The organism is Paracoccus marinus, from assembly GCF_007018965.1.
Classification (GTDB): Bacteria; Pseudomonadota; Alphaproteobacteria; order Rhodobacterales; family Rhodobacteraceae; genus Paracoccus; species Paracoccus marinus.
The window spans coordinates 219,372-330,142 of record NZ_VJYZ01000004.1 but is presented as its reverse complement, the minus strand read 5'-3'; the positions used below and the strand labels follow the sequence as shown (position 1 = coordinate 330,142).

Annotated in this window: 110 protein-coding genes (2 of these 110 cut by a window edge); 59 read left to right on the top strand and 51 right to left on the bottom strand. The window is 71.3% G+C overall.

The window, feature by feature from the left end:
• The 4 genes from FNF32_RS02380 to FNF32_RS02365 form a co-directional block, all read right to left on the bottom strand.
• Positions 1-377 carry the 5' portion of a DUF2585 family protein gene (locus FNF32_RS02380; RefSeq protein WP_131674943.1) on the bottom strand. It extends 199 nt beyond the left edge of the window, so the window shows 377 of its 576 coding nt (coding positions 1-377); its start codon is at positions 375-377; its stop codon lies beyond the left edge, outside the window.
• Positions 370-1,104: a metallophosphoesterase family protein gene (locus tag FNF32_RS02375; protein WP_131674942.1), complete on the bottom strand. Its 735-nt coding sequence runs from the start codon at positions 1,102-1,104 to the stop codon at positions 370-372. Before FNF32_RS02375 ends, FNF32_RS02380 begins: the two co-directional genes overlap by 8 nt.
• Before the next feature lie 91 nt (positions 1,105-1,195).
• Positions 1,196-2,803, bottom strand: a complete 1,608-nt coding sequence (serA, locus tag FNF32_RS02370) for a phosphoglycerate dehydrogenase (protein WP_131674941.1) — start codon at positions 2,801-2,803, stop codon at positions 1,196-1,198.
• A 102-nt stretch (positions 2,804-2,905) separates the two neighbouring features.
• Entirely contained in the window at positions 2,906-4,054 is a 1,149-nt protein-coding gene (locus FNF32_RS02365; protein WP_131674940.1) for a phosphoserine transaminase, read from the bottom strand.
• 134 nt (positions 4,055-4,188) lie between these two features.
• Here FNF32_RS02365 and serB point away from each other — a divergent pair, with 134 nt between their 5' ends.
• On the top strand, positions 4,189-5,067 hold the full coding sequence (serB, locus tag FNF32_RS02360; protein WP_131674954.1) for a phosphoserine phosphatase SerB: 879 nt from the start codon (positions 4,189-4,191) through the stop codon (positions 5,065-5,067).
• 84 nt (positions 5,068-5,151) lie between these two features.
• Here the strand turns inward: serB and FNF32_RS02355 are convergent, their stop codons facing one another.
• The 3 genes from FNF32_RS02355 to FNF32_RS15400 form a co-directional block, all read right to left on the bottom strand.
• Positions 5,152-6,171 (bottom strand): NAD(P)H-dependent flavin oxidoreductase, encoded by a 1,020-nt coding sequence (locus FNF32_RS02355; RefSeq protein WP_131674939.1) that lies wholly within the window; start codon positions 6,169-6,171, stop codon positions 5,152-5,154.
• A gap of 461 nt (positions 6,172-6,632) precedes the next feature.
• Positions 6,633-7,343: an ATP-binding protein gene (locus tag FNF32_RS02350; RefSeq protein ID WP_131674938.1), complete on the bottom strand. Its 711-nt coding sequence runs from the start codon at positions 7,341-7,343 to the stop codon at positions 6,633-6,635.
• Positions 7,340-7,855 (bottom strand): STAS domain-containing protein, encoded by a 516-nt coding sequence (locus tag FNF32_RS15400; RefSeq protein WP_131674937.1) that lies wholly within the window; start codon positions 7,853-7,855, stop codon positions 7,340-7,342. The genes FNF32_RS02350 and FNF32_RS15400 overlap by 4 nt, the downstream gene beginning before the upstream one ends.
• Before the next feature lie 248 nt (positions 7,856-8,103).
• On the opposite strand from FNF32_RS15400, the gene FNF32_RS02340 reads away from it, so the two are divergent.
• A complete protein-coding gene (locus FNF32_RS02340; protein WP_131674936.1) occupies positions 8,104-10,794 on the top strand; it encodes a M10 family metallopeptidase in 2,691 nt (896 codons plus the stop codon).
• Between the two features lie 97 nt (positions 10,795-10,891).
• Here the strand turns inward: FNF32_RS02340 and FNF32_RS02335 are convergent, their stop codons facing one another.
• On the bottom strand, positions 10,892-12,370 hold the full coding sequence (locus FNF32_RS02335; protein WP_131674935.1) for an NAD-dependent succinate-semialdehyde dehydrogenase: 1,479 nt from the start codon (positions 12,368-12,370) through the stop codon (positions 10,892-10,894).
• 211 nt (positions 12,371-12,581) lie between these two features.
• Here FNF32_RS02335 and FNF32_RS02330 point away from each other — a divergent pair, with 211 nt between their 5' ends.
• A complete protein-coding gene (locus FNF32_RS02330; RefSeq protein ID WP_131674934.1) occupies positions 12,582-13,259 on the top strand; it encodes a DUF1236 domain-containing protein in 678 nt (225 codons plus the stop codon).
• A 53-nt stretch (positions 13,260-13,312) separates the two neighbouring features.
• Here FNF32_RS02330 and FNF32_RS02325 read toward each other — a convergent pair whose 3' ends face one another.
• On the bottom strand, positions 13,313-14,284 hold the full coding sequence (locus tag FNF32_RS02325; RefSeq protein ID WP_131674933.1) for a P1 family peptidase: 972 nt from the start codon (positions 14,282-14,284) through the stop codon (positions 13,313-13,315).
• A gap of 148 nt (positions 14,285-14,432) precedes the next feature.
• Between FNF32_RS02325 and msrA the strand changes: the two genes are divergently transcribed.
• The 4 genes from msrA (at position 14,433) to FNF32_RS02305 (ending at position 17,197) form a co-directional block, all read left to right on the top strand.
• Positions 14,433-15,176, top strand: a complete 744-nt coding sequence (msrA, locus tag FNF32_RS02320) for a peptide-methionine (S)-S-oxide reductase MsrA (protein WP_131674932.1) — start codon at positions 14,433-14,435, stop codon at positions 15,174-15,176.
• Positions 15,176-16,045 carry a 50S ribosomal protein L11 methyltransferase gene (locus tag FNF32_RS02315; protein ID WP_131674931.1) on the top strand — a complete coding sequence of 290 codons (870 nt, stop codon included), beginning with the start codon at positions 15,176-15,178 and terminating at the stop codon, positions 16,043-16,045. Before msrA ends, FNF32_RS02315 begins: the two co-directional genes overlap by 1 nt.
• Before the next feature lie 72 nt (positions 16,046-16,117).
• Complete coding sequence (locus FNF32_RS02310) at positions 16,118-16,582, top strand: nuclear transport factor 2 family protein (RefSeq protein WP_131674930.1); 465 nt, start codon at positions 16,118-16,120, stop codon at positions 16,580-16,582.
• 3 nt (positions 16,583-16,585) lie between these two features.
• Positions 16,586-17,197: a TetR/AcrR family transcriptional regulator gene (locus FNF32_RS02305; protein ID WP_131674929.1), complete on the top strand. Its 612-nt coding sequence runs from the start codon at positions 16,586-16,588 to the stop codon at positions 17,195-17,197.
• Positions 17,198-17,206: 9 nt separating this feature from the next.
• On the opposite strand, the gene FNF32_RS02300 is transcribed toward FNF32_RS02305, so the two are convergent.
• The 3 genes from FNF32_RS02300 to ubiA form a co-directional block, all read right to left on the bottom strand.
• On the bottom strand, positions 17,207-17,518 hold the full coding sequence (locus tag FNF32_RS02300; RefSeq protein ID WP_131674928.1) for a hypothetical protein: 312 nt from the start codon (positions 17,516-17,518) through the stop codon (positions 17,207-17,209).
• Between the two features lie 6 nt (positions 17,519-17,524).
• Positions 17,525-19,786: an OmpA family protein gene (locus FNF32_RS02295; RefSeq protein ID WP_143796454.1), complete on the bottom strand. Its 2,262-nt coding sequence runs from the start codon at positions 19,784-19,786 to the stop codon at positions 17,525-17,527.
• Between the two features lie 63 nt (positions 19,787-19,849).
• The gene (ubiA, locus tag FNF32_RS02290) at positions 19,850-20,773 is read right to left on the bottom strand and encodes a 4-hydroxybenzoate octaprenyltransferase (RefSeq protein ID WP_131674361.1); all 924 of its coding nucleotides are present in this window, start codon (positions 20,771-20,773) and stop codon (positions 19,850-19,852) included.
• Between the two features lie 89 nt (positions 20,774-20,862).
• Here ubiA and FNF32_RS02285 point away from each other — a divergent pair, with 89 nt between their 5' ends.
• Together FNF32_RS02285 and FNF32_RS02280 are read left to right on the top strand one after the other, a co-directional pair.
• Positions 20,863-21,603, top strand: a complete 741-nt coding sequence (locus FNF32_RS02285) for a 16S rRNA (uracil(1498)-N(3))-methyltransferase (RefSeq protein WP_131674353.1) — start codon at positions 20,863-20,865, stop codon at positions 21,601-21,603.
• 282 nt (positions 21,604-21,885) lie between these two features.
• Positions 21,886-22,080 (top strand): DUF1127 domain-containing protein, encoded by a 195-nt coding sequence (locus FNF32_RS02280; protein ID WP_131674351.1) that lies wholly within the window; start codon positions 21,886-21,888, stop codon positions 22,078-22,080.
• A gap of 125 nt (positions 22,081-22,205) precedes the next feature.
• On the opposite strand, the gene FNF32_RS02275 is transcribed toward FNF32_RS02280, so the two are convergent.
• A complete protein-coding gene (locus tag FNF32_RS02275) occupies positions 22,206-23,390 on the bottom strand; it encodes an amino acid aminotransferase (protein ID WP_131674349.1) in 1,185 nt (394 codons plus the stop codon).
• A complete protein-coding gene (gene sseA, locus FNF32_RS02270; RefSeq protein ID WP_131674348.1) occupies positions 23,391-24,245 on the bottom strand; it encodes a 3-mercaptopyruvate sulfurtransferase in 855 nt (284 codons plus the stop codon).
• Between the two features lie 140 nt (positions 24,246-24,385).
• Here sseA and FNF32_RS02265 point away from each other — a divergent pair, with 140 nt between their 5' ends.
• Positions 24,386-24,808 (top strand): DUF1810 domain-containing protein, encoded by a 423-nt coding sequence (locus FNF32_RS02265; protein ID WP_131674347.1) that lies wholly within the window; start codon positions 24,386-24,388, stop codon positions 24,806-24,808.
• Positions 24,809-25,799: 991 nt separating this feature from the next.
• On the opposite strand, the gene smpB is transcribed toward FNF32_RS02265, so the two are convergent.
• Positions 25,800-26,273, bottom strand: coding sequence for an SsrA-binding protein SmpB (gene smpB, locus FNF32_RS02260; RefSeq protein WP_131674345.1), 474 nt, complete (start codon positions 26,271-26,273; stop codon positions 25,800-25,802).
• Positions 26,274-26,383: 110 nt separating this feature from the next.
• Here smpB and FNF32_RS02255 point away from each other — a divergent pair, with 110 nt between their 5' ends.
• Both FNF32_RS02255 and FNF32_RS02250 read left to right on the top strand, forming a co-directional pair.
• Positions 26,384-28,177, top strand: a complete 1,794-nt coding sequence (locus tag FNF32_RS02255) for a thiamine pyrophosphate-binding protein (RefSeq protein ID WP_131674343.1) — start codon at positions 26,384-26,386, stop codon at positions 28,175-28,177.
• A 10-nt stretch (positions 28,178-28,187) separates the two neighbouring features.
• Positions 28,188-29,297: a pyridoxal phosphate-dependent aminotransferase gene (locus FNF32_RS02250; RefSeq protein WP_131674341.1), complete on the top strand. Its 1,110-nt coding sequence runs from the start codon at positions 28,188-28,190 to the stop codon at positions 29,295-29,297.
• Here the strand turns inward: FNF32_RS02250 and FNF32_RS02245 are convergent.
• Both FNF32_RS02245 and dapA read right to left on the bottom strand, forming a co-directional pair.
• Positions 29,294-29,629 carry a DMT family transporter gene (locus tag FNF32_RS02245; protein ID WP_131674340.1) on the bottom strand — a complete coding sequence of 112 codons (336 nt, stop codon included), beginning with the start codon at positions 29,627-29,629 and terminating at the stop codon, positions 29,294-29,296. The two genes, FNF32_RS02250 and FNF32_RS02245, sit on opposite strands and share 4 nt — an antisense overlap.
• A 14-nt stretch (positions 29,630-29,643) precedes the next feature.
• Positions 29,644-30,519 carry a 4-hydroxy-tetrahydrodipicolinate synthase gene (gene dapA / locus FNF32_RS02240; protein WP_131674338.1) on the bottom strand — a complete coding sequence of 292 codons (876 nt, stop codon included), beginning with the start codon at positions 30,517-30,519 and terminating at the stop codon, positions 29,644-29,646.
• A gap of 102 nt (positions 30,520-30,621) precedes the next feature.
• Here dapA and FNF32_RS02235 point away from each other — a divergent pair, with 102 nt between their 5' ends.
• Complete coding sequence (locus FNF32_RS02235; RefSeq protein ID WP_131674336.1) at positions 30,622-32,940, top strand: lytic transglycosylase domain-containing protein; 2,319 nt, start codon at positions 30,622-30,624, stop codon at positions 32,938-32,940.
• Here FNF32_RS02235 and FNF32_RS02230 read toward each other — a convergent pair.
• The 4 genes from FNF32_RS02230 to FNF32_RS02215 all read right to left on the bottom strand — a co-directional run bounded on the left by FNF32_RS02230 (position 32,870) and on the right by FNF32_RS02215 (position 36,589).
• The gene (locus FNF32_RS02230; RefSeq protein ID WP_131674360.1) at positions 32,870-33,784 is read right to left on the bottom strand and encodes a DMT family transporter; all 915 of its coding nucleotides are present in this window, start codon (positions 33,782-33,784) and stop codon (positions 32,870-32,872) included. The two genes, FNF32_RS02235 and FNF32_RS02230, sit on opposite strands and share 71 nt — an antisense overlap.
• A gap of 244 nt (positions 33,785-34,028) precedes the next feature.
• Positions 34,029-34,814 carry an inositol monophosphatase family protein gene (locus FNF32_RS02225; RefSeq protein WP_131674335.1) on the bottom strand — a complete coding sequence of 262 codons (786 nt, stop codon included), beginning with the start codon at positions 34,812-34,814 and terminating at the stop codon, positions 34,029-34,031.
• 313 nt (positions 34,815-35,127) lie between these two features.
• Complete coding sequence (locus tag FNF32_RS02220) at positions 35,128-35,589, bottom strand: DUF4126 domain-containing protein (RefSeq protein ID WP_131674334.1); 462 nt, start codon at positions 35,587-35,589, stop codon at positions 35,128-35,130.
• A 112-nt stretch (positions 35,590-35,701) separates the two neighbouring features.
• On the bottom strand, positions 35,702-36,589 hold the full coding sequence (locus tag FNF32_RS02215) for a LysR family transcriptional regulator (RefSeq protein ID WP_131674333.1): 888 nt from the start codon (positions 36,587-36,589) through the stop codon (positions 35,702-35,704).
• An 85-nt stretch (positions 36,590-36,674) separates the two neighbouring features.
• Here FNF32_RS02215 and metF point away from each other — a divergent pair, with 85 nt between their 5' ends.
• The gene (gene metF / locus FNF32_RS02210) at positions 36,675-37,553 is read left to right on the top strand and encodes a methylenetetrahydrofolate reductase [NAD(P)H] (protein WP_131674331.1); all 879 of its coding nucleotides are present in this window, start codon (positions 36,675-36,677) and stop codon (positions 37,551-37,553) included.
• A 4-nt stretch (positions 37,554-37,557) separates the two neighbouring features.
• Here the strand turns inward: metF and FNF32_RS02205 are convergent, their stop codons facing one another.
• From FNF32_RS02205 to FNF32_RS02195, 3 genes are all read right to left on the bottom strand, one after another.
• Positions 37,558-38,034, bottom strand: coding sequence for a DUF6644 family protein (locus FNF32_RS02205; RefSeq protein ID WP_221930637.1), 477 nt, complete (start codon positions 38,032-38,034; stop codon positions 37,558-37,560).
• Between the two features lies 1 nt (position 38,035).
• Complete coding sequence (locus FNF32_RS02200; RefSeq protein ID WP_131674329.1) at positions 38,036-38,425, bottom strand: DUF6152 family protein; 390 nt, start codon at positions 38,423-38,425, stop codon at positions 38,036-38,038.
• An 84-nt stretch (positions 38,426-38,509) separates the two neighbouring features.
• A complete protein-coding gene (locus tag FNF32_RS02195) occupies positions 38,510-39,667 on the bottom strand; it encodes a type III PLP-dependent enzyme (RefSeq protein ID WP_131674328.1) in 1,158 nt (385 codons plus the stop codon).
• A gap of 251 nt (positions 39,668-39,918) precedes the next feature.
• Between FNF32_RS02195 and FNF32_RS02190 the strand changes: the two genes are divergently transcribed.
• The 3 genes from FNF32_RS02190 (at position 39,919) to FNF32_RS02180 (ending at position 42,200) form a co-directional block, all read left to right on the top strand.
• Positions 39,919-40,350 (top strand): Lrp/AsnC family transcriptional regulator, encoded by a 432-nt coding sequence (locus FNF32_RS02190; RefSeq protein WP_131674326.1) that lies wholly within the window; start codon positions 39,919-39,921, stop codon positions 40,348-40,350.
• Positions 40,351-40,546: 196 nt separating this feature from the next.
• Complete coding sequence (locus FNF32_RS02185; RefSeq protein ID WP_185961824.1) at positions 40,547-41,524, top strand: AHH domain-containing protein; 978 nt, start codon at positions 40,547-40,549, stop codon at positions 41,522-41,524.
• Positions 41,525-41,690: 166 nt separating this feature from the next.
• Entirely contained in the window at positions 41,691-42,200 is a 510-nt protein-coding gene (locus FNF32_RS02180) for a hypothetical protein (protein ID WP_131674322.1), read from the top strand.
• A gap of 39 nt (positions 42,201-42,239) precedes the next feature.
• Here FNF32_RS02180 and FNF32_RS02175 read toward each other — a convergent pair whose 3' ends face one another.
• Both FNF32_RS02175 and FNF32_RS02170 read right to left on the bottom strand, forming a co-directional pair.
• Positions 42,240-42,728, bottom strand: a complete 489-nt coding sequence (locus tag FNF32_RS02175) for a VOC family protein (RefSeq protein WP_131674321.1) — start codon at positions 42,726-42,728, stop codon at positions 42,240-42,242.
• Positions 42,729-42,741: 13 nt separating this feature from the next.
• Positions 42,742-43,440 (bottom strand): winged helix-turn-helix transcriptional regulator, encoded by a 699-nt coding sequence (locus FNF32_RS02170; protein ID WP_131674319.1) that lies wholly within the window; start codon positions 43,438-43,440, stop codon positions 42,742-42,744.
• Positions 43,441-43,574: 134 nt separating this feature from the next.
• Here FNF32_RS02170 and FNF32_RS02165 point away from each other — a divergent pair, with 134 nt between their 5' ends.
• The 10 genes from FNF32_RS02165 to FNF32_RS02120 all read left to right on the top strand — a co-directional run bounded on the left by FNF32_RS02165 (position 43,575) and on the right by FNF32_RS02120 (position 51,748).
• Positions 43,575-44,348 (top strand): DUF1428 domain-containing protein, encoded by a 774-nt coding sequence (locus FNF32_RS02165; RefSeq protein ID WP_131674318.1) that lies wholly within the window; start codon positions 43,575-43,577, stop codon positions 44,346-44,348.
• A gap of 8 nt (positions 44,349-44,356) precedes the next feature.
• Positions 44,357-44,788 (top strand): VOC family protein, encoded by a 432-nt coding sequence (locus tag FNF32_RS02160; RefSeq protein ID WP_131674317.1) that lies wholly within the window; start codon positions 44,357-44,359, stop codon positions 44,786-44,788.
• Positions 44,789-44,922: 134 nt separating this feature from the next.
• The gene (locus FNF32_RS02155; RefSeq protein ID WP_185961823.1) at positions 44,923-45,312 is read left to right on the top strand and encodes a YybH family protein; all 390 of its coding nucleotides are present in this window, start codon (positions 44,923-44,925) and stop codon (positions 45,310-45,312) included.
• Between the two features lie 45 nt (positions 45,313-45,357).
• Positions 45,358-46,140 carry a VOC family protein gene (locus tag FNF32_RS02150; protein ID WP_131674314.1) on the top strand — a complete coding sequence of 261 codons (783 nt, stop codon included), beginning with the start codon at positions 45,358-45,360 and terminating at the stop codon, positions 46,138-46,140.
• Positions 46,141-46,175: 35 nt separating this feature from the next.
• A complete protein-coding gene (locus FNF32_RS02145; RefSeq protein WP_131674313.1) occupies positions 46,176-46,844 on the top strand; it encodes a glutathione S-transferase family protein in 669 nt (222 codons plus the stop codon).
• Positions 46,845-46,874: 30 nt separating this feature from the next.
• Positions 46,875-47,576: a glutathione S-transferase family protein gene (locus FNF32_RS02140; RefSeq protein ID WP_131674312.1), complete on the top strand. Its 702-nt coding sequence runs from the start codon at positions 46,875-46,877 to the stop codon at positions 47,574-47,576.
• On the top strand, positions 47,573-47,917 hold the full coding sequence (locus FNF32_RS02135; protein ID WP_131674310.1) for a VOC family protein: 345 nt from the start codon (positions 47,573-47,575) through the stop codon (positions 47,915-47,917). The genes FNF32_RS02140 and FNF32_RS02135 overlap by 4 nt, the downstream gene beginning before the upstream one ends.
• A 76-nt stretch (positions 47,918-47,993) precedes the next feature.
• Positions 47,994-51,008, top strand: a complete 3,015-nt coding sequence (locus FNF32_RS02130) for a valine--tRNA ligase (RefSeq protein WP_131674309.1) — start codon at positions 47,994-47,996, stop codon at positions 51,006-51,008.
• Between the two features lie 10 nt (positions 51,009-51,018).
• Positions 51,019-51,342 (top strand): DnaJ family domain-containing protein, encoded by a 324-nt coding sequence (locus FNF32_RS02125; RefSeq protein ID WP_185961822.1) that lies wholly within the window; start codon positions 51,019-51,021, stop codon positions 51,340-51,342.
• Positions 51,343-51,412: 70 nt separating this feature from the next.
• Positions 51,413-51,748: a hypothetical protein gene (locus FNF32_RS02120; RefSeq protein ID WP_131674305.1), complete on the top strand. Its 336-nt coding sequence runs from the start codon at positions 51,413-51,415 to the stop codon at positions 51,746-51,748.
• Between the two features lie 15 nt (positions 51,749-51,763).
• On the opposite strand, the gene FNF32_RS02115 is transcribed toward FNF32_RS02120, so the two are convergent.
• Positions 51,764-52,804: an NAD(P)/FAD-dependent oxidoreductase gene (locus tag FNF32_RS02115; RefSeq protein WP_131674303.1), complete on the bottom strand. Its 1,041-nt coding sequence runs from the start codon at positions 52,802-52,804 to the stop codon at positions 51,764-51,766.
• Between the two features lie 44 nt (positions 52,805-52,848).
• On the opposite strand from FNF32_RS02115, the gene mnmC2 reads away from it, so the two are divergent.
• On the top strand, positions 52,849-53,514 hold the full coding sequence (mnmC2, locus tag FNF32_RS02110) for a tRNA (5-methylaminomethyl-2-thiouridine)(34)-methyltransferase MnmC2 (RefSeq protein WP_131674302.1): 666 nt from the start codon (positions 52,849-52,851) through the stop codon (positions 53,512-53,514).
• Here mnmC2 and FNF32_RS02105 read toward each other — a convergent pair.
• Positions 53,504-54,229: a rhomboid family intramembrane serine protease gene (locus tag FNF32_RS02105; RefSeq protein ID WP_131674301.1), complete on the bottom strand. Its 726-nt coding sequence runs from the start codon at positions 54,227-54,229 to the stop codon at positions 53,504-53,506. The two genes, mnmC2 and FNF32_RS02105, sit on opposite strands and share 11 nt — an antisense overlap.
• 178 nt (positions 54,230-54,407) lie before the next feature.
• Between FNF32_RS02105 and FNF32_RS02100 the strand changes: the two genes are divergently transcribed.
• A complete protein-coding gene (locus tag FNF32_RS02100; protein ID WP_131674300.1) occupies positions 54,408-55,727 on the top strand; it encodes a 4-aminobutyrate--2-oxoglutarate transaminase in 1,320 nt (439 codons plus the stop codon).
• A gap of 672 nt (positions 55,728-56,399) precedes the next feature.
• Here FNF32_RS02100 and FNF32_RS02095 read toward each other — a convergent pair.
• The 6 genes from FNF32_RS02095 to FNF32_RS02070 all read right to left on the bottom strand — a co-directional run bounded on the left by FNF32_RS02095 (position 56,400) and on the right by FNF32_RS02070 (position 61,603).
• Positions 56,400-57,359 (bottom strand): acetyl-CoA carboxylase carboxyltransferase subunit alpha, encoded by a 960-nt coding sequence (locus FNF32_RS02095; protein ID WP_131674299.1) that lies wholly within the window; start codon positions 57,357-57,359, stop codon positions 56,400-56,402.
• A gap of 101 nt (positions 57,360-57,460) precedes the next feature.
• Positions 57,461-57,898 carry a molybdenum cofactor biosynthesis protein MoaE gene (locus tag FNF32_RS02090; protein WP_131674298.1) on the bottom strand — a complete coding sequence of 146 codons (438 nt, stop codon included), beginning with the start codon at positions 57,896-57,898 and terminating at the stop codon, positions 57,461-57,463.
• A gap of 3 nt (positions 57,899-57,901) precedes the next feature.
• Positions 57,902-58,147: a molybdopterin converting factor subunit 1 gene (gene moaD / locus FNF32_RS02085; RefSeq protein WP_131674357.1), complete on the bottom strand. Its 246-nt coding sequence runs from the start codon at positions 58,145-58,147 to the stop codon at positions 57,902-57,904.
• Between the two features lie 17 nt (positions 58,148-58,164).
• The gene (gene pgsA / locus FNF32_RS02080; RefSeq protein WP_131674297.1) at positions 58,165-58,800 is read right to left on the bottom strand and encodes a CDP-diacylglycerol--glycerol-3-phosphate 3-phosphatidyltransferase; all 636 of its coding nucleotides are present in this window, start codon (positions 58,798-58,800) and stop codon (positions 58,165-58,167) included.
• Between the two features lie 91 nt (positions 58,801-58,891).
• On the bottom strand, positions 58,892-60,187 hold the full coding sequence (locus FNF32_RS02075; RefSeq protein WP_143796453.1) for a YcjF family protein: 1,296 nt from the start codon (positions 60,185-60,187) through the stop codon (positions 58,892-58,894).
• A 30-nt stretch (positions 60,188-60,217) separates the two neighbouring features.
• Positions 60,218-61,603 (bottom strand): YcjX family GTP-binding protein, encoded by a 1,386-nt coding sequence (locus FNF32_RS02070; protein WP_131675472.1) that lies wholly within the window; start codon positions 61,601-61,603, stop codon positions 60,218-60,220.
• A gap of 879 nt (positions 61,604-62,482) precedes the next feature.
• On the opposite strand from FNF32_RS02070, the gene hrpB reads away from it, so the two are divergent.
• Positions 62,483-64,918: an ATP-dependent helicase HrpB gene (gene hrpB, locus FNF32_RS02065; RefSeq protein ID WP_143796452.1), complete on the top strand. Its 2,436-nt coding sequence runs from the start codon at positions 62,483-62,485 to the stop codon at positions 64,916-64,918.
• Between the two features lie 60 nt (positions 64,919-64,978).
• On the opposite strand, the gene FNF32_RS02060 is transcribed toward hrpB, so the two are convergent.
• The 6 genes from FNF32_RS02060 to hslO all read right to left on the bottom strand — a co-directional run bounded on the left by FNF32_RS02060 (position 64,979) and on the right by hslO (position 71,663).
• Entirely contained in the window at positions 64,979-65,494 is a 516-nt protein-coding gene (locus FNF32_RS02060; RefSeq protein WP_131675372.1) for a L,D-transpeptidase family protein, read from the bottom strand.
• Positions 65,495-65,589: 95 nt separating this feature from the next.
• Positions 65,590-66,891, bottom strand: a complete 1,302-nt coding sequence (locus FNF32_RS02055; protein WP_131675371.1) for a class I SAM-dependent RNA methyltransferase — start codon at positions 66,889-66,891, stop codon at positions 65,590-65,592.
• A 47-nt stretch (positions 66,892-66,938) separates the two neighbouring features.
• A complete protein-coding gene (locus FNF32_RS02050; RefSeq protein ID WP_131675375.1) occupies positions 66,939-68,789 on the bottom strand; it encodes an ABC transporter ATP-binding protein in 1,851 nt (616 codons plus the stop codon).
• Positions 68,789-69,964, bottom strand: coding sequence for a CCA tRNA nucleotidyltransferase (locus FNF32_RS02045; RefSeq protein WP_131675374.1), 1,176 nt, complete (start codon positions 69,962-69,964; stop codon positions 68,789-68,791). The genes FNF32_RS02050 and FNF32_RS02045 overlap by 1 nt, the downstream gene beginning before the upstream one ends.
• 29 nt (positions 69,965-69,993) lie before the next feature.
• Complete coding sequence (locus tag FNF32_RS02040) at positions 69,994-70,581, bottom strand: CoA pyrophosphatase (protein WP_131675373.1); 588 nt, start codon at positions 70,579-70,581, stop codon at positions 69,994-69,996.
• Positions 70,582-70,637: 56 nt separating this feature from the next.
• A complete protein-coding gene (gene hslO, locus FNF32_RS02035) occupies positions 70,638-71,663 on the bottom strand; it encodes an Hsp33 family molecular chaperone HslO (RefSeq protein ID WP_131675370.1) in 1,026 nt (341 codons plus the stop codon).
• A gap of 224 nt (positions 71,664-71,887) precedes the next feature.
• Between hslO and FNF32_RS02030 the strand changes: the two genes are divergently transcribed.
• The gene (locus tag FNF32_RS02030; protein ID WP_131675369.1) at positions 71,888-72,784 is read left to right on the top strand and encodes a hypothetical protein; all 897 of its coding nucleotides are present in this window, start codon (positions 71,888-71,890) and stop codon (positions 72,782-72,784) included.
• A 34-nt stretch (positions 72,785-72,818) separates the two neighbouring features.
• Here FNF32_RS02030 and hemH read toward each other — a convergent pair whose 3' ends face one another.
• Positions 72,819-73,925, bottom strand: a complete 1,107-nt coding sequence (gene hemH, locus FNF32_RS02025) for a ferrochelatase (RefSeq protein ID WP_131675368.1) — start codon at positions 73,923-73,925, stop codon at positions 72,819-72,821.
• Between the two features lie 55 nt (positions 73,926-73,980).
• The gene (locus FNF32_RS02020; RefSeq protein WP_131675367.1) at positions 73,981-74,838 is read right to left on the bottom strand and encodes a methyltransferase domain-containing protein; all 858 of its coding nucleotides are present in this window, start codon (positions 74,836-74,838) and stop codon (positions 73,981-73,983) included.
• Between FNF32_RS02020 and FNF32_RS02015 the strand changes: the two genes are divergently transcribed.
• From FNF32_RS02015 to FNF32_RS02000, 4 genes are all read left to right on the top strand, one after another.
• Positions 74,837-75,646: a double zinc ribbon domain-containing protein gene (locus FNF32_RS02015; RefSeq protein WP_246087632.1), complete on the top strand. Its 810-nt coding sequence runs from the start codon at positions 74,837-74,839 to the stop codon at positions 75,644-75,646. The two genes, FNF32_RS02020 and FNF32_RS02015, sit on opposite strands and share 2 nt — an antisense overlap.
• 270 nt (positions 75,647-75,916) lie before the next feature.
• The gene (arfB, locus tag FNF32_RS02010) at positions 75,917-76,339 is read left to right on the top strand and encodes an alternative ribosome rescue aminoacyl-tRNA hydrolase ArfB (protein WP_131675297.1); all 423 of its coding nucleotides are present in this window, start codon (positions 75,917-75,919) and stop codon (positions 76,337-76,339) included.
• Positions 76,336-77,118: an NUDIX hydrolase gene (locus FNF32_RS15795; RefSeq protein WP_342778009.1), complete on the top strand. Its 783-nt coding sequence runs from the start codon at positions 76,336-76,338 to the stop codon at positions 77,116-77,118. Before arfB ends, FNF32_RS15795 begins: the two co-directional genes overlap by 4 nt.
• A 32-nt stretch (positions 77,119-77,150) precedes the next feature.
• Positions 77,151-78,614, top strand: coding sequence for an inorganic phosphate transporter (locus tag FNF32_RS02000; RefSeq protein WP_131675298.1), 1,464 nt, complete (start codon positions 77,151-77,153; stop codon positions 78,612-78,614).
• 32 nt (positions 78,615-78,646) lie between these two features.
• Here FNF32_RS02000 and FNF32_RS01995 read toward each other — a convergent pair whose 3' ends face one another.
• Positions 78,647-78,883 (bottom strand): Lrp/AsnC ligand binding domain-containing protein, encoded by a 237-nt coding sequence (locus FNF32_RS01995; RefSeq protein ID WP_131675299.1) that lies wholly within the window; start codon positions 78,881-78,883, stop codon positions 78,647-78,649.
• Positions 78,884-79,161: 278 nt separating this feature from the next.
• Between FNF32_RS01995 and FNF32_RS01990 the strand changes: the two genes are divergently transcribed.
• From FNF32_RS01990 to FNF32_RS01980, 3 genes are all read left to right on the top strand, one after another.
• A complete protein-coding gene (locus FNF32_RS01990; RefSeq protein WP_131675300.1) occupies positions 79,162-80,334 on the top strand; it encodes an aspartate aminotransferase family protein in 1,173 nt (390 codons plus the stop codon).
• Between the two features lie 12 nt (positions 80,335-80,346).
• Entirely contained in the window at positions 80,347-81,285 is a 939-nt protein-coding gene (locus FNF32_RS01985) for a nucleoside hydrolase (RefSeq protein WP_131675301.1), read from the top strand.
• A gap of 216 nt (positions 81,286-81,501) precedes the next feature.
• Complete coding sequence (locus tag FNF32_RS01980; RefSeq protein ID WP_131675302.1) at positions 81,502-83,880, top strand: AI-2E family transporter; 2,379 nt, start codon at positions 81,502-81,504, stop codon at positions 83,878-83,880.
• 24 nt (positions 83,881-83,904) lie between these two features.
• Here FNF32_RS01980 and FNF32_RS01975 read toward each other — a convergent pair whose 3' ends face one another.
• The 6 genes from FNF32_RS01975 to FNF32_RS01950 are packed head-to-tail and all read right to left on the bottom strand — an operon-like array spanning position 83,905 to position 90,245.
• Positions 83,905-84,837, bottom strand: a complete 933-nt coding sequence (locus FNF32_RS01975) for a PfkB family carbohydrate kinase (RefSeq protein ID WP_131675303.1) — start codon at positions 84,835-84,837, stop codon at positions 83,905-83,907.
• Between the two features lies 1 nt (position 84,838).
• Positions 84,839-85,360 carry a hypothetical protein gene (locus FNF32_RS01970; RefSeq protein WP_131675304.1) on the bottom strand — a complete coding sequence of 174 codons (522 nt, stop codon included), beginning with the start codon at positions 85,358-85,360 and terminating at the stop codon, positions 84,839-84,841.
• Between the two features lie 17 nt (positions 85,361-85,377).
• Entirely contained in the window at positions 85,378-86,697 is a 1,320-nt protein-coding gene (locus FNF32_RS01965) for a TFIIB-type zinc ribbon-containing protein (protein WP_131675305.1), read from the bottom strand.
• An 18-nt stretch (positions 86,698-86,715) separates the two neighbouring features.
• Entirely contained in the window at positions 86,716-87,885 is a 1,170-nt protein-coding gene (locus FNF32_RS01960) for an SPFH domain-containing protein (RefSeq protein ID WP_131675306.1), read from the bottom strand.
• A gap of 43 nt (positions 87,886-87,928) precedes the next feature.
• Positions 87,929-89,035, bottom strand: a complete 1,107-nt coding sequence (locus tag FNF32_RS01955; protein WP_246087631.1) for a DUF2927 domain-containing protein — start codon at positions 89,033-89,035, stop codon at positions 87,929-87,931.
• Between the two features lie 16 nt (positions 89,036-89,051).
• On the bottom strand, positions 89,052-90,245 hold the full coding sequence (locus FNF32_RS01950) for a toxic anion resistance protein (protein ID WP_131673923.1): 1,194 nt from the start codon (positions 90,243-90,245) through the stop codon (positions 89,052-89,054).
• Between the two features lie 350 nt (positions 90,246-90,595).
• Between FNF32_RS01950 and fabF the strand changes: the two genes are divergently transcribed.
• Positions 90,596-91,891 (top strand): beta-ketoacyl-ACP synthase II, encoded by a 1,296-nt coding sequence (gene fabF / locus FNF32_RS01945; protein WP_131673922.1) that lies wholly within the window; start codon positions 90,596-90,598, stop codon positions 91,889-91,891.
• Positions 91,891-93,075 carry an endolytic transglycosylase MltG gene (gene mltG, locus FNF32_RS01940; RefSeq protein ID WP_131673921.1) on the top strand — a complete coding sequence of 395 codons (1,185 nt, stop codon included), beginning with the start codon at positions 91,891-91,893 and terminating at the stop codon, positions 93,073-93,075. The genes fabF and mltG overlap by 1 nt, the downstream gene beginning before the upstream one ends.
• A gap of 24 nt (positions 93,076-93,099) precedes the next feature.
• On the opposite strand, the gene FNF32_RS01935 is transcribed toward mltG, so the two are convergent.
• Positions 93,100-94,308, bottom strand: a complete 1,209-nt coding sequence (locus tag FNF32_RS01935) for a hypothetical protein (protein WP_131673920.1) — start codon at positions 94,306-94,308, stop codon at positions 93,100-93,102.
• Positions 94,309-94,677: 369 nt separating this feature from the next.
• Between FNF32_RS01935 and FNF32_RS01930 the strand changes: the two genes are divergently transcribed.
• From FNF32_RS01930 to cysE, 19 genes are all read left to right on the top strand, one after another.
• Positions 94,678-95,040 (top strand): permease, encoded by a 363-nt coding sequence (locus FNF32_RS01930; protein WP_131673919.1) that lies wholly within the window; start codon positions 94,678-94,680, stop codon positions 95,038-95,040.
• Positions 94,991-96,331: a DNA-packaging protein gene (locus FNF32_RS01925; protein WP_131673918.1), complete on the top strand. Its 1,341-nt coding sequence runs from the start codon at positions 94,991-94,993 to the stop codon at positions 96,329-96,331. Before FNF32_RS01930 ends, FNF32_RS01925 begins: the two co-directional genes overlap by 50 nt.
• Before the next feature lie 136 nt (positions 96,332-96,467).
• Positions 96,468-97,682, top strand: a complete 1,215-nt coding sequence (locus FNF32_RS01920; protein WP_131673917.1) for a phage portal protein — start codon at positions 96,468-96,470, stop codon at positions 97,680-97,682.
• Position 97,683: 1 nt separating this feature from the next.
• Positions 97,684-97,917: a GTA head formation protein, RCAP_rcc01685 family gene (locus tag FNF32_RS01915; RefSeq protein WP_131673916.1), complete on the top strand. Its 234-nt coding sequence runs from the start codon at positions 97,684-97,686 to the stop codon at positions 97,915-97,917.
• A 6-nt stretch (positions 97,918-97,923) separates the two neighbouring features.
• Positions 97,924-98,496, top strand: coding sequence for an HK97 family phage prohead protease (locus FNF32_RS01910; protein WP_131673915.1), 573 nt, complete (start codon positions 97,924-97,926; stop codon positions 98,494-98,496).
• A gap of 135 nt (positions 98,497-98,631) precedes the next feature.
• A complete protein-coding gene (locus FNF32_RS01905) occupies positions 98,632-99,807 on the top strand; it encodes a phage major capsid protein (protein WP_131673914.1) in 1,176 nt (391 codons plus the stop codon).
• Positions 99,808-99,950: 143 nt separating this feature from the next.
• Positions 99,951-100,559: a head-tail connector protein gene (locus tag FNF32_RS01900; RefSeq protein WP_131673913.1), complete on the top strand. Its 609-nt coding sequence runs from the start codon at positions 99,951-99,953 to the stop codon at positions 100,557-100,559.
• On the top strand, positions 100,556-100,879 hold the full coding sequence (locus FNF32_RS01895; protein ID WP_131673912.1) for a head-tail adaptor protein: 324 nt from the start codon (positions 100,556-100,558) through the stop codon (positions 100,877-100,879). Before FNF32_RS01900 ends, FNF32_RS01895 begins: the two co-directional genes overlap by 4 nt.
• Positions 100,876-101,310 (top strand): DUF3168 domain-containing protein, encoded by a 435-nt coding sequence (locus FNF32_RS01890; RefSeq protein ID WP_131673911.1) that lies wholly within the window; start codon positions 100,876-100,878, stop codon positions 101,308-101,310. The genes FNF32_RS01895 and FNF32_RS01890 overlap by 4 nt, the downstream gene beginning before the upstream one ends.
• A gap of 12 nt (positions 101,311-101,322) precedes the next feature.
• Positions 101,323-101,736: a phage major tail protein, TP901-1 family gene (locus tag FNF32_RS01885; RefSeq protein WP_131673910.1), complete on the top strand. Its 414-nt coding sequence runs from the start codon at positions 101,323-101,325 to the stop codon at positions 101,734-101,736.
• Positions 101,737-101,747: 11 nt separating this feature from the next.
• A complete protein-coding gene (locus tag FNF32_RS01880) occupies positions 101,748-102,062 on the top strand; it encodes a gene transfer agent family protein (RefSeq protein WP_131673909.1) in 315 nt (104 codons plus the stop codon).
• Entirely contained in the window at positions 102,059-102,259 is a 201-nt protein-coding gene (locus tag FNF32_RS01875; RefSeq protein ID WP_281285636.1) for a rcc01693 family protein, read from the top strand. Before FNF32_RS01880 ends, FNF32_RS01875 begins: the two co-directional genes overlap by 4 nt.
• Before the next feature lie 51 nt (positions 102,260-102,310).
• Complete coding sequence (locus FNF32_RS01870) at positions 102,311-102,955, top strand: phage tail tape measure protein (protein WP_131673908.1); 645 nt, start codon at positions 102,311-102,313, stop codon at positions 102,953-102,955.
• The gene (locus tag FNF32_RS01865) at positions 102,955-103,587 is read left to right on the top strand and encodes a DUF2460 domain-containing protein (protein WP_131673907.1); all 633 of its coding nucleotides are present in this window, start codon (positions 102,955-102,957) and stop codon (positions 103,585-103,587) included. The genes FNF32_RS01870 and FNF32_RS01865 overlap by 1 nt, the downstream gene beginning before the upstream one ends.
• Positions 103,584-104,429: a DUF2163 domain-containing protein gene (locus tag FNF32_RS01860; protein ID WP_131673906.1), complete on the top strand. Its 846-nt coding sequence runs from the start codon at positions 103,584-103,586 to the stop codon at positions 104,427-104,429. Before FNF32_RS01865 ends, FNF32_RS01860 begins: the two co-directional genes overlap by 4 nt.
• Positions 104,426-104,854 carry an NlpC/P60 family protein gene (locus FNF32_RS01855; RefSeq protein WP_131673905.1) on the top strand — a complete coding sequence of 143 codons (429 nt, stop codon included), beginning with the start codon at positions 104,426-104,428 and terminating at the stop codon, positions 104,852-104,854. Before FNF32_RS01860 ends, FNF32_RS01855 begins: the two co-directional genes overlap by 4 nt.
• Before the next feature lie 55 nt (positions 104,855-104,909).
• Positions 104,910-108,794: a baseplate multidomain protein megatron gene (locus tag FNF32_RS01850; RefSeq protein WP_143796451.1), complete on the top strand. Its 3,885-nt coding sequence runs from the start codon at positions 104,910-104,912 to the stop codon at positions 108,792-108,794.
• Positions 108,787-109,500, top strand: a complete 714-nt coding sequence (locus FNF32_RS01845) for a DUF2793 domain-containing protein (RefSeq protein WP_131673903.1) — start codon at positions 108,787-108,789, stop codon at positions 109,498-109,500. Before FNF32_RS01850 ends, FNF32_RS01845 begins: the two co-directional genes overlap by 8 nt.
• A gap of 141 nt (positions 109,501-109,641) precedes the next feature.
• On the top strand, positions 109,642-110,424 hold the full coding sequence (gene cysE, locus FNF32_RS01840) for a serine O-acetyltransferase (protein ID WP_131673929.1): 783 nt from the start codon (positions 109,642-109,644) through the stop codon (positions 110,422-110,424).
• On the opposite strand, the gene FNF32_RS01835 is transcribed toward cysE, so the two are convergent.
• Positions 110,421-110,771: the 3' portion of a quinone-dependent dihydroorotate dehydrogenase gene (locus tag FNF32_RS01835; RefSeq protein ID WP_131673902.1), read on the bottom strand. The gene runs 729 nt beyond the window's last position; only the last 351 of its 1,080 coding nucleotides appear in the window; its start codon lies off the right edge, out of view — the gene reads right to left on this strand; the stop codon is at positions 110,421-110,423. The two genes, cysE and FNF32_RS01835, sit on opposite strands and share 4 nt — an antisense overlap.

Genomic DNA, 110,771 nt, shown 5'->3' with positions numbered 1-110,771 from the left:
ACCGAATCGCCGGTGTAGTTCACGGACACGGTCACGTCGCGGTAACGGTCGATCAGGAAGGGGGTGTTCTCGCCGATCTCCCACCCGGCGGCGATCATCGCCGTGACGACAAGGCGCTTTCGCAGCGACCATTCGGGCAGCAGCATCCGCATCGCGCCAAAGACGAGCATCCCGAACAGCAGGTGCGAGAACGAATACCAGTCCAGCAGATGCTGGGAGTTCTGGGCCGTCATGACCTCGCCGTACCACAGCCGGACCTGCCCGCAGGGGCAGATGAAGCTGTGGCCCATCGCGCGCAGCACCAGCGCCGTGACGGCGAGGATAAGCAGCACAAGCGCAAGCGCGCGGCCCGGCGTCCGGCTGAGACGTTCAAGCATTCTTCGGCGGCGCCACGGGCTTGGGGCCCTTGTCGGTCAGAAGCCAGACCCCGTCCTCGTCCAGCCGCACCCCGCTGACCGGACCGCCATGCGCGGCCCCGGTGTCGATGTCGAGCCGGTTGCCCTTATGCTGGATTTTCTTCACCGGCGTATGCCCGTGGACGACCAGCACGCCGTGGTCGCTCGTGTCGTCGAGAAAGGGTTTGCGCAGCCACAGCAGGTCGTCCTCGACCTGCGCGCGCAGATCGACGCCGGGGCGGATGCCGGCGTGGACGAACAGCGCGCGCGGCGTCAGGTGCCAGATCGGCAGCCCGTCGAGCCAGCGTGCGTGATCGGCCGGAACCTTTGCCAGCGCCTCGGCGTGAACCTCGTCCATGGGGCGGGTCTCGGCGTCCTCGATCCCGTAGGACGCCAGCGCCGCGCCCGCGCCCACGTCCCGCCGCGTCCACGGCTTGCGGTCGGCCGCGCGCGGATCGACCCAGTGCGGATCGCGCAGAAAGTTCGGCAGCGCCCGGTCGTGGTTGCCCTTGACGACCACCCAGTCGCGGCCCGCGGCCTGCCCTTCCATCAGGAAGCGCACCACGCCCGCGCTGTCGGGCCCGCGGTCGATCAGGTCGCCCACGTGGACGACCTGCGCGCCCGCGCCGCCGTCACGCTCGATCAGGTCGTGGACGCCCCGCAACATGTCGAGCTGCCCGTGCACGTCCCCGATCGCATAGATCTGCATCTGCCCCGCCCGTCCTTCGCCGCCCGCACTTCGCCTTTTGCCCCGGCCAACGGATCGGCCGGGGCGGGGGTTCCTTTCGGACGCGCGGCCCTCAGACCTCGAAATGCAGCGCGCGCACCTGCTCGAACTTGCCGGTGGCGAGCAGCGCCTGCCGCACGTCCTCGCGCAGCGGCTCGTCCAGATAGGTGATGGCGATGGCGTCGCCCCCGCCCTCGACCCGGCCAAGGGTAAAGTTCGCCATGTTGACGCCCATGCCCCCCAGCGTCACGCCCAGCGTCCCGATCACGCCCGGCACGTCGCGGTTACGGGTGTACATCATGTGGTTGCCGATCTCGGCATCGACGTTGATCCCGCGGATCTGGATGAAGCGCGGCTTGTGGTCGCTGAAGACCGTGCCCGCGATCGCGCGTTCCCGGTCGCCCGATACCATCGTGACCTTGATATAGCCGTCATAGACCCCGGCCTTGTCCTGCGTCGTGGTGGCGATCTGGATGCCGCGTTCCCTGGCCACGACCGGGGCCGACACCATGTTCACGTCCGGGTTCGCGGCCTTCATCACGCCCGCGATCACCGCCGCGTTGAGCGCGTTCAGGTTCATCCCCGCCGCGACCCCGTCGTAAAGGATGTTGATGGCCTTGATCGGTTCTTCCGTGGTCTGGCCGACGAAGGCGCCCAGATGCGCGGCAAGCTTGATCCACGGTCCCATCACGGCCGCTTCCTCGGCGGTGACGGACGGCATGTTCAGCGCGTTCTGCACCGCCCCGGTCAGCAGATAGTCGGCCATCTGCTCGGCCACCTGCAGGGCCACGTTCTCCTGCGCCTCGGTGGTGGAGGCGCCCAGATGCGGCGTCACGACGACGTTGGGCAGGTTGAACAGCGGGCTTTCGGTCGCGGGCTCGGTCGCGAACACGTCGAGCGCGGCGCCCGCCACGTGGCCGGACTTGAGCGCGGCGGCCAGCGCCTCCTCGTCGATCAGCCCGCCGCGGGCGGCGTTGACGATGCGGACGCCGGGCTTGGTCTTGGCCAGGTTTTCCGCCGACAGGATGTTGCGGGTCTTGTCGGTCAGGGGCACGTGCAGGCTGATGAAGTCGGCGCGCCGCAGCAGCTCGTCCAGCTCGACTTTGGTCACGCCGATCTTCTCGGCCCGTTCTTCCGACAGGAACGGGTCGTAGGCCACGATCTTCATCCGCAGCCCCAGCGCCCGGTCGGCCACGATCGAACCGATGTTGCCCGCCCCGATCAGCCCCAGCGTCTTGTTGAAAAGCTCGACCCCCATGAAGCGGTTCTTTTCCCACTTGCCGGCATGGGTGGACACCGACGCCTCGGGCAGCTGCCGCGCGACCGCGAACATCAGCGCGATGGCGTGTTCGGCGGTGGTGACGCTGTTGCCGAAGGGCGTGTTCATCACGATCACGCCCTTGCGGGATGCGGCCGGAATATCGACGTTGTCCACCCCGATCCCGGCCCGCGCCACGACCTTCAGCCGGGCGGCGCCGTCGAGCAGCTTTTCGGTGACCTTGGTCGCCGACCGGATCGCGAGCCCGTCATAGCCGCCGATGATCTCGGCCAGCTTTTCCTTGTCCTTGCCCAGATCGGGCATGTAGTCGACCTCGATCCCGCGGTCGCGGAAGATCTGGACGGCGGTCTCGCTCAGCGCGTCGGAAACGAGGACCCTGGGTGCGGTGGTCTGTTGTGGCATGTGTGTTCTCCTCGACGGCAGGGCGCGCGCGGCGCTCGGCTGCGGTCATCTTCTGTCTGGAAATATCCTGCGGGGTCCGGGGGCGCACAGCCCCCGGTCTGGTCAGCCCTGGGCGGCGAGTTCCGCCTCGAACGCCCATTCGATCCACGGCATCAGCGCGGCCACGTCGGCGGCCTCGACCGTCGATCCGCACCAGATCCGCAGGCCCGCGGGCGCGTCGCGATAGGCGCCGATGTCGAAGGCCACGCCTTCCTTTTCCAGCCGCCTGGCCACGGCCTTGGCGAACGCCTCGCCGTCCGTGATCCGCGCGTCGGTGAAGCGCAGGCAGACCGAGGTCGTGGACGCCGTCGCCGGATCGACCGCTAGGTTCGCGATCCAGTCGCGGCCATCGACGAAGTCGGCCACCGCCTTGGCGTTAGCCTCGGACCGCGCGATCAGGGCGGGAAGGCCGCCGATCGACTTCGCCCATTCCAGCGCGACGATGTAATCCTCGACGCACAGCATCGAAGGGGTGTTGATCGTCTCGCCCTTGAAGATGCCCTCGATCAGCTTGCCGCCCTTGGTCATGCGGAAGATCTTGGGCAGGGGCCGGTCGGGGGTGAATGTCTCCAGCCGCTCGACGGCGCGCGGCGACAGGATCAGGACACCGTGCGCGCCCTCGCCGCCCAGCACCTTCTGCCAGCTGAACGTCACCACGTCGAGCTTGTCCCACGGCAGGTCCATCGCGAATGCCGCGCTGGTCGCGTCGCAGATCGTCAGGCCCGCGCGGTCCGCCGGGATCGCGTCGCCGTCAGGTATCCGCACGCCCGATGTCGTGCCGTTCCAGGTGAAGACCACGTCGCGGTCGAAATCAACCTGCGCCAGGTCCACGATCTGCCCGTAGTCGGCCGTGCGGACGGTCGCGTCCAGCTTCAGCTGCTTGACCGCGTCCGTGACCCAGCCCTCGCCGAAGCTTTCCCAGGCGAGCATTTCAACCGGACGCGCGCCCAGCATGGTCCACATCGCCATCTCGACCGCGCCGGTGTCCGACCCCGGCACGATGCCGATGCGGTAGTCGGCGGGTACGCCCAGCACCTCGCGCGTCAGGTCGATCGCCTGCGCCAGCTTGGTCTTGCCGACGGCATGGCGGTGCGAGCGGCCGAGCGGCGAGCCTGCAAGCATGTCCAGCGAAAAATGGGGGATCTTGGCGCAAGGGCCAGAGGAAAAACGCGGATTGACCGGCCGCGTTGCCGGAGTCGTCGTATCGAGCATGGTTAGCCTTCCAGCTAAATAGCCCCTCGTTGGGGAGGGGTGTCCCACTGACTTGGATACGCAATAGGCGCCGCTGGCGCAAGCGGGGAAATGGCCCTAAGCCCGGCGCAAAGGATCGAATGCAAGGGACCTTGATGTTCACCGTCTGCATGCTTGCCGCGCCCGACCGCGCCGACCTGACCGACGACGCCGTGACGGCGCTGAAATCGCGCTGGGACGGTGGCCACGCGCTGTGGCTGTCGCACGGGGTCGCGGCCGAGTTTCCCGTGGACGCGGTGCCCGCCGACTTCGACCGGTTCTGGGCGGACTGGCAGGAAGACGGCCTCGACCTCGCCATCGTGCCGACCGCGGGGCGGCGCAAGTCGGTGCTGCTGGCGGACATGGATTCGACCATGATCGAACAGGAATGCCTGGACGAGCTTGCCGATGTCGCCGGCTTCGGCGAGCCGGTGGCGGCGATCACCGCGCGGGCGATGAACGGCGAACTCGATTTCGACGCGGCCCTGGTCGCGCGCGTGGCGCTGCTGGAAGGCTTGCCCGACGCGGTCATCCCCGAGGTGCTGGCCAGCCGCATCACCATGGCGCGGGGCGGGCGCACGCTGGTCGCCACGATGCGCGCGCAAGGTGCGTGGACGGCGCTGGTGTCGGGCGGGTTCACCGATTTCACCGGCCCGGTCGCCGACATGCTGGGCTTTGACGAGCAGCGCGCGAACGTGCTGCTGGCGGAAAACGGCAAGCTCACCGGCCGCGTCGCGCTGCCGATCCTGGGGCGCGCGGCCAAGGTCGAGGCGCTGGACGACATCACCGCCGCGCGCGGCGTGACGCCCGCCGACGCGATCACCGTGGGGGACGGGGCGAACGACCTGGGGATGCTCGCCGCCGCCGGCATGGGCGTCGCGCTGCATGCAAAACCGGTGGTCGCCGCGCAGGCGCCGCTGCGGATCAACTTCGGCGACCTGACGTCGCTGCTGTTCCTGCAGGGTTATGGAGAGGACGAGTTCGTCCGGGCCTGAGGGGGTCGGGCGGGCGTCGGCCGGCGCGGCTTTCCGCAGGGCTGCGGTGACGGAAACGCAAGCCCGATCGCAGCGGCGTCCCTTTTACACCGCGCCCGCCGCCAGCGCCGCGACCGTCTCGGCCGCGCGGCGGGCCACGGCGCGGGCGGCGCCGGTTCCCGCCCACTGCGCGCCGAACCCCCATTCGCCCCGCGCCGCCGCCGCCGCGTTCAGCGCCTTGCCGGCGTCATAGGCGACCGGGTAATCCGGCGCCTCGCGGCCGTCGATCTGGGTGAACCGGTTGACGATCGACCGCGCCGCCCGCCCCGACACGGCGCGCGTCATCACGGTCTGCCCCGTGGCCAGCGCGGCGCGGTGGGCCGGTGACGTCGCGGCCTCCGCCGCCATCAGGAAGGCGGTGCCGCATTGCACCGCCACCGCGCCCGCGGCACGCGCCGCGCGGACGTCCGCCGCATCCATGATCCCGCCTGCGGCGACGACCGGCCGGGCCAGCCCCCGCAGCGCCGCGAGCAGGTCGAAGAGCGGCAGCCGGTCGTCGCCCGCCGCCGGATCGAAGCTGCCGCGATGCCCGCCCGCTTCCCACCCCTGCGCCACGACCAGATCGACCCCGGCCGCCACGACCGCCTCGGCCTCGGCCCGCGAGGTCGCGCTGGCGGCCAGCACCGCGCCCGCGCCGCGAAGCCGGTCCAGCGCGGCGGCGTCCGGCAGGCCGAAATGAAAGCTGACGAGCGCGGGGCGCGCGTCGCACAGCATGTCGAGCATCTCGCCCGCGCCCGTGAACCCCGGATAGATGTCGCGCAAGGCCGCGGGCGGCGTCGCACCGAAATCGGCAAAGAGCGGCGCGAGCCGGTCGATCCACGCGGCCTCGATCTCGGCGTCGCGCCGGGGCGGGCGGTGGCAGAACAGGTTCACCGCGAACGGCCGCGCGGTCAGCGCGCGGGTGCGCGCGATCTCGTCTGCCGCTTGCGCCGGGGTCATCGTCCCGATCGCGATTGAGCCGAGTCCGCCCGCCTCGCTGACCGCCGCCGCCAGCGCGGGCGTCGAAAACCCGGCCATGGGCGCCTGGATGATAGGATGGTCGAGGGTGAGACCGGCGAGGTTCATGCGCGAAGGCTGCCATGCGGCGGAAAGGGATGCCAGAGGGGCGGTGAGAGATGCGGGCGGCCGCGTGGCGGATGGGATTTACGTTGAAGGGGGCGATGCGGGCGGGCCGCAGGTGGTGGGAAAGCTTGTCAGTTCACGGGTGGGTCCGACCGCTGAGCGACGGTCTGGTTGGTATCGCAAGGATGCCGAATGAAGGCGGTGGCCTGTTGAGATAGGCTGCGTGCGGGCGGCCGGGTAACTGATGGACTTTGCGTTGAGGGGCGGTGCGGGCGGGCCGCAGGTGGTGTGAACGCTTGTCCGTTCACGGGCGGGTCCAATCCCTGAACGACGGTCAACTGGGCATTGGCGATGAGCCCGAGTGATAGGTTGCGTGCTTGTGGCCACACGGCTTGCCTTCGACGGGGCCGCAGAAGCAGGCCGGAAACGTCCCGGCGGACCCCTCGTCATTCGCCGGTTCACGGCTACCCCGCCCATTGCTCCGGGGACTGTCCGGTCTGCTGCTCCGGACCGCGTCTGCACTCCCGTCCCGTTTCAAGCCCCTCACCGGGCGCGCCCTCTCTCTCGGATTCCAGCGTGGGGATGTTGAAGGCCAGCAGGTTGCGGCTGCCCTCGCGGAAATAGACGAGCGACCGGGTCAAGCCGTGGATGATGAGCCAGCCGAAGCCGCCTTCGGGCAGGGACTCCACCCCTTCGATGTCGGGGGGCGGGGGGGCAATGAGGCAGGCGGGGGGCAGGCCCACGCCGTCGTCGGTGACCGCGCAGGCGACACCGTTGCGGTGGCAGGCGGCCGAGACGTGGATGCGGCGCGGGGGTGTCGGGGCGCGTTGCGCCGCGGTCGTGGAGGCCGGGGCCGCCGTGGCGCTTGCGCGATCGCCCGCGTCGCCACGCGCGGCGGCACCAGCTGCCCCGACGCCCCCCGCGTCCCCCGCGCCCGCATCCCGGCCGTGCCCCGCCAGGGTCCCCGTGCCGTGCAGCACGATGTTGTTCATGACCTCGGCCAGCACCAGTTCCAGCCGGCCCAGCACGTCGGCCGAGACATGCGGCGCGAGCCGCGCGTGCATGTCGGTGAGGGTCTGCCGCACGCTCATCTGGTCGGCGGGCAGCACCCGGTTGAATAGCGCCTGCGCGGGCAGCGGGTCCGGTGCGAAGGCGCCGCGCGCGGTTTCCGTCACGATCCGCCGCCCACGGCGCCCGCGTCGCCTTGGGGCAACGATGCCGCGCCCCCCACCGACACCCCGGCACCGCCGGCGATCCCGCCTGCAAGCAACGCCGAGGCGACCGCCGCCGCCGCAGCACCCGCAATCTCGCCCGCGATCTCGCCCGCAGGCCGCGCAGCCGCAGTCCCGCCGCTTCCATCCGCACCCGGCCCCGCCTCGTCCGGCACCCGGATCGTGAACACGGTGTCCATCCGCGTCAGCCGGAACACCCGCATGACGGTCGGGTGGACCCCGAAGAGTTCCATCCGCGTGCCGCGCGGCAGCGCCTTGTGGATCGCGATAAGCGCGCCCAGGCCCGAACTGTCCATGAACTGAACCTGCGTCATGTCCACCACCAGCAGCGCCGGCGCGCGGGCGACGATTTCGCGCATCCGGTCCTTGAAGGGCAGCGCCAGCGCCGCGTCCAGCCGCGGCTCGTCGATGCGCACCACGGTGCGGTCGGGCTGGTCGTCGAGCGTAAGGTTCATCGGGCAGTTTCCCTGGCGATCCGTTCGTCCCCTGCCTAAGCCCGACCCCTTGATAAATGCTGAACGAACGTCCGATGCCGACAACTTTTAAAAGAAAATCCGCCCCGCCGCGCATCATGCTTTGACAGAACTGTTACGTTCGTCCCATAGGCGGACGCGAGGCCGAACCATTCCCGGCCGAGTCCCCGTTTCCAGGGGGCGTTCCGGGCCCGCGCCCGCGTCGTCCCCGTGTCGTTTGAGGTGCCGTCATGACCGCCGTTCCCCGTTCGCTCCGCGCCGATGCGCAGACGCCGCTCGTCCAGCCGCTGCATCATCCCGATCACGCGATCAACGTGACCCCCGACGTGTCCGAGACGCGGGACGCGCCCTACAGCGTCAGCACCCCCTACCGCATCGCGGTGGACCAGACCTTCGGCGGCACGATCACGGCGGGCGACGCCGATACGGTCGCGGTGAACCTGGTCGCGGGGCAGACCTATCGCTTCCTGATGACCGGAAACGGCGGCAACCCGCTGCCCGACACGATCCTCGAGCTGCGCGATCCGAACGGGAACCTGGTAGCGGAAAACGACGACACCGGCCAGGTGGACGTGTCGTATTTCGAGTTCACGGCGACGACCAGCGGGACCTATTACCTCGGCATGGCGGGATATCGCGACTCGGCGGGCGACTATGTCGTGACCGTGGCGCCGGGCACCGGCCCGGAAGAGCCGCCGCCCACCGGCGACAACACCCGGGTCTGGACCATGGAAGAGATCGCGGGCTACCTGACCGACGGCTATTACGGGGAAAACGGGGAGCAGCGCCGGTCCTTCGCGGTCGAGCCGGGCGACACCCTGACCTGCGACCTCAGCGGCCTGACCGCGCACCAGCAGATGCTTGCGCGGACGGCGCTGAACGTCTGGTCGCAGGTGACCGGGATCCAGTTCGACACCTCGTCGCGGGCGGGCGCGGGCGCCAACATCCACTTCACCAACACCGACAACCAGGGCGCCTATTCGGCACCCACCAGCATGTCGGGCCAGACGGTTTACAACGCGATCGTCAACGTTCCGGTCAACTGGGCCGGCAACCCCGCCAACGGCCTGAACGACTATGCCTATCAGACCTTCATCCACGAGATCGGCCACGCGCTGGGGCTGGGTCACGCCGGCCGCTACAACGGCGGCCGTCCCACCTACGGGACCGACAACGTGTTCGCCAACGACAGCTGGCAGGCGTCCGTGATGTCGTATCTCAGCCAGGCGGACAATCCGGAGGTCGATGCGACGCTGGCCTACGTGATGACGCCGATGATGGCCGACATCATCGCCATCCAGGACCTGTACGGCACCCGCGGCGGCCTGTTCTCGGGCGCGAACACCTGGGGCGTGAACGGCAACGTCGGCGGCGCCTTCGGCTCGGCGATGGCGCTGGTCTCGCGCGGGGTCCCGGTGACCATGACGATCTTCGATCAGGGCGGGATCGACACGCTGGACGTGCGCAACGGCACATCGGCCCAGCGGATCAACCTTGCGCCGGGCTCGATCTCGGACATCTACGGCAAGTACGGGAACCTGTCGATCGAACGCACCACCCTGATCGAGAACGCGATCGCCGGGTCGGGCAACGACCGCGTCACCGGCAACGCCGCGGCCAACATGCTGCACGGCATGGCGGGCAACGACGTCCTGTCGGGCCTTGCCGGGAACGACCTGCTGATCGGCGGGCCGGGTCAGGACCAGCTGATCGGCGGCGCGGGCAACGACACCTACATGACCGACGGCGCCGACACGATCGTCGAGACGGCGAATGGCGGCTACGACACCGTGCAGACCTCGGCCAACCTGGTGATGGCCGCGCAGCTGGAAGCGGCGGTCGCCACCGGCGCGGCGGCCCTGTCGATCCGCGGCAACGTGCATGACAACGCGATCACCGGCAACGCGGCCGCCAACCAGCTGCTCGGCGGCGCGGGCAACGACGTGATCCGCGGCGGCGCGGGCAACGACATGGTCGCGGGCGAGGTCGGCAACGACGTGCTGTTGGGCGAGGCGGGGCGCGACACGCTGGCGGGCGGCATCGGCAACGACGTCTATGTCTGGGACGGGCAGGACGCCGTGATCGAGCAGGCGAACGCCGGCTACGACATCGTCCGCACCGGATCGCACATGCGGATGCAGGCCAACGTCGAGGTGGCGCAGGTGGTCGGCGCTGCAGTGACGAACATCGCCGGCAACGAGCTTGCGAACACCATCTCGGGCAACGACGCCGCGAACCAGCTTTCGGGCGGCGGCGGCAACGACACCCTGACCGGCGGCGGCGGCAACGACATCCTGGTCGGGGATGCGGGCAACGACCTGCTGGCGGGCCATGCCGGGCGCGACACGATGGTCGGCGGCGCGGGCAACGACGTGTTCATCTTCGACGGACTGGACGCGATCGGCGAGGCGGCGAACGGCGGCACCGACACGGTCCAGACCTGGAGCCATTATGCGCTGCCCGCCAACGTCGAGATCCTGCAGGCGATGGGCGCGAACGCGATCAACCTGGCGGGGAACGATCTTGCCAACACGCTGATCGGCAACGCCGGGGCGAACCAGATCGCGGGCGGCGCGGGCGACGACGCGCTGTTTGCGGGCGCGGGCAACGACCTGCTGGTCGGCGGCGCGGGCAACGACCGGCTGGTCGCGGGTCAGGGCGCGGACGTGCTGCAGGGCGGCGTGGGGGCGGACATGTTCGTGTTCAACACGGCCAACCACTGCCGCGTCCAGGACTTCCAGGACAACGTCGATACGCTGACGATCCAGCGCCTGGGCGGGCTGGCGGGGGCGACGATGGCCGACATCCTCGGCCACGCGACCGACACCGCGCAGGGGCTGCGCTTCACCTTTGGCGCGGCCACGATCATCCTGACCGGCGCGACGATCGCGAACATCCAGGACGACCTGCTGCTGGCGTGACCCGGCGCGTGTCCGGGCGCGCATCCGGCGCGGAATCAAAAAGGGCCGGCGGAGCGATCCGCCGGCCCTTTTCCTCATCCGGGCTTGCGCTGACGGGTCAGACCGACAGGCAGATGTATTTCATCTCCAGATAATCCTCCATCCCGTGGCGCGACCCCTCGCGCCCCAGGCCGGACTGCTTGACGCCGCCGAACGGCGCCACCTCGGTCGAGATGATGCCGGTGTTCACGCCGACGATCCCGTATTCCAGCGCCTCCTGCACGCGGGTGATGCGGCCGATGTCGCGGGCATAGAAATACGCGGCAAGGCCGAAGATCGTGGCGTTGGCCTTGTCGATGACCTCGTCCTCGGTCTCGAACCGGAACAGGGGCGCCAGCGGACCGAAGGTTTCCTCGTTCGCGACCTTCATCCCGTCGGTGACGCCGGTCACGACCGTGGGCTGGAAGAAGTTGCCGCCAAGGTCGTGGCGCTGGCCGCCCAGCACGACCTCTCCGCCGCCGTCCAGCACGTCGCGGATATGTTCCTCGACCTTCTCGACGGCGGCCGCGTTGATGAGGGGGCCGGTCGTGGTCCCGTCCTGCAGACCGTCGCCGACCGACAGCTTGTCCACGGCGGCCGCAAGGCGCTTTGCGAACTCGTCATAGACGCCCGCCTGCACGTAGATGCGGTTGGCGCAGACGCAGGTCTGGCCGTTGTTGCGGAACTTCGACGCCATTGCGCCCGCCACCGCCGCGTCCAGATCGGCGTCGTCGAAGACGATGAAGGGCGCGTTGCCGCCCAGTTCCATCGAGCATTTCATCACCTGGTCGGCGGCCTGGCGCAGCAAGATGCGGCCGACCTCGGTCGAGCCGGTGAAGGTCAGCTTGCGGACCAGGTGGTTCTCGCAGAACTCCTTGCCGATGTCGGACGACCGCGACGAGGTCACGACCGACAGGATGCCCTTGGGCAGCCCCGCGCGTTCGCCCAGCACCGCCAGCGCCAGCGCCGACAGCGGCGTTTCGGCGGCGGGCCGGGCGACGAAGCCGCAGCCCACGGCCAGCGCCGGGCCGCACTTGCGGGTGATCATGGCGTTGGGAAAGTTCCAGGGCGTGATGGACCCCACGACGCCGATCGGCTGGCGCAGCACGGTCAGGCGCTTGTCGGCCATGTGGCCCGGGATCGTCTCGCCGTAGACGCGCTTGGCCTCCTCGCCGAACCACTCGATGAAGCTTGCGCCATAGGCGATCTCGCCCTTGGCCTCGGCCAGCGGCTTGCCCATTTCGGCGGTGAGGATGCGGCCAAGGTCGTCCTGGTTTTCCATCATCAGGTCGAACCAGCGCCGCATGACGTTCGCGCGTTCCTTGGCGGGGCGCGCGGCCCAGTCCTTCATCGCGGCGGCGGCGGCGTCGATGGCGCGCGCGACTTCCGGCCGGCCAAGATCGGCCACGCGGGCGATCACGTCGCCGCGGGCGGGGTTCGTGACCTCGAAGGTGGCGCCGTCGTCGGCGTCGATCCATTCGCCCGCCACGAAGGCGCGCGTTTCCAGAAGCGAGGGGTCGCGCAGCAGGGTTTTCAGGTCGGTCGAATGGGCGTTCATCGTGTTCTCCGTTTCCGCGTCCGGCGCCGGGCGTGGCGGGGGCCTTGGCGGGGGGCCTTAACCGGGCGTCCGCGTTTCGGGCCAGACCTGAGCACCGGGCGGCACGCTTGTCCAGCGCCCGCAACACAAGCGTGATCGAACCGTTCCGGCCCGCGCGGGGTTCATGGCCTAGCGCCGCATGGCGGCGAAGAAGGAGGAGGAGGATATTTCCATGAGAACGCTGTTCAAGACGACCGCGCTGGCCGCGTCGCTGCTGGCGGGCGCGGCATCGGCGCAGACGATGGCCACCGCATCGACCGACCTCAACGTCCGGTCCGGCCCCGCCAACACCGACGCCGTCGTCGGCGTGATCGGGTCGGGCGACGAGGTCGCGGTGTCGGGCTGCATCGAATCCGCGAACTGGTGCCAGGTCACCTCGGGGACGCTGACCGGCTGGGCCTATGGCGACTACCTGACCACCAAGGTCGGCGACAAGATCGAGCCGATCTATCCCAACCGGCAGTCGATCGGCATCGCCGTGATCGAGGCGCCGGCAGCGGGCGCGACTGGCACGACGGCGACGGCCGGCACCAACGCCGCCGCGGGCGGGGCCACGGGCGCCACCATGGGCGCGGTCGTGGGCGGCCCCGTGGGCGCGCTGGTCGGCGCCGCGATCGGCGGGACGGCGGGGGCGGCGGCCACGCCCGACCCGACGATCCAGACCTACATCGTCGCGAACCCGCGCGATCCGGTTTATCTGGATGGCGAGGTCGTCGTCGGCGCGGGCGTGCCCGACAACGTGGACCTGTACGAGATCCCCGAGCAGCCGGACTACCGCTACGTGACGATCAACGGCCAGCCGGTGCTGGTCAGTCCGACCGACCGGCGGATCGTCTATATCTACCGCTAGGCGCCCCGCGTGGGGGTTCGGGGGCGGGGCCGCGCGGTCCCGCCCTTCGCGCATCAGCCCGCCGGGGCGCGGCAGGGTTGCAGGTCGCCCGGCGCGGGCGCGGCCGACCAGACCGCGCGGGCGATCGCGCGCGCCAAGACACAGGCGGCGGCATGCGACAGCGCGAAGGGATCGGCGGCCGGGCGGGCGGCGGTCGAGACCGCGAACACCAGGTCCCCGTCATAAGGGGTGTGCGAGGGAACGATCGCGCGGGCAAGGCCCGCATGCGCCGCCGTCGCCAGCCGCGACAGCCCCGCCTTGTCGAGCGTCGCGTCGGTGGCGACGATGGCGATGGTCGTCGCCTCCCCCACGCGTTTCTGCGGCAGGGGCTCATGCGCGGGGTCGAAGGGACCGGCCAGGCCCAGGCCGCCGAACTCGTCCCCCAATTCCCACGGCGCGGCCCAGAAACGGCCGCCGGGCGCGGTCACCGACCCCACCGCGTTGACCGCGACCAGCGCCCCGACCGTGGCCGCGTTGTCCAGGACGGCCGAGGCCGAGCCAAGCCCGCCCTTCCAGTTCGCCGTCATCGCCCCGGTGCCCGCGCCCGCGCTGCCAAGCGCAAAGCGCGTGTCCGCCGCATGAAACGCGCGGCGGCCGAGCGCGGGGTAGGGGTTCAGGTCCCAATCCTTCGCGCCGCCGTTCAGCAGGTCGAACAGGATCGCCCCTGGCACGATCGGCACCCGCGCGTCGCCTACGGCAAAGCCGCGCCCGGCGGCGCGCAGCCCGTCCGCCACGCCGTCGCAGGCGGCAAGGCCAAAGGCCGACCCGCCCGACAGCACCAGCGCATCGACCGCCTGCACCAGCCGGTCGGGGGCGAGCAGGTCGGTTTCCCGCGTGCCGGGCGCGCCGCCCATCACGTGGACGGCGGCCGCGAACGGCGCGCCGGCGGTCAGGGCGGTCACGCCCGACTTCAGCCCCCCGTCGTGGGCGTTCCCGACCCGCAGTCCGGCCACGTCGGTTATCAGGTTCAAGGGTCCCGGTCGCATCGCAATCTCCGGCGGATGAGCGCGCGCCAGCCTGCCGCGTGCGCGCGGGCCCCGCAAGCCGCGAAACCAGCGGGCGCCCGGGGCGTTGTGTGCGACAGACCCGCACCCTACATCTGGGGCGACACAAGGTTCCATCCGAGGAAACGCCATGACCCAAGCGAACCACGCCATCTTCGGCCGCCCCATGGGCGCCCCCGCCCCGCAGGGCTTTGAAGAAGTGGTCCTTGGCATGGGCTGCTACTGGGGGGTCGAACGGCTGTTCTGGGAACAGGACGGCGTCTGGCTGACCGAGGTCGGCTTTGCCGGCGGATCGACCCCCAACCCGACCTATCGCCAGGTCTGCGGCGGCGGCACCGGTCATGCCGAGGTGGTGCGCGTGGTCTATGACCCCTCGCGCATCAGCTTCGAACAGATCCTCAAGATCTTCTGGGAAAACCACAACCCGACGCAGGGCAACCGGCAGGGGAACGACGTGGGCGACCAGTACCGGTCGGTCATCTACACCACCAACGCAACCCAGCTGGCCGACGCCGAGCGCAGCCGGATCGACTACAGCAACCGTCTGGCGGTCGCGGGTCATCCCGATATCACGACGGTGATCCAGCCGCTCGACCGCTTCTGGATCGCGCCCGAGCTGGACCACCAGCAGTATCTGCACAAGATACCCGACGGCTATTGCGGCCTGCGCGGAACGGGGGTCGAGGCATCCACCGCCTCCGCGATGGAAGCGGCCCACGCCGGCGGCACGGACGGCAACCCCGAACCTTCGCCGTCGTCGGGCCCCGGATCGGCGGTCGCGTCGCGCGCCGCCGCAGCCGCCGCCGCTGCCGCGCCGGTCACGCTTGAAACGTTGATCCGCGACGCGCTGCGCTCCGTCTTCGGGCGGGGCTGATGCCCACCTGGACGGCGCTGAGCCAGGCGCAGGGCCGCGACCGAGCCGAGGCGCTGGCGGATGCCTGCGAGGATCTTGCGCCCGAGCCCGTCGGCTCGGGCGTCTTCGAGATCGAGGACGGGTCCGACCGGTGGGAGGTCGGGGTCTATTTCACGCAAGCGCCGGACGAGATCGCGCTGGCGCTGCTGGCCGCCTCGCAGGGGGCGCAGCCCTTCGTCATTTCGGAACTGCCCGAGGTGGACTGGGTCGCCCATGTCCGCCGCGAATTGTCGCCGGTGTCGGCCGGGCGCTTCTTTGTTCACGGCAGCCATGACGCCGACAAGGTGCCCGAGGGCGCCGAGGCGCTGTGCATCGAGGCCGCTATGGCCTTCGGCACCGGCCACCATGACACCACAAAGGGCTGCCTTCTGGCGTTCGACCGGATTCTGACGGCGGGCGAGGTGCCCCACCGCGTGGCCGACATCGGCTGCGGCACCGCCGTTCTGGCGATGGCCGCGGCGCGCACTGTCCACGGTGTCGTCCTCGCCAGCGACATCGACCCGGTCGCGGTCGAGACGGCGCAGGCCAACGTCCTTGCGAACGGCCTGGACGGGCGGGTCGAATGCGTGCTGGCCGAGGGGTTCCACCACCCCGTGCTGGACGGCGCCGCGCCCTACGACCTGATCTTCGCCAACATCCTCAAGCAGCCGCTGATCCAGATCGCCCCCGACATGGCCCGCCACCTCGCGCCCGGCGGCCGGGCGATCCTGTCGGGCATCCTCGTCGCACAGGCGGACGAGGTCGCGGCCGCCTATGCCGACGCCGGGATCGCGCTTGAACGGCGCGACGACCTGGGCGACTGGTCCACGCTGGTGGTCCGCAAGAGCTGAGCCGGGCTTGCACGTCCGGGCGCGGGTCTGTACCGATCGGTCCAAATCTGACCGAACGGTACAGGAGCCGCAATGTCACGCCCGCCCATCCCGCCCTTCACGCCCGACAGCGCCGTACTGAAGGTCCGCGCTGCCGAGGACGCCTGGAACCGCCGCGATCCGGCCTCCGTGGCGCTTGCGTACACGCCCGATTGCCAGTGGCGCAACCGGGCGGAGTTCTTCGCCGGCCGCGACGCGATCGTGGCCTTTCTCACCCGCAAATGGGCGCGCGAACTGGATTACCGGCTCATCAAGGAACTGTGGGCGTTTAACGGGGACCGGATCGCGGTGCGGTTCGCCTATGAATGGCACGACGACAGCGGGCAGTGGTTCCGGTCTTACGGCAACGAAAACTGGGCGTTCGCAGGCGACGGGCTGATGGCGCGGCGGATCGCGTCGATCAACGATCTGCCGATAGCGTCCGCCGACCGCCTGTTCCACTGGCCGGCCGGTCCCCGCCCCGACGGCCATCCGGGCCTGTCCGACCTGGGGCTGTGAGCGGTGGCGCGCACGACCGCTCGCCGCGATCAGGTGCTGCCAGCGCTGGCCGAGCTGTTCCGCGAACACGGCTATCACGGCACCTCGCTTGCCCATGTCACGGCGGCGACAGGGCTGGGCAAGGGCAGCATCTACAACTTCTTTCCGGGCGGGAAGGACGAGATGGCGGCGGCGGTGCTGTCGCACGTGGACGACTGGTTCGAGCGGCAGGTCTTCGCCCCGCTGGCCGCCGCCGGCGATTTGGCCGCGGGCCCGCAAGCAGGTCCGGCGGCTGCGGTCGAGGACATGTTCGCCAGCGTCACGGATTATTTCCGCAGCGGGCAGCGGGTCTGCCTTGTCGGCGCGTTCGCGCTGGGGGACGCGCGTGACGCCTTTGCCAGCCGGATCGACGCGTACTTCGCCCGCTGGATCGCCGCCCTGTCGCGGGCATTGCAGGCGGGCGGCATCGCGCCGGGGATGGCGGATGACCTGGCCGAGGAAGCGGTTGCGGTCATTCAGGGCGCGATCGTGCTGGCGCGGACGAACCGTTCCGATGGCGCGTTCGCGCGCGTGACTGGCGGGCAGAAGCGGCGGCTGCTGGATGCGCTGAAAGCCGCGGGCCGGGCTTCGGCCTGAGGATCGCCGTCAGGCGTCGTCCCCGGGGGCGCGGGCGAACTTGCGGTCGATGTAGTCGCGCAGTTCCTCGACCTCGGCCTTTGCCTCGGCCAGCTCGTCCTGCAGCGACTGGCGGCGGGTTTCGGAGGCGGAAAGGTCGGCTTGCGCGGCATCGCGCGCCTCGGTCGTCGCGTGAAGCTGCTGGGCCAGCCGGCCAAGCTCGGCCAGTTCGGCCGAGGTGGCGCGGGTCAGGCGGTGGATCAGCCAGCTTGCGAACCAGCCGAGGATGAACGCCGTGAACAGCGCCACCGCCGTCGCGATGATGAACTGGTTGCGGTCCATGCGGGTCTAGTCCTCCGGCGTGGGGGCGGTGGGGGAAGCGGGCTGCGGGTCGGGGGTGGCGGCGGGTTCGGGTTGCCCGCCCGCGTCGGCGCCGTCGCCGGGTTCGGCCCCGTCGCCGGGTTGCGTCGGGCCGGACGGGGGGGCGGCATCGGCGGCGGCGGGGGAGCTTGCAGCGCCGGCGCCCTCGGCCCCGCCGCCGTCCTCGGCCCCCGCGGCAGCGTCGACCGGATCGGGCGCGGCGTCGTTGCCCGTGACCACGGCGTCGCCGGGCGGACGGGCCGCCGTTCCCCTATCGGGCAGGTTCGGCCCCTGCATCTCGCCCGGCGCGGGCACGTCCGCGACGGTGACGCCGGTCACGACGCGGGGCGCGGGCGGCGCCTCGGCGTCGACCGGGGTGTCCGACAGCAGCCGGAACTCGATCCGGCGGTTCGCCTCGCGGCCCGCGTCGGTGTCGTTGGTGTCCACCGGCTGGCTTTCGCCGTAGCCGCGCACGGTCATGTTGGAGATGGCGATCCCCGCCTCGCCCATCGCCGCGACCACCGCCTGCGCGCGGGTGCGCGACAGCTCGGCGTTGAAGTTCTCGGACCCCTGGGAATCGGTGTGGCCCGCGACCTCGATCCGGTAGTCGCCGCATTCGGACGCGGCGTCCGCAAGCTGCGTGAGCGTCGGCGCGGCGTCGCCCGCGATGGTCGAGGAACTCGGCTCGAACCCGATCTCGGCCTGCGCCATGATGACGTTCATCCGGTCCACGCAATCCTGCCCCGACGGCAGGTCCAGCGCGGGATCAAGCCGGCGGTCGTAGCGGATCGCCATCTCGTAGGGGACGCCCGCGCCCAGCCGGTAGGACAGCTGCCGCGCCGCCCCCTCGGCCGCCTGGCTCGACCCCGACGCGCCGGTCAGCCGCACGAGGTCCGGCGTCACCTTGACCGTGCCGTCGTCCAGATCCGCCATCGCCTCGATCGCCGCCATGACCCGGACGGTCCAGCCGGGCGGCGTCTGCGGATCGACCAGCAGGCTGCTTTCCACCGTCCCGAACCGCGCGCGGGCCAGGCTTTCGACGGCCTGGCGCATCGCCTCGTCGGTGATGCGGCCGCGCAGCGCGATGCCGGTGGGCACGCGGGTCGCCGTGAACTCGGCCGGCCCCGCCTCGGCGGGTTCGGGTTCGGGCGCGGTGTGGACGGCGGTCAGGGTAAAGACCGACGGCAGCGCGCCCTGAAGGCCGCCGGCGGCGCGGTCGTACTGGTCGGCGGGAACGGTCGCGGGCGCGGTCAGCCCCACCTGCGCGTTCGAGAACTCGATCGTGCCCGCGTCCAGCGCCCCCAGCGCAGCGATCCCCGCCACGGCGGCGTCGCCCCAGGTGGGGGTGGGCACGCCGAGCGCCAGCGTGCAGTCCGCGCCCTGGGCGACGCCGGCCGCGCGGGCCGCGTCGAGGATGCGGCTGCGCGCGTCCTCGGTATCCGCGGCGCAAGCTTCCAGCCGGGTGCCGTCCGCGTCCTTGACCATCCGCAGCGCAAAGGGGGTGACGACGGGGCGCGGGGCCGAGATGCTGGTCGTCAGCGCCACGCCTTCAGGTCTGTCGCGGTCGAGCGTCGCGGCAAGCCGCGCCTTTTCCGCCTCGCCATCCGTGATCGCCGTCACGTCCACCTTGCCCGGCGTCACCGACACCTTGGACCGGTCCGCGACCGCGATCGCGGCGATGCCGAAGCGCAGCGCCGCGTCCCAGTCATCCGGGGCGGGCTGGTCGGACGATTCCAGCAGGTCCGTCACGCGCCGCCCGCCCGTGGCCCGTTCGACCGACACCAGCAGCGCCGCGCGGTCCACGCCTGCGGGCACCAGCCCGATCAGCGACACGCCCGCGTCGTTGCGCAGCAGTTCGACCGAGAATAGCGGGGCCGCCGTCGGTGGCGGCGAGGCGAGGGTCATCGCGTCCACGATCCGCCGCCCGTCCACCACCGTCGCCGCCCGGTCGAGCGCGCGGAACCGCTGCACCTCGTCGGGCGCGGGGCCGGTCAGGCGCACCAGCAGGCCGTCGGTCGCAACGTTGGTCCAGTCGAACCCCGCCGATGCCAGCGCGGCGGCGACCCGGGCGCGCGACACCCGCTCGATCTCGTCGGCGGCGGTGGTGCCCACGGCCCATGCCCCGGTCCCGGCAAGGCCCAGCACGACAAGGCGCAGCACCGCGCCCCGGAACGCGCGCATCCGGCGCGACGGGGGCCTGGGCGCGGGCGTCGAAAGCGGCGCGAGACGCGGGTGGCGCGGATCAGCCATCAGGACGGGCCTTTCGGCAGTTCATCGATCCGGCTTGTTAGAAGCCGCGCGAGGTCCGCGCAATCACACAAGTCCGGCAACGGCAAGAAACAGCGCGGCGACCAGGCCCGCGTCGCGGTTGCTGCGGAACAGCCGCAGCAGCCCGCGGCTGTCGCGCGGATCGAACCGCGACAGCTGCCAGGCAAGGTGCAGCGCGAACCCCGCCACCGCCACCGTGACCGCCAGCCGCGCCAGCACCCCGTCCGGCCCAGCGGACGACGCCGCCGCCGCCAGCAGCATCACCGCGCCCGCCGCGAACCCCGCGAGCCAGCGCGGCGAGTCGTCGCCGAACAGCCGCGCGGTGGACTTGATGCCGATCAGCGCGTCATCCTCGGTATCCTGGTGGGCGTAGATGGTGTCGTAAAACAGCGTCCAGCAGATCCCCGCCGCATAGAGCAGGATCGCGGCCGGGTGCAGCGTCCCGCCGTGGGCGACGAACGCCAGCAGCGCGCCCCAGTTGAACGCAAGACCCAGGAACACCTGCGGCCACCAGGTGAACCGCTTGGCGAAGGGATAGATCCCGACCAGCGCCAGCGACGCCACGCCCAGCCAGATCGCCCCCGTCTTGAGCGTCAGCAGCAGCGCCAGCCCCACCGCGCATTGCAGCCCCAGCCACACCAGCGCCCCCAGCGTCGTCACCTGCCCCGAGGGCAGGGGCCGCGACGCGGTGCGCGCCACCGCCCCGTCGAAGTCGCGGTCGGTGATGTCGTTCCAGGTGCAGCCCGCGCCGCGCATGACGACGCTGCCGAAGCCGCAGGCGATCACGATCCACAGATCCACCAGCCGCGGCCGGTCCGCGATCATCGCCAGCCCCACGCCCCACCAGCAGGGCAGCAGCAGAAGCCAGGTCCCGATCGGCCGGTCGGCGCGCGACAGGCGCAGATACGGCCGCCACGCGGGCGGGGCCCAGCGATCGACCCAGTTCCCGGCGCTGTCGGCCACCGGCATGTCGGCCGCGCCTGCGTCGCGGCGCCCGGCCGCGCGCTGCCGGAAAAACGATGGCGTCGGGACGGGCACGTGCGTAACCTGCGGCGGCAATGGGAAAAATCAGGCTCTTCATAGATCACCCGCTGGTCGCGGGGCAACCCGTTCCCCTGACGGACGGGCAGGCGCATTATCTTTCATCGGTCATGCGGCTGGGCGAGGGGGGCGAGGTCGCCGTCTTCAACGGCCGCCAGGGCGAGTGGCTGGCGCGGATCGTGGCGCTGGGGCGGCGCGGCGGGCAGGTGGCGCCGGTCGCGCAGGCGCGCCCGCAGCAGGACCCGCCCGACCTGTGGCTGATGTTCGCGCCGATCAAGAAGGCGCGCACCGACTTCATCGTGGAAAAGGCGGCCGAGCTTGGCGCCGCCCGCATCATCCCCGTCCAGACCGACCACACCAACGCCGAACGCATCCGGCAGGACCGCCTGCAGGCCCATGCGGTCGAGGCGGCCGAGCAGTGCGGCGGCACCTTCGTGCCCCCGGTGGACGGGTTGCAGTCGCTGTCGCGGCTGCTCGACGGATGGGACCCGACCCGCCGCGTCCTGTGGGCCGACGAGGCGCTGGTCGGCGCGGCCCGGACGCTGGCCTATCTGCCGCGCGGTCCTTGGGCGGTCCTGATCGGCCCCGAGGGCGGCTGGTCCCCGGCCGAGCGCGAGCGGCTTCGCGCGCTGCCCTTCGTGACGCCGATCAGCCTTGGTCCCCGCATCCTGCGCGCCGACACGGCGGCGGTCGCGGCGCTCGCCTTGTGGCAGGTCGCGGCGGGCGATTGGGCCGATGCAGAAGCGCCACAGGATTAACAAGACGTTAACACGGGTTTGTGAGCAAGGATGCGCGGCCTGAGGCCGTCGCAGTCGAATATTCTTGCGCGGAAGCGGCTATTTTCGGGCGGATCGGGCAAGAAACATCCGCAGCGTTTGACTTGTAAATAACCCGTGAAAACCGTGACTTATGCAGCAACTGCATAGCTGGAATGGCTCCGCCCCCAGTGGCGGAAAACCGGGTCCGGGCCTATATCTCCGTCATCGGAACAAAAGGCATCGGGGGCGACCCCGGCCGCATTTACAAGCAGGTGAACTGACATGTCGGCGATCGACATCTTCCGCGCCCCCTCGGCGCGCCACGAAAACTTTGGCCTGAAGATCCGCAGCGTCTTCTCGGCCTGGAACGACCAGCGCGTGACCCGCAACGCCCTGAACCGCCTGACCGACCGCGAGCTGGACGATATCGGCCTGACGCGTGGCGACATCGAGCGGATCGCGCGTTCCGGCAACTGAGCTTTCCCTGAAAGCCCGGCGCCGCGCAAGCGAAGCCGCAAAAGGCCGGGCATCGCGCCCGGCCTTTGCACATTCAAGGGGACCGTCCGGGGGCGCTGAACCACCCCCGACTTGTCCCGGCCCGATCAGACGCCCGCGTCCACGATCGCCCGCGCCAGCACCGGCACGGTCTGGTCGTTCAGCCCGGCGATGTTCAGCCGCGAATCCCCCACGATATAGATCGCCGCCTCGTCCTTGATCCGCTGCACCTGTTCGGGCGAGGCGCCAAGCCGCGAGAACATGCCCCGGTGGCGGGCGATGAAGTCGAAGCGGTCGGTCCCGGTCAGGTCGCGCAGTTCGCCCGCAAGCTGCCGGCGCAGGTCCAGCATGGTCAGGCGCACCTGTTCCAGCTCGGCCATCCAGTCGGCCTTGAGGTCGGCGTCGTCCAAGATCGTCTGCACGACCCGCGCGCCGTGATCGGGCGGGAAGCTGTAGGTCTGGCGGCCCAGATAGGCCATCGCCCCCTGCGCCAGATCGCGCGCGCCCGCGTCCGCCACCTGCGTCAGCAGGATGCCCGTGCGCTCGCGGTAGATGCCGAAGTTCTTGGAACAGGACGCCGCCACCATCGCGTCGGGCGCGCGCGACACGATCAGCCGGGTGCCCGCCGCGTCCTCGTCCAGCCCGTCGCCGAAGCCCTGATAGGCAAGGTCGATCAGCGGCACCGCGCCGGTCCGGTCCAGCACGTCGGCGACCGCGGCCCACTGCTCGGTCGTCAGGTTGGCGCCGGTCGGGTTGTGGCAGCAGCCGTGCAGAAGCACGAGATCGCCCCGTTTCGCGCGGCCCAGGTCGGCCAGCATCCCGTCGAAATCGACGCCGCGCGTGTCCGCGTCGAAATAGCGGTATTCCGTAAACGGCACGCCCATGAACCTGAGCATCGACACATGGTTGGGCCAGGTCGGGTCCGAGACGTGGACGGTCAGGTCCGGGTTGCCCATCCGCGCCAGCTCGAACGCCTGCCGGATCGCGCCGGTGCCGCCGACGGTGGACAGCATCGCCGTGCGCCCCGCGTCCAGCGTGTCGGCCAGGACCATCCGCGACATCGCGTCCAGATAGGCCGGCTCGCCCGTAAGCGCGGTATAGGACTTGGTCGTCTCGGTTTCCCAGATCCGCCGCTCGGCCGCCTTCACGGCGCGCATGACGGGCGTCAGCCCGGTCGGGTCCTTGTAGACGCCCACCCCCAGGTCGATCTTGCCCTGCCTCGTGTCGGCGCGGAACTCGCCCATCAGGGCCAGGATCTTGTCGGGGTCTTGCGGCTTCAGCGCGGCGAACATTCAGGCGTCTCCGGTTGCGATTCTGAGGTCGGGAAAGCTGCCCCATTCGGACCAGCTTCCATCGTAAAGCGACCAGTCACGGTGGCCGATCCGTTCCAGCGCGAGGGCGAGCGACGCGGCCGAGACGCCCGACCCGCAGGTGGTGATGACGGGGCGGTCAAGGTCCACGCCCGCTTCCTTGAACGCGGCGCGCAGGTCGGGGACCGGCCGCATGGTGCCGTCGTCGTTGTAGATCCGGGCGAAGGGCAGGTTCCGCGACCCCGGGATGTGGCCCGACCGCAGGCCCGCGCGGGGTTCCGCCGCCTCGCCCCGGAAGCGTTCGGGGGACCGCGCGTCCACGATCTGCGCCTGCCCCAGCTTCGATGCCGTCGCGACCTGGGTCACGTCGCGCACCAGCGCGGGCTGGTGGCGGGCGGTGAACTGCCGCTCGCGGGGGGCGGGGGCGCGGTCGTCGACCGCCCGCCCCTCGGCCCGCCACTTGGCGAGGCCGCCGTCCAGCACCGCGACGTCGGTCTTGCCCATCAGGCGAAAGGTCCACCACGCCCGCGTGGCGCTGCGCCCTGCGGCATCGTCATAGATCACGACCTGCTGCCCGTCGCCGATCCCGGCCGCGCGCATCGCGTCGGCGAACGCCTCGGGCGGGGGGGCCATGTGGGGCAGGTCGCTTTGCGGGTCGCTGATGGCGTCGATGTCGAAGAACCATGCGCCGGGGATATGCGCCGCGTCGTATTCGGCGCGGCCGTCGCGGCCGGTCGCGGGCATGTGCCAGCTTGCGTCGATCACGCGGATGTCGGGGTCGCGCAGGCGGGCGGCAAGCCAGTCGGTCGAGACGAGCGTCCTGGGATCGTCGGTCATGGCTGTCCCTTTCCCGTGCCTGAGCTGTGCCAGTATCGTGCAGGCCGCAGCAATATCCCCAGCGGCGCCCGCCTGCAACGGCGGGCGAGGGGGCTTGGGCGAACTTGACCGGGGGTGTCCCGCCATGCATCGCTTGACGCATGGACGACCTGCATCGTTTCCACGAGGCGCAAGCCCGCGACCAGGCCCGCGCGGTGGCCGAACTGCGCGCCGGCCGCAAGGTGAGCCACTGGATGTGGTACGTCTTTCCGCAGCTCGGGTCGCTGGGGCGGTCGCCGACGGCCCGGCACTACGGCATCCGCGACCTGGATGAGGCGCGGGCCTATCTGGCCGACCCGGTCCTGTCCGCAAACCTGCACGGCGCGGCCGAGGCGATGCTGGCGAACGCGGGCCGGACGCCCGAGTCGGTGCTGGGCACGGTCGATGCCGCCAAGCTGCGATCGAGCGCGACGCTGTTCCGCGCCGCCGGCGGCGGCGAGGTGTTCGACCGGCTGCTGGCGGCGTTTTACGGCGGAAACGCCGACGAGGCGACGCTGAGGGAAGTGGGGGCGCGGCCCCGCTGAAGGAGCCGGGCGACGAGTCCGTTTCCGGGTAGTCGCGGGACGTCTGCACCCCGGTCCGCTTCAACCGAAGTGGGTTGAAGGACCGGCCCTTGATGGGCAGCGGCCTTGCTAGAGGAAACGGGCCACAAGCCCGTTTCCGTGCGGTCCCTCGAAGTCAGCACTCCGGAGGGACGCGTCCGCCCGGGTGGGTGCGAACGCACCCGCCTGAGGGCGGGCGGGCGCGTCCCGGTCCGCTTTGAGCGGACCGGGGGGTGGATCGAAGGACCGGGGCATGGTGGTCAGCGGGTGGCCGTCACCGGCAGCGGTCCTGCTAGAGGAAACGGGTCACAAGCCCGTTTCCGTGCGGCCCCTCGACGCCAGCACTCCGGAGGGACGCGTCCGCCCGGGTGGGTGCGAACGCACCCGCCTGGGGCGGGCGGGTGCGTCCCGGTCCGCTTTGAGCGGACCGGGGGTGGACCGAAGGACCGGGGCCAAGATGAAGGGGCGGCAATGACCGGCGGCGGCGCTGCTGAAGGAAACGGGTCACGAACCCGTTTCCGTGCGGCCCCTCGACGCCAGCATTCCGAAGGGACGCGTCCGCCCGGGTGGGTGCGGACGCACCCGTCTTTGGGCGGGCGGGCGCGTCCCGGTCCGCTTTGCGCGGACCGGGGGGGTGGGTCGAAGGACCGGGGCCAAGATGAAAGTGCCGCAATGACATGCTGCGGCACTGCTGAAGGAAACGGGCCACAAGCCCGTTTCCGAGCGGTCCATCGACGCGAGCGGTCCGGAGGGACGCGCACGCCCGGGTGGGTGCGAACGCACCCGCATGGGGCGGGCGGGTGCGTCCCGGTCCGCTTTGGGCGGACCGGCGGGTGGATCGAAGGTCTGCTGCATGGTGCTTAGCGAGTGCCCGTCACTGGCAGCGGCCCCGCTCGACGACTCGGGCCACCCGTGACGCCCACGCGGCAGACCCGTCGGCCCGCCCCCGCACCAGCCCCGCACCAGCCCCGCCTCAGCCCTGCTTCAGCAGCCGCTGTTTCTGCCGGCCCCAGTCGCGCTTGGCTTCCGTGTCCCGCTTGTCGTGGTTCTTCTTGCCCTTCGCCACGCCGATCTTCAGCTTCACGATGCCGCGGTGGTTGAAGTACATGACCAGCGGCACCAGCGTCATCCCCTCGCGCCCGATCGCCTGCCACAGCCGCGCCAGCTCCTTGCGGCTGACCAGCAGCTTGCGCCGCCGCCGCTCCTCGTGGCCGAACACGCCCGCCTGCTTGTAGGCGGCGATGTAGCTGTTGATCAGCCACAGCTCGCCTTCCTCGACCGAGGCGTAGCTTTCGGCGATGTTGGACTGCCCGGTGCGAAGCGACTTCACCTCGGACCCGGTCAGGATCACCCCCACCTCAAGGTCGCTCTCGATGAAGTAATCGAACCGCGCCCGCCGGTTTTCCGCGATGACCTTGTAGTTGGGATCTGTTTTCTGCTGCGACATGATCGGGGTGAGATAGGGGCGCGGGGCGGGGCTGTAAAGGCGGCCGCCGCTTGCCGGAACCCGCGCGCTGACGCATGTTGCGCGGGCGATCGGATCAGGGGGGCAGGGCGATGCGGCACGGCGGACGGATTCTGGCGGATGCGCTGGCGGCGCGCGGGGTGGACCGGGTGTTCTCGGTCCCGGGCGAAAGCTTCCTCGCCGCGCTCGACGGGCTTTACGACCTCGGCATCCAGAACGTCGTCTGCCGGCACGAGGGGGGCGCGGCCATGATGGCCGAGGCGCAGGGCAAGCTGACCGGGCGGCCCGGCATCTGCTTCGTGACCCGCGGCCCCGGCGCCACCAACGCAAGCGCGGGCGTGCATGTCGCCAGGCAGGATTCCACCCCGATGATCCTGTTCGTGGGCCAGATCGCGCGCAGCGACCGCGACCGCGAGGCGTTCCAGGAGGTCGATTACCGCCAGATGTTCGGCGGCATCGCCAAATGGGCGGCCGAGATCGACGACACCGACCGTATCCCCGAATACGTCGCCCGGGCCTGGGACCTCGCGCTGTCGGGCCGCCCCGGCCCGGTCGTGCTGGCCCTGCCCGAGGACATGCTGTCGGCCACCAGCGACGCGCCCGACCTTCCCCCCGGCCCCGCGCCCGTGCAGGGCGTCTCGGCCGCGCAGGTCGAGGCGGTGACCGCCGCGCTCGCCGCCGCCGAGCGGCCGCTGGTGGTGCCCGGCGGGTCGGTCTGGTCGCAGCGGGACGCGGACAACCTTGCCCGCTTCGCCGAACGCTGGGGCCTGCCGGTCGCGGTGCCGTTCCGCCGCCAGCACATGTTCGACAACCGGCTGGCCAACTACGCGGGCGATCTGGGCGTCGGCATGAACCCGAAGCTCGGCGAGGCGTTGAAGGCGTCAGACTGTGTCCTGTCGCTCGGCTCGCGGCTGGGGGACACGCTGACCAACGGCTACGACCTGATGAACCCCAGGGGGCAGGGGCGGCGAATCGTCCATGTCCACCCCGATCCCGACGAGATCGGGCATCTGTGGCGCGCCGATCCCGGCATAGCCGCCTGCCCGCGCGCGATGCTGGCGGCGCTGGCCGACGCGCCCGCGCCCGCGAAGCGCCGGGGCGACTGGACCGCCGGCCTGCGCGTGACCTACGAGGCGTGGCAGCAGCCCCGCGAGACCCCCGGCGACGTGCGGATGGAACGGGTGATCGGCTGGCTGTCGGACAACCTGCCCGACGACGCGATCATTACCAACGGCGCGGGCAACTTCGCCTCGTTCATCCATCGCTATTTCCGCTTCAAGCGGGTCGGCACGCAGCTTGCGCCGACCTCGGGGTCGATGGGCTACGGCCTGCCGGCGGCGGTCGCGGCCAGGATCCACCATCCCGACCGCACGGTCGTCTGCGTGGCGGGCGACGGCGACATCCAGATGACGCTGAACGAGCTGTCCACGGCCGCCCAGAACCGCGCGGCGGTGATCGTGATCGTGGCCAACAACGGCCGCTACGGCACGATCCGCATGCACCAGGAAAAACACTATCCGGGCCGGGTGTCGGGAACGAACCTCTTCAACCCCGACTTCGCGGCGCTGGCGCGGGCCTATGGCGGGCATGGCGAGCTGGTCACCAAGGACCCCGATTTCCCCGCCGCGTTCGAGCGGGCGGTGGACGCGGGCACGCTGGCGATCATCGAGCTGAAGCTGGATCCCGAGGCGCTGACCACCGGCGCGACCCTGTCGGAAACCCGCGCGGCGGCCGAGGCCGCGCAGCGCGCCGCTGCGGCTGCGGATCAGGCGGCGGGTCGGGCGGCGCCGCAAACCCCCGCGCCGGACGACGAGCCGCCCGCCCCGCCCAGCCCGCCCGCGCGCGGCCTGCTGGGCCGGGTCCTCAAGGGCCGCGGCAAATCGTGAGCCGGCGCGCATGACCACACCCCCGCTTCCCCGCCTCGCCCCCATCCCGGCGGGCCTGCCCGACGCGGTCCCCTTCGTCGGGCCGGAAACGCTGGAACGCCGCCGTGGCGCGCCCTTCCGCGCGCGTCTGGGCGCGAACGAGAACGGCTTCGGCCCGTCGCCCGCCGCCGTGCAGGCGATGCGGGACGCGGCGGCGGAGGCGTGGAAATACGGCGACCCGACCAGCCACGACCTTCGCGGGGCGCTGGCGCAAAGACACGGCGTCACCCCCGACTACATCGTCGTGGGCGAGGGGATCGACGCGCTGCTGGGCCTGACCGCGCGGCTGTTCGTGGGCGCGGGCGACACCGTCGTGACCTCGGCCGGCGGCTATCCGACCTTCGATTTCCACGTCACCGGCTTCGGCGGGGTGCTGGACCGCGTGCCCTACCGGGACGACCGGCAGGACGCGGCGGGGCTGGTCGCGCGCGCCGCGCAGGCAGGGGCGCGGCTGATCTATCTGTGCAACCCCGACAACCCGATGGGCGGCTTTCTGGAGCCGTCGGTGATCACCGCCGCCGCAGCCCGCCTGCCCACGGACGCCGTCCTGCTGCTGGACGAGGCTTACGGCGAGTTCGCCCCGGCCCTGCCCGCCATCGACCCGGACGATCCGCGCGTCATCCGCTTTCGCACATTCTCCAAGGCCTACGGCATGGCGGGGGCGCGGGTCGGATACGCGATCGCCGCGCCGCAGATGATCCGCGCCTATGACCGGGTGCGGAACCATTTCGGCGTCAATTCGGTGGGGCAGGCCGGCGCGCTGGCCGCGCTTGGCGACGACGCGTGGCTCGACCGGGCGCGGGCGCAGGTCGCGGCGGCGCGGGACCGGATCGCGCAGGTCGCGCAGGGCAACGGGCTGTCGCCGCTGCCGTCGGCCACCAACTTCGTCACCATCGACTGCGGCCGGGACGGCGATTTCGCCCGCGCGGTGCTGGCGGCGCTGGCCCATCGCGGCGTCTTCGTGCGGATGCCGTGGGTCGCGCCGCAGGACCGCTGCATCCGCGTCAGCTGCGGACGCAAGGCGGAACTGGACGCCTTTGCCGAGGCGCTGCCGCAGGCGCTGGCCGCCGCGCGCGGCTAGTGGGTCGAGGTCTGCGAGAACAGGTTGATGACCAGCACGCCCGCGATGATCAGCCCGATGCCGATCACGGCGGCGGCGTCCGGGACCTGCCGGAACACGAACATCCCGATCCCGGCGGTCAGGACGATGCCAAGCCCGCTCCATAGCGCATAGGCGATGCCCAGCTGCAGTTCCCGCAGCGACAGGGACAGAAGATAGAACGAGGCGAGGTAGCAGACCGCCATGATCAGCGTCGGCACCAGCTTCGCGAACTGCTGCGAGGACGCGAGAAACGAGGTGCCGACGACCTCGAGCATGATCGCGACGAGAAGGTAGGCGTGCGCCGTTCCCATCCCCCGCCCCTTGGTCAGATCAGCCCGGCGTGGGCCAGGCCCGCGTCGATCCGCTCGCGCGTGGCGGGCAGAAGCGGCGTCAGCGGCAGGCGCACGCGTTCGTTGCACATCCCCAGCCGCGACAGCGCGTATTTGACCCCGACGAGGCCCGGTTCGATGAAGATCGCGGCGTGCAGCGGCATCAGCAGGTCCTGCAGCCGCAGCGCCTCGGCGTAATCGCCGGCGAGCGTCGCCGCCTGCATTTGCGCGCACAGCTTCGGCGCGACGTTCCCGGTGACCGAGATGCAGCCGACCCCGCCCTGCGCGTTGAAGCCGTGCGCGGTCGCATCCTCGCCCGACAGCTGGACGAAGTCGGTGCCGCAGCAGATCCGCTGCAGGCACACCCGTTCCAGCTTGCCGGTGGCGTCCTTGACGCCGGCGATGCGCGGCAGGCGCGCCAGCTCTCCCATCGTTTCGGGCAGCATGTCGATGACCGAGCGCGGCGGGATGTTGTAGATGTAGATCGGCAGGTCGGACGCGTCGTGGATCGCGGTGTAATGCGCGATCAGCCCGGCCTGGGTGGGCTTGTTGTAATAGGGGGTGACGACCAGCGCCGCGTCCGCGCCGACCTCTTGCGCGAACTGGACCAGCCCGATCGCCTCGCGCGTGGAATTGGACCCGGCGCCCGCCATGACCGGGATCCGGCCGGCCACGATCTCGACCACGCGCTGGACGACCAGCCGGTGTTCCTCGTGCGTGAGGGTCGGGCTTTCGCCTGTGGTTCCCACCGGCACCAGCCCGTCGCTGCCCTGTTCCAGGTGCCATTCCACCAGCCGCTCGAGCGCGGGCAGGTCAAGCTCTCCATCCGCGGTGAACGGGGTGACGAGCGCGGGCAGCGAGCCTTTGAACATGAGAATATCCTGACTTGGTCTTGCGCGTGGCCTTACATCCCCCCCGGCCGGTTGCCAAGGTTGTGAGTTGCAGGGCGGCGGGGCTGCACTCACATTGCCGGCATGACCCGACCGACCCGGAGACGGCTGGCCGCGCTGGCGCTTGGCATCGCCACGGCGCTTGGCTGCGGCGTGGGGGCGAGCTTCGGTTTCGGGACCGACCCGGCGCGGGCCGAGGACGCGGCGGCGCTGTCGCAGGCGTGGCGGCTGGCCGGGGCCAAGGACTGGGCCGGGGCCGACGCGGCGGCGCGGGCGTCGGGGCCGGTCGCAATCGATCTGGTGACCTGGCAGCGGCTGCGCGCGGGGCAGGGCACCTGGGCCGAATACCGCGACTTCGCCGCCCGCAACGCCGACTGGCCGGGGATGGACCTGCTGCTTGCGCGCGGCGACGCGGCGCTGCGCCCCGGCCTGCCCGCGGCCGAGGTGATCGCCTGGTTCGGCGCGCGCCGGCCCGCGACGCTTGCCGCCGAACGCGCGTTCCTCGCCGCGCTGGATGCGACCGACCGGGACGCGGCGGCGGCCGAGGCGGTGCGGTTCTGGACCGAAACGCCGCTCGACCCCGCGGGTCAGGCGGCGTTCGTAGCACCGCGCGCCGCCGCGCTGGCCCCCCATCACGAGGCGCGGCTGGCGCGGTTGCTGGACCTCAAGGAATGGCAGTCGGCCGAGGCGATGGTGCGGCCCGGCACGGATGCGCCCGCGCTGGTCACCGGCCCCGCCGCCGACCTGGCCCGCGCGCGGATCGCGGTGCAGGCCGGGCGGCCGGGGGTGGACCCGATCGTCAAGGCGCTGCCCGACGCGCTGCGGAACGACGCCGGCCTGGCGATGGACCGCTTCGACTGGCGCGTCAGGGCAAAGCAGACCGACCTTGCCCGCGCGCTGCTGCTGGAACGCTCGACCTCGGCCGAGGCGCTGCGCGATCCGGCCCGCTGGGCCGGTTTCCGCGTCGATCACGCCCGCGCGGCCTTGCGCGCGGGCGACTGGGCGCTGGCCGAGCGGCTGGCCCGGAACCATTTCCTGACCGATCAGGACGGCGTCTATGCCGATCTGGAATGGCTCGCGGGCTATGCGGCGCTGCGCGCGGGCGCGCCGGACCGGGCGCTGGCGCGCTTCCAGCACCTGCAGACGGTCGTCGGCAGCCCGATCTCGAAAGCCCGCGCGCTTTACTGGCAAGGCCGCGCGATGGAGGCGGAGGGCGACGCCCAGGGCTCCACCGCCGCCTACGCGCAGGCCGCGCGCCACCAGTCGGCGTTCTACGGCCAGCTCGCGGCCGAAAAGCTGGGCCTGCCGATGGACCCGGCGCTGGCCCTGCCCGGCGCCGCGATCGACAGCCTGCCGGACTGGCGGGGGGCCGCGCTGCGCGACGACGGCGTCTGGCAGGCGGCGCTGTGGCTGGTGGCGGCGGGCGATCCCGTGACGGCGCAGCGGTTTTTGCTGCACAAGGCCGAGACGGCGGCGGTGGACGACATCGGCCGCATGGCGCGGCTGATGCTGGAACTGGGCCGCCCGTGGGACGCGCTGCGGCTGGCCAAGCAGGCGGCGGGCAAGGGCGGCGTGTTCCCGGCCGCCTATTATCCGCTGACGGGCCTGGAAACGCACGAGCTTGGCCTGCCGGCCGAGCTGGTGCTGGCGATCGCGCGGCAGGAAAGCGAATTCAACCACGCCGCGCTCAGCCATGTCGGCGCGCGCGGGCTGATGCAGGTCATGCCCGACACCGCCCGCGACATGGCCCGCCGCCTGGGCGAGCCGTTCGAGCTTGCGCGCCTGACGGTGGACGGCACCTACAACGCGCGTCTGGGGGCGGCCTATCTGGGCGGGCTGCGCGACCGCTTCGGGCCGTCGATCGCGCTGGTGGCAGCGGGCTACAACGCGGGGCCGGGGCGGTCGTCCCGCTGGCTGCGCGATTTCGGCGACCTGCGGGTGCCGGGGGCGGAGGGGACGGACCCGGTGGACTGGGTCGAGATGATCCCCTTTGACGAGACCCGCAATTACGTCATGCGGGTGGGCGAGGCGCTGCCGATCTATCGCGCGCGGATCGCGGGCAAGCCGGTGCCGTTCGTGCCGACATGGGACCTGCGCGGCGGCGGCGTCCGCCCGGTCGCGCCGGTGTCGCCGCTGCGGCTGGCGATCTCAAGCCGCCCGCCGTCACGTCCGGCCGCGCCAGCGGATGAGGTGGCGGCGGCTTCGCCTGGCATGGGCGCGCCCGCGATCGCCTTTGGCGGCGGGACGCCCGCGACCGTGGCGCCGTCCGTCGGCTATCCGGCCCACGCGCGCCCGGACCTCGGCGCGGGCCTGCGGCGGCTCGATCCGCCCATCATTGCGGCCGAGACTGCGGGGGCTGCGCTGCCTGCGGCGCCTGCGCCCGCCGCGCCCGCCACCAGGTGAACAGGCCGGCCGAGACGATGATCGCACCGCCGATGACGACGTTCGGCCCGACCCGTTCGCCGAACACCACCATCCCCACGATGCTGACCCACACAAGCTGGGTATAGGCGAAGGGCTGAAGGCTGGACGCCTCGGCCATCTCGTAGGCGCGGATCAGCAGGAAATGCCCGGCGATCGCCGTCAGGCACAGGCAGGCCATCCACGGCCAGTCGCCCCTCGCCATCGGCTCCATGTTCGGGATGCCGACGATGGTGATGCCGACGGCGCCCGCGATCCCGGTCCAGAAGAAGCTGACCTGCGCGCTGTCCTCGCGCGCGACCAGCCGGGTGAGAAGGCCGTAGACCGCGAACATCAGCGCCGCCGCCAGCGGCAGCACGGCCAGCGGACTGAACACCCCGCGCCCCGGTTGCAGGATGATGAGGATGCCCGCGAACCCCGCAGCCACGGCGGCCCAGCGGCGCCAGCCGATCCGCTCGCCCAGGATCGGCCCCGACAGCGCGACGACGAGCAGCGGATAGGCGGTGAACAGCGCGTGCGTGCCGACCAGCCCCAGCCGGACGAAGGCGATCTGCATGACGACGACCTCGGCCACCAGCAGCAGGCCGCGCGCGATCTGGATGACCGGCCGCCGCGACCGCGAGACGGCGGCAAGCCCGCCGGGCGCGCGGGCCGCCATCGCCACGACGAAGGCGGCAAAGAACCAGTAGCGCAGCATGACGACGAAATAGGTCGAATAGTTCGACCCGAGATGGCGCGACAGCGCGTCCTGGATCGCGAAGATGAAGCTGACCGCGCACATCAGGACGATGGCGCGGCCCTGCCTGTCGGCCGTGGCGGGGGCCATGCCGGTCGGCGTGTCCGTGGTGATCGCGGCGGCGGGTGTCAGCGGGGTGGACGCGGCCAGCGCGGCGGGAACCGCGAGCGCCTGGGCCTCGGCGGGGGCACGGGCGGGTTCGGACGGGGTGGTAGCGGTCATGAAGCGGTCATGCGGGCGCGATGGTTCGGGTCCGCCCGACCTCGGCCGCCCGCGCGGGGGAAGTCAACCCCGGCGGGCGGCAAAGCCGCCCCAGCGGCAGGGTAAGTGCCGCTCAGCCCTGCCGGATGGTCTTGGCGAAGCCGTCGAACAGCTGCGCGTTGGCGCAGATGATGGCGCCGGAATCGACCGCGGACTGGCCGGGCTCCAGCGCCTCGACGAAACCGCCGGCTTCCTTCACCAGCAGGATCCCCGCCGCCACGTCCCACGCCTTGATCCGGCGTTCCCAGTAGCCGTCGAAGCGCCCGGCGGCGACATAGGCCATGTCGAGCGCCGCCGACCCCCAGCGCCGCACGCCCGCCGTCTGCGGCATCAGCCGGGCAAGGTCCTGCAGCGTCGCGGGCAGTTCACGCGCGCCGCCGAACGGCACGCCGGTCGCGAAGATCGATTCGATCATGTTGCGCCGCCCCGACACCCGCAGGCGCGAGTTGTTCAGGAACGCGCCGTCGCCCTTTTCGGCGGTGAACATCTCGTCCTTGGCGGGGTCGAAGACGACGGCGGCGACCATCTCGCCCTTGTGTTCCAGCCCGATGCTGACCGCCCAGTGCGGCAGGCCGTGCAGGAAGTTGGTGGTCCCGTCCAGCGGATCGACGATCCAGCGCCGGGTCGGGTCCTCGCCCGCCTCGGCGCCGGTTTCCTCGCCGACCCAGCCGTAGTTCGGGCGCGCGCCGCGCAGTTCGTCCTTGATGATCTGTTCGGCCGCGGTGTCGGCGCGGCTGACGAAGTCGCCCGCGCCCTTGACGCTGACCTGCAGGTTCTCGACCTCGCGGAAGTCCTTGACGAGGCTCCGGCCCGCCTTGCGCGCCGCGTTGATCATGATGTTGAGGTTGGCGCTGGCCATGGCGGGTCCTTTCGGTTGGGGCCGGAATAGGCGGAACCGGGCCGAAAGGGAAGCGGCGGGGGCGGGGCGGGTTCGCCCGGATCCGTTTCGTTGCGATCGGACGTGCGGACCCGTATCCGGCGGCTGGCGGCGGTGCCGCTCAAGGAAACAGGCGGCGGGCCTGTTTCCGGGCGGTCGATTGAAGCCAGCACTCCGGAGGGACGCGCCTGCCCGGGTGGGCGCGAACGCGCCCGCCAAGGGGCGGGCGGGCGCGTCCCGGCCCGCTTTGGGCGGGGGGTGCATCGAAAGACCGGGTTCGTCGCGGCGAAGTGCGTCAGATCGCGTCCCGGCTCACCCCCGCAATGATCGCGGTGGCGCCCGCGATCACGATGGCGTCCTCGACCAGGCCGGTGGGGGTCTGGCCGTACTCCTCCATCGCGGTGATGCGGGCGTACCAGCCGGGGTAGGACGCGGCGACCGCCGTCGTCGCGCCGACCGCCGCGCCCTTCCAGAACTGCCCGCGCGGGGCGAGCGAGCCGCAGGCGAAGCCCGCCATGATCATCCGCGCGGCAAGGCCCAGCGGCACGATCCGGTCGGGCGCGCTTTTCATCTTGTCGCCGCCCAGCTCCGCCAGCGCCAGCGTCACCGCCCCGGCGGCGATCACGGGGTTGCGGATGAAGTCGGGGGCGGCGCGGTCGTGGGGCAGGTGGCCGCCCGCGGCGGCGACCGCGACGGCGGCAAGGGGGGTCATCGAGCGCTGGCCCCCGACAAGGCCCATGAGGATCGAGGCGAGCATGGCGGTCTCCGCTTGAGGTTCGGCATCGGAACGCGCCCGCCCGGTCGCGGGGTCCGTGCCGCCGACGCCACGTCAGGCCGGGGCGCGACCCGCCTGCCGCATCATCGTCCCGTCAGCGCGCCGCGCGGGCAAGCCGCAGCATGTCGGCCATGAAGGGCCGGTCGCGGTCGGCCTCGCGCATCGCCGCGTAAAGGCGGCGCGTCACCGGCGGGTCGCCCAGCGGCATCGCGGTGACGGCGGGGTTTGCGGCCTCGCGTTCCACCACCCAGTCGGGCAGCACCGCGACCCCGCGCCCCGACGCGATCAGCAGGATCGCGACGTCGGTCAGCTCGATCTCGCGGGTGCCGGCGGGGGTCACCCCGGCGGGGTCGAGGAAATGGCTGAACACGTCCAGCCGCGCCCGGTCCATCGGATAGGTGATGAGCGTTTCCGGCGCGAGGTCCGCCGGTTCCGCACGGTCTCGCCCGGCCAGCCGGTGCCCCGCCGGGACGATCAGCATGGGGCGATAGTCGAACAGCTCCTCGAACACGACGCCGGGCAGGTCCTCGGGGTCGGACGACACCACCAGGTCGGCCTCGCCCCGGACCAGCGCGGGCAGCGCGGTGAAGGCGAGGCCCGCGCGGATGTCGATGTCCACCTGCGGCCAGTCGCGGCGGAACGCGTCGAGCGCGGGCAGCAGCCAGTTGAAGCAGGCGTGGCATTCGATGGCGATGTGCATCCGCCCGCCCCGGCTGGCGGCGGGGCCGCGAAACTCTGCCTCGACCGTCTCGACCTGCGGCAGGACCGCCTGGGCAAGCCGCAGGAGCCGCATGCCCGCGGGCGCAAGGCGCAGCGGCCGCGTCTGGCGCAGGAACAGCGGCACGCCCGCCTGATCCTCGAGCGCGCGGATCTGATGGGACAGCGCCGACTGGGTGATGTTGAGCACCTCGGCCGCTCGGCCCAAGCCGCCCTTGTCGTGGATCGCGCGGATCGTGCGCAGGTGGCGCAGTTCAAGGTGCATGAGCGTCTCTCATGATCGAGTTGCGGAATATGAGTTTGTCTCACGCAAGCTCTCATGCCACAAGGGCGGACCGAAAGGACGCACCATGACCGCTTTGCCGCCCCGCCCTGCCGTGAGCTTCGAGTTCTTCCCGCCGAAGTCGCTCGACCAGTCGTTCAAGCTGTGGGAAACGGCCCGGACCCTTGCGCCGCTGGGATCGGACTTCGTGTCGGTCACCTATGGCGCGGGCGGCACCACGCGGCAGCTCACGCACGAGGCGGTGGTGGCGCTGTCCAACCACTATCACCTGAACGTGGCCGCGCACCTGACCTGCGTCGATGCGACCCGCGACGAGACGATGCGGATCGTCGAGGATTACGCGGCCGCCGGCGTGCGCGAGATCGTGGCGCTGCGCGGCGACGCGCCGCAGGGGCAGGCGCAGTTCGCGCCCCACCCGCAGGGTTTCGCCGACTCGGTCGAGCTGATCGAGGCGATTTCCGCGCGCGGCGGCTTCACCATCCGCTGCGGCGCCTATCCCGAACCCCATCCCGACAGCCCCGACGGCGCGGCCGACGTGGCATGGCTCAAGCGCAAGGTCGATGCGGGCGCGTCGTCGGCGATCACCCAGTTCTTCTTCGACGCCGACACCTTCTTCCGTTTCCGCGACGCCTGCGCGGCGGCCGGGATCGACGCGCCGATCATCCCCGGCATCCTGCCGATCCAGTCGTGGGCGGGCGCGAAGCGGTTCGCCGCGCGCTGCGGCACCACCGTCCCGCAATGGGCCGAGGACGCCTTCGTCGCCGCGGGCCGCGACGGCGAGCGGGCGCTGGCGACCGATCTTGCGGCCGGGCTTTGCCGCGATCTGGTCGAGGGCGGGGTGGACCGGCTGCACTTCTATACGCTGAACCGCCCCGATCTGGTCGCCGACGTCTGCGCGGCGATCGGGGTGACGGCGCCCGAGGGGGCACGACAGGCGGTCGCCTGAGCGATCAGAACGCGATGAAGCGCCCGGCGAGGATGGCGGAGGTCCAGATCGCCAGCGAGATCGCGGCCGACAGCCGCAGCCCCGCGTCGATCCCGCCGCGGCCGTGGACCAGGTCGCGCCAACCGCCGGTGAAATGCACCGCGATCGCGTGGGCGGCCCCGATCAGCACCAGCCCCAGCTTGATCAAGAACGCGCGGTTCGCGGCGTAGTCGGCGGGTTCCACGCTGAACAGCGCGGCCCCGCTGAGGATCGCGACGACCAGCCCGACGGCGGCGACCCGCGGCAACGCCGTCGCCAGCGCCCGCGCGGGGACCGTGCGAAACGCCCCCAGCAGCCGCAGATCAAGCGTCACGATCGACCCGAACAGCGCCGCCAGCCCCATGATGTGGACGGCGTTCACCACCGGGTAGGCGTAGCGCGACGACTTCAGCGCCGCCGCGACCGGCGAGGCCGCGATCCAGGCCAGCGCGGTTTCCAGCACCTCAGCCGCCGGGCTGCAGCGAATGTTCGCGGCCGGGATAGACGTCGTAGGTCTTGCCGCCGACGGTGATCGTCTCGGCCTTGAAGCGCATGTCGGCCGGGTCCTTGGACCGGTGGCCGGTCATTTCGACCGCGTCGCCGGGTTTGGCCACGCCGTCCACGAATCCCGCCGCCGCGTTGGCCGACGGGGGTGCAAGGTCCACGTCCCAAACGCCGTCCTCGGTCTCGAGCGTCAGATGGCCATGCGGGTTGCCGAAGCTGATCTCACGGATGGTGCCGGACAGCCGCGTTTCCTCGTCGGCGGTCCAGTTCCAGCCGTGATGCGCCAGCGCCGCCGTCGGCAGCGCAAGCAGGCCGGCGATCAGCGCGGCTTTGGTAAATCCCCAGGTCATGTCGCAATCTCCCGATCACCCACTTCCAGTCACCCTGACGAACGCGCCAGCGCGCCGTCCGGTTGTGGCGGCGGCGATCACAAATCAGTCGAAGCCCATCACCGTCAGTTGGCGCAGTTCGCCGAACCCGTTGAAGCGGGTGTTAGTCACGACCGAATAGGCGCCCGCGCCGTGGAAGATGACGTAGTCGCCTTCCTGGATGTCGTCGGGCAGCGACAGCTCGCCCGGCAGCCGGTCCACCGAATCGCAGGTCGGGCCGAACACGACGCGGCCGTGACCGTTCTCGCCGCGCAGCTTGCCCTCGGGCGTCAGCACCTCGAGCCGGCCGAGATTGCCGATCACCGGCAGTTCGTTCATGCCGCCATAGACGCCGTCGTTCAGGAACACGCTGGTCCCGTCGCGCACGGCCTTGACCCGGGTGATGATGGCGAACGCATCGGCGCACAAGCCCCGCCCCGGCTCGCACACCAGTTCCGGCGCGTCGTCGCCGAAGGCTTCCTTCGCGGTGCGGCCGATCAGGTCGAAGATCGCGGCAAGGTCGGGTTCCACCCCGTGGACGCGCCAGGACGGAAAGCCGCCGCCGACGTTCAGGCGCTTCGGGCGCACGCCCGCCATGTCCGCGATCTCGGCCGCGGTGCGGATGTATTGCTCCCACGCGGCCGGATCGGTGCATTGCGTGCCGGGGTGGAAGGTCAGCGAGGCGATGTAGCCGCGATCCGCCACCTGCCGCAGCAGGTCCGCCGCAAGCTCGGGCGAGGCGCCGAACTTGGACCCGAAGTCATAGGCCGCGCCCAGCACCGGCAGCTTGAAGCGGGGCGAGATTTCGCAATCGTCGGCCGGCACCTGCTCGAACAGCTTCTGAAGCTCGCTGTTGCTGTCCACCGACCATGCCTTGATGCCCGCGCCGACCGCATGCGCGATCTCGGACCGCGAGCGCACCGGGTTGTGGTAATGGCGCGCGGCCATGGGGCCCATGCGGCCGATCAGGTCGATCTCGTAGGGGGAGGCGACGTCGAAGCCCCTGATCCCGGCGGCGACGAGGTTCTGGATCACCGCCTCGTCCGGGTTCGACTTGACGGCATAGGTCACAAGGCCCGGAAAGCCCGCCAGGAACTCCTTGGCGCGGGCCTGCAGGATCGTGGGGGCGAACACCATGACCGGGTTTTCCGGCGCCAGCGCGCGAATGATCTCCGCGGGGTTTTCCCAGACGGTCTTCGCCTGATGGCCTTCGGTCAGTCCCATGCGTCGTGTTCCTTTGCGGGTCGGTCGGATGTCCGGTCAGGGCCGGTCTGGTCAGGGGATGGCGCGTCCGTGTCCGCGGCGATGCTGCGGGCGCGTGGCCGGGGTCGAACGCAGGATCGCGCATATGGGATGCAGGCGGAACGATGGAAAGGGTGGAAAACGCGCCGGGCGGGCGTTATTCTGCCGATCGGGGTGGCAAAATGCCGTCGCGGCGCGGATTGCGGCCGAAGGGGGACGGCAGGATGACGGGAATGGACGACCTGGACCGCAGCATCATCGGCCAGCTGTCGCAGGACGCGCGGATGTCGGTGGCGGTGCTGGCGCGGCGGCTGAAGGTCGCGCGGTCCACCGTGCAGGCCCGGCTGGAACGGCTGGAGACGACCGGCGCGATCGCCGGCTACACCCTGCGCGTGGGCGAGGCCGCGCGCCAAGGCCGCATCCGCGCGACCTGCCTGCTGACGATCGAGCCCCGCGCCCAAGCCGCCATCGTCTCGCGCCTGCGCGCCATGCCGGCGGTGGAACGGGTCCACACCACCAGCGGCCGGGTGGACCTGCTGATCCAGCTGGGCTGCGCGTCCACGACCGAACTCGACGGCGTGCTGGACGCGATCGGCGCCCTGACGGGGGTGCGGACGTCGGAAAGCCTGGTGCATCTGGCGACCCGCTTCGACCGGGCGGTTTGATGGTGGCGGGGAGAGACCGGTGTTGGGATGTCGCCGAGGCTGTGTTGCTCACCAGCCCCGCCGATCTGGCCGTAGACCGGCGACCGCTTGTGACTTCGCGAAGCGGCGGCTTTCCGCCGCACGTCACGAAAATGACGTACCGCCGCCTCACCCTGGCGTAGAAAGTTTCCGATGACATTCATTTATGGACTTATCGATGACCCAGATTGACCGCGCACCGGAAGGACAGCCAAGCACTATTCCACCTGATCGTCCCCGCTTCATCGACGGTCCCGCGCAGGCCGGTGCGCTTGTGCGCGAAATGCTCTGGACCGAGGCCGGTAAGGGGGTCCTTGCGACGACCTCTTCGCGCGTGGGTAACGGCGAGCAACCGCAGGCGCTCACGGGTGCCGCGATAGTAGCGGCCCCGGCGGCGCGTGGCCTCGCCGAGGGCGTCGGCGAAGCGCTGGCCGCGCGTCTCGGCGTGGTTGCGGGTGCCGGCATGGGCGTCGTCGGCGGTGCGGTCCTTGCGATCGTCGTTCCGACGAACAGGGCCGGGCCCAACAATCACGACCTCGCTCCGAACCTGCGCGCCGCGTTCCCCTATGATTCGACGGTAGGCGAGGTGGAGATCAAGGTCGATGGTAAGTGGACCCCAAGCGGGGTTGCGATCGCCATGAGCGGGGAAGGTCTCGCATTCGACTTCGACGCCCTGGAGGCGAAAGCTGGCGAGCTGGACGCCGGTTTGCTGAACGATCCGCGCTACATCAACGAACGCACAAGTGAGATCGACGGCAGGCTGAGCGCGAGCAGCGCGACGGCCCGCAAGGCGGTCGATGCGGCATCGAAGCCGGGAAACTGGCAGGCGCACCATCTGATCCCGTTTGAAGTCATGGCATCGATGAGCCCGGAACTGCAGCGCAGGGTGGTGGCTGCCGGCTGGCAGATGAACTCGGCGGAGAACGTGATGGCGCTGCCGGGGGATGACGCGACGTTCAATTTAATGGAGGGAGCGTTGCCGATCCATCAGGGATCGCACCGGGGCTACAGCAATGATGTCAGAAATATGATGAGGTCACTTGAGATTGCTCACGGCACGATGTCGGATAAGGAGTTGAGGGGTGCGCTGGCAGGGATTGAAGGCGAAATGTATCGTCGGCTTGTTGACAGTGAGTATCACAAATATGTTCGCTGAACCTGCAGCGACACAGGACGCGTCAGCGCCCTATTGGCGACTAAACAGTTCGCGTGAGAGCAATAGCCAGTATTTCGAGGGTGCGAAAAAGGACCGTCTCGCAATCAGCATCGTTAACTTCGAAGAGGCGCATATTCTGCTCCGCGAACACAAGCGCGGTTCATTTATGGACAGAAGAATTGCAGTAATCCCACCCGACCGCCAGATCCCCATCGAACTCCAGATCACCGCGCCCGGCTTCGCGCCTGACTACCTCTTCGAGACCGGATTTTCCTTCGTCTCGGCCCGCTTCCGCGAGGTCGCGGGTCTGCCCCTCGACAAGGTCCAGTACCTCGACGCCCCCTGCAATATCTGCACGCCCGAGGCGAAGGCCAAGGACTACAAGGTGCTGTGGGTCCATCACTTCGAGGACGTGCTCGACCCCGCCCGCACGATCATCCGCGATCCGACGCGCCTGACCCCGGAACAGCTGATCACCACGCGCGACACCTATGTCTACCGCGACGGCCATCAGGTCGGCAGCCCGGTCTTTCACCTGGCCGACCGTGGCTTCCTCATGGTGACCGACGCGCTCGCCCGCAGGCTGGCGCGCGCGAAGCTGGACGGGGTCGCGCTCGAGGATCTGACCTCGCTCACGCCCGACCTGCAGCGGCCGACGCTCGAGGTGGGGGACTAGCGCGCGCCACACGGGCGGCCGCGTGCCGGGCCCGCGTCCTTACGTCGCCGCGTCGCCCGCGAAGGCCCGTTCCAGTTCGGCGAGGTCCAGCTTGACCATTCCCAGCATCGCCTGCGCGGCGCGGCGGGCGGCGGTGCGGTCGGGGCTGCGCATCATCTCGTTCAGGCGCCGGGGCGTGATCTGCCAGCAGACGCCGTAGCGGTCGCGCAGCCAGCCGCATTCCTCGGCGCCGCCGCCCTTCACCAGCTCGTCCCACAGGTGGTCGATCTCGGCCTGGGTGTCGCATTCGACCATCAGCGAGATGGCGTGGTTGAACGGCTCGAGCGGCCCGGCGGACATCGCGCCGATCCGCTGCCCGGCGATGGTCATGTCCACCACCGTCACGCTGCCCTCGGGCCCGGACGGGCTGTCGGCGGGCATGGTCGTAACGCTGTGGATGCGGCTGTCGGGGACGATCGAGACGTAGAACTTCGCCGCCTCCTCGGCCTCGGATGTGTACCACATGAACGGGATCAGGCTGGTGGTCATGGCCGTTGCTCCTTCAGGTCGCGGACGGGGGAAGGGGTGGGGAACCGGGCGGGCGTTCCAGGCGGAACAGGTCCACGAACGCCTGCCCGCGCGCAAGGTCGCCCGCAAAGCCGATGCGGCCGTCGGCGGCGGCGCGCGCAAGGGGCGCGGGGCCGTAGATCGCGACGGCAAGGTCGTTGGCGCTGCCGGTGAACGCCATCTCGCCCGCGGGCGCATCGGCGCGGCGGATCTGCAGGCGGCCCGACCAGGCGGTCAGCGCGAACGCCTCGGCCCCCATGTCGAAGCCCGCGGTGAAGCGGCCGGGGGCGGGGCGGATCATCGATTCCATCGACAGCATCAGCGCGGTCGGGCTGATCGGCAGCCTGTGGTCGTGCCCCGGCATCCCCGCGCCCCAGCGGCACAGCGCCAGCAGCACCGGCCGCAACGCCTGCCCGTGCGGGCTGAGGTCGTAGACGGCGGCGCTGGCGGGCGCGGGCAGGGCGCGGCGGGTGACGACGCCCGCCGCCTCGAGCTCTTCCAGGCGGCGGGTCAGGATGTTGCTGGCGACATTCGGCACGCCCGCGCGGATCGCGCCGAAGCGCTTCGGGCCCAGCATCAGTTCGCGGATCACCAGAAGCGCCCAGCGGTCGCCCACGAGATCGAGTGCGTGGGCGGCGATGCAGCCTTCGCCATAGGCTCTGCGGGTTTCGGCGGCTCTGCGGGTTTCGGCCAATCGAGGTCTCCTTTCTGGCAGCTTACAACTTTTCAGTTGCTTTTTGCAACTGCGCGCGGCAGCCTGAGTCGCATCAACGCACTGCGAACCGAAAGACCGCGAACCGAAAGACCGCAAACCGAAAGGACGAACCGATGGCGTATTACTCCGGCTTTGTTGCCCCCGTCGCGACGAACAGGAAGGACGAGTACACGGCGTTCGTGCGCCGTGGCTGGTCGTCGTTCAAGAAGCGCGGCGCGACCCGCATGGTGGAAAACTGGGGCGACGACGTGAAGCCCGGCAAGCAGACCGACTTCCTGCGCGCGGTCCAGGCCAGGGACGACGAATCGGTGGCGTTCTCGTGGGTCGAATGGCCCGACAAGGCGACGGCCGACAAGGCCTTTGCCGACATGATGAGCAGCGGCGACGAAATGGGCGAGATGCCGTTCGACGGCAAGCGCATGTTCTGGGGCGGGTTCGAGCAGCTCGTGACCGAGGGCAGCGATCGCGGCGGCAGCTACTATCAGGGGTTCCTCACCCCGGTGCCGCAGGAAAACAAGGACGCGTTCCACAAGCTTGCCCGCGAGGCGTGGAACGACATGTTCAAGCCCTACGGCGCGATGGGGAACCACGAAAGCTGGGGCGTGGACGTGCCCCACGGCACCCTGACCGACATGTACCGCGCGGTCGATGCCAAGGACGGCGAGGTGATCGTCATGTCGTGGACGACCTGGCCCGACCGCGCCACCTGCGACGAGGCCGCCCGCAAGATGGAGGAAGGCATGGACGGGCAGGACATGCCCGAGATGCCGTTTGACGGGCAGCGGATGATCTGGGGCGGGTTCGCCAACATCTTCGACAGCGATGTCGACGGGGACGCGGCCGACACCGCCGCCGACACCGGCGCCGACACCGCTTCCCGGACCTGAGGCGCGCGATGGCTTTCGTACCCTACCTCATGTTCCCCGGCCACGCCGCCGAGGCGTTTGCCGCCTATGCCGACATCTTCGGCGGCACCGTGGAAAGCAGCCGGTTCTCGGATGTCCCGCCCGGGTCCGGGATGCCCGCGCTGCCGCAGGAACAGATGGGCTGGATCCTGCACGCCCAGCTCGACACGCCGGACGGCGCGCGGCTGATGGGGTCGGACGCGCCGCCCCAGTTCGCCGATCCGACCGAGCCGAACGGGCAGGTGCAGTCCGGCGTCTCGGTCGCGGTCTCGCGCCCTGACGAGGGCGCGGCGCGGGCGCTGTTCGACCGGCTGGCCGAGGGTGGAACGGCGACGATGCCGTTCGGCCCGACCTTCTTCGCCAAGGGGTTCGGCATGTGCCGCGACCGCTTCGGCACGCACTGGATGGTCAGCGTCGGCTGAACCAGGGAAGGGACGCTCGCCGTCCCTTGCACCCGAACCGGAGGGAGGATTTTCGATGGACGACCGCGATATGGACGACCACGAGGCGATATTGCGCGTGATCCGCGCGCGCGAGGATGCGGTGGCGCGGGGCGATGCCCGTGGCGCTTGCGGACCATTCGCCCGACATCGTGGTCTATGACCTGCCGCCGCCGCTGGAATACCGCGGCGATCTGGCCGCCGGCGAACAGGGCCTGAACGCCTGGTTCGCGACCTGGAAGGACGGCGTCGATGCCCGCGTCCACGCGCCCGAGGTGATGGTGTCGGGCGATCTTGCCGTCGTGTTCGGGCTGCTGCGGATGCAGGGGACCAAGACCGACGGTTTCAAGGTGGACAGCTGGTCCCGTCTGACGGTCGTGCTGCGCCGGGACGGCGCGGTCGCAAACGGAAACGGCGGCTGGCAGATCGTCCACGAACACGGGTCCTATCCGATGCTGATGGACGGCAGCAATCTTGCTGCGACGGACCTGAAACCCGACACCTGAACCCCCGCACCCGACACCGCCGGAACACGCAAAGGACCGACGATCATGGAACAGTACCACGGCCAGCCCTGCTGGTTCGAGTTGAGCACCAGCGACGTGGACGCCGCAAAGGCATTCTACGAGCCGCTGATGGGCTGGACGGTCGGCGCAAGCGAGATGCCCGACTTCGACTATCGCCTGGCCAGGCACGGCGGCGATGCCGTGGCGGGCTTCATGTCGCTTGCGGCGCTGCCGCCGGGCACGCCGCCCAACTGGCTGACCTACATCGCCGTGAAGAACGCCGACGAGACCGCGCGCCTCGCCGTCGAAAAGGGCGGCAAGGTGACCAAGGGCCCCGACGACATCCCCGGCACCGGCCGCTTCGCGGTGCTGACCGACCCGCAGGGCGCGTATTTCGGGATCCTCCAGCCAGCGCCGATGGAACGCGAGCCGTCGCCCGATCAGTTCGCCTGGAACCAGCAAAAGGCGGGGCGCGGCAACTGGCTTGAGCTGATGTCGACCGACCCCAAGGCCGGATTCGACTTCTACGCCGCGCTGTTCGGCTGGACCAAGGGCACGGCCATGCCGATGGGCGAGGCGGGCGATTACCAGATCTTCGAGCGTAACGGCACCCAGATCGGCGGGATGATGGCCTTGGGCGATTCGCCGGTGCCGAACTGGCTTCCGTATTTCGGCGCGGACGGGAAGGTCTCGGACATGGTCGCGCGGATCGACGGGTCGGGCGGCCACGTCCATGCCGGCCCGATGGAGGTGCCGGGCCCCGCGTGGATCGCCGTCGGCCACGACCCGCAGGGCGCATGGTTCGCGGTGGTGGGCGGCGAACGCTAACGCCGCCCTCGCCGCCCGGCGAAAGGAACCCCCCGATGACCCTGATCCTTTACGGCCACCCGCTGTCGTCCTTTACCCACAAGGTGCTGGTCGCGATGTACGAGCTTGCGACGCCGTTCGAGTTCCGCAGGCTCGACCCCTCGCAGGCGGCGGACCGCGAGCTGATCGCCGGGCTGACGCCGATGGGCAAGTTCCCGGCGCTGCGCGACGAGGCGGCGGGCGTGACGGTCGCGGAAACGTCGGTCATCGTCGGCTACCTCGACGCGCGCGCGGGCGGCGGGCGGCTGATGCCGCGCGATCCGGCTGCGCTGCGCGAGGCGCAGGTGTGGGACCGGGTGTTCGACATGCACGTCCAGGGGCCGATGCAGTCGATCGTGGATGCGCGGCTGTTCATGGACCCCTCGGCCGAGCCGGGGGTGACCGCTTACGCGCGCGGCCAGCTCGACCGCGTCTACGCCGCGCTGGAACGGCGGCTGGGGGATGGCCGCAACTGGATCGCGGGCGATTTCGGCCTTGCCGACTGCGCGGGGCTGCCTGCGCTGTTCTACGCGGGGATCCTGCACCCCTTCGCGGCCCACCCCCGGCTCTCGGCTTATTTCGACCGCTTGGTCGCCCGCCCCTCGGCCGCCCGTGTGCTGGCCGAGGCCCGGCCCAGCTTCGACCTATTCCCGTTCCGCGACATGATCCCGGCGCGGTTCCGCTGACCCCTTCCGTTCCTTCGATGGAGTGACCCGATGCTGACCATCACCACCTACGACTGGGTGCCCGACATGCCGCGCGGCTATGTGCGCGACATCCGCGCCCGCTGGGCCTGCGAAGAGGCGGGGCTGCCCTACCGCATCGACACCGTGCCGCTGATGCCGAAATCGGACGCGCATTTCGCCCGCCAGCCCTTCGGGCAGGTGCCGATGTTGAAGGACGGCGACGTGGACGTGTTCGAAAGCGGCGCGATCCTTCTGTATCTCGCCGGCAAGTCCGACAAGCTGATGCCCAACGATCCGAAGGGCGCCGCCGATGTCCTGAAATGGACGATCTCGGCGCTGAACTCGGTCGAGATGTGGACGATGCCCTGGCAGATGGCCGTGGTATTCCGCAAGGACGCGAAGGCCGCGGACGCTGCGGCGGGGATCATGCACAAGCGCCTCGAGCAATTGGAAAACGAGATGGCGGGGCGCGAGTTCATCGCCGCCGGTCGCTTCTCGGTCGCCGACATCATCCTGGCCGATGTCCTCAGGATCGTGCGCGACGAGGGCGGGCTGGACCGGCATCCGGGGCTTGTCGCGTATCTGGACCGCATGCTCGCACGCCCCGCGTTCCGCAAGGTCCACGACGAGCAGGTGGCGGAGTTCGAGGCCGCGACACCGCCGAAGGACGCCGACAAGCTGATGGCGGGCGAGGACGGGGTCGAGAAGAAGTCCGAAGAGAAAACGGCATGACCATCGCACGGCTTTTCGGACAGGTCGCCTGCGCCGACCTCGACCGCAGCATCGACTGGTTCACGACGCTGTTCGACCGCGCCCCGGACCGCCGCCCGATGGACGGGCTTGCGGAATGGGACGTGGGCGACGGCGGCGGGTTGCAGCTGTTCCGGCAGGCGGAAAACGCCGGCCATTCCACCCTTACCCTGATCGTGGACGACCTGCGCGCGCAGGCCGCGCGGCTGGACGGCGCGGGGCTGAACCCCGGGCCGGTGGAACCCGCGTCCGCCGCCAGCCTCGTCCGGTTGTCCGACCCCGACGGCAACCTGGTCGTGCTGGCCCAGCCGGGGCGCGTCTGACCGCGAAACCCGCCGCCCCCTTGGCCCACCCCCCGCACCCGGTTAAGTGGGGGGCAACGCCCAAGGGATGACGCAGATGAGCATGGACAAGACCTTCGACGCCGCCTCGGCCGAGGCGCGGATCGCCGCCGCGTGGGAGGCTGCGGACGCCTTCGCCGCCGGTGCCAACGCGAAACCGGGCGCGCCCGCGTTTTCGGTCGTGATCCCGCCGCCGAACGTCACCGGCTCGCTGCATATCGGCCACGCGCTCAACAACACGCTGCAGGACATCCTTGTCCGCTGGCACCGGATGCAGGGGCACAACACGCTGTGGCAGCCCGGTCAGGACCACGCGGGCATCGCCACCCAGATGGTCGTCGAACGCCGTATGGCCGAACGGCGGGAACCGGGCCGCCGCGAGATCGGGCGCGAGGCGTTCCTGCAGAAGGTCTGGGCGTGGAAGCAGGAATCCGGCGGCACCATCATGGGCCAGCTGAAGCGGCTGGGCGCATCGCTCGACTGGTCGCGCAACGCCTTCACCATGTCGGGCGCACCGGGCGCGCCCGTGGGCGAGGACGGCAATTTCCACGACGCCGTGATCCGCGTGTTCGTGGACATGTACCACAAGGGCCTGATCTACCGCGGCAAGCGGCTGGTGAACTGGGACCCGCATTTCGAAACCGCGATTTCCGACCTGGAGGTCGAGAACCGCGAGGTTCCCGGCCACATGTGGCACTTCAAGTATCCGCTCGCCGGCGGCGAGACGTATGAATACGTCGAGCGTGACGCCGACGGGAACGTCACCCTGCGCGAGACGCGGGACTATATCTCCATCGCCACCACGCGGCCGGAAACGATGCTGGGCGACGGCGCGGTCGCGGTCCATCCCGACGACGCCCGCTATGCCCCCATCGTCGGCAAGCTGTGCGAGATCCCGGTCGGGCCAAAGGAACACCGCCGCCTGATCCCGATCATCACCGACGAATACCCCGACCCGGCCTTTGGCTCGGGCGCGGTCAAGATCACCGGCGCGCACGACTTCAACGACTATGCCGTCGCGCAGCGGAACGGGATTCCGCTGTACGCGCTGATGGATACCAAGGGCGCGATGCGGTCGGACGGGCTGTCCTACGAGGAAAGCGCGACGCTGGCGGGCCAGATCGCGCGCGGCGAGCGCGAAGCGGGCGACGTCAGCCAGATCAACCTTGTCCCCGAGGACCTGCGCGGCCTCGACCGCTACGAGGCGCGCGAGCGCGTCGTCGCCGACATCACCGCCGAGCGGCTGGCGGTGACGTATCTGCACAAGTCGATCGACAAGGAAACGGGCGCCGAGCATCTGGAACTGCGCCCGCTGGTGGACGCAAAGCCGATCATGCAGCCCTTCGGCGACCGCTCGGGCGTCGTGATCGAGCCGATGCTGACCGACCAGTGGTTCGTGGACACGCCAAAGATCGTCCAGCCCGCCATCGACGCCGTCCGCGACGGCCGCACCCGGATCATGCCCGAGCAGCACGAGAAGGTGTATTTCCACTGGCTGGAGAACATCGAGCCGTGGACGATTTCGCGCCAGCTGTGGTGGGGGCACCAGATCCCGGTGTGGTATGGGCCGAACTTCGAGTTTTCGGACGAAATGCCCGACGAGGATCTGGTCAAAGAGTTCTGCGCGGCAAACCGTACCGATGTCGAGGAACTCGCACTCAATTATTATAGTCGCAGCGACGGTATCGAGCGCCGCGTTGAATTTTCCGATGAATTGCCGAACCGCCGTGCATTTGGCCTTAGGAACGACGCGCCAGGAAAGCAGACGATAATTCTCTATCGCGACCCCGACGTCCTCGACACCTGGTTCTCCTCCGGCCTCTGGCCCATCGGCACCCTCGGCTGGCCCGAGGATACGCCGGAACTGCGCCGCTACTTCCCGACCGACACGCTGGTGACCGGCTTCGACATCATCTTCTTCTGGGTCGCCCGGATGATGATGATGCAGCTGGCCGTCGTGGACGAGGTGCCGTTCCGCAACGTCTATGTCCACGGCCTCGTCCGCGACGAGAAGGGCGCGAAGATGTCGAAGTCCAAGGGCAACGTCATCGACCCCCTCGACCTCATCGACCAGTTCGGCGCGGACCCCCTGCGCTTCACGCTGACCAGCATGGCCGCGATGGGGCGCGACCCGAAGCTGGGGCCGAAGCATGTCGAGGCGAACCGCAACTTCGTCACCAAGATATGGAACGCGACCCGCTTCGCGGAAATGAACGGGGTCTTTGCCGCCGCTTCCGCAGGCCAGCCGCAGCCCGCCCATACCGTGAACCGCTGGATCATGGGCGAGACCGCGCGCGCCCGCCTGGCGTTGGACGAGGCGCTGGCCGCCTATCGCTTCAACGACGCGGCGCAGGGGATGTATGCCTTTGTCTGGGGCAAGCTTTGCGACTGGTATGTCGAGTTCGCCAAGCCCCTGTTCGACGGCGAACACGCGGACGAAACCCGGGCCACGATGGCTTGGGTGATCGAGCAGGCGATCACCATGCTGCACCCGATCATGCCCTTCGTGACCGAGGAAATCTGGGCGCTCACCGGCAACCGCGCCAAGATGCTCGTACACGGCGACTGGCCGGCCTACGGGGCGGAGCTGATCGACGAGGCCGCCGACCGCCAGATGAATTGGGTGATCGGCCTGATCGAGGGCGTGCGCTCGGCCCGCGCGCAGATGGGCGTGCCGGCGGCGGCGAAGCTGGACCTGATCGTGGCGCAGGCCGACGACGCTGCCCGCGCGGCGCTGGCGGCGAACGGCCCGCTGGTCGAACGGCTCGCGCGGGTGAACCCCGCGCGGGACGGCGAGGCGGGGCGCGGCATGATCGCGGTGGCGGCGCCGGGCGCGTCCTTCGCGCTGCCGATCGGCGACGTGATCGACGCGGCCGCCGAAACGGCGCGGCTGGAAAAGGCGCTGGCGAAGACGGAAAAGGACGCCGCCGGGTTGCGGGGGCGGCTGTCGAACCCCAAGTTCGCCCAGAACGCCGACCCCGAGGTGATCGAGGAAACGCGCGCCAAGCTGGCCGAGCTGGATGAGGACGCCGCCCGCACGAAAGGCGCGCTGGAACAGCTGCGGTCGCTCTGAAAGGGGACGCATGCACTGGTTTGAACGCATCGCGCTGCGGCGCATCGACGATGCCGCCGCCAAGGGCGAGCTGCAGGGGCTGAAGGGCGAGGGCAGGCCGCTCGACCCCGTGCGCCTGCGCGAAAGCGCCGACGATGTGCTGCACCGGATGATGGCCGACGGCGGCTTCCTTCCGCCCGAGATCCAGCTGGCCAAGGACGCGGCGGCCAAGCGCGCCGTGCTGGACCAGATCGAGGACGAGGGCGAGCGGACGAAACTGCGCAAACAGATCGCGCTGATGGAGCTGAAGCGCGCGATGGCCGCCGAGCAGCGCAGCCGGTCGATGCGGGGCTGACGCGGGGCTGCGGCTTGCTCGCGGCGCATCCGGGCGCCAACATTGGAAAACCGAACCAAATGGTGCGCCGATGAAATCCGTGCTTTTCGCCTGCTTGGCCTTTCTGGCCGCCGCCCCTGCCCATGCGCGGCCTGCGTCCTGTTCCCTCGCCCTCGCTGACCGCGAGGTGTTCGCGGGCGACGACTGCGACTTCGACAGCCACGACAAGGACGGCAGCTTCCAGCTGACCGCGCCCGGGGGCGAGTTCTTCGTTTATGTGAACATGGACGCGCCGGGCGTGGCGAAGGGCTACTGGAACGGCTGGGGTCGCGGCAGCCACGCCCATGACCCCTTGGGGACGCTGACCCGCGACAAGGCCGATCCGGCCTGCTGGGCGAACGACAACGCCCGCGTCTGCGCGAGGTAGGCTGCCGCGAAGCGGTCAGGCCAGGCGAAACCCGTCGGGGATCCGGTCCTCGCCCGACAGGACCAGATCGGCCATGATCGCCGCCATCGCCGGGGCCATGCCGAAGCCGATCTTGAAGCCGCCGTTGGCGACGAAATGGCCGCGCCGCCCCGGCCAGCCGCCCATCAGCGGCGCGCGGCTTTGCGCGCGCGGGCGCACCCCGGCCCAAGCGTCGATCACCGGGGCGTCCGCCAGCGCCGGGCAGATTTCCCGCGCCCGTGCCACCAGAGCGTCCAGCTGCGCGTCGGTGGCGCCGCCGTCCGCGAAATCCCGCTCGGAGGTCGAGCCGATGGCGACCGTGCCGTCCCCGTGCGGCACGATGTGCAGCCCGCCCGCAAACACCTGCGCCGCCCCCGGCGCGGCAAAGCCAAGCAGCGCCGACTGTCCCTTGACCCCGTTCCCCGCCGCGCGGCCCAGGTCGCGTGACAGGTCGGCCAGCCCGGGCGCGCCGGTGGCCCAGATCACCGTCCCGTCCAGCATGTCGGGCGACTGCGGACCCGCGCCCTCGTCCACCGTTCCGCCCGCCGCCCGCACCGCCGCCGCCAGCGCCGCGCAGGCCGCGCGGGGCGCGATCCGCGCGGTCAGGCTGTCGTGCAGGTAAAGCCCGGTCGGGCTGGGGCAGGGCAGGGCGCCCGGATCATCCGTCACCGCCATCCCGAACGGCCGGGGCCAGTTTCGCGCCGCCGCCTCGACCCGCATCCGCGCCGCCGCGACCTGCGCGTCGTCGGCCAGGGGCTGCACCCGGCCCGTCCGCCCGTAACCCGGATCGACGCCGCCCGCCGCGCGCACCCCGGCCCACCAGCCCTCCGCCGCCACCAGCGCGTCAAGCTGCACCTGCTTCTTGGGGTTCCAGTTCTCGGGCGCGTGCGGGGCGAGCGCGCCCACCGTCCCGCCGCTCGACCCCGCGCCGACGCGGCCCGCCTCGACCACCCGCACCGCCGCGCCGCGCCGGGCGATGTCCCAGGCGCAGGCCAGCCCGACGACGCCCGCGCCCACCACCGTGATGTGTCTTGCCATCGCCCCCGGCCCGGTCCAGTCAGCCCGGCGAAGGGATAGCTGCCATGACCGACGAGGACCAGAGCGGGCCGGGCCCCGCGATCGACTGGCGCGACGGCTCCGTCCCCGTCTCGCGCCGGTTCGACGATCCGTATTTCAGCCTCGCGGGGGGCCTTGATGAAACGCGGCACGTGTTCCTGTCGGGCAACGACCTGCCCGCGCGGCTGACCCCCGGCTTCCACGTCGCGGAAACCGGCTTCGGCACCGGGCTGAACCTGCTGGCGCTGGCGCAGGTGGCGCGGGTCCCCGTCCGCTTCACCAGCTTCGAGGCGTTTCCGCTGTCCCTTCCCGACCTCGCCCGCGCCCACGCCGCCTTCCCCGAACTCGGCCCCCTCGCGGCCGAGCTGCGCGCCGGCTGGCCCGGCCCGCTGCGGGTGGGGCTGGTCGAGGCCGAGGTGATCGTCGGCGATGCCCGCGAGACGCTGCCGCGCTGGCCGGGCCGGGCGGACGCATGGTTCCTCGACGGCTTTTCCCCCGCCCGGAACCCGGAACTGTGGACGGACGACCTGCTGGCGCAGGTCGCGGCCCACACCGCGCCGGGCGGCAGCTTCGCGACCTACACCGCCGCGGGGCATGTGCGCCGGGCGCTCGCGGCCGCAAGCTTTGCGGTGGAACGCGCACAGGGCTTCGCGGGAAAGCGCCACATGAGCCGCGGCCGCCTCAGCGGCTGACGGGCGGGATCCGCGTCGGCGCGTAATCGACCGGGCGGTGCGGCGGCTTGCCGGCGGTCGCCTGCCAGAACCCCGTCCCGCCGCGCCGCAGGAACACCGGCAGCGCCAGCACGACGCCCGCCGCGAACCCGCCCGCATGGGCCCAGTAGGCCACGCCCGCCTCGCCCCCCATCATCGAATAGCCCGAGAACAGCTGCAGCGCGAACCAGATCCCCAGCATCACCCAGGCCGGGATCGTGAAGATCTTGATGAGGATGATGATGATCAGCACCACGTCCACCCGCGCGCGCGGGAACATCAGCAGATAGCCCCCCATCACCGCCGCGATCGCCCCCGACGCCCCCACCATCGGGATGCCGGAGCCGATGTCGGCGATCATCTGGAACCCCGCCGCCGCCAGCCCGCCCAGCAGGTAGAAGACAAGGAACCCGGCGTGACCCATCTGGTCCTCCAGGTTGTCGCCGAAGATCCACAGGAACAGCATGTTGCCGCCCAAGTGCAGCAGCCCCGCGTGGACGAACATGTGGGTCAGCAGCCCCCACAGATACTGCCCGTGCGCGACCGCCACCGGATACAGCGCAAGCTGGTCCCACAGGTCCACCATCCCGCCCAGCCACGGCGCGGTCAGGACGAAGACCGCGACGTTGATCGCGATCAGGCCCAGCGTCACGATCGGACGGGTGTTCGACGGGTTGTGGTCGCGGATCGGAAACATCGGCGAGGCGGCCTTTCATGGCGCGGGCCGCACGCCCGCCGCACGCCCGCCCGCCCGAGCCAACGCCGCCCGCGCCGCGCAGGTTGCGCTGGCTCGCCGATCGCGCCTGACAGTACGTGCGAGAGGGGCTAGAACACCCCCATGCCGCGCAACGGACGCGCGGCCGAAGGGATGCACCATGACGATCATGACCGACCGCAAGAACGCCGCCATCTCGCGCGGCGTGGGGATGACGACGCAGGTCTATGCCGACCGCGCCGAGAACGCCGAGATCTGGGACGGCGACGGCCGCCGCTACATCGACTTCGCCGCCGGCATCGCGGTCGTGAACACCGGCCACCGCCACCCGAAGGTGGTGCAGGCGGTCAAGGACCAGCTCGACCGCTTCACCCACACCTGCCACCAGGTCGTGCCCTACGAAAACTACGTGGCGCTGGCCGAGCGGCTGAACGACCTCGTCCCCGGCGACTTCGAGAAAAAGACGATCTTCGCCACCACCGGCGCCGAGGCGGTCGAGAACGCGGTCAAGATCGCCCGCTGCCACACCGGCCGCAACGGGATCGTGGCGTTCGCCGGCGGTTTCCACGGGCGGACCTTCATGGGGATGGCGCTGACCGGCAAGGTCCAGCCCTACAAGGCCGGGTTCGGGTCGATGATGCCCGATGTCTGGCACCTGCCGTTCCCCAACGACCTGCACGGCGTCACCCAGGACGAGGCGCTGGCGGCGCTGGACCGGCTGTTCAAGGCCGACGTGGATCCCGCCCGCGTTGCCGCGATCATCATCGAGCCGGTGCAGGGCGAGGGCGGCTTCTACCCCGCGCCCGCGGGCTTCATGGCGCGCCTGCGCGAGGTCTGCGACCGCCACGGGATGCTGCTGATCGCCGACGAGGTCCAGACCGGCTTCGCCCGCACCGGCCGCATGTTCGCGATGGACCTGCACGGCGTCGAGGCCGACCTGACCACGATGGCCAAGGGGCTGGGCGGCGGGCTGCCGATCTCGGCCGTGACGGGCCGGGCCGAGGTGATGGACGCGCCCAACCCGGGCGGTCTGGGGGGCACCTACGCCGGCAACCCGCTGGGGGTCGCGGCGGCGCTGGCGGTGCTGGATGTGATCGAAAGCGAGGGGCTGGTCGAGCGCGCCGAGCGGCTGGGGCAGCGGCTCAAGCAGCGCCTTTCCTCGCTCAGGGACGACGTGCCCGAGATCGCGGACATCCGCGGCCCCGGCCTGATGAACGCGGTGGAGTTCGCGGAAGGCGGCAAGCCCAGCCCCGAGTTCACGAACAAGGTCCGGGAAGAGGCGCTGTCGCGCGGCCTGATCCTGCTCACCTGCGGGGTTCACGGCAACGTCATCCGCTTCCTGCCGCCGCTTACGGTGCCCGACGCGGTGTTCGACGAGGCGCTGGGGATCATCGAGGACGCGATCCGCGCCGCCCGCGGTCCCGGCGCGCATCAGGCCCGGGCGGACGGCGACCTCAGCCCCGAAAAGATCGGCTCCTGATCCGGGTGTCGGCGCCGGACGGGGGGCCGTCTACCCCCCGCGACGGCTGCGCCGCCGTCCCCCCGAGGATATTTTCGCCCGCCCGAGGGCGCGGTTAACCCGGTCTCAACCTTCGTGTGACAGAAGGGTCGGGCGGTACAGGCGGGGACGCCGATGACCGTCCCGACCGAGCGGCCCCCGTCCGTGTTGGCGGGGGCCTGCGGGCCCTTCGTTCCGGGTCTCGGGCGGGCGGAAATATCCGCGGGGGTGAATGACGCGCGGGTCCGAGGAACTCGGGGCCGTGCGGCAGAGGGGGCGGCAGCCCCTTTGCGCGAGGATGGGGCCTTGGGTCGGTGCGGGAGGATGCGGCCGGTCGGGGCATCGGTCGCACGATGCAGCTATGGATCGGCGCAAGCGGCTGATCGAACGCGGGCATGCGGCATAGGCGCATTGTGCGATGCGTAAAAGCAATCAGCGCCAGAACGGCGGGGATGTTCCGTGCGATCGTCGGGTAGAGCCGACGGGTCGGCAGGTGGGTCGGCGGGCGGGTCGGCGGGGTCCGCAATGCCTCTGCGAACCTCGGGCATGTGCCGTTCCGGTGGATCGAATGCCGATCCGCCGGGATGCACCGGCCGGTCGTCACCTATGGTCGGCAGGCGCGCCCGGGTCCCCCGCCGAACACCCCCGAGAACCTCAGGCCGCCAGCCCCCTCGACCCCATGTCCAGGAACTTCTGCCGCCGCGCGCGGATCAGCTCGGCGGGTTTGCGGTCCTTCAGCTCGCTCAGCAGCCGCGCGATCTCGCGGCCGACTTCGGTCACCGCGTCGGCGGGCGCGCGTTGTGCGCCGCCCAGGGGTTCGGGGATGATCGCGTCGATCACGCCCAGTTTCTTCAGGTCCTGCGCGGTCAGCTTCAGCGCCTCGGCCGCCTCGCGCATCTTGTCGGCGTCCTTCCACAGGATCGAGGCGCAGCCCTCGGGCGAGATCACCGAATAGATCGAATGTTCCAGCATCGCCACCCGGTCGGCTGTCGCGAACGCGACCGCGCCGCCCGACCCGCCCTCGCCGATGATGACGCTGACGAGCGGCACCCCGATCTGCAGGCATTTTTCCGTCGCGCGCGCGATCGCCTCGGACTGGCCGCGTTCCTCGGCGCCCTTGCCGGGATAGGCGCCGGGGGTGTCCACCAGCGTGATGACCGGCAGGCGGAAGCGGTCGGCCATGTCCATCAGGCGGATCGCCTTGCGGTACCCCTCGGGGCGGGCCATGCCGAAGTTGCGGAAGATGCGCGACTTGGTGTCGTTGCCCTTTTCGTGGCCGATCACCACTACCGCCTGGTCGCGGAACCGGGCGAGGCCGCCCATCACCGCGTGGTCGTCGCCGAAGGTGCGGTCGCCCGCGAGCGGGGTCCATTCGGAAAACAGCGCGTCCACGTAGTCGCGGCAGTGGGGGCGGTCGGGGTGGCGCGCGACCAGCGTCTTGCGCCATGGATCGAGCGTCCGGTACAGCTCGCGCAGCTGGTCCGCCGCCTTCTTGTCCAGCGCCGCGGCTTCCTTTTCCAGGTCCACGCCCTCGCCCTTGCGCGCGAGCGCGCGCAGTTCCTCGGCCTTGCCCTCGAGGTCGGCGAGCGGCTTTTCGAACTCCAGATAAGTCATGGCGGCGCCTTTTCCCTGTTCGCGGCCCTATATGCTGGGGAGGGCGGGGAATTGCAACGAAGCGGTGCCCGGGGCGGGCCGCGCAGCGCAGGCGGCGGCCCCTACCAGCGGGTCAGCGCGGCCTCGTCGGCGTCCTTGGCCGCGACCCAGCCGCGCGGGCCCTCGGCGCCGATCTCGCGTTTCCAGAACGGGGCGCGGGATTTCAGCCAGTCCATCAGGAAATCGGCCGCCTCGAACGCCGCGCGGCGGTGGGGGGCGGCGGTGGCGACCATCATGATCGCCGCGCCGACCTCGATCCGGCCGAAACGGTGGACGACCAGCGCGTCGGTCAGCGCGAAACGCTCGACCGCGTTCCGCGCGTGGTCCGACAGCGCCGCTTCGGTCATGCCGGGATAGTGTTCGATTTCCAGCGCGACCAGCCCGTCATCGGCGCGCACGAGGCCCGAGAAGGTGACGACCGCCCCCGCCCCCGCGCCGAACCCGTCCAGCAGCGACGCCGCGTCGAACGGCGCATCCTGCACGATGACGCGGGGGCCCACCGCTCAGCCCCCGGTCATCGGCGGAAAGAACGCGACCTCGCGCGCGCCCGCGAGCGGCGCGTCCATGTCGGCCAGCCGCTGGTCCACCGCGACGCGGACGGCGTCCATGTCGGACAGCGCGGCGGCGTGCCAGTCGTCCCGGCCCGCGAGTTCCGCCACCAGGTCGCGGACGGTGGCAGCCGAGGTTTCCACCCGCTCGCGCGGCACCCCGATCCGTTCGCGCAACCACGCGAAATACAGCACGTCGATCGCCGCCACCTGCATCGTCATCGCGCGCCCGGCCCGTCGTCGCGCAGCCACGGCCGCGCCTTGACGAAATAGTCCCAGCCCGTGATCGCGGTCAGGATCGCCGCCGCCCAGATCATCACCATGCCGATCTGCGTCGCGAGGTCCGACCAGTCGTCCGACCACGGCAGCCGCGTCTCGCCCACCAAGGGAGGGCGGCCGCTTTCGTAGAAGTCGAGCCCCGTGCCCAGGAACATGAACGAGATCGCGACCATCTGCGCCGTCGTCTTCCACTTGGCGAGCTTGGTGACCTTCAGCTTGCCCGCGTCGGCGCCCAGGAACTCGCGCAGGCCGCTGACGAACACCTCGCGGAACAGGATCACCGTGACGGGCAGGATCAGCCAGGGGTTCATGCCGGAATAGCCGGTCATCACCACCAGCGCGATTACCACCATCGCCTTGTCCGCGATCGGGTCCATGGCCGCGCCGAAGCGGCTTTCCTGTCCCCAGGCGCGGGCGATGTAGCCGTCGAACCAGTCGGTGACGGCGGCCAGGACGAAGAGCGCGAGTGCCGCGAAATCGGCGAAGGGGCGGCTGACGAACAGGAACATCAGCGGCACGCCCGGCGCGGCCAGAAGTCGAAGGACGGTCAGGGCGTTGGGCAGGTTCCACTTCATGCGCGCAGGCTAGCGGGTCGGCCGGGCGACGGAAAGGGGCGGGGCGGTCACGGCTGCGGCAGGGGGTGGAGGCCGGGCCAGGGTCTGGGCCTCACTTCCCCGCGGCGTCGCTGCCGAACAGCCCTGCCAGGCCGCGCGACACCAGGTTCCCGACCCGTGGACGGGGCTGGGACAGGAACGGCATCGGCCGGCACACCTCCATTGCGGCGACGCCGACGCGGGCGGTGAGCGCGCCGTTGACCACCCCTTCGCCGAAGCGGCGGCTGACCTTGGCCAGGACGCCCCCGCCCGCGACGGTGTGGATCAGGTCGTCGCCCGCCGCGACCGCGCCCGTGGCGACCAGATGCGCGATCACGGTCCGGGCAAGCCGCCAGCCCCCCACCGCGCCCGCGCGGCCGCCGTAGATTTCAGCCATCCGCCGGATCATCCGCAGGTTCGCGGCCAGCGCGGCCGCCACGTCGGCCAGCGCCAGCGGGATCAGCGCGGTCGCGGCGGCGACGGTGCGGGCCGCCGCCTCGATCTCGCGCCGCGCCTGCTGGTCGAGGGGCGCGAGCAGTTCCGTTTCCGCCAGCGCCAGCACGGTGGATGCGTCGAAGCTTTCGCCCCGGCGCTCGCGGATGCGGGTGCGGCCCCATTCCAGTTCGGGGCGCGCGGCATAAAGCGACAACAGCCGGTCCACCGTCGCCTGCGCGGCGGCAAGGTCGTTGGTGGCCAGCGCGGCGGCCGCCTGCCTCTGCACCGCGTCGATCCTGGCAAACCGCGCCCAGGCCGCGTATTCGCGCACCCCCACCGCCAGCGCGGCCAGCGTGAACGCGCCCAGCAGCGCGACCCCGATCCAGCCGAGGACCGGGCTGCGCGCCATCAGCCGGTCAAAGAAATCCAGCGCCGCCATCGACAGAAGGAACGTCAGCAGCGCCGCCAGCGAGTTGAGGAAGAACCTGGTCACCGGCGACGGCCCGGCGCCGACGATCCGGGTCACCATCTGCATGGTGCGCGGCTGCGGCAGGGTGCCGACCGGCGTGCCGTCGTCGATCGGGGGCGCGTCGGCGGGCGAGGGGGCGCGGCTTTGCCCGCGGGGCGCGCGCGCGTCGCGGGTGTCGCGGCTGCCCGGTGCTGCGCGGCGTTCGGCGTTGACCGGCGGCTGGGCCCCGGCATCGGCGGGCGGCGTGGCGGCACGGCGTTCGCCCGCGCCCTCGGTCCAGTGGACGTCGTGCAGCAAGGGCGGCGCGGCCCGTTCGCTCAGCACTGGGGCGGGCGGCCGGACGCGCTGCGGGGTGCCCGGCGCGGTACCCGGCGCGGTGCCGTAGTCGATCAGCACCGGCCCGCGGCGGGATGGCGCCGAGGACGGGACCGTGGGGGTGCCGGGCGGTTTCGGGGTGTCAGGCATTTGGCGCCCCCGCATCCGTTCCGCGCGCGCTCACAGCCGGTCCCCGATCAGGAACTCGGCCGCGCGGTCCATGCGGATATGGGGCGGGCCGTCGCCGGGCCGCAGCGTGGCGGGGGCGGGGGCGAAGTTCATGATCGCGTAATCCGCGTCCAGCCAGCGGTCCGCCCCGCCGCGCGCCGGGTCGATCAGCGCGGCCGGGTTGTCGGGCAGCTCGCCCGGATAAAGCGCGGCCTCGCGCCCGTCCATCAGCGTGCCGCGCACCGCGGGCAGGTCCTGGCCGTCCTGGTGGATCACCTCTTCGGTCGTGGTGCGAAGGGCGGCGATCGCCATCGCCTCGGTCCGCGCGCCCTGGAAATCGGCGCGGTCGCGCGCCTCGCGCAGCATCGCGGTCAGGATGTTCGCCAGCCGCTGGTGCTGGACGTGGTGCAGGTGGTCGGCCTTGGTCGCGGCGAAGAGGATGCGTTCGACCCGCCGGGTGCCCAGGATCTGCGCCAGCCACCCCGCGCGACCGGGGCGGAAGGCCGACAGGATATCGGCCATGGCGCGGCGCATGTCGTCGACCGCGGGCGGACCCGCGTGGATCGCGCCCAGCACGTCGGTCAGCACCACCTGCCGGTCGATCCGGGCGAAGTGGTCGCGGAAGAAGGGGCGCACGACCCGGGCCTTGTAGGCGTCGAAGCGGCGCTGGAACTCGCGCCAGACCGGGCCGGGGCGGCCTTCATCTGGCGGCGGCATCGGCGCGAAGGTCAGCGCGGGCGACCCGTCCAGCTCGCCCGGCAGCAGGAACCGGCCCGGCGTGCAGTCGGAAAATCCGGCATTGCGCGAGGCGTGCAGATGCGCGGTATAGGCGGCGGCGAGGCGCTGCGCCTCGGGTTCGGCAAAGGCTTTCTGCGGGTCGGTAGCGGCGAGGGCCTGCATGAACGCATCCGCGCCGGGGCGGCCCTGCATCCGGTCCAGCACTTCCGCCGACCATTCGGCGAAGGACTTGTCCATCAGCCGCAAGTCCAGAAGCCACTCGCCGGGGTAGTCCACGATGTCGAGATGGATCGTCCGCAGGCCCCGCAGCGCGCCGGTGACGCCGCGCGGGCGCACCCGCAGCGACAGGCGCAGCTGGCTGACGTGGCGCGTGCCTTCTGGCCAGTGGGGGTCGGGGCCGGTGAGGGCGGAAAGGTGGCGTTCGTAGTCGAAGCGCGGGACGGTGTCGTCGGGCTGCGGCTGCAGCCACGCGCCTTGGATGGTGCCGTCGGACGCGGCGCGGAGCGCGGGCATGCGGCCCCGGTCCAGCAGGTTCGCGACCAGCGAGGTGATGAACACCGTCTTGCCCGCCCGCGAGAGCCCGGTGACGCCGAGCCGCACGACCGGATCGGCCAGCCCCAGACCCCGGGCAATTCCCTCGGCAGCGTCGCTCAGTCCCATGGATACCTTTCGCCGGTCGTGGACGCGCGGATCACGGCGCGCGTCAGGAGCCTGTAGAACGGACGGCCGGGCGGCAAGGTTCCGATGGGGGGTGGGGTGGCTGTCCGGGGGACCCGTTCTTCCGCATGGGGTTGCCGGTGTCGGTCCTTCGATCCACCCTCCGGTCCGCCCAAAGCGGACCGGGACGCGCCCGCCCGCCCCCGGCGGGTGCGTTCGCACCCACCAGGCGTGCGCGTCCCTCCGAAGTGCTGGCGTCGAGGGGCCGCACGGAAACGGGCTCGTGGCCCGTTTTCCTCAGCAGTGCCGCTGTCAGGTATGGCAGCCCGCTTCAAGCTCTGACCCCGGTCCTTCGATCCACCCTCCGGTCCGCTCAAAGCGGACCGGGACGCGCCCGCCCGCCCCTTGGCGGGTGCGTTCGCACCCAACAGGCGGGCGCGTCCCTCCGAAGTGCTCACTTCGGGGGACCGCTCGGAAACGGGTTCGTGACCCGTTTCCTTCAGCAGGACCGCTGTCAGGCATTGCCGCCCGTTCATCTTGGCCCCGGCTCTGCGATCCACCCCCCGGTCTGCCCAAAGCAGACCGGGACGCGCCCGCCCGCCCTCAGGCGGGTGCGTTCGCACCCACCCGGGCGGACGCGTCCCTCCGGAGTACTGGCGTCGAGGGACCGCCCGGAAACGGGCTTGTGGCCCGTTTCCTTCAGCGGGGCCGCTGTCAACGACTGACGCCCGTCAGTCCCTCGACCTGCCCGGCCACCGGCAGGCGCGCGCACCCCCTAAGCTCCCTCGCCGCGCACCCGCCCGGATCGCAACCTCACCACCCGCTCCTCCAGCGCCAACGCCCCCGCTGGCATCGCCCCCGCTTTCCGGGCAAACCCCCCGCATGGCCGCGCCCCCAGCCCCCCTTCCCATCGACGACGCGCTCCCCGCGCTTCGCCGCGCGGTCGCGGACCACGGCCGCGCGGTCCTCATAGCGCCCCCCGGCGCCGGCAAGACCACGCGCGTCCCCCTCGCGCTCCTCGACATCATCCCCGGCCGCATCGTCATGCTGGAACCCCGCCGCCTCGCCGCCCGCGCCGCCGCCGCCCGCATGGCGGAAACGCTGGGCGAATCCCCCGGCGGCACCGTCGGCTTCCGGGTCCGCGGCCAGTCCGTCCCCGGCCGCCGGATCGAGGTCGTGACCGAGGGCATCCTGACCCGCATGATCCAGTCCGACCCCGACCTGCCCGGCGTCGGCTGCCTGATCTTCGACGAGTTCCACGAGCGCAGCCTCAACGCAGACCTCGGCCTCGCGCTGGCGTGGGAGGCGCGGGCCGCGCTGCGCCCCGACCTCGCCATCGTCGTGATGTCCGCGACGCTGGACGCCGAACCCGTCGCCGCGCTGCTGGACGACGCCCCCGACATCCGCTCCGAAGGCCGCGCCTTTCCCGTGGAGACCCGCTGGCTGCCCCGCCCGCTTCCCGCCGGCGCGCGCCTGATCCCCCAGGCCGCGCAACTCATCGCCGAGGCCGAGGCCGCCACGCGCGCGGACCCCGGCGGCACCATCCTCGCCTTTCTTCCGGGCGAGGGCGAGATCCGGCGCGTCGCCGCCATGCTGCCCGCCATGCTGGGCGCAGACGTCGAAATCGCCCCCTTGTTCGGCGCGATGGACCTTGCCGCGCAGGGCCGTGCGCTGGCCCCGCCGGGCGCGCGCAGGCGGATCGTGCTGGCCACGTCGATTGCGGAAACCTCGCTCACCATCCCGGGCGTCAGGGTGGTGGTGGACGCGGGCCGCGCCCGCCGCGCCCGGTTCGATCCCGGCTCGGGCATGACCCGGCTCGTCACCGAACGCGCGAGCCGGGCCGAGGCCGACCAGCGCCGGGGCCGCGCCGGGCGGACCGCGCCGGGCATCTGCTACCGCATGTGGGCGCGGGCCGAGGAAGGGGCGCTGCCCGCCTTTGCCCCGCCCGAGATCGCGACCGCCGACCTGACCGGCCTCGCGTTGGAACTCGCGGCCTGGGGGTCCGATGACGGGCTGTGCTTCCTTACCCCGCCGCCCGCGCCCGCGCTGGCCGAGGCGCGGGCGCTGTTGGCGGCCCTGGGCGCGCTGGACGGCGCGGGCCGGATCACGCCCCATGGCCGCGCGGTGGCGGCGCTGCCGCTGCACCCGCGCCTGGCCCACATGCTGCTGGTCGCGGGCCCGGCCGCCGCCGCCCTTGCCGCGCTGATGGCCGAGCGCGACCCGATCCGTGGCGCGCCCGCCGACCTGTCGCTGCGATTGCAGGCGCTGGCCGACCCGCGCGGCTTCGCCGCCCGCCACCCCTACACGCCGGACCGCGCCACGCTGGACCGGGTGGGGGCCGAGGCGAAGCGCCTGCGCCGGATGGTTTCGGGCGGCAGCGACCTTTCGCCAGCCGCGATGGCCGCGCTTGCCTATCCCGACCGGATCGGCCTGCGCCGCCGCGGTGACGCGCCGCGCTTTGTGCTGTCGGGCGGCAAGGGCGCGGTTGTGGACGAGGGCGATCCCTTGGGCGCGTCGCGGCTGATCGTGGCGGTTGACCTTGACGGCGACGTGCGCGAGGCGCGGGTGCGGATCGGCGCGGCGCTTGATGACGCGGAACTGCGCGCGCTTTACGGCGACCGGATCGCCACCACGCCCGTTGTCGAATGGTCACGCCGCGACGGGCGGGTAATCGCGCGGGCGCAGGAACGGCTGGGCGCGCTGCTGCTGGGCGAACGGCCGCTCGACGACCCCGACCCGCAGGCGCTGGCCGCCGCCGCCTTTGACGGCCTGCGCGACATCGGCCTGCCGTGGACCGCCGCCGCCCGCCGCCTGCGGGCGCGGATGCTGCTGGTGGACGGGATGCCGGACGCGGGCGACGATGCGCTGCTGTCGGACCCCGGCTGGCTGATCCCGTATCTCACCCGCGCCCGCACCGCCGCCGACCTGCGCGCGCTCGACCTGACGGAGCCGCTCAAGGCGTTGATCGGCTGGGACGGCCAGCGCCGTCTGGACGAGGCCGCCCCCGCCCATTTCACCACCCCGCTCGGCCGCCGCGTGCCCATCGACTACGACGCCGAGACGCCCACGATCGAGGCGCGGTTGCAGGAACTGCTGGGCGTCACCCGCCACCCGACCGCCGGGCGCCGCCCGCTGCGGGTGACGCTGCTGTCGCCGGGCGGCAAGCCGGTCGCGGTCACGACCGACCTGCCGGGCTTCTGGGCCGGTGCCTATGCCGAGGTCAGGAAGGAAATGCGCGGCCGCTATCCCCGCCATGTCTGGCCCGAGGACCCGACCGTCGCCGACCCGACCCTGCGCGCCAAGCCGCGCGGCACCTGACCGCCGCAAACGCAAACGGCGCCCCCAAGGGGACGCCGTGTTCAGGCAAGACCGGCCCGCTCAGGGCGTGATGAGGATCGGCGTGCCGGGGCGGACCATGGCGAAGATTTCCTCGATCTCGTCGTCGGTCACCGCGATGCAGCCCGCGGTCCAGTCGCGCTTGTTGACCGAATTGCCGTAGGCCCCGCGCCCGTGGATCATGATGTCCCCGCCCGCGCTTTGCCCGAAGGCCATCGCACGCGACACGTCGGTCACGTCGGGGTAGGATACGCCGAGCGACAGGTGATACTGGCTGTTGGGGTTCTGGCGGGCGATGAAATACAGCCCCTCGGGCGTCTTGCCGTCGCCTTCGAACTGCTTGTGGCCGACCGGCTGGTTGCCCAGGTCGACCTCGTAGCCGCGCAGCAGCGTGGTGCCGCTCAGCAGGTACAGCTTGCGGTCGGACTTGTCGACGAACACCTGGGTGACGGGCGGGCCGCTGTAGCTGCGGAACTTCGAGACGGGCTTGGACCCGCCACAGGCCGCCAGCGCGGCCAGCATCGACAGCGCCAGAAGCGCCCGGAAAACACGAATCATCTCTGCCCCACCACCGCTGTTTCAGCGTGCATTTTGGTCGGGCCATACCATCATGAGCGGATTACCGCCAGATGACGCGTCCACGCCTGGACGATTCAATTCTGCGTGCGTGGCCTTTGGAACGCGGCGACCGTCTCGACATGCGGCGACCAGCGGAACTGGTCCACCACCTCGATCCGGTCCAGCCGATAGCCGCCCTCGACCATCCGCCGGGCGTCGCGGGCAAAGGTCACGGGATCGCAGCTGACCCACGCCACCACCGGCACCCGGGACGCGGCCAGCGCGTCGGCCTGCGCCAGCGCGCCCGCGCGGGGCGGGTCGATGACGACGGCGTCGAAGCGGGCAAGCTCGTCGGGCAGCAACGGGCGGCGGGCGAGGTCGCGCATCTCGGTCGTGACCCGGCGCAGACCCGCCCCGGTCCTGGTCGCGCCGCGCCAGCCCGCGTCCAGCGCGGCCAGCGGCGGGGCCAGCCCCTCGACCGCGTGAACCTCGGCCCGCTCGGCCAGCGGCAGGGCGAAGGTGCCGATGCCCGCGTAAAGATCGGCGATCCGGGGCGCGGCCCCGACGATGCCGCGGACGGCGGCCAGCAGCGCGGCCTCGCCCTCGGCGGTCGCCTGCAGAAAGGCGCGGGGCGGCGGGATCACCTGCGCGCGGCCCATGGCCAGCGCGGGCGGGCGGCGCGTCAGCGCCTCGCCATCCCAGTCGAGCCGCGCCCATCCGCAGGCGTCGGCCAGCGCCGCGAGGTCCGCGAGCAGCGCGGGCGTCATCGGCTTGCCGCCCGTCACCGCGATGTCGAGGCCCGCCGGCGTTTCCGTCACCGCCAGCGTCAGTTCGGCCGTGCGCGACCCGCCAAGCGTCACCAGCCGCCGCAGGTCCGGCAGCGCCGCCAGGATCGCGGGCCGGATCACCAGGCACTCCGCCACGTCCACCACCACGTCCGAGGCGCGGGCGTGAAACCCGACCAGCGCCCCCCTTTTCGTCCGCCGCCCCGACAGTACCGCCCGCCTGCGCGACCGCGGCGGCGAGGTGTGGACGGTATCGACCAGGCCGCCGATCCCGACTTCGATCCCCTGCGCGGCCAGCGCGCCGCGCACGATCCCCGCCTTCCACCCCGCCACGAACCCGTCCGAGGCGTGCATCAGCGAGCAGCCGCCGCAGGTCCGGTAATGGGGGCAGGGCGCGCGGACCCGGTCGGGCGACGGCGTCAGGATGCGCGGCTGCGCGATGATCCCGTCCACCGCCGCGCCGCCGATCACCTCGCCGGGCAGGGTCATCGCCGCCAGCACCCGTCCACCCGTGCCGTCTATCGGCGCGTCCGGGGGCGCGGTCAGGGGTGCCGCCACGGGCACGGCCACCCCGTCGCCGCGGCGGCCCAGCCGCGCGACGCGCCATTCCATCGCCCCGCCGACCAAGCCGCCAACCGCCCCGCCGACCAAGCCGCTGTTCACTCCGCCGCGTCCTGCGCGTCGTCGTCGGTGACAAGGAACCCGCCCGACTGCCGCCCCCAGTAGCGCGCGTAAAGCCCGTCCCGTTCCAGCAGCGCCGCGTGGGTGCCCTGTTCCACGATCCGGCCGCCATGCATGACGATGATGCGGTCCATCTCGGCGATGGTGGACAGACGGTGGGCGATGGCGAGGACGGTCTTGCCGCGCATGATCCGCGCCAGCGCGTCCTGAATCTGCGCCTCGACCTCGCTGTCCAGCGCGCTCGTCGCCTCGTCCAGCACCAGGATCGGCGCGTCCTTGAGGAACGCCCGCGCCAGCGCGATCCGCTGCCGCTGCCCCCCCGACAGCTTCACCCCCCGCTCGCCCAGATGCGCGTCATAGCCGGTGCGGCCCGCGTGATCCTTGAGCGACAGGATGAAGTCATGCGCCTCGGCCGCGCGGGCGGCGGCGAACAGCTCGTCCTCGGTGGCGTCGGGACGGCCGTACAGGATGTTGTCGCGGGCCGAGCGGTTGAACAGCGCGGTGTCCTGCGTGACCATGCCCACGTTGCGGCGCAGGCTTTCCTGGCTGACGCCGCGCACGTCTTGGCCGTCCACCAGCACCGCCCCGTCCTCGACGTCGTAAAGCCGCAGCAGCAGCGCGACCAGCGTGGACTTGCCGGCCCCGGATTCGCCCACGATGCCGATCCGCTCGCCCGGCGCGATGGCAAGGCTGAGGTCCGGGATCCCGCGCTCGCCCCGGCCATAGGTGAAGGTCACGTCGCGATAGTCGATCCGCCCCTGCACCCGCCCCAGTTCGACCGCGCCCGCCGCGTCGGTCAGATCGTGCGAGGCGGTGAGCGTGTTCATCCCGTCCTCGACCTCGCCGATCGACCCCCAGATCCCCATCAGCGCCATGCTGACCCAGCCGGTCATCTGCGCCAGCCGCATCGCGATCGCGCCCGCCGCCGCGATGTCGCCCGGCGTCGCCTGCCCGCGCTGCCACAGCAGCATCGCGCCGCCGACCAGCACCACCGGCAAAAGGCCCGAGACGACGGTCAGCGACAGCCGGAACCAGGTGTTCAGCTTGCCGAAATCGACGGCGCGGTCGCGGAACGTCTCCATCGCGCCCAGGGCCGCCTGATCCTCGTAATCGGCGTGGGCGAACAGCTTGACGGTCTTGATGTTGGTGATCGTGTCCACGACCTGGCCCGTGATCATGGCGCGGGCGTTGGCGCGGGCCTTGGACTGGGTCCGCACGCGCGGCAGGAAATAGCGGATCAGCCACAGATAAAGCGCAAGCCACACCAGCAGCACGACCGCGCCCCAGGCATCGACCGACACCAGGTAGATCGCGCTGCCGATGACAGCGGACAGGGCGAAGGTCGCGGTGTTGACCATCTCGCTTGCGACATCGGTCACGGCCCGGGCGGTCTGCATCTGCTTGGTGGCGATGCGGCCCGCGAAGTCGTTGTCGAAGAACGACACGGCGTGGCCCATCGTCCAGCGGTGCAGCCGCGACAGCACCAGCGGCAGGACGTTGGGACCGATGATGACGTTGGAACTGGCGCTGGACAGGCCGATGATGACCGGCCGGACCAGCACGAAGAACAGCACGAAAACCGCGATCAAGGGCAGGTGGTCGGCCAGCGACCGCCCCTCGGGGGTGCCCGCGGCAAGGTCCACGACCGCGCCCAAGAGCGTGGCCGACGCGACCTCGGCCGCGCCCGACAGGGCCGAGGTCACGCCCGCAACGGCAAGCCCCGGCCAGGCCCCGGTCAGGCACCAGCGAAAGAACGCCATCAGCGTCGTGGGGGGCGGTCCCTCGGCAGGACGGAAGGCGTCGATCATGCGGGCGAAATAGGCGTGCATCATGCGTTCTCTCCGGCCAGCAGGGCCACGTCGATCAGCCCCGGCGCGGGCATGACGAAGCCCGATTCGATCCATGCGGCCTCGGCCGCGCGCAGGCCGCGCCCGACCGCCGGCCCCTGAAGCTGCGGCATCACGTCGGCGGCGGAAAGGGGAAAGCGCCGGCCTGCGGCAAAGGCGATCTCATCCCGCCAGTCCGCGCGCAGGTCCTGGCCGCGCGATGCGCGCAAGGCCGCAATCTGCCGGGCCCGCGATTCCCCCAGCCGATACGCGGCTTCGGCCAACGTCGCGCCGAACCGCAACTCCTCCTGCACCCGCGCCTCGCCCTTCGACAGCCGCAGCGCCGACGCGGCATCCTCGCTCCCAAGCGAAGCCAGCCGCAGCGGCCAGTCGTTCTTCTTTGCGGAAATATCCTCGGGGGTCCGGGGGCAGACAGCCCCCGGCTCGGCCTCGATCAAGGCCGCCAGCCCGGCCGCCCGCGCACCCGGCAACGCGATGTCCAGCACGCCCGCGTCCTCCATCAGCCGCACCGCCTCGGACGGGTCGGGGGCGGAAAGGAGCTTGCGCATCTCGGCCCCGATCCGCTCGCGCGAGATACCCGCCAGCCCGTCCGCGTGACGCGCGCAGGCGGCCAGCGCACCGGCGTCGGCCGCGCCCGCGCGCCCGTAGCGGGCGTGAAAGCGGAAGAAGCGCAGGATCCGCAGGTAATCCTCGGTGATCCGCGCGTCCGGGTCGCCGACGAAGCGCAGGCGGCGGGCGCGCAGGTCCGGCAGGCCGCCGACCGGGTCGATGACCGCGCCATCGGGGCGGGCATACAGCGCGTTCATCGTGAAATCACGCCGCATCGCGTCTTCGGACAGGTCGTCCGAGAACGCGACCACCGCGCGGCGGCCGAATGTTTCCACGTCGCGGCGGAAGGTCGTGACCTCGAACGGGCGGCCGTTCGCGACCACGGTGACGGTGCCGTGCTCGATCCCGGTCGGGACCGACTTCAGCCCCGCCGCGACCGCCAGCGCGGTGGTCTGGTCGGGCCGGGCGGCGGTCGCGATGTCGATGTCGTCCACCGGCTCGCCCAGCAGCGCGTTCCTGACCGCGCCCCCCACGACGAAGGCGGGATGGGGGGCGAGCGCGTCCAGCACCCTTCGCAGATCGGGATCGTCCATCACCTTCGCGGGCATCGCGGCGTCGGCGGCAAGGTCCCCGGCCGTCATCGCGCCACCTGCGCCGCGACCCTTTGCGCCAGCGCGTGCAGCACCCGCGCCGTCGCGCCCCAGATGTAATAGGGCCCGAACGGCGCCACGAGGTAGGACCGCGTCTCGCCCCGCCACGCCCGCGCCTCGGTGCGGTAGCGGGCGGGGTCGCAGACATGGGCGAAGGGCACGGCAAAGACCTCGTCCACCTCGCCCTTTTCTCGGACGGGGGTGAAGTCGCCGCGGACCAGCGCGAGGACCGGGGTCATGGTGAAGCCGGTGACGGTGCGGTGGCCGGGCAGGGTGCCCAGCACCTCGACCTGGGCGGGGGGCAGCCCGACCTCCTCATGCGCCTCGCGCAGCGCGGCCGCCACCGCGTCCGCGTCGCCGGGATCGACCTTGCCGCCGGGCAGGGCGATCTGGCCGGGATGGTGGCGCAGGCCGCTCGCGCGCTTGGTCAGGATCAGCCGCCCGTCGGGCAGGAACGCGACCAGCACGCCCGCCGGCCGCGCCCCCAGGCCCTCGGGCACCGGCCCGTTGCCGTCGAAATCCGAACTCGGCCCCGCCCCGTCCGCCCGCAGCGCGGCCGTCAGGCGCGCGCGCAGCTCCGCGCCGGACGGATCCGGCGCGGGGGCCGCCGCCTGCAGGGCGCGGGCAGCCGTCAACCGGCCACCTCGATCGGGTTGCCGTCGGCGTCCATCGTCGCCTCGAACCCCAGCGAGCGGGGGTCGAAGTCGTAATGCGCGCCGCAGAACTGGCAGTCGGCGGTGACGCGCCCCTCGGGCGTGGTCATGTGGGCGATGTCCTTGGCCGAATAGATCGCCAGCGTCCCGCGCACCCGGTCGGCGCTGCACGAGCAGCCGAACTCCACCCGCTGCGGGTCGAAGACGCGCGGCGTCTCCTCGTGGAACAGGCGCAGCAGCAGGTCGGTCGGCGCCACGGTCGGCCCGATCAGCTCGATCTCCTCGACGGTGGACAGCAGGTGGTTGGCGCGGTTCCAGTCCTCGGATTCGGCGCCCTGCAGGATATCGGCGGCCTCGATCAGCCCGCCCTCGCCGCTGCCGCCCTCGGCCCCCGCGGCCATCGGCTGCGCCGGCAGGGTCTGCAGCATCACGCCGCCCGCGCGCCAGCGCGCGCCGTCGCCCGGCAGCCGGTTCTCGCCGTAGGCCAGCGCAAAGCTGGTCGGCAGCTGCTCGGACTGCGCGAAATACGTCCCCGCGCAGGCCGACAGCGAGCCGGAGGCCAGGGGCGTGATCCCCTGATAGGGCAGGCTGCCCGCGCCCTGGTCGATCAGGACGGCGAAATACCCCTCGCCGATCTGCTCGAACGGCGTGCGCCCCTCGCCTTCGGCATCCAGCCGCTCGGCGTCGAAGCTGGCCCAGGCGCGCACATGCGCGGGCTCGCCCTCGGCCGAAGGCGCGAAGTAGTCGGCGGCGATGGTGCGGATCGCGCCGTTGCCGCGCACCTGCAGCGACAGCTTCCAGCGCAGCTTGACCGTCGGCCCGATCAGCGCCGCCAGCAGCGCGATCTCGGCCACGAGCGCCGCGACCGGCGCGGGGTAGTCGTGGCGCGACAGGATATGTTCAAGAACCCCGTCCAGCCGCGCGACGCGCCCGCGCACGCCGGAACGGTCAAGCTGGAACGGCAGGACGGTATCGTCCCAGGCGATCTGGTTGATGTCGGTCATAATGGTCCTTCGGAGATCATGGCGCGGAGGGAAACCCGCGCGTTGGCGTGCAATATAGGGAAGGCGCGCGCGGTTCCCAAGGCGGCGCGGCGGGGACGGCGCGGGGGGTAGGGGGAGAGGCGCTCCCGCGAGCACGGGACATCCCGGCAGGTTGTCGTCTAACCATCGCGCGATGGTCGTAGTCTTTCCCCATTGCCGCCGCTGTATTTTCAACGAGGACATTCATGAGCCGAATAATTGCCTACATGATCACCCATGAGCAGGGGATAAGGGTCACGATGGCCCTGTGCATGCTAGCCGGCTTCATCGTCGGCGCGTCTTTTCTGAACGTGCGACGAGGCATGCGGCGGGTGATCTTCTATGTGTGGCTGACGGTCGTCGTGGTCCTGTCGCTGGTGACCTTTATGACATTGTGGGTCTTGCTGGCTGCAGCCGCGCAGGACGGATACGCGTCGGTCCTCTGCGCCGCCGCGCTGGCGTCGTGGGGGCTGATCGGCGTGCTTCTTTACCGCGTCGCTGCGGCGCGGTCGTTCGACATCCGCGGTGATGCGCGGCGCGCATGGATGGCGTTGATCCCCATCCTGTCCTTGTGGCTGGTGTTCAAGCCCGGACGCGCGCAGCCCGGCGCATCATTGCTGCAGAAACGCAGCTTCGGAACTCGGGTCGGCGACGTCCTGATCGTGCTTGTGGCGATGTTCATCGTTGTCGGGACGCGCGGGCTTGCTGAGAATGTGGTCCAGACAAGCCCGTTCCATCTTCCCGGCGGCGACGAACTCGAGAAGCTGGTCATGCGTGCGCGTCTGCTGGAACGTGACCTCGCATCGTATGCCGATGGCATCAACGCCCAACTCCCGTCCGCGTCAGGGTCCGCTTCCGGGACGGCCATCTCTCTGCTGAGCGCCGAGGCGCAGGGATCGACGCTGCAGCTTGACTTCGTGGCACGAAATGGGGCGGCGCCTGACGATCGGGCAACAGTCGCGGCGTTCTACTGCGACTCTGCAAACCTCGGCTCGGAACTCGGGCGCGGCGCGCAACTTGCGGTCGTCTATACCGCGCCGGACGGCAGCCCCCTTGAGCGCCACGAGATCACGTCTGCAGACTGCAAGGCGACGGAAGACTAAGCGCTGCGGACTGCGCTGCTGGCCGCATACGCGCCTATGCCACCCACCCCGTCAGGTTCTCGGCCACCAGATCCGCCAGCATGGCGATATGCGCGTCGTCGTCGTTCAGGCAGGGGACGTAGGTGAAGCGCTCGCCGCCCGCGCCCTCGAAGGCGTGGCGGATCTCGCCGTTGATCTCCTCCAGCGTCTCGATGCAGTCGGTGGCGAAGGCGGGCGAGATCACGGCGATGTCGGTGATCCCCCGCCGCGCCAGCGCCGCCACATGCTCGACCGTATAGGGCTTCAGCCATTCCTCGCGCCCGAAGATCGACTGGAACGAGGTGTCCACCCGGTCGCCGTCCCAGCCCAGCCGGTCGCGCAGCAGCCGCGTCGTCTTCTGGCACTGGCAGTGATAGGGGTCGCCCTGCATCAGGTAGCGTTTCGGCATCCCGTGGTAGCTGCAGACGAGCTTTTGCGGCCGGTGCCCGCCAAGTGTCCGTTCCACCGACTGCGCCAGCGCGTCGATATAGGCCGGGCGCTCGAAATATTCGGCGACGGTGCGGACGGCGGGCTGGCGGAACTGCTTCATCAGCGCCCGGAACAGCTGGTCGTTGGCGGTCGCGGTCGTGGCGCCCGCGTATTGCGGATAAAGCGGCAGGAACACGATCCGGTCGCAGCCTGCCTCGACCATCCGCGTCAGCACGCTTTCAGTCGAGGGGTTGCCGTAGCGCATGCAGAAATCGACCATCACCCGGTCGCCCCAGCGCGCGGCGCAGGCATCCGCAAGCTTGCCCACCTGCGCCTTGGTCAGCGTCAAGAGCGGGCTTTCGTCCGCCTCGTGGTTCCAGATCGAGCGGTAGTTCGCGCCCGAGGTGAAGGGCCGCCGCATGAGGATGATCCCCTGCAGGATCGGCTGCCACTTCCAGTCGGGCGTGTCCACGACGCGCTTGTCCGACAGGAACTCGTTGAGATAGCGCCGCATCGACCAGTAGTCGTGCCCGTCGGGCGTGCCCAGGTTGGCGATCAGGACGCCCACGCGCCCGTGACGGACGGCGGGATGGCCGGGGGGCGCGTGGCGCGGGGCCTGATTTTGGGCCTCGCCGCGGAACTGGCCCGAAAACTGGTGAGGGGTCGCAGGGTCGGCGCTCGGGTCGTGGGGCATGGTGATCTCTCTGGCGGGCGCGGGGCGCTGGCGGGCGTTCGGGGAAGGGCGCGGTTCAGGTGGCGGGCGTCGGGTCGTCGGATGCGGGCGGCGCCAGCGCGTCGGCCAGCGACATCCGCGCGCTGCCGGGGCGCAGGGGTTTCTGCTGGTTCTCGGCCGGCGCCCATCCGGTCAGGGCGACCAGGTCGAAACCGACCCGCACCCGCCCCGGTTCCTGCGGGTCGGCGGCCGTTTCCGCCAGGATCGCGGCCGCGCGCACGAACACGTCGCGCCGGGCCATGTGACGGGCGCGCAGGGACAGCGCGTTCCCCTCGCCCATCGCGCGCAGGTCGGCGGCCAGGTGGAACAGGTCGCGATAGCTCACCGCCTGCGTCATCTGGTCGGCGACCGGCAGCGCCAGCCCCGCGCGGCCCAACAGCGCGCCAAGGTCGCGGATCTCGCCGAACGGCAGGACGCGGGCGGACAGGCCGCCGGTGATCTCGACCTCGGCCCGGGCCAGCGCGGCGCGCAGGGGGGCAAGGGTCTGGCCGCCCGGCAGCATGGCGATGAACAGCCCGTCGGGGCGCAGCGCGCGGGCGCATTGCACGATCTGCCCCACCGGGTCATCGGCCCAGTGCAGCGCCATCGCGTGGATCACGAGGTCGCGCGAGCCGGGGGCGAGGTCCAGCACCGGATCGTCGCGGATCACCCGCGCGCCCGGAAACGCCGCCGCCCACGGCGCGGCCATTCCCGTCACCACGGCCACGTCCGTAAACGTCCTGTTAATCTCGGCCAGCCTATCCTGGACCTCGTCGAGCGCGAGTCGGTGCAGCCAGTCCTCGGGCGCGGCGGCCGCCCGGTCGCGCTGGCGGATGAGCGCGGCGCGGTCGGTCAGGCGCGGGGCAGAACTGGGGGCGGACGGGGGAACGATCATGGGCCTGCAATCTAGGACGCTTGCCGGGATGATGAAAGCCGCGCTTCCCGGCGCGATGACGGCGGCGCTGCGGATCGTCTATCCCTCGCAGTGCCTTTGCTGCGGCGAGACGGTCGATGCCGACGACGCGCTGTGCCCGGTCTGCTGGCGCGACGCGGACTTCGTGGCCGGATCGGCCTGCGCCCGCTGCGGCGTGCCGCTGCCCGGCGACGGCGAGGGCGGGACCGGCGCGCCCGACGCGGCCCCGCTTTCCTGCGACGATTGCCTGTCGATCGTGCGACCATGGGCCGCAGCCCGCGCGGCGCTGACCTATGCGGGCACCGGGCGGACGCTGGCCCTGGCGCTCAAGCATGCCGACCGGTCGGACCTCGCGCCCGCGCTCGGGCGCTGGCTGGCGCGCGCGGCCGCGCCGCTGGTGGCGCCGGGCGCGCCCGGGCAAGGCGCGCTGGTGGTGCCGGTGCCGGTGCATTTCCGGCGGCTTCTGAAGCGCAAGTACAACCAGGCGGCGCTGATGTCGGCGCAGGTGGCGCGCGTCCACGGCCTGACCCACGCCCCGCGCCTGCTTGCGCGGGTGCGCGCCACGCCGGCGCAGGACCATCGCAGCGTCGCGGACCGCTTTGCCAACGTCGCGGGCGCGATGGCGGTGCCCGCGCAGCACGCCCGGGCCCTGGACGGGCGGCCGGTGCTGCTGGTCGACGACGTGATGACTTCGGGCGCGACGCTGGCGGCGGCGGCCGACGCGCTGCTGGCGGCGGGCAGCGGCCCGGTTTCGGTCGCGGTGCTGTGCCGGGCGGTGAAGGACCGGTAAGATGGGCGCGCCGGTGTGACGGATTTGCGACAGGCGGACCCAGCGGCCCCCCGGGCGGCGCTGTGTGTCTTAAATCATGCGGCGCAGGGGCTTGGGTGCTGCTATGATGCGCGCAGCGCCATCGGGCGGCGGCACGACGGGCCGGGCGCGTCGCGAGTGGCCGGGACATTTTCCGGCGCCGTGGAACGTCCGGCGCGCGCCCGGCTTGTATGCCGCCATCTCTGCAAGCTCGATCTTTCAATTTCATTACAGAACGAACATCTTTCCTCCATGCTTCACGTCACCGACAGCATCGCCATTCAGGAATGGGAGCTTTCCGAGAGCTTCGTCCGGGCCCAGGGGCCGGGCGGGCAGAACGTGAACAAGGTCTCTACCGCGGTCGAGCTGCGGTTCGAGGCCGAGCGTTCCCCGTCGCTGCCCGACCCCGTCAAGCGTCGGCTGCGGGTGCTGGCCGGGCGGCGGTGGACGCTGGACGGCGCGCTGGTCCTGCAGGTGCAGGACACCCGCAGCCAGGCCCGCAACCGCGAGATCGCGCGCGAACGGCTGGCCGACCTGATCCGCGCGGCGTCGGTCGCGCCGGCCAAGCGCATCGCGACCCGCCCCACGCTCGGCAGCCAGCGCCGCCGCCTGACCGCCAAGACGACGCGCGGCGTCGTGAAATCGCTGCGCGGCCGGGTCGAGGTCGAGGAATGAACGGCCGCAGGTCCCGGCGCGTCGCCCGGACGCTGGGCGCGGCGGTGAACGCCGCGCTGGGCGCGGTGCTGGGGTCCGCCCCGCCGCGGATGCAGGTCGGCGCGCTGTGCCGCGACCGGGCCACGGGGCATGTCCTTCTGATCACCAGCCGCGGCACCGGGCGCTGGATCATTCCCAAGGGCTGGCCGATGCCCGGCCGCAGCCTGGCCGACGCCGCGCTGCAGGAGGCGTGGGAAGAAGCCGGCGTCCTGGGCGATCCGGTCCAGCAGGAGCTGGGGCGGTTCGACTATGACAAGGCGCAGGCGGCGGGGTTCGCCGTGCCGGTCGAGGTCCGCGTCTTTCCGGTCTGGGTCCGCAGCCTCGCCGACGACTTCCCCGAGGCCGCAGAGCGCGAGCGCCGCTGGTTCCACCCGGCCGAGGCCGCTCTTCTGGTCGCCGAGCCGCGACTGCGCAAACTGCTGCGCGACCTTGCGAGGTCCGAGATCACGGCGGTCGATGATGGCGGCGCTGATGGCAGGCCAGCGCGCAAGTCGGGGAAGGTAAAACGGCCGGCAGCTTCGGGCGAGCCCGACCGGCGCGGCCGCGACCCCGAGACCGGCCCGGCCCGGCTGGCGGCGAACATGCCAGGCGCGATCATCGACGGTGCGATCATCGACGGCGGGCCAGATGCCGCCACGGACGATCCTTCCGACCGCCCCACCGACCGGCTTGCCGACGACCTCGCCGACCGCATCCTGCCCGCCCTTGCCGCCGTGCGCGGCGCGCCGTCCGCGACTTGAGCGCGCTCGGCAGGCTGCTGCGGTCCGGGACCATGTCCCGGCAGTTCCGCGAGATCCACACGCTCGACAAGGACCTCGAGCGCATTTCCGCGGCCGAGCGGGCGGGCGTGCAAAGCCTGCGCGCGCTGACCCGCACCGGGATCGCCGTCCTGTTCGTGGCCGTCATGGTGGTCGTCGCGGCCGGGATGGCGGCGCGGGGCGGGACGGCCGCGCTGGGTAACCACGTGGGCGTCGCCACGGTCGCGGCGGGGATGGCGCTTGCGATCTATTTCGCGCTGACGATCGGCGCCAACGACGTCAGCAACTCGCTCAGCCCCGCCGTTGGGTCGGGGGCGATCGGGCTGCGCGCGGGCCTGGCCCTGGTCGCGGTGGCCGAGATCGCGGGCGCGGTCCTGGCCGGCGATCGCGTCAGCGCCACGCTGAGCCTGCGGATCGTGAACTCGGCCCAGCTGCTGGCCGACGGGCAGGCGGCCCCCGCCATGCTGGCCGCGCTGCTTGCGGCGGCGATCTGGATGAACCTCGCCACCTGGGCCGGGGCGCCGGTATCCACCACGCACTCGATCGTCGGCGGGATCGCGGGGGCGGGGGTCGCGGTCTATGGGCTGTCGGCGGTGAACTGGGGCGGGGTGGCGGTGATCGCACTGGGCTGGATCGCCTCGCCCGTGGCGGCGGCGCTGGTCGCGGCAGGGCTTCTGGCGCTGGTGCGCGAGCGGATCGGGATGGCGGCCGACCGTGCGGCGGCGGCGCGGCGGTGGTTGCCCGCGATGGTGGCCGCGCTGACCGCGCTTGCGGCGGGGATGCTGATCGGCGGGCCGCTGGGGCAGGGAAAGGCCGTGTCGCTGGTCCTGATGCTGGCGATCGGCGCGGCGGTGCGGGTCGCCGCGCTGGCGCATCTGAACCGCCGCATTGCCGCCGCCGCCCTGATCGGGGCCGAGCCGCGCCAGCGCGACCTGTTCGCGGTGCCGCTGGTGCTGGCGGCGGTGCTGATGGCGTTCGCCCACGGCGCCAACGACGCCAGCAACGTGACCGCGCCGCTGGGCCTGATCCTCGCCGCCGCCGGTCAGGCGGGCGGCGCGCCGGCCGGGTCTGCGTTGCAGCCGATAGCGACGCTGGCGGCGGGCGGCGGGCTTGCGCTTGGCGGGCTTCTGTTCGGGCGGCGGCTGGTGGTCATGGTCGGCAGCCGCATCACCCGGCTGAACCCGGTGCGCGCGTTCTGCGTGTCGCTGGGCACCAGCGCCGTCGTCATCGGCGCGTCCTGGCTGGGCCTGCCCGTGTCCACCACCCACGTCGCCGTGGGCGGCGTCTTCGGCGTCGGCTTCTACCGCGAGTGGGAGGATCGGCGCCGCAAGCGCGACCGCAAGGCGCTGCCGGTCGAGGAAACCCGCCGCCGCACGCTGGTGCGCCGTGCGCATGTGCGCCGGATCCTGTTCGCCTGGGCGATCACGCTGCCCGCGTCGGCGTCGCTGGCGGCGCTGTTCGGCACGATGATGCGCTGAACCTGAGTTGGGAACGCCCCCCAGAACGCCGCTCAGAACGCCTTGAACGTCATCGTGGTCTGGGTGCGGCAGATGTCGGCGATGTCGAACAGCCGGTCGTTTAGGAACCGGCCCACGTCCTGATCCTCGGGGATATAGACCTTGGCGAGCAGGTCGAAGTCGCCCGAGGTCGAATACAGCTCGCTCACCACCTCGCGCTGGTAGATCTCGTCGGCGACGGCGTAGGTCCGGCCGGGGGTGCAGCGGATCTGGACGAAGACGGGACGCATCGGGCACCTGTGGGCGGCGGCGGGGACCACGCGACCGTAGCGCGGCGCGCCCGCCCCGGCCAGCCCTGCGCGATGCCGATATTGCGCCGCCCCGCCATCCGCCGTAAGCCGTCGCCATGACCGCACGGACCGCCCGCACCCGCAGCCCGCGACGCTGACCCGCAGATGGCTTCCGTCAAGCCATCCGCCGCGTCTGCCCCTGCGTGCCCGCCCTCCGCCGTTCTGTTCCCACCCCATCCACGCCCGGCCACGGGCTGCCAACCGCAAAGGACCGACCCATGATCGACGCCGTCCTGCCGACCTACAACCGCGCGCCCCTGTCGTTCGAACGCGGCGAAGGGGCTTGGGCCATCACCGCGGACGGCAGCCGATACCTGGATCTGGGCGCGGGGATCGCGGTCAACTCGCTCGGACACGCCAACCCGGACCTGGTCGCCGCGCTGACCGCGCAGGCGGGGCGGATCTGGCACACCTCGAACGTCTATCAGATCCCGCAGCAGCAGGCGCTGGCCGAAAAGCTGGTGGCGGCGACCTTCGCCGACACGGTGTTCGTCACCAACTCGGGCACCGAGGCGGCGGAGCTGACGATCAAGATGGTCCGCAAGTACTGGGACCACGCGGGCGATCCCGACCGGATCGAGATCGTGACCTTCGCGGGCGCGTTCCACGGCCGCTCGACCGGCGCGATCGCGGCGGCGGGGTCGGAAAAGATGACCAAGGGCTTCGGCCCGCTGATGCCCGGCTTCCACCAGGTCCCGTGGGACGACGCGGCCGCGCTGCGCGAGGCGGTGACCGGCCGCACCGCCGCGATCATGGTCGAGCCGCTGCAGGGAGAGGGCGGCATCCGCCCGCTGTCGGACGAGACGCTGCGCGCGATGGCCGACCTGCGCGAGGCGACCGGCTGCCTGATCGTCTTTGACGAGGTGCAAAGCGGGATGGGCCGCACCGGGCGGCTGTTCGCGCATGAATGGACCGGGGTCACGCCCGACATCATGATGGTCGCCAAGGGGATCGGGGGCGGCTTCCCCTTGGGCGCGGTGCTTGCGACGGAACGGGCCGCGTCCGGCATGACCGTGGGCAGCCACGGCTCGACCTATGGCGGCAACCCGCTGGCCTGCGCCGTCGGCTGCAAGGTCGTCGACATCATCGCCGACGACGCCTTTCTGGCCGACGTGAACCGCAAGGCCGGGCTGATGCGGCAAAAGCTCGAAGGGCTGGTCGCAAGCCACCCCGACGTGTTCGAGGCGGTGCGCGGGCAGGGGCTGATGCTGGGGCTCAGGTGCAAGGTCGCCCCGTCCGAGGTCGTGAACGCGGGCTATGACGAGCAGGTGCTGACCGTGGGCGCGGCCGACAACGTCGTGCGTCTGCTGCCGCCGCTGACCATCACCGACGACGAGATTGCCGAGGCGGTGGCGCGGCTCGACCGGGCCGCCGCGCGGCTGGAAGCTTAAGGAAAACTGGCGATGACGACCCTGATCCTCGATACCGACGGCGGCGTGGACGACGCGCAGGCGCTGCTGATGCTGCTGGCAAACGGCCGCGTGCCGGACGCGATCACGACCGTGTTCGGCAACGTGCCGCTGGCGCAGGCGACCGACAACATCCTGGCGGTGCTGGCGGTGGCGGGGGCGGACGTGCCGGTCCATGCGGGCGCGGTCCAGCCGCTGGCGCAGGCGCCCGTCCACGCGCAGTACATCCACGGCGACGACGGCCTGGGCGGCGCCCCGCGCCCGCCCGCGCAGGGCGTGCCCGCCGGCCACGACGCGCCGGGCTTCATCTGCGATCAGGCCCGCGCCGCGGCCGAGCAGGGCGCGGTCGTGGACCTGCTGATGATCGGGCCGCTCACGAACCTCGCGCTGGCGCTGCACCGCGATCCGGGGATCGTGCGGGGCCTGGGCCGCGTCACCATCATGGGCGGCACGCTGAACGGGCGCGGCAACACGACGCCCGCGGCCGAGTTCAACATCTTCGCCGACCCCGAGGCGGCGGCGGTCGTGTTCCGCGCCGGGCTCACGATCACGCTGGTCCCGTGGGAACCCTGCACCACGCATTTCATCCCCGGTCCCGCGCTGGACGAGATGCTGGCGGACATTCCCGAAGGCCCGCTGCGCGATTTCGGCCGCGCACTGGCCGACCATTCCCGCCGCACCCACCTGTTCTACGAGGGGCGCGACGACGTGATGAAATACGTCGATACCCTGGCCGCCGCGATCGTGATCGACCCCGCCATCGTGACCGGGCGGATCGAGGCGAGCGTGGACGTGGCGCTTGCGCCGGGGATCACGCGCGGGATGACCGTGGTGGACCCGTCCGGGCGGCTGGGAACGGCGCGGGTGGACGTGGTGGAAACCGCCGACGGCGCGGCGCTGGACGCGATCTATCGCCGCTCGCTCGGCGGCTGATCGGGCCGCCCGGCGCGCGGGGGGGGCCGCGCGCTGTGGCTTTCCCGCACCCCGGCCCCGATATCGCGCGTCCCTGCCGGAACCCTGCGCGCCCGTGACGGCTTGATTGCTGCGGACGGCATCGGCGCGCGTCGCGGGCGCATTCGCGCCGGTCGGCGCCGCTGACGGCCGCGCCCCGCGTCGCCCCACCACCACCATTTCATTTCCGGTGCCAGCGTGATCCCACCCCTGCCGAACCCCCGCACCGATCCCATGCAGGCGGGCCAGGAAACCGACGTCGTCAAGCTCGCCGCCGGGCTCATCATCGTGACCATCGTCGTGTCCGCCCTGTATCTGGGGCAGACGGTCCTGATCCCGCTGGCGATCGCGTTCCTCATCAGCTTCGTCCTCAGCCCGCTCGTGACCTGGATGCAGCGGCGGGGCCTGTCGCGCATCCTGGCGCTCGCGCTGACGATCCTGCTAGTGCTGGCGTTCATCGCCGGGATGGGCACGATCCTCGCGTTGCAGGTGACGACGCTCAGCCAGGAACTGCCGACCTACCAGTCCACGATCCGCGCCAAGATCGAAAGCCTCGGCTCGCAGATGGAAGGGCCCGGCGTCTTCACCGGCGTGATCGAGACGTTCGACACCGTCCAGCGCGAGGTCACGCAGGTCTTTTCGGGCGGGTCCAGCACCGTGGACGACCTTGACCGGGTGCGCGTGGTGCCCGAGCCGGTGTCGCCATTCAAGACCGCGATCCAGTGGCTGACGCCCGCGCTCGCCCCCATCGCCACGACCGGCATCGTCCTGGTGTTCGTGGTGCTGATCCTGCTCGATCAGGGCGACCTGCGCGACCGGCTGCTGCGGATGCTGGGCGGAAACCTGTTCCGGTCCACCGACGCGCTTGAGGAAGCGGGCAAGCGGATCTCGAAATACCTGCTGATGCAGCTGCTGGTGAACGTGACCTACGGCCTGCCGATGGCGCTGGGGCTGTACCTGATCGGGGTGCCGGGCTGGATCCTGTGGGGCTCGCTCGCCGCCGTCATGCGGTTCATTCCGTATGTCGGCCCGATCCTGTCGGCGGTGTTCCCGCTGAGCCTCGCCTTCGCGGTCGATCCCGGCTGGGACATGGTGATCTACACGGCCGCGCTGCTGCTGGTGCTGGAACTGGTGTCCAGCAACATCATCGAGCCGCTGCTTTACGGCACCAGCACCGGGCTGTCGGCGCTGTCGCTGATCGCGGCGGCGACGTTCTGGACCGCGATCTGGGGGCCGGTCGGGCTGATCCTGTCCACGCCGCTGACCGTGTGCCTGCTGGTCGTCGGCCGCTACATTCCGCAGCTGTCGGTGCTGGAAACGCTGCTCGGGTCCAGCCCGGCGCTAAGCCGGCAGACGCGGATCTACCAGCGCCTGATCGCCAACGCGCCGGACGACGCGCTCGACATCGCCGACGAGGCGATCGAGGAAACCTCGCTCACCCGCTTTTACAGCGAGGAAGGCATGGACGTGCTGCGTCAGGCCAGCAACGACTATATCAACAACGCCCGGGCCGAGCATCGGCTGCGCTTTTCCAGCGGCATGGACGAACTGCTCGAGGAACTGCGCGGCGAATACCCCGCCCCGGTGGCCGAGGACGCGCCCCCGCGTGTGGCCTGCATCGCGGGCAAGTGGGAAATCGACCGCCAGGCCTGCGAGATGCTGGGCCACGCGCTGCGGATGGACGGGATCGCCGCGACCGAACGGGCGGCGGGCACGATCTCGTCGCGCCGGGTGGACGGGCTGGAACTCGCGGGCGTCGAGGTCGCGCTCATCAGCTTCTTCAGTGGCGAGCCGGATGCCGCCGCCCGCAACCTCGCCCGCCGCATCCGCGCGCGCTGGCCGCAGGTGAAGATCGTGATGGGCCTGTGGAACGTGCCGCTTGCGGACCTGACCGCCGCGCGGCGCGAGGCGCTGGGCGCGGACGCGATCGTCGCCTCGATCGACGAGGCGGTGCAGCGGATCACGCTGATGATCCGGCACACGGCCGCGGGCGCGGTGCAGGTGGTGCAGGACCCCAAGGCCGCCGCCACCCGCAGCCAGGCGCTGGCGGGCGTGTCGCTGGCCGACCCGGCGCTGCGCGAGGATCTGGACGACTTGGCCAAGCGGGCGGCCGACGTGTTCGACGTGGACACCGCCGCCGTCCTTGCCATCGAGGCGCAGCACGAGCTTGTCATCGGCGCGAGCCACGACCTGCCCGGCGCGCGCACCAGCGACGGGCGCGACCTGATCTTGCTGCCGCACGGCGCGCCGATCGCCGCCCAGCTTCTGGACGACGGCACGCCCTGGATGGTCCCCGACATCGAGCGCGAGCCGCTGCTGGCCGAGAACCCGGTACTGCGGGCGTGGAAGGCCCGCGCGCTTGCCGCCGCGCCGCTGCGGCAGGCGGACGGCGTGATCCTTGGCGCGCTGTGCCTGATGCACGACGAGATCCGCGAGATGGACGACGACGAGCTGCGGCTGCTGGAAACGCTGGCGGCCGAGGTCGCCGAGCGCCTGACGGGCGAGGAGCCTGCGCCGATCAGCACCATGCCGCCCGAAGTGCCGTCGGCGCGGACCGGGCAGAAGGTGCCGGACTGACGGTCTGCGACTGAAGGGTTCGCGTCAGGCCGGATCGGGCGTCGGCAGGTCGCGCCGCCACGGCGGGTCGGCGCCCTGCCGCCCCACGGTTGCGGCCGCCATGCGGATGCCGCTTGCGACCGCGCGGTCGAGGTCGTCGTCGCTCGCGCGGTCCAGCCCGTCCAGCGCGCCCGCCGCCTGAAGCGCGGCCAGGAACCCCGCGTTGAAGCTGTCGCCCGCGCCGATCGTATCGACGACCGGCACCCGCAGCGCCGGCCGCTGAAGGGGCGGGCGGCCCGCCCGCCGCAGCGCCGCCCCGTCGCCGCCTTGCGTGTGCAGCACGATTGCCCCGGTCCGGTCCGCCAACGCCTGCGCCGCCTCGGCCGGGGCCGCGCCGGGGGCCAGCCAGTCAAGATCGTCCGACGACAGTTTCACCACCGCCGCCAGCGCGAACAGCCGGTCCAGCCGCGCGCGCAGCGACGCCGGATCGTCGATCAGCGCCGGGCGCAGGTTCGGGTCGATCATCACCGGCAGGCGGGCGCGCGCGGCCTGATGTGCCAGCGCCTCGATCGCCGAACCGGCGGGCTCGATCGCAAGGCTGATGCCGCCGATGAACAGCGCCCGCGTTCCCAGCGGCAGCTGGCGCGGCGTTTCCAGCGGTGCCGGGGCCAGCGCGGTCGCCGTGGTGCCGGTCAGGCGAAAGTCGTAGCTGGCGTTCCCGTCCCGCAGCGTCACGTGGGCGGACGCGGTGGGCAGGTCGGTGTCCGGGCAGGCGCGGGTGTCCACGCCCGCCTCGTCCAGAAGCGCGCGCAGGCGGCGGCCGTGAGCGTCGGTGGACAGGGGCCACAGGTAGCCCGCGCGCGCGTCCAGCCGCCCCAGCCCCAGCGCGGTGTTGAAGACCGCGCCCCCCGGCAGCGCAGCCGGGCCGTCAGGCCCCGGCACCACGTCCACCAGCGATTCCCCCGCGCAAAGGATCATCTTACCCGTTCCCGTTCCCGTCACCGCCCGCGGCGCGAGCGGCCGAGTCTTGCGCGGCTTCCTCCTCGGCCGCAAGGCGGCGGATGTGGGCGGCGAAGTCGGGATCCTCGCCCGGCAGCATCGCCGGCAGGCTTTCGCGGAAATCGTCCCGGCGAACCCATTCGCGCATGAAATCCTCCCACGACAGCCAGCGGCGCAGCTTCTTGCCGGTCAGGTTTTCCTCGTAGGTCAGCAGGAAGGCGCGCTCGAACAGCGACGTCAGGATCTCGAACATCGCGCGCATCCGGTCCTGCTGTTCGGGGTTCAGGCCGCGGGTGCTGTCGGGCGAGCGCAGCTTGAGGTCGGGGTTGTCGATCACGAGCTTGAGGAAGTCGGTGTAGGCGGCGGCGAGAAGCTCGTTGACCTCCTCCTCCTCAACCTCGCGCGCCTTTCGACGGTCCGCGACATAGACGAGGATGGCGAAGGGCAGGCCAAGCGCGGTGACGATGGCGCTCAGCAGTTCCCAGAAGTCCTTCAGGTCCATGATCGGGTCCGGGGCGGTCAGACTTGCGCGCCCTGGCCCGGCGGCATGCCACGGCCCGGCGGGGCGCGGCCGTCCGCCGCCAGCGCCAGCGTCGCCGAGGCGGGCGCATCGGTGGTCGCGCCCAGGCGGATATACCCCGAATCCTCGGCCAGAAGCGCCACCACCGCCGCCACGATCAGCGCCGCGATGATCGCCAGCGCGATCTTCCACGTGGAATAGGGCCGGTCGCCGTGGACCCGGCCCGACTGGCCGTTGACGACGAAGCGGTAGCTCTTGCCGTTGTACTTGTAGGCGGCGGTCCAGATCGGCAGCAGGACGTGCTTGAACGTCTCGGCGCTGTGGCGGGTCTGCATGTCGGAAATCTGCTGCACGTCGCCGCCGATGTCGCGGCGCACGTCGCGGGCGATCACGCCCTCCATTTCCTGGTGGGCGATGCCGCGGCCGTCGGCGAGGGGGACGGTGTAGCCCTCGGCCGACAGCCCGGCCAGGTATTCGGGCCGGTAGGGCACGAGGTCCGACAGGTCCCACGGCGTCAGCGCGTCGGTGAAGCGGCGCGGCAGCGAGGTGGTGGCCAGCACCAGCACGTCGTTGAACGACCGCGCGACCTGCCCCGAGGCGGGATACCAGCGGGTCCGCTGCACCTGCTGCGCCACCCGCTGCTGGCGGCCGTTGACCATCATCGAGACGTACACCGTCTCATAGTAGAACTCGCCGCGCCGGCCGGTATAGGCGGTGCGGGTGTCGGCGTCGAAGGTCCAGAACGGCGAATAGACCCCCGTCATCCGCCGCCCGCGGCGGGCATAGGCGGTCAGCCCGTTCGGCGCGAACCACAGGCTTTTCAGCCAGTCCTCGAGCGCGGCCTTGGCCTGAGTTTCCGATAGTGCGAAGGGAAGGACGCCCTGCGGCTTGATCTGGCGGGTGGCGCCGGTGTCGGTGACGACCGGGGTCGCGCAGAACGGGCAGCGGTCGGAATGGGTGTCGGGCCCGAACTCGATCTTGGCGCCGCAGTTGGGACAGCTGAGCGTGCGGATGGTCTGCGCGATGGTGCTGCCCGCGTCGATCCGCAGACCCTGTTCAAGCGGGATCTCGGTCAGCGTGGGTGCCTTGTGGCTGGCGTCCCATTGCAGCGCGCGCCCGGTCGAGGGGTCGGCCAGCAGCACGTCGTCGCCCGGAACGCCCCCGCCCGCCTGCCGTCCGGGCGCCCGCGCGGCCCCCGGCGAGATCGTCTGCCGGTGCCCGCAATAGGAACAGACGAGCGCGTTCTGCCCCGGCGCGAACTGCAGCGACGAGCCGCAATTCTCGCACGGGTAGCGGTATTCGGTGGGGGGCGTCGGCATGCGGCGTCGGGGTCTGGATCAGCCCTGCGGCAGCGGGGGCGGCAGCATGGTGAACAGCTGCGCCAGCGCCGCCACCTCGTCGGCGGGCAGCCAGCCGTCCTGTCCCGGCGCCCAGACGAGGGTGTCGCGGGTGAAGCGCCCCTCGTTCATCATCCGGCCAAGGTCGCTGCGCCCGAACGGCCCCTGCGCGGCGCCGTCGATCGCGATGTGCCAGACGGTGTCGGGGGTGCTGGACTGGGGCGCGATCATGCCCGGCGCGGGTTGCGGCTGGTGCTGCTGCTGAACCGGGCCGGCCGGCCCCCATGGACCTTGGGTATATTCCGGCGGGCGGGCCGCCATCCCGGCACCCATCCCTGCCCCCATCCCAAGCCCCGCACCCAGCGCCGCGCCGAAGCCCGCGCCGGCCCCGCCCTGGTTCTGCGAGGCGTTCAGCATCGCCTCGGCCTGCGCGTACTGGCCGAAGCGGTTCAGGTCGCCCACGATCCCCATCGAGGTGCGCTTGTCGAGCATCTTCTCGACTTCCTGCGGCAGGCTGATGTTCTCGATGTAGAACTCGGGGATGGTCAGGCCGTACTGGGTGATCGCGGGAGCGATGGCCTTGGCGATCAGGTCGCCCAGTTCCCGGGTGTTGGCGGCCATGTCCAGCACGGGAAGGTTGCTCGACGCGATCACGCGCGCGACTTCCTGCACGATGATGTTGCGCAGCTGGAACGCGATCTCGTCGCGGGTGAACTCACCGTCGGTGCCCACGATTTCCGTAAGGAACCGGCCGGGGTCGGTCACGCGCATCGTGTAGGTGCCGAAGGCGCGGATGCGGACCGGCCCGAACTCGGGGTCGCGCGCGATCAGCGGGTTGCGGGTGCCCCATTTCTGGTCGTTGAAGCGGGTCGTGTTGACGAAGTAGATTTCCGACTTGAACGGCGAGCGGAAGCCGTGGTGCCAGTGCTGAAGCCGCGTCAGCACCGGCATGTTGTTGGTTTCCAGCAGGTAAAGGCCCGGCCCGAACACGTCGGCAAGCTGCCCCTCGTGGACGAACACCGCCGCCTGGCCTTCGCGCACGGTCAGCTTGGCGCCGTACTTGATGGCGTTGCCGCGCGTCTCGAACCGCCACACCAGCGTGTCGCGGGTGTCGTCGGTCCATTCGATGACGTCGATGAATTCGCCGGTGAGAAAGTCCATGATCGCCATGATGATCTCCGTCAGCTCAGGGCAGGGTTGGCGGGCAGAAGGGTCAGCTGTTCCCGCCCAGAAGTTCGGTCGCGATGGTCTGCGCCACGGGACGGGCCTCGGCCTCGGTCATGCCGGGGACCAGGCGCGGGTCGTAGAGGATCCGCAGCAGCAGCTCGTCGTGGCGGGTGAGATAGGCGAACTCCTCGTCGTCGTTGAAGATCGAGGGCCGCGCGCGCGGGCTGTCGTTGGCAAGGCCCATGCCCTGCGCCAGTTCCTCGTGGACGCAGGACTGGAACATCCGCTGCGGCAGTTCCGACCGGATCACGGCCACGGCGCGCGAATAGACGGGAGAGCTGCCGGCGGAATAGGCGAAGACGGTGCAGAAGTTCTGCGGCCGCATGTCCACGATCGCCTGCACGTCGGCGGGCGGGATGCCGGGGACCAGCTGCGAGACGCGGGGGCCGACGCCGGCGCGGTCGTCCTCGGACAGGATCATGACGGCGAAGTTGCCGCCCGCGCCGGTGAGCGATACTGGATGGCCGGTGACGGCGCCCAGACGCCCGGCGAAGGTCGCGACATCGGCGCGGTGGCGCACGCGGGTGCCCGCGTCCACCGACGCGCCGAAATCGACCTGAAGGCTGACCGGCGCGGCCCAGCGGCGCAGGGGGGCGGCATGAACGCCGGGGACCAGCGCCGCGCCCTTGCGTTCGTATTCGTCGCGCAGCGCGATGGCGATGAAATCGTCGGTCAGCGCGGCGGCGGTGATCGCCCCGGCCCCGCCGCCGTCATCGGTCCTGAGCTTGCCCTTGGCGATCAGCGCGTCCTGCGCACCGACGAGATAGTCGCGCATCGTGTCGCTGGCCGCGCTGGGCTGCTTGCTGGCGCGTTCCTGGGCAAGGCGCGCGGCCTCGGCCCGTTCGCGGCGCAGCGCGGCCTGGCGCACGGTTTCGGGCGTGCCCGAGGGGCGGGGGACGACCGCGACCTGTGCCGGGCCCGAGGGCGCGGGGTCGCGCCCCGACGGCCCGCCGCAGGCCGCGAGCGCCGCCACCAGAAGGACGGCGCCGCACCTGACGGCGATGCGGGCCGCGCGGCCGCGGTTGGCGGGCGGGCCGGCGGGCCGGACGGCGCTCGGGACGGGGGCTGCGGGGCGGGACGGGGGCGTGGTCACGGTGGTGGCTGTCGGTTCAGCGGGGCAGGGCTTGCGCCGCGCCCATCGTCTGCGGCGCCTGCTGGCGGGCGCGGGACGCGGCGAGGGTGTCGCGCAGCTCGATCTCCATCTTCTGGAGGTCCTGCTCGGCGGCCGCGCGGCGGGCCTTGCCCTCGTCGGCGATCCGCAGGCTGTCCTCGATCGTCGCGACCAGCTCGGCATTCGCGGTGCGGACGGATTCGATGTCGAAGACGCCGCGCTCCATCTCGGTGCGGATGCGGACGTTCGCCTCGCGCAGGTTCCTCGCGTTCGCGGTCAGCAGGTCGTTGGTCAGGTCCGTCGCCTCGCGCACCGCGCCCGCCGCCTGCGCGCCGCGCTGAATCGTGACCGCCTGCGCCAGCTGGGTTTCCCACAGCGGCACGGTGTTCACGAGGGTCGAGCTGATCTTGGTGACCAGCGACTTGTCGTTTTCCTGCACCAGCCGGATCGAGGGCAGCGACTGCATCGTCACCTGCCGGGTCAGCCGCAGGTCGTGGACGCGGCGTTCCAGGTCGTCGCGCATGGCGCGCAGGTCGCGCAGTTCCTGCGCCTCCATCACGTCGCCGTCGGTCTTGCTGGCGGCGACCTCGGCTTCCTTGGCGGGGATGTCCTTGTCGTCGAGTTCGCGCAGCTTCGCCTCGCCCGCGGCGATGTAGAGCGCGAGTTCGTCGTAGAAATCGAGCGTGCGTTCGTAGAGGACGTCGAGCGACTTGATATCCTTGAGCAGCTGGTGCTGGTGGGTTTCAAGGTTGACCGTGATGCCGTCGATCTGGCTTTGCACCTGTTCGTAGTTGGCCACGAACTTGGCGAAGGGCGCGGCGCGGCCGGTCAGCTTTTCCCACCACGACCGCTCGCGCCGCACGTCGAGTTCGTTGACCGAGAAGCCGCGGATCGTGGTCACGATGTCGCGCAGGCTTTCGCCCGCCGGACCCACGTCCTTGTTCTTGACGTCGGCCAGCATCTGCTGGCTGATTTCCTGCAATCCCGCCTGCGCCCGCGATCCGAAATGCACGACCGAGGTGGTGTCGGTCAGGTCGATCTCGTCCATGCGGCGCCGGATCTCGTCTGCCACCGGGGCGTCGGCCTGCGCCAGCGCCACCACCTCGCCCTGAGGTTCGGGCAGGACAAGGGCGGTCACGTTGCGAAGTTCGTCCAGGGTGGCTTCCGCCCGGCGCTGGGTTTCGTTTGTCATCGACGCGTTTCCCCACATTGGTGATCGGGCGGTATTCGGGCAGTTGGCGGGCGGTGATCTGGCCACGCCGGGACTGCCGGGATTATCCGGCCTGTTGCTCGCGCATTCAACCTGACCGGTGCAGTTAAGTTCCGGTTTTCGCGGCAATCCGCGTGGTATTCGACGCAATCGGCGCGTGCATCGTTCCGGGGCGGCGGTCTGGTCCCGGTCTGGTCCCCGTCTGTCCCCGGACAGGTCCCGGGCTGGTCCCGAGTCGCGGCGCGGCGGGGCTTGCCGGGCGGGCGCCCCGCGTTGCACCCTGCGGGACGCGCGTGTATGCATCGCGCCCATCGAAGACGGGAAGGAGCGCCATGCGTAGGGTCGTCGTCACGGGACTGGGAATGGTCACGCCGCTGGCCTCGGGCGTCGAGGAGACCTGGACGCGGCTTCTGGACGGGCAGTCGGGCGCGGGCCCGATCACGCGCTTCGATCCGAAGGACGTGGTGACCAAATACGCCTGCGAGATCCCGTTCGGGGACGGCAGCGACGGCAGCTTCAACCCCGACGACTGGATGGAGCCCAAGGACCGCCGCAAGGTGGACGACTTCATCCTGTACGGGATGGCGGCGGCGGTGCAGGCGGTGCGCGACGCCGGCTGGGAGGACCCGTCCGAGGACGAGAAGCTGCGGACCGGCGTGATGATCGGGTCGGGGATCGGCGGGCTCACATCCATCGCCGAGACGGCGGTTCTCATCAAGGAGCGCGGGCCCAAGCGGGTGTCGCCGTTCTTCATTCCCGGCTCGCTCATCAACCTCGTCAGCGGGCAGGTGTCGATCCGGTTCGGCTTCAAGGGCCCGAACCACGCGGTCGTCACGGCCTGTTCGACCGGCGCCCACGCCATCGGCGACGCGGCCCGGCTGATCGCCTTCGGCGACGCCGACGTGATGGTCGCGGGCGGGGCGGAAGCGCCGATTTCCGAAATCGGGATCGCCGGGTTCAACGCCTGCAAGGCGCTGTCCACCAAGCGCGACAACGATCCGCAGGCGGCGAGCCGTCCGTGGGACACGGACCGTGACGGCTTCGTCATGGGCGAGGGCGCGGGCGTCGTCGTGCTTGAGGAATACGAACACGCCAAGGCGCGCGGCGCGAAGATCTATGCCGAGGTGCTGGGCTATGCGCTGTCGGGCGACGCCTATCACATCACCGCCCCCAGCGAGGACGGCGACGGCGGCTTCCGGTCGATGAGCGCGGCGCTGGAGCGCGCCAAGCTGAAGCCCGCCGACATCGACTACATCAACGCGCACGGCACCTCGACCATGGCCGACACGATCGAGCTGGGCGCGGTCGAACGCCTGCTGGGCGATGCGGCATCGGGCGTCACCATGTCGTCCACCAAGTCGTCGATCGGGCACCTTCTGGGCGCGGCCGGCGCGGTCGAGGCGATCTTCTGCATCCTCGCCATCCGCGACCAGATCGCGCCCCCGACGATCAACCTGGACAACCCGGCGCGCGAGACGGCCGTGGACCTGGCCGCCAACGCGGCCGTCCGGCGGCAGATCGACGTGGCGCTGTCCAACAGCTTCGGCTTCGGCGGCACCAACGCCAGCCTGATCGTGGGCCGGGTCGGGGATCGGGTCGCGGATCGGGTCCGGGATCGGGCCGACTGATGTTCTGGCGCGGCCTCGCATCGACCTTTCTCACGCTGCTGATCGTGATCCTGATCGGCGCGGCGATCGCGGTCGCCTGGGGGCGCGCGCAATACACCTCGGCCGGGCCGAGCGCCGCCGCGCAATGCGTGACGGTGGCGCAGGGGGCAAGCCTGAACGCGGTGTCCAAGCAGCTGGCCGAGCAGGGCGTCGTGTCCAGCGCCTACATCCTGCGGACCGGCGCGGATTACGAGGGCAAGGCCGGCGGGCTGAAGTTCGGAAGCTATCTCGTGCCGCCCGGCGCGAGCATGCAGCAGGTGGTGGACACGCTGACGGCGGGCGGCCCGTCCACCTGCGGGGTCGAGGTGGTGTTCCGGGTGGGCGTGCGCGGCAACAGCGTCGTGCTGCGCGACCTGAACGCCGCGTCGGGCCGTTACGAGGACCGCGCCAGCTACGATCCCGCCGCCCAGCAGGAGCCTGCGGAAATCGCGCAGGCCGCCGACCGGCCCGGCGCGCGGCTGCGCGTGGCGGTGGCCGAGGGCGTGACGTCGTGGCAGATCGTCGAGGGGCTGAAGACGGCCCCGTTCCTTGCCGGCGAGACCGGAGCGGTGCCGCCCGAGGGGTCGCTGGCCCCCGACACCTACGAGGTGGACAAGGGCGCGGACCGCGGCAAGCTGATCCAGCAGATGCGCGACGCGCAGGGCCAGCGGCTGGCGCAGGCGTGGGAGGCGCGGCCGTTCGGCCTGCCCTATGAGACCGCGGAGGAGGCGCTGACGATGGCCTCGATCGTGGAAAAGGAAACCGGGATCCCGCAGGAACGCCGGGTGGTGGCGAGCGTCTTCGTCAACCGCCTGCGCGACGGGATGCGGCTGCAGACCGACCCCACGGTGATCTATGGCGTGACCGAGGGCAGGGGCATCCTTGACCGGGGCCTGCGCCGGTCGGAACTGGCGCGGCGCACGCCCTACAACACCTATCTCAACGAGGGGCTGCCGCCGACCCCGATCGCGAACCCGGGCCTTGCCGCGATCCAGGCGGCGCTGAACCCCGAGGACACCGAGTACCTGTTCTTCGTGGCCGACGGGTCGGGCGGCCACGCCTTTGCCCGCACGCTGGCCGAACACGAGGCGAACGTCGCCCGCTGGCGCGAGATCGAGGCGACGCAGGGGGCCGAGACGGATTCGCCCGTGCAGACGGCGGACTGAGCGGGTTCCGACGCGACGGCCGGGTCAGTCGTTCAGGGCCGGACGGTCGGGGCCGCCGCCTGGCCCGCCCACAGCCTGAACCACCGAGAGCCCGGCCGCCGCCGCCGATTTCGCCAGCACGTAGCAGTCATGGGCGGCGCGGTCGGGGACCGAGCCTTTCGTGCCCTTCTTCTTCACCGCCGCCAGGATATCGGCGGTGCGTTCGTGGTAGTGATCCACGTCGAAGACGCGCGCAAAGCTGCCCAGTTCGCCCAGCGCGTCCAGCGTCACCATCGTGCGGTAGCATTTCCAGCAGCGCGAGCAGTTCCTGCGCTGGCTGATCGCCTCGGCCCGCCGGGCCGCGGGCGCGACGCAGACGTCGAGCATGCGATGCGCGATCTCGTCGCGGGCGACGACACGGGTCTTTTCGATCCGGTTCATGCCGGCGTTCGCGGAATGGAAGCGCATCCCCTCGGGCGCGATCAGCGGCAGCAGGATCGGGTCGAAGTTCGCCATCGTGGCGGCGCTGTCGATGGTGATCTCGTCGTAGCTGTAGGCGGACGCGTAGAGATAGTGGTCGATCTCGGCCTGGAACAGCGAGGCGGCGGCCATGTTGCGCATGGTGTGCGTGCGCACGAAATCGAGATTTCGGAGGGGGGTGTAGAAAAGCTGGAGGTTGCTGTCCACGGCATGGGCGGTGCGGCCGGTGAGGGCGGCGAATTCGTCCAGCCGGGCGACCATCAGGCGGAAGGCGCGCATGACGTTGGCGCCACGTCCGCCCCCCATCGCGCCGACGTTGAAGGTAAACACATCGGTCACGGCAAGGGCGGGAACGAGGCCCGCGGCCCGAAACGAGCCGATCGCGGCGAAGCTGTCGATCCCGGCGCTGAAGCCGGTGCCAATCCGCACCCCGTTGCGGGGCGGGGCGGGATCGAGGCAAAGATCGGCGTCGATCCGCACCAGCGACAGCGACGGGTCGTAGCGGCGCAGCGCGAACTGAAGATCGGTCCGGGCCGCATAGAGAAACAGGGGCGAGATCCTGCCGTCGATCCTGAGGTCGCGGCCGGTCTGCATCGCGGGCATCAGCAGCGACAGCAGCACCCAGTCGTCGCTGCGGGCAGGCGTGTGGGAGGCGGCGATCACGTCGAACCGCAGCGGGTGCGAAGGCCCAAGGCCGGACACCCGGCACTCGTAACGCACGCCATCGGGCGTGCGGGTCCTGGTCACCTCGTCCACGACGATGACGTCCGTCATGCGAATCTCTTTGTCGAAATGTGATGTTGGCCGATCCTTAGCAGAATCGGATGGGGACATTTCAAGCGGGTTGAGGGCCCGGATGTGCGAAACATTCGAACAGTTGCAGTGCCACATCGCCGTGTCCAGACAGGGTGTCGCGGCCTGCGCGGTGGGGGTGTTGCGTCTTGCAAGCCGTTGTTATGGTTTGCTAAAATATGCTCCGGTCGGTATCAATCGGGCCCCGCGGATTGACTTTGCGAACGGTCGAATGTAGAACAAACACATGCTGGGAGAGGTGGGCAAGCGGCCGGGGCGGAAAGCCTGACGGGCCGCTTTTTCGTTTCTCTGCTCGTGCGGACAGGCACACGAGGGGCAGGGCAGACATACATGGATATGACGTTCGATCCGGGGCCGGTGGCGCCGGAAGGTCCGTTCACGCCCGCAGCCGACGCTGCGGGGCGCGCGTCCGTTCTGGAGCTGTGGGAAGGGTTGTTCCACAGCTACGCCGAAGACCTGGAAAGGGCGCGGCGAAAGGTCGAGGCGGGCGAGTTCGATCAGGTCAAGGACAGCCGGCAGCTGGCGCGCGATCTTCGCGCGGCGGCTCATCTGGTGCTGGAGGAAAGGGGAAAGCTTGACAAGCTTCGCAAGGAATCTGCCGGGAATGTCGGAGCCGGCGCGCTCGACCTTGCCGCGGCACGAGATGAAATCGGGCGCCGCCTGGCTTGCCTGCGCCGCGCCGGAGGAGGTTGACGCGTTCCTGTCGGGACTGACCGAAAACGCGCTGGCGAGCCTGCCGTGGCTGTTCGAGTTCTGGGCATTGCCGCACCAGCTGCCGCCCGATGGCGACTGGAAGTCGTGGGTCATCATGGGCGGGCGCGGCGCGGGCAAGACCCGCGCCGGGTCGGAATGGGTGCGCGCGCAGGTCGAGGGGGCGACTCCGCTGGCGGCCGGGCGCGCGCGGCGGGTGGCGCTGGTGGCCGAGACGTTCGATCAGGGGCGCGACGTGATGGTAATGGGGGATTCGGGCATCCTCGCCTGCTCGCCCCCCGACCGCCGCCCGGTGTGGGAGGCGGGGCGGCGCAGGCTCGTCTGGCCGAACGGGGCGACGGCCACGGTGTATTCGGCGCACGAGCCCGAGGCGCTGCGCGGTCCGCAGTTCGATGCCGCCTGGGCGGACGAGCTGGCGAAGTGGAAGAAGGCCGAGGAGACCTGGGACATGCTGCAGTTCGCGCTGCGGCTGGGCGAGCATCCGCAGCAGGTCGTCACCACGACGCCGCGGAACGTGGGGGTGTTGAAGACGATCCTGAGGAACGCCTCGACCGTCGTGACGCATGCGCCGACGGATGCGAACCGGGCCTATCTGGCGGAAAGCTTCCTGGCCGAAGTCGAGGCGCGCTATGCGGGCACCCGGCTTGGCCGGCAGGAGCTTGAGGGCGTGCTGCTGGACGACGTGGAAGGGGCGCTGTGGGCGACCGCCGCGATCGAGGCGGGGCGGGTGGACGCCGCGCCGAAGCTGGACCGGATCGTGGTCGCGGTGGATCCGTCGGTGACCGGGGGCGCCGCCAGCGACGAATGCGGGATCGTCGTCGCGGGCGTGGTCTGCGAGGGGCCGCCGCAGGAGTGGCGGGCCTATGTGCTGGAGGACGCATCAGTGCGGGGCGGGCCGCTGGACTGGGCGCGCGCCGCCATCGCCGCGATGGCGCGGCACGGGGCCGAGCGGCTGGTGGCCGAGGTGAACCAGGGCGGCGATCTGGTGGAAAGCGTGATCCGGCAGGTCGATCCGCTGGTCCCGTTCCGCAGCTTGCGGGCCGGGCGGGGCAAGGGGCTGCGGGCGGAGCCGGTCGCTGCGCTTTACGAGCAGGGCCGGGTGCGGCATCTGCGGGGCCTGGGCGCGCTTGAGGACCAGATGTGCCGGATGACGGTGCGCGGGTTCGAGGGGCGGGGGTCGCCGGACCGGCTGGACGCGCTTGTCTGGGCGATCCACGAGCTGATGATCGAGCCGGCGGCGCAGTACCGGCGGCCGCAGGTGCGGGCGCTGTAGCGCCTGAAGGCCGGGGCGCTGCCCCGGACCCCGGGATGTTTCGGGACAGAAGATGCGCTCAGTTCAGGGCGCGGAGCGGGAACGGGGCTGCCTTGCGGGGCGGCCCCTTCTTCATGGCGGACACGAGGAGAGGCGCATGGCAGGGCGGTGGTTCGGACGCGGGAACGGGCAGGCGGATGCCGCAGCCCCCGCGCAGGTCGAGACGAAGGCGAGCGCGACCGGGCGGGTGGTGGCGCTCGCCTCGGGGTCGGGGCGGGTGGTGTGGTCGCCCCGCGACGTGGGGAGCCTGACGCGGGCGGGCTTCACCGGCAACCCGGTCGGGTTCCGGGCGGTGAAGCTGGTGGCGGAGGCCGCGGCCGCCGTGCCGCTGGTGTGCCAGGACGCGAAGCGCCGCTACGACGTCCATCCGGTGCTGGACCTGCTGCGGCGCCCCAACCCCGGGCAGGGCCGGGCGGAGCTGTTCGAGGCGCTGTTCGGGCAGCTGCTGCTGTCGGGGAACGGGTATCTGGAAGCGGTGTCGACCGAAGGGGCGGATCTGCCAGTCGAGCTGCACGTGCTGCGGTCGGACCGGGTCAGCATCGTGCCGGGCGCGGATGGCTGGCCGGTCGCCTATGACTATGCGCTGGGCGGGCGCAAGCACCGCTTCGACATGACCGGCTCACCCGATCCGATCTGCCACATCCGCAGCTTCCATCCGCTGGACGATCACTACGGGCTGTCGCCGATGCAGGCGGCGGCGGTGGCCATCGACGTCCACAACAGCGCGAGCGCCTGGTCCAAGGCGCTGCTGGACAACGCGGCGCGGCCCTCGGGGGCGATCGTCTACAAGGGGGCGGACGGGCAGGGGCTGCTGAGCCCCGACCAGTACGACCGGCTGGTCTGCGAGATGGAGATGCACCATCAGGGCGCGCGGAACGCCGGGCGGCCGATGCTGCTGGAAGGCGGGCTCGACTGGAAGCCGATGGGATTCTCGCCCTCGGACATGGAGTTCCAGGAGACCAAGACCGCCGCCGCGCGCGAGATCGCGCAGGCCTTTGGGGTGCCGCCGATGCTGATCGGCATCCCCGGCGACGCGACCTATGCCAACTACGCCGAGGCGCACCGGGCGTTCTATCGCCTGACCGTGCTGCCGCTGGTCAGCCGGGTCGCGGCGGGGGTCGCGTGGTGGCTGTCGGAGCATCTGGGGGCCGAGGTCGACCTGAAGCCCGACCTGGACCAGATCCCGGCGCTGGCGGCAGAGCGCGACCAGCACTGGGCGCGGGTGGGGGCCGCGGACTTTCTGAGCCAGGGCGAGAAGCGGGTGGCGCTGGGGCTGCCGCCGCTCGCCTCCGCCACGGGCGCGGGCGGCTGAGATGGAGGGGTCGAGGTTCGGGAAGGAGCCGTTCGACTGGCACGACCAGCGCTTCGCCACGCAGGAGCGGATCATGGCGCTGCAGTTCGGGCAGGTGGACCGGCGGCTCGAGCGGATCGAGTCGCTGATCGAGGGGCTGGAGAAGCGGCTGTGGATGACGGTTTACGGCGTGGTCGCCGTGATCCTGACGCAGGCGGTCCAGTCGATCCTGCAATTTGGGCCGAAGGGGGGGTGACGCGACATGAGGATGGACGAGCTGGGGCTTGAGGTGAAGTTCGCGGGCGGCGCGCCGGTGCTGACCACGACCGACGCCGGCACGGTGATCGAGGGCTACGCCAGCCTGTTCGGGCTGGCCGACCAGGGCGGCGACAAGGTGATGCCTGGGGCCTATGCGGCGAGCCTGTCGCGCCTTTCCGAGCGCGGCGACAAGGTGCGGATGCTGTGGCAGCACGATCCGATGCGCCCGATCGGGGTCTGGGACGAGATCCGCGAGGATGCGCGCGGGCTGTGGGTCCGGGGGCGCTTGCTGTCCGAGGTGGCGCAGGCGCGCGAGGCGGCGGCGCTGGTGCAGGCGGGCGCGATCGACGGGCTGTCGATCGGCTATCGCACGGTTCGCGCCGAGCGCAGCGCGGAAGGGCATCGGCTGCTGACCGAGGTCGAGCTGTGGGAGGTGTCGCTGGTCACGTTCCCGATGCTGCCCGAGGCGAAGGTCGGGCGTAAGTCCGGCGACCGCGACGAGGCCGTTGCGGCGGACGAGACGGCGGCGTTTTCGGCCGCGCTGCGCGACGCCGCCCGCGCGCTGCGCGGCGAATGATCTGAGGGACATCCGGCCCTGACCGCCATGCGCGGGGCCGAGACGGGGATCCGGCGAGGGGTGGGCCCCTCGCCGGCTGCGGGCGGCTGCGCCGAAGGGCCCGGACCGCCGACACCGAGGAAGGAGAGGACCGCGATGACCGACGGAAACGCTGCGGAGAGGACGGCGCCCACGGGGGCCGTCGCGCCCGCGGGGGTGAAGGGCGCGATGGCCGAGTTCGTGGGCGAACTGACCCGCTTTCGCGAGACGATCGAGACGAAACTGCAAGCACAGGAAAACCGCATGACCATGCTGGACCGCAAGACCGCTTTCCGGGGCCGCGCGCCCCTGTCCACCGCCGCCGAGATCGAGGCGCCGCACCAGAAGGCGTTCGCCGCCTATCTGCGCCAGGGCGACGAATCCGCGCTGCGCGGCCTGGTGCTGGAGGAAAAGGGCATCACCGTCGCGACCGACGGCGGCTTTCTTGCCGCGCCCCAGATCTCGGCCGACGTGCAGGACGCGCTGAGGAACGGCGGCTCGCTGCGCGCGCTTTCGACCGTCGTGCAGGTCGATTCGCCGTCCTACGAGGTGCTGGTCGACCGCGCCGACCTTGGCAGCGGCTGGTCGGGCGAGGGCGCGGTGGCCGAGACCGACGCGCCGCGCGTCGATCGCGTGTCGATCCCGCTGCACGAGCTGTCGGCGATGCCCAAGGTCAGCCAGCGCCTGCTGGACGACGCGGCCTTCGACCTGGAAGGCTGGCTTGCCGCCCGCATCGCCGAGCGGTTCAACCGCGCCGAGGCGAACGCGTTCCTGAACGGCGACGGCGTGGACAAGCCCAAGGGCCTGCTGACCTACGCGCACTTCCCCTACAAGACCGCGACCGAGATGCAGATCGGGCGCGTCAACACCGGCGTGTCCACGGGCCTGGGCAGCGACCCGGCGGGGCTGCTGGTCGAGCTGACCTATGCGCTGGCCGCGCCCTATCGGGCCAACGCCTCGTTCGTGATGAACTCGCGCATCGCGATGGAGCTGCGCAAGCTGCGCGACACCGAAGGCCGCTTCATCTGGGCGGATTCGCTTGCCGCTGGCCAGCCTTCGCGCCTGCTCGGCTATCCGGTCATCATCTGCGAGGACATGCACGATGCCGGCACGAGCAAGATCGGCATCGCCTTCGGTGACTTCGCCGCCGCCTACACGATCGCCGAGCGTCCCGAGCTGCGCGTCCTGCGCGACCCGTTCTCGGCCAAGCCGCACGTCCTGTTCTACGCCACCAAGCGCGTGGGCGGCGGCCTGACCGACCCGCGCGCGGTCAAGTTCCTCGTCTTCGGCTGATCCACGGCCGGAGCGGGGGGCGCGCAGGGGTGCTTGCCGTGGCGGCACAGCACTGTCCGCACGCGCTGTGGCAGGCGCGCAGGCGCGCCCCCCGTCTTTGCCGCCGCCGTTCAGACGAAACGCAAGGAACGGGAGGTTCCAGGATGATGCTTGTCGAGGAAGCGGCGCCCGACGCGGGCGCGCTGCCCGTCGCCGCGCTGCGCGGATACCTGCGGCTGGCCACGGGGTTCGAGATGGCGACCGACGCCGCCGAGGACGCCGCGCTCGCGGGGTTCCTGCGCGCCGCCATCGCCACGATCGAGGCGCGCACCGGCAAGGTGCTGCTGCGCCGCCCGTTCCGGCTGCGGCTGGAGGAATGGCGCGACCCCGCGCGCCAGCCGCTGCCGCTGGCGCCCGTCGCCTCGGTCGAGGGGGTCGAGGTCACGGACGCGGCCGGGCAGGTCGCGGCGATCGAGGCGGGCGCGTGGCGGCTGGTTCCCGACAGCCAGCGCCCGGCGCTGGTGGGGGCGGGGGGCTGGTTGCCCGCGGTTCCGTCGAACGGGTTCGTCACGGTCCGCTTCACCGCCGGGTTCGGCGAGACCTGGGCGGGCGTGCCCGCCGATCTGGCGCAGGCGGCGATCATGCTGGCCGCCCGCTATCACGAGGACCGGGGCGAGCCGCAGCAGGGGGCGGCGGTGCCGTTCGCCGTCGGCGCGCTGCTGGACCGTTGGCGGCAGGTCCGCACCCTCGCCGGGCGCGGGGGGCGGGCATGAGCGTGCCGCTGATCCTCGAGACCGCGGGCCGGGTCGGCGACGGCATGGGGGGCCATGTCCTGCGCTGGGCGGCGCTGGGGCGCGTGTTCGCCACCATGAAGGCCGGGTCCGGGCGCACCGGGCTGGCCGAGGTCTGGCCCGAAAGCGTCGTCGGCTGGAAGATCACCGTCCGGGCCGCGCCCGAGGGCGATCCGCGCCGGCCCGCGCCGGGGCAGCGCTTCCGCATGGGGGCGCGGCTCTTCCCCATCGACGCCGTGGCCGAGGCGGACGCCGCCGGGCGCTGGCTGGTCTGCACCGCACGAGAGGAGAGGCAGGCATGAGCTATCTCGCATCGGCCGCGCTGCAGGGCGCGGTCTATCAGGCGCTGCGCGAGGACGAGGCGCTGGGCGAGCTGGTCGGCGACGCGATCTACGACGCGATGCCGGTCAGCGCGCCCAGCGGCGTCTATGTGGCGCTGGGCCCCGAGGACGTGAGCGACGCGGGCGACATGACCGCGCCCGCCGCGCGGCATGACTTTGTCATCTCGGTACTGTCGGGGGCCGACGAGGGCGGCGGCGGCTTTGCGGGCGTCAAGGCGGCCGCGGCGGCCGTGACGGCGGCGCTGGAGGCGGCGGCGCTGGAACTGGAGCGGGGGCACGTCGCGGGGCTGTGGTTCCTGCGCGGGCGGGCGCGGCGCGCCGATGGCGGGGCCGGGCGGCGGGTGGACATGACGTTCCGCGCCGCCGTGGACCTTGCCCGGAAACATCATTGAGGAGACGGGAATATGGCGGTGCAGAACGGGCGTGACCTGCTCATCAAGATGGACATGGCCGGCGACGGCACGTTCCAGACCATCGCGGGGCTGCGCGCCACGCGGCTGGGCTTCAACGCGCAGAGCGTGGATGTGACGAGCCTCGAAAGCCAGGGCGGCTGGCGCGAGCTGCTGGCGGGCGCGGGCGTGCGGTCGGCCTCGATCTCGGGTTCGGGCGTGTTCCGGGACGAGGGGACGGACGGCCGCGCGCGGCAGGTGTTCTTCGACGGCGAGGTGCCGCGGTTCCAGGTCGTCATCCCGCATTTCGGCGTGGTCGAGGGGCGGTTCCAGATCACCGGGCTGGAATATTCCGGCAGCTACAACGGCGAGGCGACCTACGAGATGACGATGGCCAGCGCCGGCGCGCTGACCTTCGTCGCGCTGTGAGGGCGCGGGGCGTGGCGAACCCGCATGCGGGCGAGGTCGCGGTCTGGATCGACGGGCGGCGGCATGCGGCGAAGCTGACGCTGGGGGCGCTGGCGGCGCTGGAGGCCGAGCTGCGCGCCGACAGCCTGGTGGCGCTGATCGGGCGGTTCGAGGGGGGCGCGTTCTCGGCATCGGACGTGATCGCGGTGCTGGTCGCGGGCCTGCGGGCGGGCGGCTGGACAGGCGAGGCGGAGGACCTGATGACCGCCGATCTGCGCGGCGGCCCGATGGAGGGCGCGCGCGCCGCGGCCGAGCTGCTGGCGCGGGCCTTCGCGGGGCCGAAGTGAGCGGCGAAGGTGAGCAGGGGCTGGACTGGCCGGGGCTCATGCGCGCGGGGATGGTGTGGCTGCGGCTGACCCCGTCCCAGTTCTGGGCGCTGACCCCGGCCGAGCTGGCGCTGATGCTGGGGATCGAGCCGGGGGGCGGCGCGCAGGCGATGACGCGCGGGCGGCTGGCGGACCTCGCGGCGAAGTTCCCGGACTAGGGCAAGGCGGGCCGGCGGGAACGCCGGCCCCTTCGATTTCAGGAGGGTGGGATGGCCGACAAGGATGGGTTCGACCGGCTGGGCGACGAGTTCGACCAGGCCGGCCGCATGACGGCGACCTTCGAGCGCGAGCTGAGCCGGCTGGGCGCGACGATGGGCGACACCGGGCGGGAGATCGGGTCGCTGACTTCGGGCTTCGGGTCGGGACTGCGGCGCGCGTTCGACGGCGTCGTGTTCGACGGGATGCGGCTGCAGGACGCGCTGAAGGGGCTCGCGCGCAACATGGCAGACACGGTGTTCGCCGTCGCCATGCGGCCCGTGCAGGGCGCGGTCGCGGGCGCGATGGCGCAGGCGGTCGGCGGCGCGATCGGGTCGGCGCAGCCCTTTGCGCAAGGGGGCGCGTTCTCGCAGGGGCGCGTCACGGCGTTCGCGCGGGGCGGGGTCGTGACCGACCCGACCTATTTCCCGATGCGGGGCGCCACCGGCCTGATGGGCGAGGCAGGCCCCGAGGCGATCATGCCGCTGCGCCGCGGCGCGGACGGGCGGCTGGGCGTCGCGGCGCCCGGCGGGGGCGCGCGCGCGGTGAACGTCACCGTCAACGTCACCACGCCCGATGTCGCGGGCTTTCAGCGCAGCCACAGCCAGATCGCCGCGCAGATGAGCCGCGCGCTGGCGCGGGGGGAAAGGAACAGCTGATGGCGTTTCACGAGACCAGATTTCCCGCCAACCTGTCCTTCGGATCGGTCGGCGGCCCGGAACGGCGGACCGAGATCGTCGCGCTGACGAACGGGTTCGAGGAACGGAACTCTCCCTGGGCGCATTCGCGCAGGCGGTACGACGCGGGGCTGGGGCTGCGGAGCCTGGACGACGTGGCGGCGCTGATCGCGTTCTACGAGGCGCGGGCGGGGCAGCTGCACGGGTTCCGCTGGAAGGACTGGGCCGACTTCAAGAGCTGCGCGCCGAGCGCGGTGCCGGCGCTGGACGACCAGGCGATCGGCGCGGGCGACGGGGTGACGCGCAGCTTTGCGCTGCGGAAACTGTATCGTTCCGGTCCCGCGGATTACTGGCGGCCGGTCGCGAAGCCCGTGGCGGGCACGGTGCTGGTCGGGATCGGCGGCGACGCGCAGGTCGAAGGGGTTCACTTCGCGGTCGATCATGCGACCGGCGTAATCACCTTCGCCGATGCGCCGGGGCCGGGCGCGCCGCTGACGGCGGGGTTCGAGTTCGACGTGCCGGTGCGGTTCGACACGGACCGGATCGCGGTTTCCGTCGCCTCGTTCCAGGCGGGCGACCTGCCGCAGGTTCCGGTGATCGAGGTGCGGCTGTGAGCGCCGTCGAAGGAGGCGCCGCGACGACGCTGGCCCGCGCATGGGCGGTCACGCGGGCCGACGGGGTGGTGCTGGGATTTACCGACCACGACGCGGTGCTGCGCTTCGAGGGGATCGCGTTCCGTCCCGATGGCGGGCTGACCGCGCGGGCGGTGGTGCAGGGCCTTGGCCTGTCGGTGGACAACACCGAGGCGCAGGGCATCCTGTCGGACGACGCGATCACCGAAACCGACCTGCGGGCGGGCCGCTGGGACGCCGCCGACGTGCGGCTGTGGGAGGTGGACTGGCAGGACACCGCCAACCGGCGCCTGCTGTTTCGCGGCGCGCTGGGCGAGGTCACGCGCGCCGATGGCGCGTTCCGGGCCGAGCTGCGCGGCCTGTCCGAGGCGCTGAACGTTCCCATGGGCCGGGTCTATCACCCGCGCTGCGCGGCAAGGCTGGGGGACGGGCGCTGCAAGGCGGACCTGTCGCGCCCCGGCTACCGGGTCGAGGCGGTGCTGTCCTCGGTCGAGGGGGGCGTGCGGTTCACGCTGCCGGACGTGCAGGGCTACGACCAGGGCTGGTTCGAGGGGGGCACGCTGACCGTTCTGGACGGCGCGGCGCACGGGCTGGAAGGCGCGGTCAAGCAGGACCGGCAGGACGGGGCGCTGCGGCTGATCGAGCTGTGGGCGGCGACCGGGCTTGCGCCCGCGCCGGGCGACCGGGTGCGGCTGACGGCCGGGTGCGACAAGCGGCCCGCGACCTGCCGGCTGAAGTTCCAGAACTTTCTCAACTTCCGGGGCTTTCCGCATCTGCCGCCGGAGGACTGGCTGATCGCGCCCCGGAACGGCGGTGCGCGGTGAGCGCGGTCGTCGTCGCGGCCGCGCGGGGCTGGATCGGGACGCCTTACGTCCACCAGGCGTCGGTGCGGGGGGCGGGGGCGGATTGCCTTGGCCTGATCCGCGGCGTCTGGCGCGAGGTCCACGGAACGGAACCCGAGCTGCCGCCGCCCTACACCGCCGACTGGGGCGAGACGGGGCGCGAGGAGCTGCTGATGGCGGCGGGCCTGCGTCACATGGCGCGGGCGACGGGCGGCTGGGCCGAGGGGCAGGTGCTGCTGTTTCGGATGCGCGAGGGGGCGGTGGCCAAGCACCTGGGGATCCTGTCGCAGGCGGGCGAGGATGCGCGGTTCATCCATGCCTATGACCGCCACGGCGTCGTTGAGAGCCCGCTGTCCGCGCCGTGGCGAGCGCGGGTCGTGGCGCGGTTCGTGTTTCCGGGCGCATGAGAATGAGGCCGCCCGCCGGGGCGGCTGACGCAGTTCGATCTAAAGGGGAATGGCGATGGCGACGATTCTGCTGGCGGCGGCGGGCGCATCTGTCGGGGCGGGGTTCGGGGGGACCGTCCTTGGCCTGTCGGGTGCCGTGATCGGCCGCGCCGTGGGCGCGACGCTGGGCCGCGTCATCGACGAGCGCCTGCTGGGCGCGGGCACCCGGCCGGTGGAGACCGGCCGGATCGACCGGCTGCGCCTGCAGACGGCGGGCGAGGGCACCGCGATCGCGCGCGTCTGGGGGCAGATGCGCGTTCCCGGCCACGTGATCTGGGCCGCGCCGGTGACGGAGGTCACGCGCAGCTCGGGCGGGGGCGGCAAGGGGACCGGCGGGCCGCGTGTGACGGAGGTGAGCTATCGTCTCAGCATGGCGGTCGCGCTGTGCGAAGGGCCGATCCTGGGCGTGGGCCGGGTCTGGGCCGACGGCGAGGAGGTCGCGGCGGACGAGCTGAACATGCGCGTCTATCGCGGCGGCGAGGCGCAACTGCCCGACCCCTGCATCGTCGCGCACGAGGGCGAGAACGCCCCCGCCTATCGCGGCATCGCCTATGTCGTGCTGGAGGAGCTTGGCCTTGAACGCTGGGGCAACCGCGTGCCGCAGCTGAGCTTCGAGGTGACGCGCGCGGCAGATGCCGACAGCGGCCTGTCCCGCGACGTGCAGGCGGTGGCGATGATCCCCGGCACGGGGGAATATTCGCTGGCCACGTCGCAGGTAAGCCACGACCTGGGCCTGGGCGAGACGAAGATCGTCAACCGCAACACCGCCGCAGGCGGCACCGACTTGCAGGTGTCGCTGGACGCGCTGGGGCGCGAGTTGCCGAAGGTGGGATCGGTATCGCTGGTGGTGTCGTGGTTCGGGGACGACCTGCGCGCCGGGCGCTGCACCGTGCGCCCCAAGGTCGAGCAGAAGGAAAGCGACGGGGCCGAGATGCCGTGGCGCGCGGGCGGGATCGACCGGGCGGGCGCGGACCTGGTGGCACGGTCGAACGGGCGGCCGATCTATGGCGGCACGCCGTCGGACGGGTCCGTGGTCGAGGCGCTGCGGGCGATCGCGGCGAGCGGGCGGCGCGCGGTGTTCTATCCGTTCATTCTGATGGAACAGCTGAAGGGGAACGGCCGCCCGGACCCTCTGACCGGCAAGGGCGAGCAGGCCGTCATGCCCTGGCGCGGGCGGATCACCTGCGAGGCGGGCAACGGCCTGACGGCGCGGGCCGAGGCCGAGGTCGCGGCGTTCTTCGGCACCGCGGCGCGGGGCGATTTCGCCGTGCGCGACGGCAAGGTCGTCTATTCGGGGCCGGACGGCTGGTCCTATCGACGCTTCATCCTGCACTACGCGCATCTGTGCGCGATGGCGGGCGGGATCGACGCGTTCCTGATCGGGTCCGAGATGATCGGCCTGACGCAGATCCGGGGTCCGGGCGGCAGCTACCCGGCGGTCGCCGCGCTGAAGGCGCTGGCGGCGGACGTGCGCGCGATTCTGGGCCCAAGCGTCAAGCTGGGCTATGCCGCCGACTGGAGCGAGTATTTCGGCCACCATCCGGGCAACGGGGAGGTGCGGTTTCACCTCGACCCGCTTTGGGCGGACCGCAACATCGACTTCGTGGGGATCGACAACTACCTGCCCCTGTCGGACTGGCGGGATGGGGAATCGCACCTCGATGCGCGCTTCGGGCGGATCGACGACCCCGCCTATCTGCGCGGCAACGTCTGCGGCGGCGAGTATTTCGCCTGGTATTATGCCAGCGACCTCGACCGCGCGCATCAGCGGCGGACGCCTGTCACGGACGGCGCGGGCGAGCCGTGGATCTGGCGCTGCAAGGACATTCGCGGCTGGTGGGGCAACCCGCATCACGAGCGGATCGGCGGCGTGCGGCAGGCGGCGCCGACCGCCTGGGTGCCGGGGTCGAAGCCGGTGTGGTTCACGGAATACGGCTGTGCGGCGTTGGACAAGGGCACCAACCAGCCTAACAAGTTCCTCGACGCGATGAGCTCGGAATCGATGCTGCCGTGGTTCTCGGACGGGCGGCGGGACGACGGGTTGCAGGCGGCCTATGTGCGCGCGGTCAACGATTATTGGGCCGATCCGGCCAACAACCCCGCGATGGCGGGCGGCGGGCGGATGGTGGACATGGCGCGCGCGCATGTCTGGGCCTGGGACGCGCGGCCCTATCCGGCGTTTCCGGCGCGGGGCGACCTGTGGTCGGACGGCGCGGCGTGGGAGCGGGGCCACTGGCTCAACGGCCGCGCGGGTGCGGTGCCGCTGGCGGCGCTGGTGACCGCGATCTGCCGCGAGGCCGGGGTGCGGGCGTTCGACACCTCGGCCCTGTCGGGGATCGTGCGGGGTTATGCGTTGCAGGGCGGGCAGACGGGGCGGGCGGCGTTGCAGCCCTTGATGCTGGCCTATGGGTTCGATGCCGCCGAACGCGACGGGGTCCTGCGGTTCGCCATGCGCGGCGCGCGGGTCGCGGCGGTCGTGGGAGCGGACGATCTGGCGGAAGCCGACGGGCTTGCGGGGGTCGAGATCACCCGCGCGCCCGCGCCCGAGCTGGTGGGGCGCGTGCGGCTGAGCCATGTCGCGGCGGGGGGCGACCATGCCACCGCGACGGCCGAGGCGACGCTGCCGGGGCAGAGCCAGACCACCGTGTCGGACAGCGAGTTGCCGCTGGTCCTGACGCGCGGCGAGGGGCTGGACGTGGCCGAGCGGTGGCTGGCCGAGTCCGGCGTGGCGCGGGACCGGCTGCGGCTGGTGTTGCCGCCGTCGCAGGCGCGGCTGGGCCCCGGCGACGTGATCGCGCTGGGTGACGGGCTGGGTGGTGGACCGGGCGATGGGCCGGGCGGCGGGCAACGCTGGCGGATCGACCGGGTGGAGCGCGCGGGCGCGCTGGTCATCGATGCGGTGCGGGTGGAACCGGGGGTCTATCGCCCCGCCGTCCGCCCGCCCGAGGCGGACCCCGCGCGGCGGTTCCACCCGCCGGTGCCCGTGTGGCCGATGTTCCTGGACCTGCCGCTGCTGCGGGGGGACGAGGTGGCGCACGCGCCCTGGCTCGCGGCCACCGCGACCCCTTGGCCGGGGGCGGTGTCGGCCTGGGTCTCGACCGAGGAAAGCGGGGGCTATGCGCCCAACGTGAACCTTGCCGTGCCGGCGATCATGGGCGTCACGCTGGCGCCGCTTGCGACGGCGCGCGCGGGGGTGTGGGACCGCGGCCCGGCGCTGCGGATCCGGCTGAAGGGCGGGGCGCTCAAGTCGATCTCGGACCCCGCGCTGATGGCGGGGGGGAACCTGCTGGCGATCGGGGACGGGACGCCGGGCGGCTGGGAGCTGATGCAGTTCGCCGATGCGGTTCCCGTCGCGCCGGGCGTGTGGGAGATCGCGCGCAGGCTGCGGGGGCAGGCGGGCACCGACGCCGCCATGCCCGAGGTGTGGCCCGCGGGCAGCGTCGTCGTGCTGGTGGACGAGGCGCTGCGGCAGGTGATCCTGCCGCCCAACGCACGCGGGCAGATGCGCTACTGGGGGATCGGCCCGGCCACGCGGCCGCCCGAGGACCCGAGCTATCGCCAGCTTGGCCATGCCTTTGCGGGCGCAGGCCTGCGGCCGCTGTCGCCGTGTCACCTGCGGGTCGCGGGCGCGAGCCTGACATGGATCCGGCGCACCCGGATCGGCGGCGACGGCTGGGATGGGGTGGACGTGCCGCTGGGCGAGGGCGCGGAACGCTATCTCGTGCGGCTGACGCGCAATGGCGCGGTGCTGTGGCAGGACGTGGCGGGCGCGCCCGCCTGCACGGTGCCCGCCGCCGCCTGGACCGCCGCGCGGCAGGGCGGGGCGTTCGACGCCGAGGTCGCGCAGCTTTCGGACGACTACGGGCCGGGCCCGTTTGCAAGGAGAACGATCAATGCCTGACCAGAACACCGCGCGCCTGGGGCTGCCGCTGCTGCAACCCGCGCAGGCGCAAAAGCACGTCACCGTCAACGATGCGCTCGTCCGGCTGGACGGGCTGGTCAACCTTGCGCTGGAAAGCGCGTCGCGGACGCAGCCGCCCACCGCCGGGTTCGAGGGGATGAGCTGGGGCGTTCCGGCCAACGCCGTCAACGAGTGGGCGGGAAGGGGCGGGCTGGTCGCCACCGGCGCGAACGGGGGCTGGGTGTTCACCACGCCGCGCGCGGGCCAGCAGGCCTTTGTGCGCGACCGGGGCGTCAACGCCGTCCACGACGGCGCGGGCTGGGTCCCTGGCGCGCTGTCGCTGGGGGCGGGGGGCGGCGGTCTGTGTGCGGGCATGGCCGAGGCCGAGGTCGTGACCGCGAGCGGCGGCACGGTGGACTCGACGCTCTACATCCCGGGCGGGGTCATGGTGATCGGCTGCACCGCGCGCGTGGTCGAGGCGATCACGGGCACCTTGCAAAGCTGGACGCTGGGCACGGCGGACGGGCTTGACCGCTTTGGCAAGAACCTGGGCAAGGGGCAGGGAAGCTGGGCACGGGGCATGCTGTCGCAGCCGATGACCTATTACGATCCGGCGAACCTGAAGCTGACGGCGACGGGCGGCGTGTTCTCGGGCGGGCGGGTCAAGCTGGCCGCGCACTGGCTGGAGCTGAAGCTGCCCGGCTGAAGAACGAATCGGGCGCGGGGCCTTTCGATCCGCGCCCGGACCGCCTAGATTGGGGGCCTGCGCAGGTGAAAGGTTCTCGTCATGGACGGATCGGTGGTCGAGATCGTGCCGCTCGCCGGCGAACGCGCGGCGGATGAACCGATGCCCTCGCGCGGCGCGCTGTGGTCGCAGATCCGGTCCGAGGCGGCGGGCGTCGTCCAGAACGAGCCGCTGCTGGGGTCGCTGATCCACGCGGGGCTGTTGCACCACGCCACCTTCGAGGCCGCGCTGGCCTATCGCTTTTCGCTGAAGCTCGCGTCGAACGAGATGAGCGAGCAGATCCTGCGCGAGATCGCCGACCACGCGCATGCGCGCGAGCCCGCGCTTGCGGATGCCGGCCGGGCGGACCTGGTTGCCGTCTTTCAGCGCGACCCGGCCTGCCACCGGCTGATGCAGCCGATGCTGTTCTTCAAGGGGTTCCAGGCGCTGCAGGCTTACCGGATCGCGCATTGGCTGTGGAACAACGACCGCCGCGATATGGCTTATTTCGTGCAGATGCGCTGTTCGGAAGTGTTCGGCGTGGACATCCATCCCGGCGCCCGGATCGGGACCGGCGTGATGCTGGATCATGCGCATTCGATCGTGATCGGGGAAACCGCGGTCGTCGGCAACGACGTGTCGATGCTGCATTCCGTCACGCTGGGCGGGACCGGCAAGGGCAACGGCGACCGCCATCCCAAGATCGAGGACGGGGTGATGATCGGCGCGGGCGCAAAGGTGCTGGGCAACATCCGCGTGGGCCATCACAGCCGGATCGCGGCGGGCTCGGTCGTGCTGTCGGACGTGCCGCACTGCAAGACCGTCGCGGGCGTGCCCGCGCGGGTCGTGGGCGATGCGGGCTGCGCCGCGCCGTCCACCGCGATGGACCAGCTGCTGAAGGACTAGGGCGCGGGGGCCGCCGCCCAGCGGTCGGCGTCGCGCCCGGTCAGGTCCGAGATGCGGGCGAGGCCCTGCGCCTCGGCCATCCGGCCCATGTCGCGGGCGATCCGGGAGCCAAGCGACAGGCCCTGATAGATCAGCGCCGAATAGACCTGCACGGCGGTGGCGCCCGCGGCGATCTTGTCCCATGCCTGCTGCGCGCTGCCGACGCCGCCGACGCCGATGATCGGCAGGCGGCCTCGCGTCAGCAGGTGCAGTTTGGCCAGAACCCGCGTGGACCGGTCGAACAGTGGCGCGCCGGACAGGCCGCCGGTTTCGCCGGACTGCGGGTCCGACAGTCCGTTGCGCGACAG

Excerpts from the sequence above, each read along its gene's own strand:
- FNF32_RS02375 (WP_131674942.1), bottom strand. The coding sequence starts at position 1,104 with ATGCAGATCTATGCGATCGGGGACGTGCACGGGCAGCTCGACATGTTG.
- serA (WP_131674941.1), bottom strand. The coding sequence starts at position 2,803 with ATGCCACAACAGACCACCGCACCCAGGGTCCTCGTTTCCGACGCGCTG.
- FNF32_RS02365 (WP_131674940.1), bottom strand. The coding sequence starts at position 4,054 with ATGCTCGATACGACGACTCCGGCAACGCGGCCGGTCAATCCGCGTTTT.
- serB (WP_131674954.1), top strand. The coding sequence starts at position 4,189 with ATGTTCACCGTCTGCATGCTTGCCGCGCCCGACCGCGCCGACCTGACC.
- FNF32_RS02355 (WP_131674939.1), bottom strand. The coding sequence starts at position 6,171 with ATGAACCTCGCCGGTCTCACCCTCGACCATCCTATCATCCAGGCGCCC.
- FNF32_RS15400 (WP_131674937.1), bottom strand. The coding sequence starts at position 7,855 with ATGAACCTTACGCTCGACGACCAGCCCGACCGCACCGTGGTGCGCATC.
- FNF32_RS02340 (WP_131674936.1), top strand. The coding sequence starts at position 8,104 with ATGACCGCCGTTCCCCGTTCGCTCCGCGCCGATGCGCAGACGCCGCTC.
- FNF32_RS02335 (WP_131674935.1), bottom strand. The coding sequence starts at position 12,370 with ATGAACGCCCATTCGACCGACCTGAAAACCCTGCTGCGCGACCCCTCG.
- FNF32_RS02330 (WP_131674934.1), top strand. The coding sequence starts at position 12,582 with ATGAGAACGCTGTTCAAGACGACCGCGCTGGCCGCGTCGCTGCTGGCG.
- FNF32_RS02325 (WP_131674933.1), bottom strand. The coding sequence starts at position 14,284 with ATGCGACCGGGACCCTTGAACCTGATAACCGACGTGGCCGGACTGCGG.
- msrA (WP_131674932.1), top strand. The coding sequence starts at position 14,433 with ATGACCCAAGCGAACCACGCCATCTTCGGCCGCCCCATGGGCGCCCCC.
- FNF32_RS02315 (WP_131674931.1), top strand. The coding sequence starts at position 15,176 with ATGCCCACCTGGACGGCGCTGAGCCAGGCGCAGGGCCGCGACCGAGCC.
- FNF32_RS02310 (WP_131674930.1), top strand. The coding sequence starts at position 16,118 with ATGTCACGCCCGCCCATCCCGCCCTTCACGCCCGACAGCGCCGTACTG.
- FNF32_RS02300 (WP_131674928.1), bottom strand. The coding sequence starts at position 17,518 with ATGGACCGCAACCAGTTCATCATCGCGACGGCGGTGGCGCTGTTCACG.
- FNF32_RS02295 (WP_143796454.1), bottom strand. The coding sequence starts at position 19,786 with ATGGCTGATCCGCGCCACCCGCGTCTCGCGCCGCTTTCGACGCCCGCG.
- ubiA (WP_131674361.1), bottom strand. The coding sequence starts at position 20,773 with ATGCCGGTGGCCGACAGCGCCGGGAACTGGGTCGATCGCTGGGCCCCG.
- FNF32_RS02285 (WP_131674353.1), top strand. The coding sequence starts at position 20,863 with ATGGGAAAAATCAGGCTCTTCATAGATCACCCGCTGGTCGCGGGGCAA.
- FNF32_RS02280 (WP_131674351.1), top strand. The coding sequence starts at position 21,886 with ATGTCGGCGATCGACATCTTCCGCGCCCCCTCGGCGCGCCACGAAAAC.
- FNF32_RS02275 (WP_131674349.1), bottom strand. The coding sequence starts at position 23,390 with ATGTTCGCCGCGCTGAAGCCGCAAGACCCCGACAAGATCCTGGCCCTG.
- sseA (WP_131674348.1), bottom strand. The coding sequence starts at position 24,245 with ATGACCGACGATCCCAGGACGCTCGTCTCGACCGACTGGCTTGCCGCC.
- FNF32_RS02265 (WP_131674347.1), top strand. The coding sequence starts at position 24,386 with ATGGACGACCTGCATCGTTTCCACGAGGCGCAAGCCCGCGACCAGGCC.
- smpB (WP_131674345.1), bottom strand. The coding sequence starts at position 26,273 with ATGTCGCAGCAGAAAACAGATCCCAACTACAAGGTCATCGCGGAAAAC.
- FNF32_RS02255 (WP_131674343.1), top strand. The coding sequence starts at position 26,384 with ATGCGGCACGGCGGACGGATTCTGGCGGATGCGCTGGCGGCGCGCGGG.
- FNF32_RS02250 (WP_131674341.1), top strand. The coding sequence starts at position 28,188 with ATGACCACACCCCCGCTTCCCCGCCTCGCCCCCATCCCGGCGGGCCTG.
- FNF32_RS02245 (WP_131674340.1), bottom strand. The coding sequence starts at position 29,629 with ATGGGAACGGCGCACGCCTACCTTCTCGTCGCGATCATGCTCGAGGTC.
- dapA (WP_131674338.1), bottom strand. The coding sequence starts at position 30,519 with ATGTTCAAAGGCTCGCTGCCCGCGCTCGTCACCCCGTTCACCGCGGAT.
- FNF32_RS02235 (WP_131674336.1), top strand. The coding sequence starts at position 30,622 with ATGACCCGACCGACCCGGAGACGGCTGGCCGCGCTGGCGCTTGGCATC.
- FNF32_RS02230 (WP_131674360.1), bottom strand. The coding sequence starts at position 33,784 with ATGGCCCCCGCCACGGCCGACAGGCAGGGCCGCGCCATCGTCCTGATG.
- FNF32_RS02225 (WP_131674335.1), bottom strand. The coding sequence starts at position 34,814 with ATGGCCAGCGCCAACCTCAACATCATGATCAACGCGGCGCGCAAGGCG.
- FNF32_RS02220 (WP_131674334.1), bottom strand. The coding sequence starts at position 35,589 with ATGCTCGCCTCGATCCTCATGGGCCTTGTCGGGGGCCAGCGCTCGATG.
- FNF32_RS02215 (WP_131674333.1), bottom strand. The coding sequence starts at position 36,589 with ATGCACCTTGAACTGCGCCACCTGCGCACGATCCGCGCGATCCACGAC.
- metF (WP_131674331.1), top strand. The coding sequence starts at position 36,675 with ATGACCGCTTTGCCGCCCCGCCCTGCCGTGAGCTTCGAGTTCTTCCCG.
- FNF32_RS02200 (WP_131674329.1), bottom strand. The coding sequence starts at position 38,425 with ATGACCTGGGGATTTACCAAAGCCGCGCTGATCGCCGGCCTGCTTGCG.
- FNF32_RS02195 (WP_131674328.1), bottom strand. The coding sequence starts at position 39,667 with ATGGGACTGACCGAAGGCCATCAGGCGAAGACCGTCTGGGAAAACCCC.
- FNF32_RS02190 (WP_131674326.1), top strand. The coding sequence starts at position 39,919 with ATGGACGACCTGGACCGCAGCATCATCGGCCAGCTGTCGCAGGACGCG.
- FNF32_RS02185 (WP_185961824.1), top strand. The coding sequence starts at position 40,547 with ATGACCCAGATTGACCGCGCACCGGAAGGACAGCCAAGCACTATTCCA.
- FNF32_RS02180 (WP_131674322.1), top strand. The coding sequence starts at position 41,691 with ATGGACAGAAGAATTGCAGTAATCCCACCCGACCGCCAGATCCCCATC.
- FNF32_RS02175 (WP_131674321.1), bottom strand. The coding sequence starts at position 42,728 with ATGACCACCAGCCTGATCCCGTTCATGTGGTACACATCCGAGGCCGAG.
- FNF32_RS02165 (WP_131674318.1), top strand. The coding sequence starts at position 43,575 with ATGGCGTATTACTCCGGCTTTGTTGCCCCCGTCGCGACGAACAGGAAG.
- FNF32_RS02160 (WP_131674317.1), top strand. The coding sequence starts at position 44,357 with ATGGCTTTCGTACCCTACCTCATGTTCCCCGGCCACGCCGCCGAGGCG.
- FNF32_RS02155 (WP_185961823.1), top strand. The coding sequence starts at position 44,923 with ATGCCCGTGGCGCTTGCGGACCATTCGCCCGACATCGTGGTCTATGAC.
- FNF32_RS02150 (WP_131674314.1), top strand. The coding sequence starts at position 45,358 with ATGGAACAGTACCACGGCCAGCCCTGCTGGTTCGAGTTGAGCACCAGC.
- FNF32_RS02145 (WP_131674313.1), top strand. The coding sequence starts at position 46,176 with ATGACCCTGATCCTTTACGGCCACCCGCTGTCGTCCTTTACCCACAAG.
- FNF32_RS02140 (WP_131674312.1), top strand. The coding sequence starts at position 46,875 with ATGCTGACCATCACCACCTACGACTGGGTGCCCGACATGCCGCGCGGC.
- FNF32_RS02135 (WP_131674310.1), top strand. The coding sequence starts at position 47,573 with ATGACCATCGCACGGCTTTTCGGACAGGTCGCCTGCGCCGACCTCGAC.
- FNF32_RS02130 (WP_131674309.1), top strand. The coding sequence starts at position 47,994 with ATGAGCATGGACAAGACCTTCGACGCCGCCTCGGCCGAGGCGCGGATC.
- FNF32_RS02125 (WP_185961822.1), top strand. The coding sequence starts at position 51,019 with ATGCACTGGTTTGAACGCATCGCGCTGCGGCGCATCGACGATGCCGCC.
- FNF32_RS02120 (WP_131674305.1), top strand. The coding sequence starts at position 51,413 with ATGAAATCCGTGCTTTTCGCCTGCTTGGCCTTTCTGGCCGCCGCCCCT.
- FNF32_RS02115 (WP_131674303.1), bottom strand. The coding sequence starts at position 52,804 with ATGGCAAGACACATCACGGTGGTGGGCGCGGGCGTCGTCGGGCTGGCC.
- mnmC2 (WP_131674302.1), top strand. The coding sequence starts at position 52,849 with ATGACCGACGAGGACCAGAGCGGGCCGGGCCCCGCGATCGACTGGCGC.
- FNF32_RS02105 (WP_131674301.1), bottom strand. The coding sequence starts at position 54,229 with ATGTTTCCGATCCGCGACCACAACCCGTCGAACACCCGTCCGATCGTG.
- FNF32_RS02100 (WP_131674300.1), top strand. The coding sequence starts at position 54,408 with ATGACGATCATGACCGACCGCAAGAACGCCGCCATCTCGCGCGGCGTG.
- FNF32_RS02095 (WP_131674299.1), bottom strand. The coding sequence starts at position 57,359 with ATGACTTATCTGGAGTTCGAAAAGCCGCTCGCCGACCTCGAGGGCAAG.
- pgsA (WP_131674297.1), bottom strand. The coding sequence starts at position 58,800 with ATGAAGTGGAACCTGCCCAACGCCCTGACCGTCCTTCGACTTCTGGCC.
- FNF32_RS02075 (WP_143796453.1), bottom strand. The coding sequence starts at position 60,187 with ATGCCTGACACCCCGAAACCGCCCGGCACCCCCACGGTCCCGTCCTCG.
- FNF32_RS02070 (WP_131675472.1), bottom strand. The coding sequence starts at position 61,603 with ATGGGACTGAGCGACGCTGCCGAGGGAATTGCCCGGGGTCTGGGGCTG.
- hrpB (WP_143796452.1), top strand. The coding sequence starts at position 62,483 with ATGGCCGCGCCCCCAGCCCCCCTTCCCATCGACGACGCGCTCCCCGCG.
- FNF32_RS02060 (WP_131675372.1), bottom strand. The coding sequence starts at position 65,494 with ATGATTCGTGTTTTCCGGGCGCTTCTGGCGCTGTCGATGCTGGCCGCG.
- FNF32_RS02055 (WP_131675371.1), bottom strand. The coding sequence starts at position 66,891 with ATGGAATGGCGCGTCGCGCGGCTGGGCCGCCGCGGCGACGGGGTGGCC.
- FNF32_RS02050 (WP_131675375.1), bottom strand. The coding sequence starts at position 68,789 with ATGCACGCCTATTTCGCCCGCATGATCGACGCCTTCCGTCCTGCCGAG.
- FNF32_RS02045 (WP_131675374.1), bottom strand. The coding sequence starts at position 69,964 with ATGCCCGCGAAGGTGATGGACGATCCCGATCTGCGAAGGGTGCTGGAC.
- hslO (WP_131675370.1), bottom strand. The coding sequence starts at position 71,663 with ATGACCGACATCAACCAGATCGCCTGGGACGATACCGTCCTGCCGTTC.
- FNF32_RS02030 (WP_131675369.1), top strand. The coding sequence starts at position 71,888 with ATGAGCCGAATAATTGCCTACATGATCACCCATGAGCAGGGGATAAGG.
- hemH (WP_131675368.1), bottom strand. The coding sequence starts at position 73,925 with ATGCCCCACGACCCGAGCGCCGACCCTGCGACCCCTCACCAGTTTTCG.
- FNF32_RS02015 (WP_246087632.1), top strand. The coding sequence starts at position 74,837 with ATGGGCCTGCAATCTAGGACGCTTGCCGGGATGATGAAAGCCGCGCTT.
- FNF32_RS02020 (WP_131675367.1), bottom strand. The coding sequence starts at position 74,838 with ATGATCGTTCCCCCGTCCGCCCCCAGTTCTGCCCCGCGCCTGACCGAC.
- arfB (WP_131675297.1), top strand. The coding sequence starts at position 75,917 with ATGCTTCACGTCACCGACAGCATCGCCATTCAGGAATGGGAGCTTTCC.
- FNF32_RS15795 (WP_342778009.1), top strand. The coding sequence starts at position 76,336 with ATGAACGGCCGCAGGTCCCGGCGCGTCGCCCGGACGCTGGGCGCGGCG.
- FNF32_RS02000 (WP_131675298.1), top strand. The coding sequence starts at position 77,151 with ATGTCCCGGCAGTTCCGCGAGATCCACACGCTCGACAAGGACCTCGAG.
- FNF32_RS01995 (WP_131675299.1), bottom strand. The coding sequence starts at position 78,883 with ATGCGTCCCGTCTTCGTCCAGATCCGCTGCACCCCCGGCCGGACCTAC.
- FNF32_RS01990 (WP_131675300.1), top strand. The coding sequence starts at position 79,162 with ATGATCGACGCCGTCCTGCCGACCTACAACCGCGCGCCCCTGTCGTTC.
- FNF32_RS01985 (WP_131675301.1), top strand. The coding sequence starts at position 80,347 with ATGACGACCCTGATCCTCGATACCGACGGCGGCGTGGACGACGCGCAG.
- FNF32_RS01975 (WP_131675303.1), bottom strand. The coding sequence starts at position 84,837 with ATGATCCTTTGCGCGGGGGAATCGCTGGTGGACGTGGTGCCGGGGCCT.
- FNF32_RS01970 (WP_131675304.1), bottom strand. The coding sequence starts at position 85,360 with ATGGACCTGAAGGACTTCTGGGAACTGCTGAGCGCCATCGTCACCGCG.
- FNF32_RS01965 (WP_131675305.1), bottom strand. The coding sequence starts at position 86,697 with ATGCCGACGCCCCCCACCGAATACCGCTACCCGTGCGAGAATTGCGGC.
- FNF32_RS01960 (WP_131675306.1), bottom strand. The coding sequence starts at position 87,885 with ATGGCGATCATGGACTTTCTCACCGGCGAATTCATCGACGTCATCGAA.
- FNF32_RS01950 (WP_131673923.1), bottom strand. The coding sequence starts at position 90,245 with ATGACAAACGAAACCCAGCGCCGGGCGGAAGCCACCCTGGACGAACTT.
- fabF (WP_131673922.1), top strand. The coding sequence starts at position 90,596 with ATGCGTAGGGTCGTCGTCACGGGACTGGGAATGGTCACGCCGCTGGCC.
- mltG (WP_131673921.1), top strand. The coding sequence starts at position 91,891 with ATGTTCTGGCGCGGCCTCGCATCGACCTTTCTCACGCTGCTGATCGTG.
- FNF32_RS01935 (WP_131673920.1), bottom strand. The coding sequence starts at position 94,308 with ATGACGGACGTCATCGTCGTGGACGAGGTGACCAGGACCCGCACGCCC.
- FNF32_RS01930 (WP_131673919.1), top strand. The coding sequence starts at position 94,678 with ATGGATATGACGTTCGATCCGGGGCCGGTGGCGCCGGAAGGTCCGTTC.
- FNF32_RS01925 (WP_131673918.1), top strand. The coding sequence starts at position 94,991 with ATGAAATCGGGCGCCGCCTGGCTTGCCTGCGCCGCGCCGGAGGAGGTT.
- FNF32_RS01920 (WP_131673917.1), top strand. The coding sequence starts at position 96,468 with ATGGCAGGGCGGTGGTTCGGACGCGGGAACGGGCAGGCGGATGCCGCA.
- FNF32_RS01915 (WP_131673916.1), top strand. The coding sequence starts at position 97,684 with ATGGAGGGGTCGAGGTTCGGGAAGGAGCCGTTCGACTGGCACGACCAG.
- FNF32_RS01910 (WP_131673915.1), top strand. The coding sequence starts at position 97,924 with ATGAGGATGGACGAGCTGGGGCTTGAGGTGAAGTTCGCGGGCGGCGCG.
- FNF32_RS01905 (WP_131673914.1), top strand. The coding sequence starts at position 98,632 with ATGACCGACGGAAACGCTGCGGAGAGGACGGCGCCCACGGGGGCCGTC.
- FNF32_RS01900 (WP_131673913.1), top strand. The coding sequence starts at position 99,951 with ATGATGCTTGTCGAGGAAGCGGCGCCCGACGCGGGCGCGCTGCCCGTC.
- FNF32_RS01895 (WP_131673912.1), top strand. The coding sequence starts at position 100,556 with ATGAGCGTGCCGCTGATCCTCGAGACCGCGGGCCGGGTCGGCGACGGC.
- FNF32_RS01890 (WP_131673911.1), top strand. The coding sequence starts at position 100,876 with ATGAGCTATCTCGCATCGGCCGCGCTGCAGGGCGCGGTCTATCAGGCG.
- FNF32_RS01885 (WP_131673910.1), top strand. The coding sequence starts at position 101,323 with ATGGCGGTGCAGAACGGGCGTGACCTGCTCATCAAGATGGACATGGCC.
- FNF32_RS01870 (WP_131673908.1), top strand. The coding sequence starts at position 102,311 with ATGGCCGACAAGGATGGGTTCGACCGGCTGGGCGACGAGTTCGACCAG.
- FNF32_RS01865 (WP_131673907.1), top strand. The coding sequence starts at position 102,955 with ATGGCGTTTCACGAGACCAGATTTCCCGCCAACCTGTCCTTCGGATCG.
- FNF32_RS01850 (WP_143796451.1), top strand. The coding sequence starts at position 104,910 with ATGGCGACGATTCTGCTGGCGGCGGCGGGCGCATCTGTCGGGGCGGGG.
- FNF32_RS01845 (WP_131673903.1), top strand. The coding sequence starts at position 108,787 with ATGCCTGACCAGAACACCGCGCGCCTGGGGCTGCCGCTGCTGCAACCC.
- cysE (WP_131673929.1), top strand. The coding sequence starts at position 109,642 with ATGCCCTCGCGCGGCGCGCTGTGGTCGCAGATCCGGTCCGAGGCGGCG.